105 protein-coding genes and 1 riboswitch (2 of these 106 cut by a window edge) are annotated in these 113,104 nt (G+C 59.5%); of the genes, 36 read left to right on the top strand and 69 right to left on the bottom strand.

The window, feature by feature from the left end; translation table 11 throughout:
• Both PUT78_RS08195 and PUT78_RS08190 read right to left on the bottom strand, forming a co-directional pair.
• Positions 1-110, bottom strand: the 5' portion of a protein-coding gene (locus PUT78_RS08195; RefSeq protein ID WP_274351765.1) for a carbohydrate ABC transporter permease. The gene continues 754 nt to the left of window position 1, outside the view; the window shows 110 of its 864 coding nt (coding positions 1-110); it begins with the start codon at positions 108-110; the stop codon falls past the left edge of the window.
• 125 nt (positions 111-235) lie between these two features.
• Entirely contained in the window at positions 236-1,537 is a 1,302-nt protein-coding gene (locus PUT78_RS08190) for an extracellular solute-binding protein (protein ID WP_274351764.1), read from the bottom strand.
• A 151-nt stretch (positions 1,538-1,688) separates the two neighbouring features.
• Here PUT78_RS08190 and PUT78_RS08185 point away from each other — a divergent pair, with 151 nt between their 5' ends.
• The gene (locus PUT78_RS08185; RefSeq protein WP_274351763.1) at positions 1,689-2,585 is read left to right on the top strand and encodes an AraC family transcriptional regulator; all 897 of its coding nucleotides are present in this window, start codon (positions 1,689-1,691) and stop codon (positions 2,583-2,585) included.
• A 57-nt stretch (positions 2,586-2,642) separates the two neighbouring features.
• Here the strand turns inward: PUT78_RS08185 and PUT78_RS08180 are convergent, their stop codons facing one another.
• The 11 genes from PUT78_RS08180 to PUT78_RS08130 all read right to left on the bottom strand — a co-directional run bounded on the left by PUT78_RS08180 (position 2,643) and on the right by PUT78_RS08130 (position 15,368).
• Complete coding sequence (locus PUT78_RS08180) at positions 2,643-5,972, bottom strand: autotransporter domain-containing protein (protein ID WP_274351762.1); 3,330 nt, start codon at positions 5,970-5,972, stop codon at positions 2,643-2,645.
• 158 nt (positions 5,973-6,130) lie between these two features.
• On the bottom strand, positions 6,131-7,090 hold the full coding sequence (locus PUT78_RS08175) for a helix-turn-helix transcriptional regulator (protein WP_274351761.1): 960 nt from the start codon (positions 7,088-7,090) through the stop codon (positions 6,131-6,133).
• Positions 7,091-7,153: 63 nt separating this feature from the next.
• Entirely contained in the window at positions 7,154-7,780 is a 627-nt protein-coding gene (locus tag PUT78_RS08170; RefSeq protein WP_274351760.1) for a hypothetical protein, read from the bottom strand.
• Positions 7,781-8,049: 269 nt separating this feature from the next.
• Positions 8,050-9,858 carry a phosphomethylpyrimidine synthase ThiC gene (gene thiC, locus PUT78_RS08165; RefSeq protein ID WP_274351759.1) on the bottom strand — a complete coding sequence of 603 codons (1,809 nt, stop codon included), beginning with the start codon at positions 9,856-9,858 and terminating at the stop codon, positions 8,050-8,052.
• Between the two features lie 86 nt (positions 9,859-9,944).
• A riboswitch (TPP riboswitch) is annotated at positions 9,945-10,064 on the bottom strand.
• Between the two features lie 153 nt (positions 10,065-10,217).
• The gene (locus PUT78_RS08160) at positions 10,218-10,652 is read right to left on the bottom strand and encodes an SRPBCC family protein (protein WP_274351758.1); all 435 of its coding nucleotides are present in this window, start codon (positions 10,650-10,652) and stop codon (positions 10,218-10,220) included.
• Positions 10,653-10,661: 9 nt separating this feature from the next.
• On the bottom strand, positions 10,662-10,988 hold the full coding sequence (locus PUT78_RS08155) for an ArsR/SmtB family transcription factor (RefSeq protein WP_274351757.1): 327 nt from the start codon (positions 10,986-10,988) through the stop codon (positions 10,662-10,664).
• A 154-nt stretch (positions 10,989-11,142) separates the two neighbouring features.
• Entirely contained in the window at positions 11,143-11,682 is a 540-nt protein-coding gene (locus PUT78_RS08150; protein ID WP_274351756.1) for an SEL1-like repeat protein, read from the bottom strand.
• 12 nt (positions 11,683-11,694) lie between these two features.
• The gene (locus tag PUT78_RS08145; RefSeq protein WP_274351755.1) at positions 11,695-12,492 is read right to left on the bottom strand and encodes an ABC transporter permease; all 798 of its coding nucleotides are present in this window, start codon (positions 12,490-12,492) and stop codon (positions 11,695-11,697) included.
• Positions 12,489-13,211 carry an ABC transporter ATP-binding protein gene (locus PUT78_RS08140; RefSeq protein ID WP_274351754.1) on the bottom strand — a complete coding sequence of 241 codons (723 nt, stop codon included), beginning with the start codon at positions 13,209-13,211 and terminating at the stop codon, positions 12,489-12,491. Before PUT78_RS08140 ends, PUT78_RS08145 begins: the two co-directional genes overlap by 4 nt.
• A complete protein-coding gene (locus tag PUT78_RS08135; protein WP_274351753.1) occupies positions 13,211-14,185 on the bottom strand; it encodes a PQQ-dependent catabolism-associated beta-propeller protein in 975 nt (324 codons plus the stop codon). Before PUT78_RS08135 ends, PUT78_RS08140 begins: the two co-directional genes overlap by 1 nt.
• 13 nt (positions 14,186-14,198) lie before the next feature.
• Positions 14,199-15,368, bottom strand: a complete 1,170-nt coding sequence (locus PUT78_RS08130; protein ID WP_274351752.1) for an ABC transporter substrate-binding protein — start codon at positions 15,366-15,368, stop codon at positions 14,199-14,201.
• Between the two features lie 147 nt (positions 15,369-15,515).
• Here PUT78_RS08130 and PUT78_RS08125 point away from each other — a divergent pair, with 147 nt between their 5' ends.
• The 3 genes from PUT78_RS08125 (at position 15,516) to PUT78_RS08115 (ending at position 17,665) form a co-directional block, all read left to right on the top strand.
• The gene (locus PUT78_RS08125) at positions 15,516-15,944 is read left to right on the top strand and encodes a cupredoxin domain-containing protein (RefSeq protein ID WP_274351751.1); all 429 of its coding nucleotides are present in this window, start codon (positions 15,516-15,518) and stop codon (positions 15,942-15,944) included.
• 78 nt (positions 15,945-16,022) lie between these two features.
• On the top strand, positions 16,023-16,733 hold the full coding sequence (gene pedF / locus PUT78_RS08120) for a cytochrome c-550 PedF (protein WP_274351750.1): 711 nt from the start codon (positions 16,023-16,025) through the stop codon (positions 16,731-16,733).
• A 23-nt stretch (positions 16,734-16,756) separates the two neighbouring features.
• On the top strand, positions 16,757-17,665 hold the full coding sequence (locus PUT78_RS08115) for a transporter substrate-binding domain-containing protein (protein WP_274351749.1): 909 nt from the start codon (positions 16,757-16,759) through the stop codon (positions 17,663-17,665).
• A gap of 13 nt (positions 17,666-17,678) precedes the next feature.
• Here the strand turns inward: PUT78_RS08115 and PUT78_RS08110 are convergent, their stop codons facing one another.
• From PUT78_RS08110 to PUT78_RS08100, 3 genes are read right to left on the bottom strand one after another with little or no spacing between them, the layout of a single operon-like run.
• The gene (locus PUT78_RS08110) at positions 17,679-18,263 is read right to left on the bottom strand and encodes an ABC transporter ATP-binding protein (protein WP_274351748.1); all 585 of its coding nucleotides are present in this window, start codon (positions 18,261-18,263) and stop codon (positions 17,679-17,681) included.
• Positions 18,260-19,021, bottom strand: a complete 762-nt coding sequence (locus PUT78_RS08105; protein ID WP_274351799.1) for an ABC transporter permease — start codon at positions 19,019-19,021, stop codon at positions 18,260-18,262. The genes PUT78_RS08110 and PUT78_RS08105 overlap by 4 nt, the downstream gene beginning before the upstream one ends.
• 53 nt (positions 19,022-19,074) lie before the next feature.
• Positions 19,075-20,046, bottom strand: a complete 972-nt coding sequence (locus PUT78_RS08100) for an ABC transporter substrate-binding protein (protein ID WP_274351747.1) — start codon at positions 20,044-20,046, stop codon at positions 19,075-19,077.
• A gap of 215 nt (positions 20,047-20,261) precedes the next feature.
• On the opposite strand from PUT78_RS08100, the gene PUT78_RS08095 reads away from it, so the two are divergent.
• On the top strand, positions 20,262-22,007 hold the full coding sequence (locus PUT78_RS08095) for a PQQ-dependent methanol/ethanol family dehydrogenase (RefSeq protein ID WP_274351746.1): 1,746 nt from the start codon (positions 20,262-20,264) through the stop codon (positions 22,005-22,007).
• A 203-nt stretch (positions 22,008-22,210) separates the two neighbouring features.
• Here PUT78_RS08095 and PUT78_RS08090 read toward each other — a convergent pair whose 3' ends face one another.
• The 7 genes from PUT78_RS08090 to PUT78_RS08060 all read right to left on the bottom strand — a co-directional run bounded on the left by PUT78_RS08090 (position 22,211) and on the right by PUT78_RS08060 (position 30,511).
• Positions 22,211-23,416 (bottom strand): MFS transporter, encoded by a 1,206-nt coding sequence (locus PUT78_RS08090; RefSeq protein ID WP_274351745.1) that lies wholly within the window; start codon positions 23,414-23,416, stop codon positions 22,211-22,213.
• Between the two features lie 451 nt (positions 23,417-23,867).
• A complete protein-coding gene (locus tag PUT78_RS08085) occupies positions 23,868-24,857 on the bottom strand; it encodes an ABC transporter substrate-binding protein (RefSeq protein ID WP_274351744.1) in 990 nt (329 codons plus the stop codon).
• A 46-nt stretch (positions 24,858-24,903) separates the two neighbouring features.
• The gene (locus PUT78_RS08080; protein WP_420793479.1) at positions 24,904-25,746 is read right to left on the bottom strand and encodes an ABC transporter permease; all 843 of its coding nucleotides are present in this window, start codon (positions 25,744-25,746) and stop codon (positions 24,904-24,906) included.
• A 251-nt stretch (positions 25,747-25,997) separates the two neighbouring features.
• The gene (locus PUT78_RS08075) at positions 25,998-26,894 is read right to left on the bottom strand and encodes an ABC transporter permease (protein WP_274351743.1); all 897 of its coding nucleotides are present in this window, start codon (positions 26,892-26,894) and stop codon (positions 25,998-26,000) included.
• 83 nt (positions 26,895-26,977) lie between these two features.
• Positions 26,978-27,769: an ABC transporter ATP-binding protein gene (locus tag PUT78_RS08070; protein WP_274351742.1), complete on the bottom strand. Its 792-nt coding sequence runs from the start codon at positions 27,767-27,769 to the stop codon at positions 26,978-26,980.
• On the bottom strand, positions 27,769-29,220 hold the full coding sequence (gene hydA, locus PUT78_RS08065; RefSeq protein WP_274351741.1) for a dihydropyrimidinase: 1,452 nt from the start codon (positions 29,218-29,220) through the stop codon (positions 27,769-27,771). Before hydA ends, PUT78_RS08070 begins: the two co-directional genes overlap by 1 nt.
• A 40-nt stretch (positions 29,221-29,260) precedes the next feature.
• Positions 29,261-30,511 (bottom strand): Zn-dependent hydrolase, encoded by a 1,251-nt coding sequence (locus PUT78_RS08060; protein WP_274351740.1) that lies wholly within the window; start codon positions 30,509-30,511, stop codon positions 29,261-29,263.
• A gap of 158 nt (positions 30,512-30,669) precedes the next feature.
• On the opposite strand from PUT78_RS08060, the gene PUT78_RS08055 reads away from it, so the two are divergent.
• A complete protein-coding gene (locus tag PUT78_RS08055; protein ID WP_274351739.1) occupies positions 30,670-31,320 on the top strand; it encodes a TetR family transcriptional regulator C-terminal domain-containing protein in 651 nt (216 codons plus the stop codon).
• On the opposite strand, the gene preA is transcribed toward PUT78_RS08055, so the two are convergent.
• From preA to PUT78_RS08025, 6 genes are all read right to left on the bottom strand, one after another.
• Positions 31,321-32,622 (bottom strand): NAD-dependent dihydropyrimidine dehydrogenase subunit PreA, encoded by a 1,302-nt coding sequence (preA, locus tag PUT78_RS08050; protein ID WP_274351738.1) that lies wholly within the window; start codon positions 32,620-32,622, stop codon positions 31,321-31,323.
• A gap of 25 nt (positions 32,623-32,647) precedes the next feature.
• A complete protein-coding gene (locus PUT78_RS08045) occupies positions 32,648-33,991 on the bottom strand; it encodes an NAD(P)-dependent oxidoreductase (RefSeq protein ID WP_274351737.1) in 1,344 nt (447 codons plus the stop codon).
• A 267-nt stretch (positions 33,992-34,258) separates the two neighbouring features.
• Complete coding sequence (gene uxuA / locus PUT78_RS08040) at positions 34,259-35,449, bottom strand: mannonate dehydratase (RefSeq protein WP_274351736.1); 1,191 nt, start codon at positions 35,447-35,449, stop codon at positions 34,259-34,261.
• Between the two features lie 28 nt (positions 35,450-35,477).
• Positions 35,478-36,221, bottom strand: coding sequence for an FCD domain-containing protein (locus PUT78_RS08035; protein ID WP_274351735.1), 744 nt, complete (start codon positions 36,219-36,221; stop codon positions 35,478-35,480).
• Positions 36,221-38,011 (bottom strand): glycoside hydrolase family 2 protein, encoded by a 1,791-nt coding sequence (locus PUT78_RS08030; RefSeq protein ID WP_274351734.1) that lies wholly within the window; start codon positions 38,009-38,011, stop codon positions 36,221-36,223. The genes PUT78_RS08035 and PUT78_RS08030 overlap by 1 nt, the downstream gene beginning before the upstream one ends.
• A gap of 34 nt (positions 38,012-38,045) precedes the next feature.
• Positions 38,046-39,029 carry a TRAP transporter substrate-binding protein gene (locus PUT78_RS08025; RefSeq protein WP_274351733.1) on the bottom strand — a complete coding sequence of 328 codons (984 nt, stop codon included), beginning with the start codon at positions 39,027-39,029 and terminating at the stop codon, positions 38,046-38,048.
• Positions 39,030-39,258: 229 nt separating this feature from the next.
• On the opposite strand from PUT78_RS08025, the gene PUT78_RS08020 reads away from it, so the two are divergent.
• The 3 genes from PUT78_RS08020 to PUT78_RS08010 are packed head-to-tail and all read left to right on the top strand — an operon-like array spanning position 39,259 to position 43,438.
• On the top strand, positions 39,259-39,771 hold the full coding sequence (locus PUT78_RS08020) for a TRAP transporter small permease (protein ID WP_274351732.1): 513 nt from the start codon (positions 39,259-39,261) through the stop codon (positions 39,769-39,771).
• Entirely contained in the window at positions 39,768-41,066 is a 1,299-nt protein-coding gene (locus PUT78_RS08015) for a TRAP transporter large permease (protein WP_274351731.1), read from the top strand. Before PUT78_RS08020 ends, PUT78_RS08015 begins: the two co-directional genes overlap by 4 nt.
• Before the next feature lie 2 nt (positions 41,067-41,068).
• Positions 41,069-43,438, top strand: coding sequence for a glycoside hydrolase family 31 protein (locus tag PUT78_RS08010; protein ID WP_274351730.1), 2,370 nt, complete (start codon positions 41,069-41,071; stop codon positions 43,436-43,438).
• Positions 43,439-43,588: 150 nt separating this feature from the next.
• On the opposite strand, the gene PUT78_RS08005 is transcribed toward PUT78_RS08010, so the two are convergent.
• From PUT78_RS08005 to PUT78_RS07990, 4 genes are read right to left on the bottom strand one after another with little or no spacing between them, the layout of a single operon-like run.
• Positions 43,589-44,425, bottom strand: coding sequence for a PPC domain-containing DNA-binding protein (locus PUT78_RS08005; RefSeq protein WP_274351729.1), 837 nt, complete (start codon positions 44,423-44,425; stop codon positions 43,589-43,591).
• The gene (locus tag PUT78_RS08000; protein WP_274351728.1) at positions 44,422-46,026 is read right to left on the bottom strand and encodes an acyl-CoA synthetase; all 1,605 of its coding nucleotides are present in this window, start codon (positions 46,024-46,026) and stop codon (positions 44,422-44,424) included. Before PUT78_RS08000 ends, PUT78_RS08005 begins: the two co-directional genes overlap by 4 nt.
• The gene (locus tag PUT78_RS07995) at positions 46,023-47,192 is read right to left on the bottom strand and encodes an acetyl-CoA acetyltransferase (protein ID WP_274351727.1); all 1,170 of its coding nucleotides are present in this window, start codon (positions 47,190-47,192) and stop codon (positions 46,023-46,025) included. The genes PUT78_RS08000 and PUT78_RS07995 overlap by 4 nt, the downstream gene beginning before the upstream one ends.
• Positions 47,193-47,210: 18 nt before the next feature.
• Positions 47,211-48,002 carry an IclR family transcriptional regulator gene (locus PUT78_RS07990; RefSeq protein ID WP_274351726.1) on the bottom strand — a complete coding sequence of 264 codons (792 nt, stop codon included), beginning with the start codon at positions 48,000-48,002 and terminating at the stop codon, positions 47,211-47,213.
• Between the two features lie 203 nt (positions 48,003-48,205).
• Between PUT78_RS07990 and PUT78_RS07985 the strand changes: the two genes are divergently transcribed.
• From PUT78_RS07985 to PUT78_RS07970, 4 genes are all read left to right on the top strand, one after another.
• Entirely contained in the window at positions 48,206-49,210 is a 1,005-nt protein-coding gene (locus tag PUT78_RS07985) for a DctP family TRAP transporter solute-binding subunit (RefSeq protein ID WP_274351725.1), read from the top strand.
• Between the two features lie 65 nt (positions 49,211-49,275).
• Entirely contained in the window at positions 49,276-49,764 is a 489-nt protein-coding gene (locus PUT78_RS07980) for a TRAP transporter small permease (protein ID WP_274351724.1), read from the top strand.
• On the top strand, positions 49,757-51,091 hold the full coding sequence (locus tag PUT78_RS07975; protein WP_274351723.1) for a TRAP transporter large permease: 1,335 nt from the start codon (positions 49,757-49,759) through the stop codon (positions 51,089-51,091). Before PUT78_RS07980 ends, PUT78_RS07975 begins: the two co-directional genes overlap by 8 nt.
• A gap of 28 nt (positions 51,092-51,119) precedes the next feature.
• Positions 51,120-51,887, top strand: a complete 768-nt coding sequence (locus PUT78_RS07970; protein WP_274351722.1) for an SDR family NAD(P)-dependent oxidoreductase — start codon at positions 51,120-51,122, stop codon at positions 51,885-51,887.
• Between the two features lie 48 nt (positions 51,888-51,935).
• Here PUT78_RS07970 and PUT78_RS07965 read toward each other — a convergent pair whose 3' ends face one another.
• Genes PUT78_RS07965 through PUT78_RS07955 form a run of 3 tightly spaced genes read right to left on the bottom strand, consistent with a single transcriptional unit; the run spans position 51,936 to position 54,784 of the window.
• A complete protein-coding gene (locus PUT78_RS07965) occupies positions 51,936-52,613 on the bottom strand; it encodes an SDR family NAD(P)-dependent oxidoreductase (protein ID WP_274351721.1) in 678 nt (225 codons plus the stop codon).
• Complete coding sequence (gene pdxA, locus PUT78_RS07960; protein ID WP_274351720.1) at positions 52,610-53,611, bottom strand: 4-hydroxythreonine-4-phosphate dehydrogenase PdxA; 1,002 nt, start codon at positions 53,609-53,611, stop codon at positions 52,610-52,612. Before pdxA ends, PUT78_RS07965 begins: the two co-directional genes overlap by 4 nt.
• 54 nt (positions 53,612-53,665) lie before the next feature.
• Positions 53,666-54,784: an iron-containing alcohol dehydrogenase gene (locus tag PUT78_RS07955; RefSeq protein WP_274351719.1), complete on the bottom strand. Its 1,119-nt coding sequence runs from the start codon at positions 54,782-54,784 to the stop codon at positions 53,666-53,668.
• A gap of 351 nt (positions 54,785-55,135) precedes the next feature.
• Between PUT78_RS07955 and PUT78_RS07950 the strand changes: the two genes are divergently transcribed.
• From PUT78_RS07950 to PUT78_RS07935, 4 genes are all read left to right on the top strand, one after another.
• Positions 55,136-56,137, top strand: coding sequence for a TAXI family TRAP transporter solute-binding subunit (locus PUT78_RS07950; RefSeq protein ID WP_274351718.1), 1,002 nt, complete (start codon positions 55,136-55,138; stop codon positions 56,135-56,137).
• A gap of 90 nt (positions 56,138-56,227) precedes the next feature.
• Positions 56,228-58,120, top strand: a complete 1,893-nt coding sequence (locus tag PUT78_RS07945; protein WP_274351717.1) for a TRAP transporter permease — start codon at positions 56,228-56,230, stop codon at positions 58,118-58,120.
• Between the two features lie 23 nt (positions 58,121-58,143).
• Positions 58,144-59,262, top strand: coding sequence for a sialidase family protein (locus PUT78_RS07940; RefSeq protein ID WP_274351716.1), 1,119 nt, complete (start codon positions 58,144-58,146; stop codon positions 59,260-59,262).
• 128 nt (positions 59,263-59,390) lie between these two features.
• A complete protein-coding gene (locus PUT78_RS07935; RefSeq protein ID WP_274351715.1) occupies positions 59,391-60,110 on the top strand; it encodes a FadR/GntR family transcriptional regulator in 720 nt (239 codons plus the stop codon).
• Positions 60,111-60,119: 9 nt separating this feature from the next.
• Here the strand turns inward: PUT78_RS07935 and PUT78_RS07930 are convergent, their stop codons facing one another.
• On the bottom strand, positions 60,120-61,013 hold the full coding sequence (locus PUT78_RS07930; RefSeq protein WP_274351714.1) for a DMT family transporter: 894 nt from the start codon (positions 61,011-61,013) through the stop codon (positions 60,120-60,122).
• A 485-nt stretch (positions 61,014-61,498) separates the two neighbouring features.
• Here PUT78_RS07930 and PUT78_RS07925 point away from each other — a divergent pair, with 485 nt between their 5' ends.
• Both PUT78_RS07925 and PUT78_RS07920 read left to right on the top strand, forming a co-directional pair.
• A complete protein-coding gene (locus PUT78_RS07925; protein WP_274351713.1) occupies positions 61,499-62,860 on the top strand; it encodes an ISNCY family transposase in 1,362 nt (453 codons plus the stop codon).
• 212 nt (positions 62,861-63,072) lie between these two features.
• A complete protein-coding gene (locus PUT78_RS07920) occupies positions 63,073-64,698 on the top strand; it encodes an acyl-CoA dehydrogenase family protein (RefSeq protein ID WP_274351712.1) in 1,626 nt (541 codons plus the stop codon).
• Between the two features lie 98 nt (positions 64,699-64,796).
• Here PUT78_RS07920 and PUT78_RS07915 read toward each other — a convergent pair whose 3' ends face one another.
• The 4 genes from PUT78_RS07915 to PUT78_RS07900 are packed head-to-tail and all read right to left on the bottom strand — an operon-like array spanning position 64,797 to position 69,361.
• On the bottom strand, positions 64,797-65,129 hold the full coding sequence (locus tag PUT78_RS07915) for an AtuA-related protein (RefSeq protein WP_274351711.1): 333 nt from the start codon (positions 65,127-65,129) through the stop codon (positions 64,797-64,799).
• Position 65,130: 1 nt separating this feature from the next.
• The gene (locus tag PUT78_RS07910) at positions 65,131-66,471 is read right to left on the bottom strand and encodes an acyclic terpene utilization AtuA family protein (RefSeq protein WP_274351710.1); all 1,341 of its coding nucleotides are present in this window, start codon (positions 66,469-66,471) and stop codon (positions 65,131-65,133) included.
• A gap of 4 nt (positions 66,472-66,475) precedes the next feature.
• Positions 66,476-68,353, bottom strand: coding sequence for a TRAP transporter permease (locus PUT78_RS07905; RefSeq protein ID WP_274351709.1), 1,878 nt, complete (start codon positions 68,351-68,353; stop codon positions 66,476-66,478).
• Positions 68,354-68,389: 36 nt separating this feature from the next.
• Positions 68,390-69,361, bottom strand: coding sequence for a TAXI family TRAP transporter solute-binding subunit (locus PUT78_RS07900; protein WP_274351708.1), 972 nt, complete (start codon positions 69,359-69,361; stop codon positions 68,390-68,392).
• Between the two features lie 232 nt (positions 69,362-69,593).
• Here PUT78_RS07900 and PUT78_RS07895 point away from each other — a divergent pair, with 232 nt between their 5' ends.
• From PUT78_RS07895 to PUT78_RS07885, 3 genes are all read left to right on the top strand, one after another.
• Positions 69,594-70,529 carry a LysR family transcriptional regulator gene (locus PUT78_RS07895; protein ID WP_274351707.1) on the top strand — a complete coding sequence of 312 codons (936 nt, stop codon included), beginning with the start codon at positions 69,594-69,596 and terminating at the stop codon, positions 70,527-70,529.
• Between the two features lie 205 nt (positions 70,530-70,734).
• Positions 70,735-71,625: an NAD-dependent epimerase/dehydratase family protein gene (locus tag PUT78_RS07890; RefSeq protein ID WP_274351706.1), complete on the top strand. Its 891-nt coding sequence runs from the start codon at positions 70,735-70,737 to the stop codon at positions 71,623-71,625.
• Between the two features lie 264 nt (positions 71,626-71,889).
• A complete protein-coding gene (locus PUT78_RS07885) occupies positions 71,890-72,453 on the top strand; it encodes a PRC-barrel domain-containing protein (protein ID WP_274351705.1) in 564 nt (187 codons plus the stop codon).
• Positions 72,454-72,566: 113 nt separating this feature from the next.
• Here the strand turns inward: PUT78_RS07885 and ggt are convergent, their stop codons facing one another.
• The 10 genes from ggt to PUT78_RS07835 all read right to left on the bottom strand — a co-directional run bounded on the left by ggt (position 72,567) and on the right by PUT78_RS07835 (position 82,501).
• Entirely contained in the window at positions 72,567-74,357 is a 1,791-nt protein-coding gene (gene ggt, locus PUT78_RS07880) for a gamma-glutamyltransferase (protein WP_274351704.1), read from the bottom strand.
• Between the two features lie 388 nt (positions 74,358-74,745).
• Positions 74,746-75,636: an isocitrate lyase/PEP mutase family protein gene (locus PUT78_RS07875; RefSeq protein ID WP_274351703.1), complete on the bottom strand. Its 891-nt coding sequence runs from the start codon at positions 75,634-75,636 to the stop codon at positions 74,746-74,748.
• Positions 75,633-76,334, bottom strand: coding sequence for a GntR family transcriptional regulator (locus tag PUT78_RS07870; RefSeq protein WP_274351702.1), 702 nt, complete (start codon positions 76,332-76,334; stop codon positions 75,633-75,635). Before PUT78_RS07870 ends, PUT78_RS07875 begins: the two co-directional genes overlap by 4 nt.
• Positions 76,331-77,830: a tripartite tricarboxylate transporter permease gene (locus PUT78_RS07865; protein ID WP_274351701.1), complete on the bottom strand. Its 1,500-nt coding sequence runs from the start codon at positions 77,828-77,830 to the stop codon at positions 76,331-76,333. Before PUT78_RS07865 ends, PUT78_RS07870 begins: the two co-directional genes overlap by 4 nt.
• Positions 77,830-78,294: a tripartite tricarboxylate transporter TctB family protein gene (locus PUT78_RS07860; protein ID WP_274351700.1), complete on the bottom strand. Its 465-nt coding sequence runs from the start codon at positions 78,292-78,294 to the stop codon at positions 77,830-77,832. Before PUT78_RS07860 ends, PUT78_RS07865 begins: the two co-directional genes overlap by 1 nt.
• Before the next feature lie 84 nt (positions 78,295-78,378).
• Positions 78,379-79,359, bottom strand: a complete 981-nt coding sequence (locus tag PUT78_RS07855; RefSeq protein WP_274351699.1) for a Bug family tripartite tricarboxylate transporter substrate binding protein — start codon at positions 79,357-79,359, stop codon at positions 78,379-78,381.
• 69 nt (positions 79,360-79,428) lie between these two features.
• Entirely contained in the window at positions 79,429-80,838 is a 1,410-nt protein-coding gene (locus PUT78_RS07850; RefSeq protein ID WP_274351698.1) for an FAD-binding oxidoreductase, read from the bottom strand.
• Between the two features lie 88 nt (positions 80,839-80,926).
• The gene (locus tag PUT78_RS07845; protein WP_274351697.1) at positions 80,927-81,442 is read right to left on the bottom strand and encodes a helix-turn-helix transcriptional regulator; all 516 of its coding nucleotides are present in this window, start codon (positions 81,440-81,442) and stop codon (positions 80,927-80,929) included.
• Between the two features lie 66 nt (positions 81,443-81,508).
• Positions 81,509-82,036, bottom strand: coding sequence for a hypothetical protein (locus PUT78_RS07840; protein ID WP_274351696.1), 528 nt, complete (start codon positions 82,034-82,036; stop codon positions 81,509-81,511).
• Positions 82,037-82,327: 291 nt separating this feature from the next.
• Entirely contained in the window at positions 82,328-82,501 is a 174-nt protein-coding gene (locus tag PUT78_RS07835; protein WP_274351695.1) for a hypothetical protein, read from the bottom strand.
• A gap of 11 nt (positions 82,502-82,512) precedes the next feature.
• Between PUT78_RS07835 and ehuR the strand changes: the two genes are divergently transcribed.
• The 5 genes from ehuR to PUT78_RS07810 all read left to right on the top strand — a co-directional run bounded on the left by ehuR (position 82,513) and on the right by PUT78_RS07810 (position 87,705).
• The gene (gene ehuR / locus PUT78_RS07830; protein WP_274351694.1) at positions 82,513-83,907 is read left to right on the top strand and encodes a MocR-like ectoine utilization transcription factor EhuR; all 1,395 of its coding nucleotides are present in this window, start codon (positions 82,513-82,515) and stop codon (positions 83,905-83,907) included.
• 268 nt (positions 83,908-84,175) lie between these two features.
• A complete protein-coding gene (locus tag PUT78_RS07825; protein ID WP_420793477.1) occupies positions 84,176-85,186 on the top strand; it encodes a TRAP transporter substrate-binding protein in 1,011 nt (336 codons plus the stop codon).
• A gap of 166 nt (positions 85,187-85,352) precedes the next feature.
• Entirely contained in the window at positions 85,353-85,958 is a 606-nt protein-coding gene (locus tag PUT78_RS07820; RefSeq protein WP_274351796.1) for a TRAP transporter small permease, read from the top strand.
• A 13-nt stretch (positions 85,959-85,971) separates the two neighbouring features.
• Positions 85,972-87,255: a TRAP transporter large permease gene (locus tag PUT78_RS07815; RefSeq protein ID WP_274351693.1), complete on the top strand. Its 1,284-nt coding sequence runs from the start codon at positions 85,972-85,974 to the stop codon at positions 87,253-87,255.
• Between the two features lie 12 nt (positions 87,256-87,267).
• Positions 87,268-87,705 carry a universal stress protein gene (locus PUT78_RS07810; RefSeq protein ID WP_274351692.1) on the top strand — a complete coding sequence of 146 codons (438 nt, stop codon included), beginning with the start codon at positions 87,268-87,270 and terminating at the stop codon, positions 87,703-87,705.
• A gap of 146 nt (positions 87,706-87,851) precedes the next feature.
• Here PUT78_RS07810 and PUT78_RS07805 read toward each other — a convergent pair whose 3' ends face one another.
• The gene (locus tag PUT78_RS07805; RefSeq protein ID WP_274351691.1) at positions 87,852-88,739 is read right to left on the bottom strand and encodes a LysR family transcriptional regulator; all 888 of its coding nucleotides are present in this window, start codon (positions 88,737-88,739) and stop codon (positions 87,852-87,854) included.
• Positions 88,740-88,835: 96 nt separating this feature from the next.
• On the opposite strand from PUT78_RS07805, the gene PUT78_RS07800 reads away from it, so the two are divergent.
• Positions 88,836-89,378, top strand: a complete 543-nt coding sequence (locus tag PUT78_RS07800) for an SRPBCC domain-containing protein (protein ID WP_274351690.1) — start codon at positions 88,836-88,838, stop codon at positions 89,376-89,378.
• 82 nt (positions 89,379-89,460) lie between these two features.
• Here PUT78_RS07800 and PUT78_RS07795 read toward each other — a convergent pair whose 3' ends face one another.
• Positions 89,461-90,105, bottom strand: a complete 645-nt coding sequence (locus PUT78_RS07795) for a TetR/AcrR family transcriptional regulator (protein WP_274351689.1) — start codon at positions 90,103-90,105, stop codon at positions 89,461-89,463.
• Between the two features lie 103 nt (positions 90,106-90,208).
• On the opposite strand from PUT78_RS07795, the gene PUT78_RS07790 reads away from it, so the two are divergent.
• Entirely contained in the window at positions 90,209-90,742 is a 534-nt protein-coding gene (locus PUT78_RS07790; protein WP_274351688.1) for a GFA family protein, read from the top strand.
• Positions 90,732-91,031, top strand: a complete 300-nt coding sequence (locus tag PUT78_RS07785) for a DUF6958 family protein (protein ID WP_274351687.1) — start codon at positions 90,732-90,734, stop codon at positions 91,029-91,031. The genes PUT78_RS07790 and PUT78_RS07785 overlap by 11 nt, the downstream gene beginning before the upstream one ends.
• 60 nt (positions 91,032-91,091) lie before the next feature.
• Here the strand turns inward: PUT78_RS07785 and PUT78_RS07780 are convergent, their stop codons facing one another.
• The 3 genes from PUT78_RS07780 to PUT78_RS07770 are packed head-to-tail and all read right to left on the bottom strand — an operon-like array spanning position 91,092 to position 93,363.
• Entirely contained in the window at positions 91,092-91,700 is a 609-nt protein-coding gene (locus tag PUT78_RS07780; protein ID WP_274351686.1) for a 2-dehydro-3-deoxy-6-phosphogalactonate aldolase, read from the bottom strand.
• On the bottom strand, positions 91,688-92,599 hold the full coding sequence (locus PUT78_RS07775) for a 2-dehydro-3-deoxygalactonokinase (RefSeq protein ID WP_274351685.1): 912 nt from the start codon (positions 92,597-92,599) through the stop codon (positions 91,688-91,690). The genes PUT78_RS07780 and PUT78_RS07775 overlap by 13 nt, the downstream gene beginning before the upstream one ends.
• Positions 92,596-93,363 carry an SDR family NAD(P)-dependent oxidoreductase gene (locus PUT78_RS07770; protein WP_274351684.1) on the bottom strand — a complete coding sequence of 256 codons (768 nt, stop codon included), beginning with the start codon at positions 93,361-93,363 and terminating at the stop codon, positions 92,596-92,598. The genes PUT78_RS07775 and PUT78_RS07770 overlap by 4 nt, the downstream gene beginning before the upstream one ends.
• Before the next feature lie 448 nt (positions 93,364-93,811).
• Between PUT78_RS07770 and kdgD the strand changes: the two genes are divergently transcribed.
• A complete protein-coding gene (gene kdgD, locus PUT78_RS07765; RefSeq protein ID WP_274351683.1) occupies positions 93,812-94,714 on the top strand; it encodes a 5-dehydro-4-deoxyglucarate dehydratase in 903 nt (300 codons plus the stop codon).
• Positions 94,715-94,803: 89 nt separating this feature from the next.
• Here the strand turns inward: kdgD and PUT78_RS07760 are convergent, their stop codons facing one another.
• Together PUT78_RS07760 and PUT78_RS07755 are read right to left on the bottom strand one after the other, a co-directional pair.
• On the bottom strand, positions 94,804-95,121 hold the full coding sequence (locus PUT78_RS07760; protein ID WP_274351682.1) for a cupin domain-containing protein: 318 nt from the start codon (positions 95,119-95,121) through the stop codon (positions 94,804-94,806).
• Positions 95,122-95,174: 53 nt separating this feature from the next.
• Positions 95,175-95,906 carry a FadR/GntR family transcriptional regulator gene (locus PUT78_RS07755; protein ID WP_274351681.1) on the bottom strand — a complete coding sequence of 244 codons (732 nt, stop codon included), beginning with the start codon at positions 95,904-95,906 and terminating at the stop codon, positions 95,175-95,177.
• 224 nt (positions 95,907-96,130) lie between these two features.
• Here PUT78_RS07755 and PUT78_RS07750 point away from each other — a divergent pair, with 224 nt between their 5' ends.
• Genes PUT78_RS07750 through PUT78_RS07735 form a run of 4 tightly spaced genes read left to right on the top strand, consistent with a single transcriptional unit; the run spans position 96,131 to position 99,641 of the window.
• Positions 96,131-97,153, top strand: a complete 1,023-nt coding sequence (locus tag PUT78_RS07750; protein WP_274351680.1) for an ABC transporter permease — start codon at positions 96,131-96,133, stop codon at positions 97,151-97,153.
• Between the two features lie 59 nt (positions 97,154-97,212).
• Positions 97,213-98,052 (top strand): ABC transporter permease, encoded by an 840-nt coding sequence (locus PUT78_RS07745; RefSeq protein ID WP_420793478.1) that lies wholly within the window; start codon positions 97,213-97,215, stop codon positions 98,050-98,052.
• A gap of 3 nt (positions 98,053-98,055) precedes the next feature.
• Positions 98,056-98,898, top strand: a complete 843-nt coding sequence (locus PUT78_RS07740) for an ABC transporter ATP-binding protein (RefSeq protein ID WP_274351679.1) — start codon at positions 98,056-98,058, stop codon at positions 98,896-98,898.
• Positions 98,895-99,641 (top strand): ABC transporter ATP-binding protein, encoded by a 747-nt coding sequence (locus tag PUT78_RS07735; RefSeq protein ID WP_274351678.1) that lies wholly within the window; start codon positions 98,895-98,897, stop codon positions 99,639-99,641. The genes PUT78_RS07740 and PUT78_RS07735 overlap by 4 nt, the downstream gene beginning before the upstream one ends.
• 155 nt (positions 99,642-99,796) lie before the next feature.
• On the opposite strand, the gene PUT78_RS07730 is transcribed toward PUT78_RS07735, so the two are convergent.
• Positions 99,797-101,386 carry an ABC transporter substrate-binding protein gene (locus PUT78_RS07730; RefSeq protein WP_274351677.1) on the bottom strand — a complete coding sequence of 530 codons (1,590 nt, stop codon included), beginning with the start codon at positions 101,384-101,386 and terminating at the stop codon, positions 99,797-99,799.
• 35 nt (positions 101,387-101,421) lie between these two features.
• Complete coding sequence (locus PUT78_RS07725; RefSeq protein ID WP_274351676.1) at positions 101,422-102,570, bottom strand: mandelate racemase family protein; 1,149 nt, start codon at positions 102,568-102,570, stop codon at positions 101,422-101,424.
• A 162-nt stretch (positions 102,571-102,732) separates the two neighbouring features.
• On the opposite strand from PUT78_RS07725, the gene PUT78_RS07720 reads away from it, so the two are divergent.
• Positions 102,733-103,452: a FadR/GntR family transcriptional regulator gene (locus tag PUT78_RS07720; RefSeq protein ID WP_274351675.1), complete on the top strand. Its 720-nt coding sequence runs from the start codon at positions 102,733-102,735 to the stop codon at positions 103,450-103,452.
• Positions 103,453-103,512: 60 nt separating this feature from the next.
• Here the strand turns inward: PUT78_RS07720 and PUT78_RS07715 are convergent, their stop codons facing one another.
• From PUT78_RS07715 to PUT78_RS07675, 9 genes are all read right to left on the bottom strand, one after another.
• Complete coding sequence (locus tag PUT78_RS07715) at positions 103,513-104,442, bottom strand: FAD:protein FMN transferase (RefSeq protein WP_274351674.1); 930 nt, start codon at positions 104,440-104,442, stop codon at positions 103,513-103,515.
• Positions 104,412-106,532: a 4Fe-4S binding protein gene (locus tag PUT78_RS07710; RefSeq protein ID WP_274351673.1), complete on the bottom strand. Its 2,121-nt coding sequence runs from the start codon at positions 106,530-106,532 to the stop codon at positions 104,412-104,414. Before PUT78_RS07710 ends, PUT78_RS07715 begins: the two co-directional genes overlap by 31 nt.
• Before the next feature lie 172 nt (positions 106,533-106,704).
• Entirely contained in the window at positions 106,705-107,544 is an 840-nt protein-coding gene (cysW, locus tag PUT78_RS07705; RefSeq protein WP_274351672.1) for a sulfate ABC transporter permease subunit CysW, read from the bottom strand.
• Positions 107,541-108,395 carry a sulfate ABC transporter permease subunit CysT gene (cysT, locus tag PUT78_RS07700; protein WP_274351671.1) on the bottom strand — a complete coding sequence of 285 codons (855 nt, stop codon included), beginning with the start codon at positions 108,393-108,395 and terminating at the stop codon, positions 107,541-107,543. The genes cysW and cysT overlap by 4 nt, the downstream gene beginning before the upstream one ends.
• Before the next feature lie 4 nt (positions 108,396-108,399).
• Positions 108,400-109,398, bottom strand: coding sequence for a sulfate ABC transporter substrate-binding protein (locus PUT78_RS07695; protein WP_274351670.1), 999 nt, complete (start codon positions 109,396-109,398; stop codon positions 108,400-108,402).
• The gene (locus tag PUT78_RS07690; protein WP_274351669.1) at positions 109,395-110,504 is read right to left on the bottom strand and encodes a sulfate/molybdate ABC transporter ATP-binding protein; all 1,110 of its coding nucleotides are present in this window, start codon (positions 110,502-110,504) and stop codon (positions 109,395-109,397) included. Before PUT78_RS07690 ends, PUT78_RS07695 begins: the two co-directional genes overlap by 4 nt.
• Positions 110,505-110,761: 257 nt before the next feature.
• Positions 110,762-111,463, bottom strand: a complete 702-nt coding sequence (locus PUT78_RS07685) for an RES family NAD+ phosphorylase (protein ID WP_274351668.1) — start codon at positions 111,461-111,463, stop codon at positions 110,762-110,764.
• The gene (locus tag PUT78_RS07680) at positions 111,460-111,849 is read right to left on the bottom strand and encodes an MbcA/ParS/Xre antitoxin family protein (RefSeq protein WP_274351667.1); all 390 of its coding nucleotides are present in this window, start codon (positions 111,847-111,849) and stop codon (positions 111,460-111,462) included. Before PUT78_RS07680 ends, PUT78_RS07685 begins: the two co-directional genes overlap by 4 nt.
• 75 nt (positions 111,850-111,924) lie before the next feature.
• Positions 111,925-113,104: the 3' portion of a LysR family transcriptional regulator gene (locus tag PUT78_RS07675; RefSeq protein ID WP_274351666.1), read on the bottom strand. It continues 26 nt past the right edge of the window; the window shows 1,180 of its 1,206 coding nt (coding positions 27-1,206); its start codon lies off the right edge, out of view; it ends in the stop codon at positions 111,925-111,927.

Here is a 113,104-nt window from a genome sequence, read left to right as displayed (position 1 = left end):
TTCCTGAACGACAGATTGATTGCATACCCCAGCGGAACAAATGCCAGGATCATCAGGATCAGGATTGTCGGAACAAGAAAAACATATGGCAGCGATTTCTGACGAAACATCGCAAGGCTCCTGACTGGAAGCGGCGCAAACCTGTGGCGGTGATTGACGTGGGGGCGCAAGGGCATCAAAGGTATGGTGCCGCCGGTGTCTGGCGGCACCACCCCCTGATTTGCAAAAATGACGCTTAGTCTGAAAGATTTGCTGCAAATGCTTCCAGTTCCGCCAGCGCGGCGGGAATGTCGTCACGCGTGCCGGTAATCAGCTCCTCCAGGATAATGCCCCAGTGGTTGCCCAGTTCCGGCCAGTTTGCATGTTGCCAGAAATTTACCTGCGTCACTTCTGCGGTTTCGGTCAGCGCGGCAGGCAGCCCCTCGCCAAATGTTTCCGCAAAAAGATCACTTGCAAAAATACTCTGGCGGTTCAGTTCACCGGCCTGGCCGATTTCAAGGCGCCGAAGCTCCTGTTCCCGCGACGTGGCCCATGCAATCCACAGACCTGCGCAGTCTCTCTCGGCGTCACTTTGGTTGGCGCGTTCCCCGATGGCGAAGCCATGCGCAAAACCGCCCCCTGTCAATGGCGCGGGCGGCTTGGCAAAACCCACCCGGTCCGCAACCTGGCTTTGCGTGCTGTCCAGTGTGATTCCGGCCAACGGGGCTGATTCAATGATCAGCGCAATCTGCCCCGCCCTGAAGGCACCGGTCGACTCATCCCAACTGCCGGTGCGCGTGCCCGGCGCGGAATATTCGAACAGGTCCAGATAGGTCTTTGTGGCCTGCACCCCCGCGTCGGAATTCATCGCGGGTTCGCCATCCACGAACCATTCGCCGCCCATTCCCTTGAAATAGGGCATCCAGCGCCAGACATTGGCGCCCGACCCACGCTGACCACGCAACCCGATCCCGTAAATGCCATTTGCGGGGTCATGCAATGCGGCGACCACCTCAAACAGTTCATCCAGTGTTTCCGGCGGTTCCAGCCCCGCAGCTTCCATCAGATCTGTGCGATAGACCAGCAGATCGCCACCGCCCATGATAGGCGCGAACCAGACTGTATCGTCATAGGTCGCTGTCGCAACGCGGCCCGGGTCAAAATCATCAAAATCATACTCGGCAGGATAATGCGGCATCAGCGGAACAATCCAGTTTGACGATGCGAATTGTGCAAGATTGGCCTCGTCAACATAGTATATGTTATACCGCCCGATCAGAGATGCATCTGCCTGACTTCTGACGCGCCGGTCCCCTTCATTCATATAGTCAATTTGGAATAATGCGCCCGAAAGCTCCTCGAATTCGGCGGCATATTCTTCCAGTAGTGTCAGGCCATCGCGCGGTTGCGCCAAAATACGGACAGGGCTGGTACAGACCGGTCCGTCTTGCGCCAGTGCGCTGCCCGGTGCCAGCATCAGACCTGTTGCGCCGACCATGCTGGTAGCGATGGCCACGCTGGAAACACTTCCCGCCAACCTATTGATAATATTATTCATCAGCTCCTCCCACAAAGCCAGACTACGCGATACCCTCGCGTCGGATAGTGAAAAGATGCTAGTAAACGGCTGCTTCTTCGAGTAGCCAGTATCTTGCCAGGATTCTATACTTTCTTGCGCCATCGCGTGAGGAGTGACAGGGGGCAGAAGGATGAAGCAAGACCAACATATTTGGGCCGGAAGTGCGACTTTTGAACATATCGAGATGCCGGAAAACCAGTGCTTCCTGTGGCGCAAGGACAACTATCCATGGGCGCGTAATGTCTGGAACTTCCATCCGGAATTCGAATTACATCTGATCCGGAAATCATCCGGGTTGTGTTATATTGGCGATCATATCGGCCAGTTTGATCCCGGCCAGTTAACCCTTGTCGGCAGCGGGTTGCCACATGACTGGATTACCCTGCCTTCAGATGGCAAGCATATCCCGGAACGCGATATCGTTGTTCAGTTCAATCCTGAAACCTTCGCCGGACCATCGCAATTCCTGATCGAACTGGAAGAACTGGATCTCTTGTTTGACAAGGCACAGTTCGGGCTGGAATTCAGCCCCGGCGCGGCCAAAGATGCCAGCGAGATTCTGGAAGGGATGGGCAACCTTTCGGGACTGGATCAGTTGGTTGCCCTGCTTTCCGTGTTTTCGATCCTCATCAAGGATACATCTGCAAAAACACTGGCCACATCACACTATCTTACCGATTTCCGGCCGGGCAGTTCGCTGGAACTGAAGCGGCTGGAAACTGCGTTGAACTACTTGCGGCAGAATTTTTTGCAGGACATAAAGCTTTCGGACGCCGCCGATGCGGTTGGCATGTCGGAAAGCGCCTTTTCGCGGTTTTTCAAGGCGCAGACCGGAAACACCTTCACCCAGCATATTTCCTCGCTCCGGCTCTGGATGGCCAAGCGCCTGCTGAAGGAAACGGACCACCCCATCACGGAAATCTGTTTCGAAGCCGGGTTCAGCAATATTTCAAACTTCAACCGGATCTTCCTGAAAACCACCGGATTGCGCCCCTCTGACTACAGAAAGACCGCGCGCAGGTTCTGACGCGACCATAGGCATGCGATGCTGCCAAACCCCTTTCCCGGCGGGGGCAGACCGGGGTCAGAAGCGCATCGACAGGTCCGCCCTGAAGCCATGATCGCGGGTCCCGCCTGCGATCCGGCCATGATAGGAAAAGCCGAAAGTGGCGTTGCGGCCCAGGTTAACGTCGACGCCTGCTTCAACAATGCCACTGTTGCGCGCAATCGGAACCCCGGCAATGGAGAAGGCGTTTCCACCCGCAAGCGCGTGGGTGCCAAGCGGTGTTATGTCGCCAAAAGCATGTTGCCAGCCGATCATGCCGCGCAGGGTCGCGCTGCGGTTGCCGAACCCGACATTATGCTCACCGCGCACGCCCAATGTGGTAAAGGTGACGCCGGTCCCGCCACCGGCCCCGGACAAGGCCGCTGCGCCACCCTGTTCGGCAAAGCCCTTCGTTCTAAGATGCACATGCGCAAGGTTGGCGAAAGGCTCCAGCCAGGTGTCGGTGCCAATGTCGATTCCATAGCCCAGTTCTCCAAATCCCTGAACCATGCGCGCACTGTAGCTGGCGGAAAGACGATCAGCGAAACCGGTAAAGGCAACGGCGCGATCAAACTCCAGATTATGCCAAGTATAGGCAACACCCGCACGGAACGCGAGATTGCCCCATTCGGTGCCACCATATACGCCAAGGTGGTAATTGCTGCTGGTTCCCGACGATACCCGGTCGCGTATCTCGAATTTTGATCGACTGTAACCGCCCAGGATACCAACACGCCAGTCACCGACAGGAATATCCGCGCCGATCAGTACCCCGCCCGTGGACCGGGTCAGACGCGCGGCATTGCCCTCACTGCTGATCGACCCGCGCGCGCCAAAGCCATGGCCCCAGAATACCGCGCGCCCGTGACCGTGTGCGGCAAGTCCCGGGGTATTGCCCGTCCCATAGGCCAGACCGGGCGCACGGGACGCGCCCACCGTTGCGAAAGCCCCGCGAAGACGGTCATTGGCAGCGTAGCGGATGAAGCGGCTGTCCCCGATCAGCGCCGATTTCGCCGATACATGGATTTCGCCTGAACCCGCATCGAAAGCCGCGCGCGCTTCATCGGCATCGCCAAGTGCGGCAACAGCGTTGAACATTGCGCCCGAACCGACTGACTGAATCCCGCTTGCGGCCGCGCTTTGATTGCGTGTCAGGGCAACATCGGCGAAATCAACCGTTTGGGACAGCATCAGATAGATATTGTTGGCATCATCGGACAACAGCGGCGTGATGAAAAGGGAATCGGCCGCGAAAATGGCTTCGTCGAAACCGGCACCTGCAATACCACCATCGGCGGTAATGATCGTGTATGGCGTTTCCAGTATGAAATCGGGATAGGGCAGCACCAGGACTGTCCCGCCATCAGGTGTGGCTGTGCCGGTAGCGTGAATGAGATCGCTGTCGCCTGCCGCATTCACCTCCACCTCATAGACCGTGCCGGGGCCGAAGGTGATGTCGCCCGCGATGTTCAGGGTGCCGATCGAATTGCCCGGCGCGACGGTGCCGCCGGCGATGAAAGTGTTGCCGATCAGGTTGCCACTACCGCCCAGCAGGCCCCCCGCATTGACCATGATGTCATTAACCCCCGCGTCCAGCAGGCCATTGACGATAACTGTGCCGGATGATCCGGCCCCCGCTGCGACCGTGACATCGCCGGGCAGAAAGATGCCGTTTATCAGCATGCCGCCCTCATCAATGATCAATGTGCCGTGCCCCGATCCTCCGACAGCGAAATCGCCGTTATTCTCCCAGCGGCTGCCATCCCCCAGGGCGACAACTCCTTCACCCCCAGTGGCAGCACCGATGACTACCCCGGTCGAATTTGCATTTGCCCCCGCACCAAGGGTGACTGAACCAAATCCTGAATGGCCGATTTCAATGTCCGTTGCATCCAGAACTCCGTTTCCGACAAGTACATGGCCCTCGCCGCCAACTTCCTCTCCAAGATAAAAATTCGCGTGTCCGGCAGACCCTGTTACGACCCCGCCGTTCTGGATGTTCAATATGCCTGTTCCCTCAAACCCAAGGGTGACGCCCCCATCCGCGAACCATCTGGATGCAGCGCCATCGACCGTCATGATACCCAGACCACCGGCGAATTCGCCCAGGAATGTTTCGCCTGCGGTAACCAAAGCGCCACCGTCACCAATCATGATGTCGCCTTGGCCCAGTTGGCCAATATAGGATGTTCCCGAAGCAATCATTGCTGAACCCGCGTCACGGATCGCCACGATGCCCAGACCATCCCCTGCAAGGCCAAGGACAGTGGTATCGCTGGTGCGGACGACGCCACCTTCGGTAACACTCAGATTTCCGATCCCCTCAAGTCCAATGATGAAATCACCACCAACATTCATTTGTCCGCCATCAAAGAAAGAGGCGGCCCCCACGCTGCCTGCCTGCCAGCCGAGCGCAGCGCCCAGTCCCGCGGCATTCACCTCGCCACCCGGACCTACCGTCAGACTACCGGTTCCCCCGTGGGAACCGACAAGAAGCGTCGCTGTGGTATTTAAGGAAGTGCCACCGGACACAGTTGCGCTGCCGCTGCTGCCTTCGCCCCCGCCGATAATCATCGCATGCGCGCTTACTGTGCTTGCACCAGATGCGGAAATGTCGCCGGAGCCGCCATTCAGGCCGATGATCAAGGTATCGGACACCTGCAATTCGGCATCGCCAAGGCTTATACTGCCCGAGCCTGTCGCCCCGATACCCACATGCACCGAACCCGAAGCCAGTACTTCGGCGTCATTCAGAACGGTCAGTTGGCCAGTACCAAGATTGCCGACAGTCAACTGTGCTGATGGACTGGTCAGCAGCAATTGCGCGCCTGCGCCCGCCACAAAAACCTGGCCTGTGCCGTTTGCCCCGCCGATTATACCACTGCCGCCAATGGCGCCCGCAGCGCTTGTCACTACACCGCCACCAGTGATGGATGCTTCGCCCGTGCCTTCGCTGCCAACAAACAGGACCCCGTCGATATCCCATTCTCCGGCGATGGTGGCCGTGCCGACCGCACCGGACAACTGGCCTATATGGGCGCTGGCACCAAGGGTTTGCAGCGCACCACCCGCTTCGATCAACAGGCCGCCACCGCCTGTACTGCCTATGGCAATTGCACCGCTTTGTGCGCCGGGAACGGCAATGACCGGTGCTTGCGGTGGTGGAATATTGATAGCGACCGTATCACCAGCGCCCGGCACGGCGCTGCCGCCCCAGTTGCCGGGATCGAACCAGTCATTGTTCACGGTGCCTTCCCATTCGACCTGCGCCCGCACCGGTTGCGCGGCAAGGGCGGTGGTGACCAGTAGCGTGCAGGCAAGTCCGAAAGACCCGCTTTTTCCGGAAAGGGCAGATGAAATCATCGTCATGCGGGCCATCCTTCAAACGTAAAACCGCAGCGCACCTATCCGATTCAACGCGATGGAAATCGTGCAACCACTCGTTGTACGTTCAGATAGCATTCAAAGGGTCGCCCGGCTTGGGGAGAGAGGACGGGGAATAAGACACGGTATCCCAGCGGTCGGGACTACCGGTCCCTACCTGCCGCCGTTGCCCGCACATCAGAAGGTGTTGCCCCGAAGCGCCGCCGGAAGACCTGATTGAACCATGACAGGTCACCAAAGCCCACCTCGAAGGCGATGGCGCTGATCGTCAGGTGCGAAAAACGCGGATCGGACAGAAGGCGCTTCGCCCGCTCAAGGCGGGCATTGCGGACAAAATCCGAGAAGCTTGTCCGCGCGCCATAAAACAGCGCGCGCAGGTAGCGCGGGGATATTCCGTGGCGCAGGGCCAGCCAATCGAGCGACAGGGAAGGGTTGCTGAGATTGGCCTCTATATCGATGGTTATTGCTTGCAATCGCGCGGCGCGGACACCCTTGTCTTTGGCATGTCTTGCGGCGTCGCGTGTGGCCCCCAACGCCAGCGCGGCCAGATCATGCAGATGGGTCGCCACGATGCGTCCCGCGTTCAACGGAAGCGCGTCAGCTTCATCCATGATCGCAGACGCATAACGTGCCAACAGGCGAAGTTCAGGGGAAGGTGCCAGTTTTGCAATTTGCCCCAAATGCCTGTCAGCAAGGCGCGGCGCAAGAACCGCACGGGGGATGGCAATACTCAGCCCCTGAGCGCCCATATCATAGATGGATTGTCCGGTGCATTCATTGGGCGCCAGATACGCCTCGCCTGCGGTCAGACACATCACGTCGGAATCTGTCTTGCTGGTAATGGAACGTCCATTGGTCAGTATCTGTACAATCAGGTCGTCATTTCCGTCCGCCACGTTATGGGATGCGCGCCGCGCGATGCAGGCTGACGTATCGATGCGCGCAATGGCCAGACCGGGCAGCACGCGCACAGACAAATCAGAGAAGAATGTGCCGCCAACCGGTTCCAACTCAATCTGCGCAAGTTGCCGATAGACATCGCGCGTCGCATCAATGGATTCTGCATGAGGCAGGTTTCCAGAAGAAAACTCAAACCATTCCATCACGCGCCCTTTCGTTTGTCACGCAAGCGATGCGCTGACAACCGCGTCGGGCAGACAGGAGCCTCACTCCCCCGATCCGTCACTGGTCAGCGTAAGGGAATTGAGGATCCGGCTGTAGTCCTCCAGATTGTGCGCGTAAATTTCCGTGGCGTCCGGGCCGGATGGTGTCAGCAAAGATATGACGTAATGCGTATTGTCCGGCAACCGGCTGAAGAACAGAACATGTATTTCCTGCGGCAACTGCGTGCCCTGAATCACAGCGGCAAGTCCGACAGCACTGCCGCTTGAAAAGCCTTCGTCATGGCGGTCGTGAACTGGTACATCCTCGCGCAGCCACAGGCGGTCGGTAACTTCAAATCCGATGTCGCGCCAGATCAGGCTTTCGAAGGCAATCACACGCTCGCGGGCTTCGTCGGCGGACATGCCCGGCCCGGTTTGAACAGACAGGATGCGGATAATGCCAACAAGGTGTTCGTCGTCATCAGTGCGCATCATCTGGCACCCGGACATCTGTTCAGGCAGACCCGAGATCTGAGCGTTCAGCCACGGTGCAGGCGGTGACACAGCAAGCCCAGATACTGCGCATCCGGGTGTCGATATGTCGGACAGGTCCATCTCATCCGCGGCTGTCGCAAACGCCATCGGCAAGATCATCCCGATGTTGCGCACCATCCTTCCAAACTGCCGCATATGCCCGCCCCCATTTCAGCCGCCAACGTCTTATCATACCAATTTGACCGCCATCAGGCTAAGGGAAAAAGGTAGGGTTCTGGGACATAGCAAAGAACAGGGAGCAGGTTTATGCGCGGCGCACGCGCATGACGGGCGTGCCAGACAGTTGCCCGAAGTCACGACGCAAAGCTGTGGGCACTTACTGTTGTGGCAAGAAATGCTGCCACAGCAATATGTGCCCACTGATCACCCCGACCGGCGCGACGCAAAACCGGCCGCGTTGCGCATCACACCTTGTCCTTCACGGGCATGTAAAGATCGCCCCCATCCCGGTAGCGTTCCGCCATTTCCACCAGTCCGGCTTCGGCACGGGCCGCGTCGCGGATGTCATGGCTGATCTTCATGGAGCAGAATTTCGGCCCGCACATCGAGCAGAAATGCGCAACCTTGTGGGCTTCCTTGGGAAGGGTCTGATCATGAAAAGACCTGGCCGTGTCCGGGTCAAGCGACAGGTTGAACTGATCCTCCCACCGGAATTCGAAACGGGCGCGTGACAGCGCGTCATCGCGGATTTTTGCCGCAGGGTGGCCTTTTGCCAGATCGGCGGCATGGGCCGCGATCTTATAGGTGATCACGCCGGTTTTCACGTCGTCGCGGTCGGGCAGGCCCAGATGTTCCTTGGGCGTGACGTAGCACAGCATCGCTGTGCCGAACCACCCGATCATTGCCGCGCCGATACCGCTGGTAATGTGGTCGTAACCCGGTGCAATGTCGGTGGTCAGCGGCCCAAGCGTGTAGAATGGCGCCTCACCGCAGACCGCCAGTTGCTTGTCCATGTTTTCTTTGATCTTGTGCATCGGCACATGGCCGGGGCCTTCGATCATGACCTGACAATCATGCGCCCATGCAATCCGGGTCAGTTCCCCCAGGGTTTCCAGTTCTGCGAACTGCGCTGCATCATTTGCGTCTGCAATCGAGCCGGGCCGCAACCCGTCACCCAGGCTGAAGGTTACGTCATAGGCGCGCGCGATTTCGCAGATTTCTGCGAAATGCTCATAAAGGAAACTTTCACGGTGGTGGTGCAGGCACCATTTGGCCATGATAGACCCGCCCCGGCTGACAATACCGGTCACACGGTCCACTGTCAGCGGGATATGCCGCAGCCGCACGCCTGCATGAATGGTGAAATAATCCACGCCTTGTTCCGCCTGCTCTATCAGCGTGTCCCGGAAGATTTCCCATGTCAGGTCTTCGGCAACACCGCCCACCTTTTCCAGCGCCTGATAGATCGGCACAGTGCCGATAGGCACGGGCGCGTTGCGGATGATCCATTCGCGGATGTTGTGGATGTTGCGTCCCGTGGACAGATCCATGACAGTATCCGCGCCCCAACGGATCGCCCAGACCATTTTTTCCACTTCTTCCGCCATCGAGGATGTGACCGCAGAATTGCCGATATTTGCATTGATCTTGACCAGAAAGTTCCGGCCAATGGCCATTGGTTCCAGTTCCGGGTGGTTGATATTTGCGGGGATGACCGCGCGCCCGCGCGCCACTTCGTTGCGCACGAATTCCGGGGTCACGAAATCAGGTATTGCCGCGCCAAAACTTTCACCGTCACGCATCAGTTTCTCCCGGATCACTTTCCTGCCCAGGTTTTCGCGGATCGCCACGAACTCCATCTCGGGTGTGATGATACCTGCGCGCGCATATGCGATCTGGCTGACCGATTTGCCGGTCTTTGCCCGGATCGGACGATGCCTTGCAGGAAATTCCGGCGTCAGCCTGTCCTGCGATACGAAACCATTATCGGCCGGCACCACAGGGCGGGGCGCATAATCCTCTGTATCACCGCGCACTGACAGCCAGTTTGCGCGCAAACGGGGCAAGCCGCGTTCGATGGCGATTGCGGCATTTTCATCCGTGTAGGGACCGGAACAATCATAAACCGTTACCGGCGGCGCATCTGCACTTGGGTGCAGCGCAATCTCGCGCATCGGCACACGCAGATCGGGATAGAGCGCGCCGGATTGGAACACTTTACGCGAAGCGGGCAACGGCCCGGTGGTTACTTTGGGGGTGGGAAGGTCGGTCATGTCAGGCTCCTTGCCTTGCGAGCATTGGAGACCCAGCATGCTGGAAGGGGGAATGAATGCGCCAACGGACAAGCCAGTATCCGGCTGTCAGAGCATCCGCACCGTCCCTACGCCAGTATGAACTGGATCAGGTTCATAGGGTCTCTGCGCTGCCTTGCGGCCCAGCAGTATCTCAGCTCCTTGACGGAACCCCCCTGGTGGAAATGCCATTGTGTGGGCAAGTATTGTTAATGTCAATGCAGCGTCAGGACGGGACGATCAGGCGGAAGGTAACGCAATATTTGTCAGACCGGGAACCGGTTTGCGCGTCCCCCACATGCGAAAATCACGGATCGCGGCTTTGCATAGCCTGTAGTGCCTTACCGGCCTGCTGGCTGTGGGTGTTTCCCAAGGTCGGCCAGCAAGGTGGGAAGTTTCTTGCGGACAAGGGATTTCCAGCCACTGCCAAGAACAAGGCGTGGCATGATGGCCGAAAGCCCTTTGAAGCCGGAATGCGTAAGGCGCAGGCGTGTCGCGTGGCCCGCATCTTCCAGTTCAAAGCTCACTATGGTGTCGATACCGCCGCCCTCCCATGTCAGCACCAGCCGCGCTGGCGCTTCAAGAACTTTCACAGTGCTCTGTACAATACCGTCAAACCCCGGCGCAGGTTTCGTCCGGAAGGTAAATGAATGCCCCACTTCGGGGCGGAAATCATTCGGCATCAGCCACGCGGCCAACTGGTCTGAATCGGTCAGCGCGTCCCAGACCATGTCACGCGGGAATGGCAGCGTCTGTTCGATGATAATGTCACGCATGAAATCCTCCTAGTTCTTGCGTCTGGCAAGATGCGCATTCAGCGCGTCAAGCTTGTCGGTCCAGAACATCTCATATTTGGCGAGCCAGTCGGCGATGACCTGAAGCTCCGGGGCGTTGACCTGATAGTAGCGGTTTCGGCCCGCCTTGCGCTCAGTGACCAGCCCGGCCTGTTTCAGCACTTGCAGATGCTGCGATACCGCCGGCTGGCTGATCCCCAGCATCTGCGTAAGCGTGCCGACAGAGCATTCCTCCGTCAGCATGGCATCCAGCATCTTGCGACGACCCGGATCGGCGACGGCGCGAAATGGATCCTGAGAGGCGGCGATACGGCCCATAATGTTCCTATCAGCGATTGCTTATATAATATACATATAGGCAATCGCTGATATATAGTCAAGCCTTGAGGTAACCGCCGGTCTGCGCAAGCCATGATGCGCCCGGCATGTGTAATTGTGGTGGCCTATATCAAATTGCAAACGTGCGTTACCGCTATGAGGTGGGCGCGTATTTCCAGGCGTCTGCGTCGGGCGTCACCTCATCCAGATCATACCCGGCGGCCTGCAATCGGCGTGCTATACCCAGACCTTCGGCGGCGGCGCGGTCGACAAGGGCACGCCCGCCTTCCATATCCTGTGTCACACCACGCCCGCGGATCATGTCGATACCGTGATTATAGGTGCCCACCGCGTCACCCAGTTCGCCCGCGCGGCGACTCCATTCCGTGGCGCGGTCTGGGTCTTCGTCGGCGCCAAGCCCGTTGTGGTCAAGCTGGCTCATCCAGTTCATCGCCTGAGTCCAGCCAGCATTCGCGCAGGCTTCAAAAATGATGCGTGCCTGTGCATGGCGGCCTGCCTTGGTGGCCAGATAGCCATTTGCGCAGACCATCATGTCCACATCCCCGCGTTCAGCCCGTTCCACCAGCCGTTCGAGGGTCATTTCCTCTGGATTGGTCGTGCCATATTGCGAGAAATCTTCTTCCCCAGCCATGGCGGGCAGAGCCAGCAGCAGCAAGGGGGCGAGTGCGCGCATGTCGGTTTCTCCTCAGGGGCGGGCTTTGCGGGTCATGATGCCACGCGCGGGGTCAAAGCCCCAAAGCGCCAGCGCAAGAAAGATCGCGAAGGTCAGCGCGACCCAGACCAGTGCGTCCGGGTTCAGCCGGGCATAAAGCGCAAAGCGAATCAGTTCCACCGCATGGCTGAACGGGTTGAACGCGCAGATATCGCGCAACAGACGCGAGGATTCGGCCATGCGCCACAGCGGGTAAAGCGCTGTGGACAGAAAGAACACGGGAAAGATGACGAAGTTCATCACACCTGCGAAATTCTCCAGCTGCCGGATGGTGGAGGCCAGAAACAACCCCACTGCCCCCAGCATCAGCCCCGAGGCCAACAGCGCAGGCAGCACCCAGACATAGCCCATGAGCGGCAGCCTGATACCATAGAGATAGGCAATGCCAAGGAACGCATAGACTTGCAGGATCGACACCAGCACCCCCGCCAGCAGCTTGCAAAAGAGCAACCACCAGCGGGGCAGGGGGGCTGTCAGCAAAAGGCGCATCGACCCCATCTCGCGGTCATAGACAAGGCTCAGCGCTGATTGCATGGCGTTGAACAGCTGGATCATCGCGCACAGGCCCGGCACGATATAAACCTCATAGGTGATATAGGTCTGATAAGGTGGCGTTATCGACAGGCCAAGTGCAGCGCGAAAACCTGCGGCAAAGACGATCAGCCAGACCAGTGGGCGCACAAGGGCGGCCAGAAATCGTTCGCGCTGGGTGACAAAACGCAACGCCTCGCGCAGCAGGATGGCCGAGAGGGCGCGCAGATAGGGGCTCATGCGGCGGTGTCCTCGGTCAGGGCCATGAAATGCGCGGGAAGCCGGTTTTGCGGCGCGATATCTGCGGCGCGGCCATGTTGCAGGATGTGGCCTTTATGCAAGATCAGGACAGTATCATCGGGCGCGACCTCATCGACCAGATGCGTGGCCCATAAGACGGCAATCCCGTCATCGCGCGCCAGGGCGTGCACATGCGCCGTAATCGCGGCGCGCGCGCGCGCGTCCAGCCCCACGGTCGGTTCATCCAGCAACAACAGCCGCGGGCGGTGCATCAGCGCGCGGGCAATTTCCAGTCGCCGCCGGTGCCCGCCATTCAGCGCGCGGGTCTTCTCGCCCGCGCGCTCTGCCATGTCCAGCCGCTCCAGTACTTCTGCCGCCCGCAAGACTGATTCACGCCGCGACAACCCGTGCAGCGCACCAAAATAGGCCAGATTGCGCGCCACGCTCAGGTCCAGATCCAGCGTCATCTGCTGAAACACCACCCCCATGCACGCAAGGGCGGCGCGTGGGGAAGTCTGCAAATCCTGCCCCATCACCGCAATGCGCCCCTGACGGGAAACAAACAGCCGCGTCAGCAGCGCGAACAGCGTCGATTTTCCCGCGCCATTGGGGCCAAGCAGCGCGCAGAATTCGCCCGGCATAACGCTGAAAGAGACGCTTTGAAGCGCCTCTTTCCTGCCGTAGTGAAAGCTTAGTCCGGTGACGTCCAGTGCGTTCATCAGCTGTCCGCAGGCCGGTAGGCAGCCCCCCACGGGAAACGGCCCACCTTGACCGTCTTGACCGGCTCTTGGCGTTCCAGATCAATGATTGTCACATCGCCGGAGACACCGTTGGTTGTAAACAGTTTCGTTTCGTCATCCGACATCGCCATATGCCAGACGCGGCGACCAACCAGATGATATCCCAGTACCTCATAGGTTTCCGCGTCAACCACGGCGATCCGGTTTGCCGGGCCAAGGGCAACATAGACGCGGCTCATATCCTCGGTCAGCTTGAAACCCACAGGTTGCACATCATGTGGATGCACATCCGGGATTTCAAACCGGATTTCAGCAAGCTCCTGATAAGTTTCTGTGTCGAACACATGCAGGCCGCCGCCGATTTCCGCACTGACGAACAAGCGCTTGTCATCGCTGGTGAATTCAGCATGGCGCGGGCGGGAGCCAACCAGCGAGTTCTGAAAAATCTCGAATGTTTCAGTGTCGATCCAATGCGCCATATTGGTGGTTTCAGATGTCGTGATGGCAATGGTGCCAGCGCGGTTGATCGCCTTGCCTTCCGGCTCCACCCCTACAGGGATCTGCGCGACAATCCGGCGGTCCACCACATCCAGAACCGACGTGATGTTGTCATCTTCGTTAGAGATGTAGATATGACGGTTATCCGGGTGCAGTGCGAAGGTTTCGGGGTTCTCGCCAGAGGGCAGGTTGTGCAGGATTTCCCGCGTCGTCACATCGATCACCTGAATGGTGCTGTCATCGGATGCACAAAGATACGCGACCTTGTGATCATGGCTGAACATGATGCCACGCGGGCGGGCACCGACCTTGATCGTATCGACCACTTCCATGCTTGGCACGTCGATGATGCTGATCGTGTTGTCGCGTTCGTTTGAAACCCAGACCTCCTGCGCCAGTGCGGGCATGGCCAGCAGGGCCGTCATGGCGAGGGTGGAAACAGTGCTGCGGATCATTGGAATAGTCCTTTCAGTTAAAGGCGTTGCAGGCCGTTTCGGCGCGGTCGCGCCCCAGCGTGTCAAGTGTGCTGACCTGATGCAGGAAGCCTGGCAAAGGGGGCATGGCGACAAGGGCAGTTCTGGTGGCAACAGGTATCGGTTGGCGCATCTGGCCGTTCCAGTCGCGATAGGTGATGGCCGCACCCTTGAAGGCGGCCAGTTCGAATGCATCACCCAGAATGTAGTCGCGGATTGCGGTCGCATCATTGGTGTTCAGGCGTGTCACCGCCTCGCCTACGGAGCGCACAGCCGCCCATGCGGCATAATCCACAACCCCCATGGGCCGGTCCGCCAGCCGCTTGAAACGCAGTTGCAGTTGCGCCGCGCCATAGGCTTCCACGCGGTCGGACCATGCATCGGGGCGCGCACCGGCAGACCCCGCCACGGGACGCGGCTCCCATGCGTTGAATTCAAGAAAGGGGCCGAAATCGCCCGCTTCATCGGCCACGAGCATCACATGATGGCTGGGAAAATCCTGAGTGAAGACAGGGAATTCCTGCCCGATATTGCGCCGCATGTCCGATGACATGTCCCATTCCCGCTCTGCCCTGATCCGCGCGCCGAATTTGGTGGCGGACTCGCGCAGCGCATCCGCAAATTCCATATCCGCCGGGTGCTGGCCGGTGATCATGACCAGATCGGTCCAGCGTTTCGAAACAAGGAATTGCATCAGCGCATCAGCACGCATGGCGTAGCCGGGCATCGTGTGCAGCATATTTGCGCGGCAGTCACCTTCGCGCAAGGTGTCCGATTCAGCGCTGGCATTGAAGATCAGTGCGCCTGCGGCCTCTGGCAGATCGGCCAGCGCCAGAAGTGCGTCAGCGGGCGCGTTCACGACAACAATCCGGTGCCCGGCCAGCACATCGCGCGCGGCCTCCAGCCAATCATCACCCAAGGGCACGACCATGTCTGTCAGCACGTAGTTATGCCCCATGAACCCGCCGGTTGTGGTATTGTCGGCCAGCCCCAGCGCGGCCCCCATGCGGCCCAGATCATCGGGGATAGGGTCAAGATTGCTCAGCACCGGCGGGCGTGCGATTTCCATTTCCAGATAGGCGATCGGCACATCGATACTGGCCAGTGCCGTACTCGCGGCAAAGTTGGCCACAAGGGCCGGGATGATAGGCAGGGTATGTGTCATATGGCCTCCTCCCAAAGGCTGGATCAACGCTAATCCATGGGATCGGGCACGCGAAGTTGGACTTTGGTTCGATAGACGATGGTCGTATTCGCCAATCCGCACGACCCTGATTACGCTGCTGCGATCATGCATATGGAGGAGACAGACATGAAACGCATCACAACACTGGCCGCCGGAACCTTGCTGGCCCTGAGCGGGGCTGCCCATGCTATTGGGGGCGATCTGGCATCCCTGCCGGTTGAACTGGAAGCGCTGGAAATAGGGCAGGGCGACAATGGCTTCGGCGTCAGCGTCAACGAATACCAGATGCAGACGGGCCAGTCGTATCGTCTGATCGTCAGGGCAGTGGGCTGGCATGAATGCAACTGGGAAGCACCATCCTTTTTCCGAAATACATGGCTGCGCAAGATCGAGGCGGGAAACATGGAAATCAAGGTTGCGCAGCTGAATGAGCTGGAAATGGATGCGGATGGAGAGGTTGAACTGTTCTTTGTTCCGGTCCGTCCGGGAACCTATGACTGGGGCTGCCGTGACCTTGAAGAACGCGGGCTACGTGGGACATTTGTTGTCCAATAGTCGCATAGCCCATGGTCGAATAGCGCGGGCAGGATGGCTTCGCTAGGGTCGCCGCGAAGATACATTCTGGAGGAAACAATGCCCTATCGCCTGCACATCCTGCCCCCGGCTGCCCTGGCACTTGCCCTGTCCACATCGCTGGTGCTGGCCCATGGTGATGTTGCACCGCAGCCTGTGAACACCGAAGGCTTGCCGGAACTGACCGGTGGGTGGGAACTTGAAAACCCGTTCCGCGACCCCGATGGTCAATATTGGGAACGCGCATTACGCATTGGCGACAGCGCCTATAACCAGAACTGCGCACGCTGCCACGGGCTTGAAGTTGTCTCGGGCGGGCTGGCACCCGATCTGCGTTTCCTGATGGCCGAGGAAATGGACGACGAATGGTATATGGAACGGCTGCGTCGCGGCTCCGGTGACCGGATGCCGGGGTTTGAGGAGGTGATGAACCAGCAGGCCATGTGGGCGATCCGCACCTATATCGAAACCCGGCCCGACCCTGATGGCATTGCCGAATTCATGCCCCGCCTGCGCGACATCCGCGACGGGTTGCGCGACAAGCAGGAAGCGATCGCCGCAGGTACCGCCACGGAAGCTGACTTCGCAGATGAAATCGCGGCGCTGCATGTCGAGTTGATGGACATCGCCGTGGCCGTGCCAACCATGTCGGGGGCGCCCAAGGCCGACAGCATTGCCCGGCGCGCTGCGGTAATTCTGGAACGCGGCGGCGAACGGTTCCTGCGTGACGCGGATGAAACCCTGACCATCGGGCTGTCGGTGGCGCGCTGAACCGGAACCATTCGGAGATGTGAATGAGAAGAGGAACCTCCCTGTCGGCACCGGCACTGACACTGGTGCTGATGACTGTCCTGACCCTTGCCGGGTCAGGACTTTTTGCGCGTGAATACCCGTCAGATGACAGCGGCCGCGACCGAGTCGGCATTGACTATGACGCGATCATGGAACGCGGCTATATCGAAATCGGGGTTTATCAGGATTTCGCGCCCTATTCGTGGCGCAACAGGTCGGGACAGCTCGTCGGCGTCGATGTGGATCTGGCGCGGCTGATCGCCGACGGGCTGGGGGTTGAACTGCGTGTGATCGACCTGCCCGCCGACGAAGATGTCGATACCGATCTGCGCAATTATATCTGGCGCGGGCATTACATGGGGCGGCGCGTCGTCAATGTGCTGATGCGCGTGCCCTATAACCGTGAACTGGATTACCGCAACGAACTGGCCGCACTGACCGGGCGCTACGCACAGGAACGCATTGCCATTGGCTATCGCATCTCGGACTATCCTGACGAGCCGCCATGGCCGGGCAGTTTCACGTCGAAAACCGTGGCGGTGGAGAACCACAGCCTGCCTGATTTTTACCTGACGGGGCTACAACAGGGCACACTTATCCCCAACATGACCCGCCGCCGCACATTGACAGAGGCGATAGACCTGCTTCGCGCCGGGGACGTAACCGCTGTTATGGGCATTCGTGCGCAACTGGAACACCACCTGAAGGATGATCCGGAATTTGCCGTGGAAAGCGGGCCATTGCCAGGGCTTGCCATCGGAAGCTGGCCTGTGGGTATCGCCACGGCCTTCTACACCGCGCGGATGCTGAGTTATGAGGTTGATGATATCCTGACCGCAGCGGTTCGCGATGGCCGGGTCGCTGCGATCTATCGCGCCCATGGTCTGAGTTGGGACGAACCCGGACGCTGAAAGGCCGCGTGCTTCACGCCGCGGCTACGGACCCAAGCACCAGCTGCCGGGTGGCAAGCCGGTCCGCTTCGGCCTGCGCATGGGTGACAAACACCGTTGCGGGCCGCTGCTCGGTGATCACGCTTTCGGTCAGTGCCAGCATGTCATCGACCAGCGCCGCATCAAGCGACACGAAAGGTTCATCCAGCAGCAGGATGTCGGGCTTTGCGGCATAGGCCCGCGCCAGGGACAGGCGGCGCTGCTGCCCAAGGGACAACTGCCCTGGATAAAGCGCGCCCTTGCCCGCAAGGCCGACACGCGCCAGCGCAGCTTCCCCTTCGCATGCATCAACCCCGGTCGTCAGCCGCAGATTGTCCAGCGCATTGCGCCAGGGCATCAACGTCGGTTCCTGAAACACCATCGCCAGCCGCCCCGCCCGCCGGATCTGACCGTCAAAGCCCGTATCAAGCCCGGCGACGATGCGCAAAAGTGTGGATTTGCCTACACCGGATGGGCCAAGCACCGCCAGCACCTCGCCATGCGCCACCTGAAAGACCAGATCGCGCAGCACGGGGACCGCGCCGAAGCGTTTCTCGCGGATGGCAACCTGCAGGTTCATGCCCCCCTCCAGTGCCGGGCGCGGGCTTCCAGCGGTTGCAGGATCAGGGCCTCGATCGCCAGCATGACAACAATGAAGCTTAATGCATAGACCATCACCATGGTCACATCGAACATCTGGAAATGCAGGTGTATCTTGAAGCCGACGCCCTGTCCGCGCCCCAGAAACTCTACCACCAGCACGATCTTCCAGATCAGGCTAAGGCCCGAACGCGCCGTTGCGGCCAGATGCGGCGCAAGCTGCGGCAACAGGATGTGGCGCAGGCGGCCCATGCGCGACATGTCGAATACCTGCGCCATATCCGCAAGCTGTCCGTTCAGCGCGCGCGCCCCTTCACGCATCATGGCCGTGACCAGCGGGATCTTGTTTATAGCCACCGCCACAATCGCGGCGGTTTCATTCAACCCGATCCACAGGAAGCACAGAACGATTACCACCAGCGCGGGCAGGTTCAGGAAAAACACCAGCCACGGGTCCAGCCAGCGGTTGAGTTTCGGCAACAGCCCCATCAGCACCCCAAGCACAAGCCCCAGCGACATGGCAGCAACAAAGGCCTGCGCCACGCGCCACAAAGTCGCGCCCAGATGATGCCAGAGAGCGCCTGACACAGCCTCGGCCCCCAGACGCGGCAGCACGGTCCACGGCCCCGGTAGCACCATCGGATCGGCCTTGAGCCATGCCAGCGCCCACCAGAAGACCAGCAGCCCCGAGAGTGACAAACCGCGCACCATCAAGTCCGGCAGCGTGCGCGGTGCCATCGGGGTGCCCCGCCGGGCCACCATGCGGGATTTACCGCTCAGGGCCAGGCGCGTCATGACCCCAGCGGCACGAATACGCCTTCAGGCAGGTCAGTGGCCGTGCCGACCAGTTCTTCGCCGCCAAGTTCCACCATCAGGCGGAACATTGCGCGGGCAGATTCTTCATCGACCGGGCCAGCGACGGGAATGCCTGCGCGCCAACCCGCCACAAGTGTTCCAAATTCGGCATCATCGGCTGCGTTCATCATCGGGCGCAGCCTGTCCCAGTCGGCAGTTGCCCCGCCAAGATGCGTCTTGGCGTCGCGCGATGCCGCGGCAAAGGCCGCGACAAGACCGGGCTGCGCAGATACCAGCGCGGCCTGCACCACATAGCCCAGAAGCGGCATCGCCGGGTCCATTCCCAACGCATCGGCGGCATCGGCCACGGAAATCAGGTGGCGCATGCCCGCGGCTTCCTGCTTGGCCATGAAATGCCAGAAGTTGATCGCGCCGCCCAATTCGCCGGAACGCGCGGTCTGAAAGATCAGCGGCGGTGCGCCATAGACCTGTTCAGTTTCAGCCATCAGGTCGAACCCTTGCTGCGCCGCATAGGCGCGCAGGATGATCCAGCTTTTGTCATTCGGGCCACCGGCGATACCGATCTTTTCACCCGCCAGATCCTGCAATCCCCGGGCGGTACTGTTTTCGGACACCATCACGCCGCCCACGGCACGGCTATAGGGGATGAAGGCGATATCCTGCCCGGCGGCACGCTGCCGCGCAACCCAGATCCAGTCATCAACGATCACATCCACCTCGCCACCCTGAAAGGCGATCTGGCCTGCGGCCTTACCCGCAACATCCTGAATTTCAAGCCTGAATCCATGGGCCTGATCAAAACCATGATGGCGGATAGTGTCCAGTTCCCATGCGACAGTACCCCCGGCCTGGCTTGCGATTGTCAGGACGGGCAGTTCCGCCAGCGCAGGGGTGGCTGCCAGTGTCAGTGCGCAGGCACCGCGTTTCAAGATTGCAAGAATCGTCATGATCTGTCCTCCCGGATTGCTGCGGCCAGACTAGGCGGCGATGTGCGCGCAGCCTATTCGACCAAAGGCCAAGTTCCCGCGATTCCCCCGGGCCAAAAGTCGTAAGACCAATAGCCAATTTCGCGGCCATCACGGTTTCGCAATACTCTCATCCACTTAATCTTGCCGCGCCTTGCCGATGTCCGGCCAAGCCCGGCGCCTTGGGAGGAAGAAGGATGAACAGATTTCTGCTGGCCGTTTGCGCCGGTATCATGGCGGCACCAATGGCAGTGGCACAGGTCACTGATGCCGATCTTGCGCAAGATGACGTGGTCACAACCAGCGTTCTGACCAACGGCATGGGCCGCCACATGCAGCGCTACAGTCCGCTGGACCAGATCAACAGGGACACAGTGCAAAACCTGTTCCCGGCCTGGAGCTTCAGCTTCGGCGGTGAACGCCAGCGCGGGCAGGAAAGTCAGCCGCTGGTCTATGACGGCGTGATGTATGTCACCGGGTCTTACAGCCGCGTGTTTGCCCTGGATGTGAAGACTGGCAGCAAGTTGTGGCAATACGATGCGCGACTGCCCGAAGGCATCCTGCCTTGCTGCGATGTGATCAACCGTGGCGCGGCGATATACGGTGACAATATCTATTTCGGCACGCTGGACGCACGTATCGTGGCGCTGAACCGCCATACCGGCGCAGTTGTCTGGAACAAGCGCATTGCCGATTACCGCGAGGGTTACAGCTACACAGCTGCGCCGCTGATCGTAAACGGGCTGGTGATCACAGGAAATTCGGGCGGTGAATTCGGCATCGTCGGTGCGGTTGAAGCCCGCGATGCGGAAAACGGCGAACTGGTCTGGCGTCGTCCGGTTATCGAAGGGCATATGGGCGAACTGAACGGCGAAGAAAGCACCATGACGGGTGAACTGAACGCGACCTGGCCCGGCGATCTGTGGAAAACGGGGGGCGGGGCACCCTGGCTGGGCGGCACCTATGACGCAGACACCAATACGCTGATCTTCGGCACCGGCAACCCCGCACCGTGGAACAGCCACCTGCGCGAAGGTGACAACCTTTATGCGGCGTCGCGTCTGGGAATTGACCCTGCCACAGGTGAAATCAAGTGGCATTTCCAAACAACCCCATGGGAAGGCTGGGATTTTGACGGCGTGAACGAAGTGATCCCCTTCACCGACGCCGCAGGCAACGGGCGTCTGGCCACGGCAGACCGCAACGGGTTCTTCTATTTGCTGAACCGCGAGGATGGCGCTTTCGTGGATGCGATGCCATTCGTCGAGGAAATCAGTTGGGCCAGCGGCATCGGCGAAGATGGCCGCCCGATCTTCAACCCGGACAACCGCCCGGGAAATCCCGCCGCCTCTGCCGATGGGGACCGTGGTGAAGTGGTTTGGGCAGTGCCCGGATTCCTTGGCGGCAAGAACTGGCAACACATGGCCTATTCAAATCGCACCGGCTATTTCTATGTGCCCGCCAACGAATGGGGTATGGATATCTGGAACGAACCTATCACCTATCGTCAGGGCGCCGCGTATCTGGGCGCGGGCTTCACCATCAAGCCGCTGTTTGAGGATCATATCGGCGCGCTGAAGGCAATTGACCCGAACACGATGGAAATCAAGTTTCAGGTCAATAATGCAGCACCGCTCTGGGGGTCTGCCATGGCGACAGCGGGCGGGCTGGTCTTCTACGGAACACCCGAAGGCTATATCAACGCCATCGACGATGAAACGGGTGAAATTCTGTGGCAATTCCAGACCGGTTCCGGTGTGGTTGGTCAGCCTATAACCTGGGAAGATGAAGATGGTGTGCAATGGCTGTCGGTCGTGTCCGGCTGGGGCGGGGCAGTTCCGCTCTGGGGGGGCGAGGTCGCGCAGCAGGTCGCCTATCTGAATCAGGGTGGATCTGTCGTGACCTTCCGAATCCCGGATGCGCTGCTGGCCTCGGCTGAATGAACCTGCGCGAAAACAAGTGAAACGTGATGAACCCGGCCTTTGTGCCGGGTTCATTCATATACGGCCCCATCCCGTAACGGATGATAAGATATGCCGGAAACGGATATTCCTGCATCCTAGGGTGTCACGCACGGTCCGCAATTGCACCGGGCCATCGGCGGGCCGGTTTCATCAATCCAGCGAGTCCCCCTGACGGGAAATGCTCAGGACAATTCCCGCGTCAGACGGCGATCGATCAGGAAACATGCACCCGCCAGCCCCATGCACCATGCGCCCATCATCAGGCTTTGCGCAGGGAAATTCATGCCCTGATCAATCAGGATACCGGTAATCCCCGGCCCGATGGCGGTTGAAACTACCATGATCGTTGTTGCAAGCGACCGGATCGCCCCCAGATTCCTTGTGCCGTACACCGCAGGCAGCAAAGTCCCCCACAGCGCGCTGGCGATCCCTTGCGTCATGCCGATCAGGCCAAGCGCCACATACCATGCGACAACCTGTTCTGCCGGTCCGATCACGAAAATGCCAAACCCCGTGGGTAACAACAGCACAGGTAGCAAACGCTGCGCCCCGAAACGGTCTGCCGCCCAGCCTGCAACAAGTGCCGCGATCACAGTGGTCGCCGCGAATGCGGAATAGCCCGGTGCCATGGAAACAAGGGACCAGCCTTTGACTTCTGCGATGTGGACCTGATGAAAGAACACCACTGTACCTATGAACCCCGGCGTCAACAGAACCGGCAGCAATGCAGGAAGCAACCAGTGGCGCGCGGCCTCTTGTCTGGTCCATTGCCGCCCGTGAAGGCCAGCAAGCATTGTTCCCTGCCGCTGTCCCCGCGGGGACCGGTCGTTTCGCAGAAGAACCCATAGCAAAGGCGCGATGCCAAGACTGATCAGCAAAGCAACGCCGATCCACGACAACCGCCAGCCAATGGCCCCGATGGCCAGCACTGTTACCAATGGCACCACCACCTCGCCTGCGGAATGGCCCAGATTGGCAATGGACACGGCCTTGCCGCGATTCGCCTCAAACCAGCGCCCCATGGCGGTCATTGCCATATGGCTGAACATACCCTGACCACAGAACCGCAGCAAGAACAGCGCCGCCGCCAGCACCCAGACCGTGTTGGCCAGCGCCATCGCCAGCGCCGCCAGCGCAAAGATCAGTGCGATCACCGGGGCCAGCCGCGACAGCGCAACAGTGTCCGCCAATGACCCGCGCCAGAACATCAGCGCAGCCGCACCAAGGGTGGCCAGAGTATACAGGCTTCCCCAGCTTCCGTCCGTCAGTGCGTGTTCCGCCTTGATCACCCCGGCGAACAACGAGATGAACCATGTCTGCCCGAAGGCTGACACAAAGGTAAGCACGAAACCGGCCGACAGCCAGCGCAGGTTTTGTCTAAGGAACATGGGTCTTCTTCATGGGGTGGACGCTGCAAGTTTCTTGCAGCGCATCTGCTGAAAGCCGCGCCATATCTGACTGGTAGCCGTGGGAATGCCCTATCCATTCCATTTATCCCGCAAGGATGCAATTCAATATTTGCCGAGGGAAGTGGCGCAGTATGGCAGCCTGTGCGCGCAGCGCTGTGTTGCGCGGGATCCGGGTGAAACGGCAGAAAAATTACCCTGCTCCAATGGCGCGGAGCAAAGGCCGCAGGCCGCCGCGCCACCGATGGGCCGTCCCGCGGCCTGCCGGTTTGGCTGGTGTCAATTAAGTCTTGGATGTCAGGCTTGTGGAACCTGCATAAAGCGAACTCCTCCGACGCCGGACCGGCAGACCCTGACCCACCGGTGGCGCGGACATTATGCATGGGCGCATGCGAAACGATGCGCCCATGATATGTTTGCGCAGGCGATGGCGTCAGTTGAACGCCGCGTCCGTGACCGCCGCGGTGGTTGCGCCCACCGGTTCGGATGTGATGACAGGATCTGACCCGCCACCCAGCAGGGTTGCGACGGTGCGGGCGTAATCATCCATGTCCAGCGCGCCGTCAGACCCTTCAATCAGTTTGGCGACTTCGCCCATCATGCGGATCTGGTGTTCCTCGGTCTGCGCGCCGGTGTCATCATATTCCAGCACAATCATCGCAGCTTCTTCGACATTCTCGGCGGCCCATTCCCAGCCACGCATCGAGGCCCGCACGAAACGCGCCATCTTGTCCACGAATTCCGGGTCTTCCAGATTGCTTTCCAGCACATACAGCCCGTCTTCCAGCGTGGCCACACCCTGATCTTCGTATTTGAAGGTCACGAGTTCATCTTCGCCGATACCCGCGTCAATGACCTGCCAGTATTCGTTATAGGTCATGGTGCTGATGCAATCGGCCTGACGTTGCAGCAACGGGTCCACGTTGAAGCCCTGGCGCAGCACTTCGACGCCTTCATCGCCGCCATCGGTTGGAATGCCAAGGGTGCTCATCCAGCTCAGGAACGGGTATTCATTGCCGAAGAACCACACGCCCAATGTACGGCCGGGAAAATCCTCTGGTCCGGTCACGCCGGTTTCAGCCAGACAGGTCAGCATCATGCCGGATGATTTGAAGGGCTGCGCGATATTGACCAGCGGCAGGCCGTTTTCGCGCGCGGCGAGTGCCGCAGGCATCCATTCAACAATGACATCCGCGCCACCGCCCGCAATAACCTGCGGCGGCGCAATATCCGGCCCGCCTGCTCGGATGGTGACATTCAGCCCTTCTTCTTCATAAAAGCCGTTTTCCAGCGCCACATAATAGCCACCGAACTGCGCCTGCGTGACCCATTTCAACTGAAGGGTCACATCATCCAGCGCCCATGCCGCAGGCGCCAGCCCCAGACCAAAGGCCGCGACCGACCCATAGATTGCCTTTTTCATTTTTATCCACCTCCGTGTTGCCTGGCCCTTGGCTGGGGCACAGGGATTAACGCCTGCGTTGTGACGGGTGCCAGAAAGTGACCCCGCGTTCTGCAAGCGCAAGAATACCGTAGAACAGCGACCCCGCGAGGGCTGCTACGGCAATTTCTGCCCAGACCATGTCCAGTTGCAACCGCCCCACCTCGGTCGAGATGCGAAAGCCCATCCCCCGCGTGGGAGAGCCGAAAAATTCAGCAACAATCGCCCCGATCAGCGCGAGGGTTGATGCAATTTTAAGCCCGTTGAAAATGAAAGGCATCGCCGCAGGCAGGCGCAGTTTCAACAGCGCCTGTGCCCAGCTTGCATTATAGGTGCGCATCAGGTCGCGCTGCATGGCATCGGTTGCGGCCAGCCCCTGCACAGTGTTGACCAGCATGGGAAAAAACACCATCGCCACGACCACAGCGGCCTTGGACGGCCAGTCGAACCCAAACCACATGACCATGATCGGGGCGGTGCCGATGATGGGAAGGGCGGCCAGAAAGTTGCCCACAGGCAGCAGACCCCGGCGCAGGAAATCGGACCGGTCCACCAGCAATGCGAAGACCAGCGCCGCCCCCACGCCGATGGCATAGCCCGACAACGCGCCCTTGATGAAGGTCTGCACGAAATCCACCCAAAGCACATCAGTGGAGCGGATCAACCGGTCCCAGATCAGGCTTGGCGCGGGCAGGATCACACGCGGCACGTCCAGTGCGCGCACCACCACTTCCCACAACCACAGAAGCGTGGCCCCGAAGGCAATCGGCGCAAGCAGCGATTGCGCGCGCCCGGCAATACCCGTCAGGCGCGGACTTTCAGCCAACAGCGCCACCAGAAGCCACGCCCCAAGCCACAGGGCCAGTATCATTGCCCAGAACGGTCCCGAGGATGTCGCAAAAGGCAACATGATCCAGGCGGCCGCCCATAGATTGATCATGATAAGACCTATCAAAAGCCAGTCGCGCTGCCGCCCCCGTAGCGCCGGAAAAAACAGGCAAATGGCAAGGACCGCAATCATCGCCGCTAAGGGCAGATCGCCCGTTCCGCCAAACCCGACAGCCGCAAGCAAGGCCAGCACCATGCCCGCCCATTGAACCCCGCCGGTTTGCTGCAACACCTTCATGCGGCCATCCCCATGCGTTTCAGTGTTGCGCGCTGAACCACCCCGATCAGCGCGACCATGCCGGCCGCAAGGATGGCGGCGGCAAAAAGTGCGGACCAGATCTGCACAGTCTGGCCGTAATAGCTGCCCGATAGCAGTCGCGCGCCAAGCCCTGCAACCGCGCCGGTGGGCAGTTCGGCCACAATCGCGCCGACAAGGGCGGCTGCAATCGCAACCTTGAGCGAGGCAAACAGATAAGGCATAGAGGATGGAAGGCGCAGTTTTACAAGCACTTGTGACCCGCTGGCGTAATAGGTTTTCATCAGGTCAAGCTGCATGTGATCAGGGGCGCGCAGCCCCTTGACCATGCCGACAACCACCGGAAAGAACGACAGATAGGTCGAGATGATGGCCTTCGGGATCAGGCCGGTAATACCCACTGCGTTCAGTACCACGATGATCATCGGCGCGATGGCAAGGATGGGAATGGTCTGGCTGGCAATGGCCCAAGGCATGATGCTGGCATCCATCGCGCGGTTATGCACGATGCCAATGGCCAGCGATATGCCCAGCACCGACCCGATGGCAAACCCCAGGAGCGTGGCCGAGAGCGTGACCCAGCCATGATAGATCAGGCTGCGGTTGGACAGGCTGCCAGTGTTCACAATCCCGCGCCGCCCGGTCAGTTCCTCGACCACAGTGGAATTCCAGAGCTCCGTTGTCACCTGATGCGGCGCGGGCAGGCGGGGGCGTTGTTGTGACATGGTATCAGCGACAAGGGTGATGAAGGTAAGTTCCGCCCCCGCGCGGCGTGCCTGATCCTGCGCCCACTGGGCATTCATCGGCACGACGGCGGCATACCAGATCGCAATAAGCAGTGCGGCGACGGAAAGAACAGGGATCAGGTTACGCATGGTCGCCCCTGTTGCAGGGGGCGCTGCCCCCGTCGCGCTGGCGCGCGACTCCCCCGGGATATTTTTGCCAGAATGAAAAGGGTTCAGTCATCCAGATGCCCCGCGCGCAGTCCTTCGCGCACCCGCTGCGCGATTTCAATGAATTCCGGGCTGTCGCGGATATCCAGCGGGCGGATGCGCGGCAGCGGGCTGTCGATAATGTCGGTGATCCGACCGGGGCGGGGGGACATGACGACGATTTTCGTCGACAGATAGACAGCTTCGGGGATGGAATGGGTGACAAAGCCGATGGTTTTTTCAGTGCGCGCCCAAAGTTCAAGAAGCTGTTCATTCAGGCGGTCGCGCACGATTTCGTCCAGCGCGCCGAACGGTTCATCCATCAACAGGATATCGGCGTCAAAGGCCAGCGCGCGCGCGATGGAGGCGCGTTGCTGCATGCCGCCCGACAACTGCCAGGGGAATTTGCGTGCAAAGCCCGAAAGTTCCACCAGTTCCAGCGCCTTTTCGACGCGCGATTGTTGTTCTGTCGAGGAATATCCCATGATTTCAAGGGGTAGTTTGATGTTTCCTGCGATCGTGCGCCAGGGATAAAGCCCTGCGGCCTGAAACACATAGCCATAGGCGCGGGCGCGGCGGGCAGCTTCGGGCGACATGCCGTTCACGGTAATCGTGCCTGATGTCGGCTGTTCAAGATCTGCGATGACGCGCAGGAAGGTTGTCTTGCCGCAGCCCGAGGGGCCGATGAAGCTGACGAATTCGCCCCTGGAGATGTCGAGCGAGACATCTTTGAGGGCGTGGACCGGGCCGTCATTCGTCTGGAATGTCAGGCTGAGGTCGCGTGCGGAAATAACTGGCGCAGTGGATGTGTCTGTCATCACACCCCCGTTGCCGGAATGCCGGACCGCTGCACAGGGCGCGGGGCGGTCAGGTCTTTCCATGCTGACAGGGCCTGATTGACCGGCCCATTGGGGCAGCGCTCAATGAATTGCCCATGCCCTTCCTGCCCGTCAAAGGCACCATCTTTAACCATGACACGCCCGCGCGACAGCACATAGCGCGGCAGGCCAGTGACTTCATGCCCTTCGAACACATTGTAATCGATGGCCGATTGTTGGGTCCGGGCCGTGATGGTTTTAGAGCGTTCCGGATCCCAGACCACCAGATCGGCATCGGCCCCTACAGCCACAGCCCCCTTGCGCGGATACATCCCGAAGATCTTGGCAACATTGGTCGATGTCACGGCGACGAATTCATTCATCGTCAGACGCCCTGTGCGCACGCCATAGGTCCAGAGCATGGGCATACGGTCTTCCAGCCCGCCGGTGCCATTGGGGATTTTGGTGAAATCGCCCACGCCATAGCGTTTCTGATCAGTGCTGAACGCGCAATGGTCGGTTGCCACGACGGACAGGCTGCCGCTGGCCAGACCGTTCCACAGGCTGTCCTGATGCATTTTGTTGCGGAATGGCGGCGACATGACGCGGCGCGCGGCATGGTCCCAATCCGGGTGGAAATACTCGGATTCGTCCAGTGTAAGGTGCTGGATCAGCGGTTCCCCCCAGACGCGCTTGCCGGCCTGACGGGCGCGGCGGATGGCTTCATGCGCTTCCTCGCATGACGTATGCACAACATACAGCGGCACGCCCGCCATGTCGGCAATCATGATGGCGCGGTTCGTGGCTTCGCCCTCTACCTGTGTGGGGCGGGAATAGGCATGCGCTTCGGGGCCGGTATTGCCTTCCGCCAGAAGGCGGGCGGAGAGTTCGGCCACCACATCACCATTCTCGGCATGGACCATGGCAATCGCGCCCAGTTCGCGCAGACGTTTGAAGCTGGAGAACAGCTCGTCATCATTGACCATTAACGCGCCTTTATAGGCCAGAAAATGCTTGAAGCTGATGATGCCGCGCGCGACCACTTCTGGCATTTCATCGAACACCTGTTGCGACCACCAGGTGACCGCCATGTGATAGGAGTAGTCGCAATGCGCGCGGCCGGATTTGTTGTCCCACATCTTCAGCGCGTCCAGAAGCCCCTGACCGGGCGAGGGCAACGCGAAATCGATGATCATGGTGGTCCCGCCACACAGCGCCGCACGGGTGCCGGATTCGAAATCATCGCTGGAATAAGTGCCCATGAAGGGCATTTCCAGATGGGTATGGGGGTCAATGCCGCCGGGCATGACATAGGCGCCGGTGGCGTCAAGTTCCGTGTCGCCGGACAGGTCCGGGCCGATCTCAGTGATCTTGCCACCCTCAATGCGGATATCGGCTTTATAGGTCAGGTCATGGGTGACGATGGTGCCGTTCTTGATGACGGTGGTCATATGATTTCTCCCTGTTTCATCTTCAGGCATGTTGCAGGGATCACCCCACAACCTCCGCGGTTTCCAGAACCGCATGCATCAGCACATTTGCGCCCGCTTCTGCCCATTCGGGAAAAATCTCCTCTGCCTCGTTATGCGACAGGCCATCCACGCAGGGGCACATCACCATGGTGGTGGGGTATAAGCGGTTAATCCAGCAGGCGTCATGCCCTGCACCGGAGATGATGTCCATATGGCTGTAGCCCAGCCGTTCGGCTGCATCGCGCACGCGGCCCACAAGGGTTTCATCAAAGGCGGGCGGATCAAAGAATCCCACCAGTTCAGACGAAAATTTTACCCCGATATCGGCGCAAAGACCCGGCGCGCGGGCGTTGAGTTCCGCGACCATCGCTTCCAGTGTGTCCAGCACATGGCTGCGGAAATCGATGGTGAAAACCACCTTTTCAGGGATGATGTTGCGCGAATTGGGGTAGACATCGATCTGCCCGATGGCGCCCACGGCGTTGGGTTGGTGTTTCAGCGCGATTTCATGGACAAGTTCGGTCACCCGCGCCAGCCCGCGCCCGGCATTGCGGCGCATATACATGGGGGTTGAACCGGTGTGCTGGCCCTTGCCGGTCACGGTGCATTCGATCCAGCGCAGCCCTTGCCCGTGGGTGACCACGCCGACCTGTTTGCCTTCAGCTTCCAGAATTGGCCCCTGTTCGATATGCAGTTCAAAAAAGCTGTGCATCTTGCGCGTGCCCACCGGCTCATCACCTTTCCAACCGATGCGTTCCAACTCATCCCCGAAGCGCTTGCCCTGCGCGTCGGTCCGGGCATAGGCCCAGTCGCGGTCCAGCACACCGGCAAATACGCCAGAGGCCAGCATGGCGGGCGCAAAACGGGTGCCTTCTTCATTGGTCCAGTTGGTCACCACGACGGGGCGGCGGGTTTTGATACCCAGATCGCGCATGGTGCGGATGATTTCCAGCCCTGCTAGCACGCCCAGAACGCCGTCATATTTGCCACCTGTAGGCTGGGTGTCCAGATGACTGCCGACATAAACGGGCAGGGCGTCGGGATCGGTCCCTTCAAACCGCGCGAACATGGTGCCCATGTCATCGACACCCATGGTGCCGCCTGCATCCTGGCACCAGCGCTGGAACAGATGGCGCGCTTCGCCATCTTCATCTGTAACGGTCTGGCGGTTGTTACCCCCGGCGATTCCCGGACCGATCTGCGCCATTTCCATCAGACTGTCCCACAGCCGTTCACCATTGATTTTCATATTTGCGGCTGGTGCGGTCATGTGCGACTCCCTGTTTTCGCGGGCTTTGTGACCGCTTGTTGTGTTTCCTGCAGTTCTGGCTGCAAGCTGCCTGCACCTGTCGCGCGGGGGCGACGCTTGCACATCGGCCAATCGGACGCTATCAAGTTTGACCATCCAGTCAAGAAGCTTGTCCGCCCATGTCCGCGCCCGACCCGATACCCGCTGAAAAATCCGGCAGCGCGAAAACGCCGCCGCGTTCGCGTATTCAGCGGCGCAACAGGCAGATCATTCTGGATGCCGCGCTGGAGGTGTTTTCCACCCATGGGTTCCGAGGCGCGACCCTTGACCAGATCGCCGCACAGGCGGGGCTGTCCAAGCCCAATCTGTTGTATTACTTCGACAGCAAGGATGCCATTCACCGCGAATTGCTGACGCGGCTGCTGGATACATGGCTGGACCCGCTGCGGATGCTGGACGCGGGTGGCACCCCGCAGGCGGAAATCATGGCCTATATGCGCCGCAAACTGCAGATGTCGCGGGATTTTCCGCGCGAAAGCCGCCTGTTTGCCAATGAAATTCTGCAAGGTGCCCCGCGTGTTGAGCAATTCATCCGCAATGATCTGCGTGTCCTTGTCGATGACAAGGCGCGGGTGTTGCGGGCATGGGCGGATGCGGGACGGATTGCGCAGACCGACCCCTACCATCTGATCTTCTCGATCTGGGCGCTGACGCAGCATTACGCTGATTTCGCGGCCCAGATAGGTATGATCCGCGGGGACGGGCATGACCCGCTGGACGGCGCCGAGGCGTTTCTGGAGCATCTTTATACCCGCCTTCTTGCGCCCTGATTATTCGGCGGCTTTTGCCATCGGGTTATTCGGGTGGGTTGTCCAGTTGGCGTAATCGCCCACCTTCTCGCCCGTGCGCGGATCGGTGCTGCCTATGGGCAGTTCTTCCATGGTAATGCAATCAGCAACCGGACAGACATTGATACACAGGTTGCAGGCCACGCATTCATCATCGATCACTTCGAATCTGCGGTCAGCCGACATGGAAATCGCCTGATGCGACGTGTCTTCGCAGGCGGCGAAACAGCGCCCGCAGGATATGCACAGATCCTGATTGATTTTCGCCTTGGTCACATAGTTCAGGTTCAGATATTGCCAGTCGGTCACATTCGGCACTGCGCGTCCCACAAGCTGGTCAACCGATGTGAATCCTTTCTGGTCCATGTAATGCGACAGGCCCGCTGTCAGTTCCCTGACGATCCCGAACCCATAGGTCATGGCGGCCGTGCAGACCTGCACATTGCCCGCGCCAAGGGTCAGGAATTCCGCCGCATCGCGCCAAGTGGTTACACCGCCAATGCCGGAAATGGGCAGGCCGCGCGTTTGTGCATCCCGCGCGATTTCAGCGACCATGTTCAGCGCAATAGGTTTGACCGCTGGCCCGCAATAGCCCCCATGCGCGCCCTTGCCGTCAATCATCGGTTCGGGGCTGAATGTGTCCAGATTGACCGACGTAATGGAATTGATGGTGTTGATCAGCGACACTGCATCCGCCCCGCCGCGCTTCGCGGCCTCTGCCGGCTTGCGGATATCGGCAATATTGGGTGTCAGTTTGACAATGCAGGGCATGCGTGAATGCTGCTTCACCCAGCGGGTGACCATTTCGATATATTCGGGCACCTGGCCCACAGCCGCGCCCATGCCCCGCTCGCTCATGCCATGAGGACAGCCGAAATTCAGTTCCACCCCGTCAGCTTCTGTATCTTCGACATGTTTCAGGATGGCTTTCCACGATTCCTCGTCGCAGGGCACCATCAGCGACACGACAAGCGCGCGGTCCGGCCAGTTGCGTTTCACCTGTTTGATTTCGCGCAGGTTCACGTCAAGCGGGCGGTCGGTGATCAGCTCGATATTGTTCAGCCCCAGAAGCCGGCGGTCCGCGCCCCATATGGCGCCGTAGCGCGGGCCGTTCACGTTGACGACGGGTGGCCCCTCAGAGCCCAGCGTTTTCCACACCACCCCGCCCCAGCCCGCCTTGAAGGCACGCTCGACATTATACGCCTTGTCGGTCGGCGGGGCCGAGGCCAGCCAGTAGGGGTTCGGGGATTTGATGCCGATGAAATTCGTGGTCAGATTTGCCATTGTGCTCACTCCGTAGGATGCGCGTTCACGCACCATTCCCCATCAATGTTGCATGGATGTCTTCTGCGGCGTCGCGTCCTTGTGCCACAGCGGTCACGGTCAGATCCTCGCCGCCGCCGGTACAGTCACCGCCCGCCCATACCCGTGCGAGAGTAGCACGCCCGCTGCCATCAGTGCCGATCTTGCGCTGGTCAATCTCCAGCGCGTCGGGCGTGTTAGCCAATGTCTGCCCGATGGCCTTGAACAGTTGGTCCGCCTTCAGGCGAAATGTCTCGCCAGTCGGTTCCAGCCCGGTTTCCCCGGCATGTGTATAGGCGAATTCCACCTCTCGCAGGGCACCGTTGGCATGGATTGCAATCGGCATGGCGTTGGTGATGATCTTCACGCCTTCATTCGCGGCGTGGTTCAGCTCATAGTCCGATGCGCCCATGGCATCGCGCCCGCGCCGGTACACCATGGTCACATGTTCGGCCCCCAGCAGGCGTGACTGCACGGCGGCATCCACTGCGGTCATACCGCCCCCGATCACCACGACATGCCGCCCTATGGGCAATGTGGACAGATCAGCGGTCTGGCGCAGTTCGGCAATGAAATCGACTGCGTCGCGCGCTGTCGGTATATCCTCGCCTTCCAGACCCAGCGCATTCACACCTGCCAGCCCGATCCCCAGAAACACCGCGTCAAAACTGCCTTGCAGGTCTTGTAAGGTGCCGTCTTCGCCCAGTGTCCAGCCCTGCCGCAGGGTTATCCCGCCGATCTGCATCAGCCAGTCCACTTCGGACTGCGCGAACCCATGCGCCGCCTTATAGGCCGCAATGCCGTATTCGTTCAGCCCGCCCGGTTTTTCGCGCCGGTCAAAGACAGTGACATCATGGCCGTACATCGCCAGTCTGTGTGCGCAGGCCAACCCCGCCGGACCCGCGCCCACCACCGCAACATGTTTGCCGGTAGGGACAGCGCGCGTATACGGGTGCGAATTCCTGGCGATCAGTGTTTCTGTCGCATACCGTTGCAACCGCCCGATTTCGACAGGTTTGCCTTCGGCAGCCTCGCGCACACAAGAGCCTTCGCACAGCGTTTCCGTAGGGCAGACGCGCGCGCACATGCCACCAAGGATATTCTGGTCAAAGATGGTGCGCGCCGCCGCTTCGGGCTGTCCTGCCTGAATCTGGCGAATGAACAGCGGAATATCAATTTCCGTGGGGCAGGCCGTAATGCAGGGCGCATCATGGCAGAAATAACACCTGTCGGCGGCAACCATGGCTTCATGCGCGTCATATGCGGGGTAAAGATCGTCAAAATGGCGCGCGTAATCGTCGGCATGCAGGCGCCCGGCAATGATACCGGGGGTTGTGATGCTTTGTGTCATTGGCTGGCCCCTTATGGCTGGCAGAGTGACTGTCGGATGCCATGACAGGAAAGCACGGGTTTAAAAATTTATCAATTGGTAAAATTTTCGATCTGTGCTGAAATTTTCAGCGCGCGGATCGCCGGACTGCGCAACAAAACATCATCGACGCAATCAAGGCTTGGTATTCCGTCGCCGGGCAGGCGGGATATGCGCACAAATAACTGCCCCCCGGAAGGACAGTGCCTTACGGGGGGCAACCGCAAGCCGGATGCACAAAGCCAGGTGTCAGGTCGTTTTCAGGTGTTTCAGCGCATGCTCTATGCCGCGGATTTCAGCCATCCCGCGCAAACGCCCCACAGCGGAATAACCCGGCCGGTAGGGGCCGCGCAGATCGCTTTGCAAGGCATGGCCATGGTCCGGACGAAAGGGCAGGGGATGCCCGCGCGCGGCCTCGATGCGCAGGATTTCTGCCACCAGCGCGGCCATATTTGCATTGCCGTCCAGATGGGCCGCTTCCTGAAAACTTTCACCCGCAACACCGTCACTTAATGCAGAAACGGGATCGCGTAATGTATTGCGCAGATGCAGGAAATATATCCGCGCGGCATGTTTGCGCAAAATCGCAGGAAGGTCGTTATCCGCCCGGACACCAAGCGAACCTGCGCAAAATGTAAACCCGTTGGCGGGATCAGGATGCATCTGCACGATGGCGTCCAGATCGTCAGCTGTGGACACGACACGCGGCAACCCGAACAGCGCGCGTGGCGGATCGTCGGGATGAATGGCCAGCCGGACCCCGGCAGGGGCCAGTTGTGGGACGACATGTTGCAGGAATTGCCGCAGATTCAGGCGCAACTGTTCGGCGTTAATGTCCCGGTACTGGCCGATCTGGGCGCGGAACCCGTCCAGGGTGTAGCTTTCCTCTGATCCGGGCAAGCCGGCAAGGATTGTATCCGTCAGGCTGGTCCGGGCGTCAGCATCCATCGTGGCGAAGCGGCGTTCGGCTTCGGCATGGGTTTCAGTGTTATAATCCGCGGCTGCCCCGGCCCGTTTCAGAATGAACAAATCAAACAGCGCAAGATCGACGCGGTCAAAGCGCAGGCATTCGGCCCCGTCATCCATGACATGGCGCAGGCGCGTGCGGGTCCAGTCCAGCACCGGCATGAAATTGTAGCAGATTGTCATGATACCGCATTTTGCCAGATTCAGCGCGGATGCAGCCCATATATCGGCCAGTTCCTGCCAGCCGCTGGTACCCAGCTTGATGGCTTCGGGCACCGGGATGCTTTCGACCACCTGCCAGCGCAGACCGGCGGCCGCAATCATGGATTGGCGTTCCCTGATGGCATCAACCGGCCACAGGGCGCCATTGGGTATCTGATGAAGAGCGGTTACAATGCCGGTTGCGCCCGCCTGCCGCACATCGGCAAGCGAAACAGGGTCATCCGGGCCAAACCAGCGCCAAGTATAGTCCATATTCATGTATCCTTTGGGTCAAACCCGGTCAGCGAAACACTTTCGAAACTTCGCGTGAATCGAACAGATAGCCGTCAAAACCGGGGTCTTCGTCATCTGACAGTTCCAGCAATGTCACGCGCACATTTTCCAGATGCTGCCACATGGCACTGCGGGCGGCTTCCGGGTCGCGGCGTTGCAGGGCGGCCAGAATCGCGCTATGATCATCCAGCCAGCGCAATCTGTAATCGGTCACGAATATGCGGTCATGCAGGCGTGCCCACATCCGGCTTGCTTCGCGCTTTTTCCACAGTTCATTGACCGTATCGACCAGCACATTGTTCTGTGTCGCTTCGGCGATAAGGCGGTGAAACAGTTCATCCCCCGAATAATCCTGTGCGCCAGTCGCAATGCTGTTGCGTTCCAGTTCCAGCGCGTCGCGCATGCGTATGATATCGGCCTTTGTCACGGTAGAGGCCGCAAGCCCGGCCACTGCGCTTTCCAGCAACTGGCGGGCCTGAATCAACTCAAACGGGCCGATGTCATTGGCATCGCCCTTCGGGGCGGATGTTTCCATGGCTTTCAGGTAAATTCCGGACCCCTTGCGCACTTCAAGCATTCCTTCGATTTCCATCAACAGAATGGCTTCGCGCGCGGCGGAACGCCCGACCTGAAGGTTTTCGGCAATCTGGCGTTCGGTCAGGATGCGGTCACCGGGCGCATAGCCGCCCTGTTCAATCAGCGCGCGCAACCCTTCGGCCACTTCCTGATAGCGTCTTGTCGCGCGCGCCATCAGATCGTCCCCCTGGCGCGGGCATGATAGAATTCCGCCAGAACCGCGAAGGCAGATTTCTTTGTCTGTTTATCGGCGGCGATCAGGCCCTTCTTGTTGAACCCGTTCTGGAAAATATTCTGGCGGCGTTCGACACGGAAATCATACAGAATCCATGGCGACATGCCCTTGACATAATCAAGGCCCTGCAAAATTTCGATCTGCTGGCGGTACACCTGCGTCATATAGGCTTCGCTGAACAGTCCCGTTTCCGGTGCCCCTTTGCCGATTGCGCCATCCGCCCCTGTTTCCGAGATAAGCACGGGCCGGTCCGGGGCCGAATTGCGACCGATTTCGATCAGGTCTGCGATATTTTCGTCATACCAACCGTAATATTCATTGATACCGATCACGTCCAGATATTCCGCCAGACGGTCCTCTATGCGGTTGCGGGTGTGGTTTATCAGACAGGCCGCGGCAATAAGGCGGGTGTCATCAGCGCGGCGCGCGGCATCGGCCAGCGCGCGCATGAAGGACAGACGCGCATCCGTGTCGGGGTTTTCATTGCCGATGGACCAGATGATGACACTAGCGCGGTTTCTGTCACGCCGGATCAGTTCCAGCAACTGGTTTTCGGCATCAGCATAGGTTGCAGGGTTGTCGAACGCGATGGCCCAGTAGACCGGGATTTCCTGCCACAGTAGAAAACCCATCTCATCCGCCAGTTGCGCGGCGCGTTCGTGGTGGGGGTAATGCGCCAACCGCAGGAAATTGCAGCCCAGTTCCTTCGCGTGCTGAAACCGCGCGCGCAGGTCATCCTCAGTCGTGACCTTGCCCAGGAACAGGTCATCTTCATGCACCGAAATACCACGCAACCAGACGGGTGTGCCGTTCAGCAGAATTTCCGTGCCCTGCCGCGCGATGGTGCGGAACCCGACGCGGTCGGACACGGTATCATCGCCAAAGCGTGCCCGGACATCATAGAGTTTCGGGGTGTCGGGCGACCATAATTCGGGCCGCGCAGGAATGGTTGCGCGTGCGTGGCCGCCAGTGACGGGAATTGTCTGCTCCAGCCCCAGTTCGGGGATCGACAGTTGCACATCGCCGCGTTGTGCTCCGTCAATCGTAAGATCAACCACAATTGAGTCACCGTCACTGCCAAGGCGCAGCCCCATGTCACTGATGAAGGCTGCGGGCAGATCAAAAAGCTGCGTTTCGCGGTAAATACCGCCATAGTTGAACCAGTCAGTGTTGCGCATGGGCACGCGGTCCAATGTCCGGGTGTTGTTGACACACAGCATCAGCCAGTTGCGCCCATCCCGCAGGTCATTGGTCAGTTCCACACAAAACGGGGTGGACCCGCCCAGATGGTTGCCCAGAAACCTGCCATTCAGAAAGACCTTGCAGTCATACTGCGCCGCACCGATGCGCAGAATCTGCCTTCGCCCATCGCGGGGGGTGTGGTCCAGCGGACGGGTATACCAGGCGCTGCCTTCATAGAAATACCATTTCTCTTTCAGCATCTGCCAGTTGGAAGGCACAGGAACCGTTTCGCCCATATAGGGGTCATAGTCCCACGGTTCCGTGCGGGTTTCGGGGGCGGCGGGAAGCATGGAGAACCATTTCTGGCGCAGACCTGTATCCAGCAGGTCCACGCAGAAATTCCATGCGCCATCAAGAGATTGCGCGTCACGTCCGCCTGTGAAAAGAAGCCCCTTATGGGTCAGGTTGCGCGTGTCATAGGGCCGCGCATAATCTTCATCATGCAGGGCTTGAAGCGCGTTCTCTCCGATGGTTGAACGTTCCAGCATGCCGTTAATCCCCCGAATTCCGGTTTTTTCCGCCTTAGTTGGCCAGTGCCTTGATGCTGTCGATCAACTCTGCCAGTGCGGGCGATTGTGCGGCCACTTCTTCGTGCATTGGCAGCACGGCTTCAATGAAGGGGCCTTTTTCTACTGTGTTGATCTCCACACCCATTTCAGCTTGCGCGGTGTCAAGCGATGCTTGCGCAATCGCATCCCAGCTTTCGCGGTGGAAGGCCTGCGATTCCAGTGCCGCAGCACGTAGCGCCTGCTGATGCTCTTCGGACATGGCGTCCCATGCGCAGCTTGAAATTACCACCACCGACGGGATGATCGTGTGCTCGTTCAGTGAAAAGTAATCCACAACTTCACCATGCCGCGCACTGGTCAGGGCCGTGGGGTTGTTTTCTGCCATGTTCACAACGCCCTGTTGCAGCGCGCTGTAAAGCTCGCCCCAGTCGATGGGCGTGGGGTTACCGCCCAGAAGTTCCACCATCCGAATGGCAGACGGGCTGGGTTGCACGCGGATATTCACGCCAGCCAGGTCGGCAGGGCTGTTGACAGGACGATCACCATAGAAGGAGCGCGCCCCTTCGGTCAGGAAGGAAACCCCCAGAAACCCCTTGTCGGCAGAGGCGTTCAGAATGGTCTGGCCCACTTCGCCGTCGATCACGTCGAAGAAGTGATCTTCGCTGGCAAAGATGAAAGGCAGGTTGATGGCGCTGTAAAGCGGTTCAAACGCTTCCAGTTCGGCAGCGTTTGAACGTGCCATTTCCAGCGCGCAGTTCTGCACCAGTTCCATTGATTCGCGCTGCGTGCCAAGCTGGGCATTGGGGAAAACCTGAATGCGATAGGCATTGTCGGTCAGTTCGGCAAAACGCTCGCCCATGAATTCCATGCTGATATGCGTGGGGTGGTCCGCGGGGTTGTTGTGGTTCAGCCGCAGCAGCGTTTGCGCTTGTGCGGCTGCGCCAAGTGCCAGACTTGCCGTCGTGGCAAGCGCAATGGTGCGTGTCAGATGGGCCATGATATATTCCTCCCGATGGGTTGATGTCGTGGTGGTAGACAAGGGCGCGTATCGTCGCATCCGCCTTCCGGTGCCCAAGATGACGACCAAAACCCACATTAGTCAACCCATTTCATAAATTGGTTGACCAATTTGCAGGATCTTGTCACAAGGTCCGGGATCGGTGGTATGGCTGGGCAAGCAGCGCGCATGCCATGTCGCGTAAGTTTCGCCACAGGGAGGGACGGAAATGAAACGCCATATCGACAGATTTCTGGAAATCATCATCGTGGTGATCTTTGCGATTATTGTCGCCAGCATCGTCTGGCAGGTTTTTTCCCGCTATGTATTGCAGGCCCCCAGCACCGTTACGGGTGAATTTGCACGCCTTCTGTTCATGTGGCTTGCGCTGATCGGCGGAGCATATACGTTTGGCCGTGCCAAGCATCTGGCCATCGATATCGTACCCATGCTGTTGCCAAGCCGGGCGCGACAGGTGATGAATGTGGTGATTCTGGCCCTTGTCGCGGGATTTGCAATTCTGGTCATGATCAAAGGCGGCTGGGAACTGACCAGCCGCACACTGAAATCCGGCCAGATTACGCCCACGCTGCGGCTGCCTATGGGCTATGTCTATGGTGCCATTCCGTTTTCCGGGCTGATGATTGTCTATTACTGCTGGCATTTTCTGCTGCGTCTGTGGCGCGATCCTGATGATGTACTGGTCGGCCGGACCGAACCCCAGACCGAGGTGCAGCCATGACAACCGCCATTTTCGTCCTGTTCGGCTCTTTCGGGCTGATGATGCTGATCGGCGTGCCGATTGCCTTTGCCATCGGCATTGCGGCCACGCTGACATTTTTGCTGTTCATGGGTTTCGACCAGTCCATGTTCATCGTCGCGCAGCAAATGGCGTCGGGGCTGGACAGTTTCACGCTGCTGGCAATTCCGATGTTCATTCTTGCTGGCAATATTATGAACCGTGGCGGTATAGCGCGCCGACTGATTGAACTGGCCAAGGTGCTGGGCGGGCGGCTGCCCGGCGCGCTGGTGCATGTGAATATCATTGCAAACATGCTGTTCGGGTCCATTTCCGGTTCGGCAGTGGCATCTGCTGCGGCTGTGGGGGGTGTCATGGCCCCGGTACAAAAGCGCGAAGGGTATGACCCGGCCTTTACCACTGCGGCCAATGTCGCATCCTGCCCCACGGGACTGCTGATTCCGCCCAGCACCACACTGATTGTCTATTCGCTGATTACCGGCGGCACATCGATTGCGGCGCTGTTTCTTGCGGGCTACCTGCCCGGTATTCTGATGGGGCTGTCACTGATGGTGGTTGCCGGCATCATTTCCAAGAAGCGCGGCTATCCGGTGGTGCCGCGCCCCAGCCTGACCGAAGCGCTGGTGGCCGCGCGCGATGCGATTCTGCCGCTGGGGCTGATTGTCATCATCATGGGCGGGATTGTCGGCGGTGTTTTCACCGCGACAGAGGCATCGGCGATTGCCGTGGTCTATGCACTGGTACTGGCGCTGGTGTGGTATCGCGAGATCCGCCTGCGCGATCTGCCACGAATCCTGATCGATTCTGCGGTCACGACGTCAATTGTACTACTGATGATCGGCTGTTCGATTGCCATGTCACGGGTCATGGCCTTTGGTGGCATTCCCGGCGCAATTTCCGGTTTCATGCTGGGGCTGACCGACAATCCATACATGATTCTGCTGGTGGTGGTATTTATCCTGCTGGTGATCGGCACATTCATGGACATGACGCCGGCACTGCTGATTTTCACGCCCATCTTCATGCCGATCATGAATGATCTGGGAATTGATCCGGTGCATTTCGGCATCATCATGACAATCAACCTGTGCGTCGGTATCTGCACACCGCCTGTCGGGTCGGCATTGTTTGTGGGTTGTTCCATCAGCGGTGTGTCAATCGCCAAGGTGCTGCGCCCGATGATGCCCTTCTATGCGGTACTGATCGCGATTGTGCTGCTGGTGACATTCGTGCCGGAAATCAGCCTGTTTCTGCCGCGCCTTCTTCTGGGATACTAAGAATGAAAACACTGGAAAACTGGTGCCTGCTGTCGTGTGACGAATGTTCAGTGACATTGCTGGTCGAAAGCAGGCACACCCTGAGCATTGAGGCGCTGGACAGCGCGCGGTTTCGTGTCCGCCTGCGCAAGGACGGGCAGTGGCGTCTGGGGCGCAGCTGGACCGTTGCCCCCGAAGGACCGCTGCCACGCGAAGGGCGGGCGCGCGATGCGCGCGACGGTTTTACCTGTCCGGCCGCGGACGTAACGCAGGCAGACGACAGGATTACCATTGCCACCGACAGGTTGCGCGCCATCATCCGCACGCCCTTGCAGATCTGCTGGCAAGCCATGATGGACGGGCAATGGCGCGATGTCGCGCAGGACCGCCCGACAGGGGCTTATATGCTGGGGCGGCGCGACCACCGTAACGCGCATTTCCTGAACCGGCACCGCAATGAATGCGTGTTCGGGCTGGGCGAAAAGGCGGGCCTGCTGGAACGCAGCGGACGCCGGTATGAGATGCGCAACCTTGATGCGATGGGGTATGATGCGCAAACGACCGACCCGCTTTACAAACATATCCCCTTCACCCTGACGCGCACGCCGGATGCGGGCAGTTTCAGCCTGTTTTATGACACGCTGGCAGGGTGCTGGTTCGACCTTGGCAATGAACTGGACAATTACCACGCCCCCTATCGCAGTTTCAGGGCAGAAGATGGCGATCTGGACTATTACTTCACCTGGGCGCCCGACATGCTGGCGCTGGTCAAGGCGCAGCAACAGCTGACCGGCGGGATGGCCTTTCCGCCGCGCTGGTCGCTAGGCTATTCGGGGTCTACCATGGCCTATACCGACGCGCCGGATGCGCAGGTGCAGATGCTGGGCTTTCTTGACGCGCTGCACACGCATGACATCCCCTGCGACAGTTTTCACCTGTCATCGGGCTATACCTCGATTGATGGCAAGCGCTATGTGTTCAACTGGAACACGGACAAATTCCCCGACATCGCGGGTTTTACGCGCGCCTATGCCGATGCGGGCATTCATATTATCGCCAATATCAAACCCTGCCTGTTGCAGGACCATCCCCGTTATGACGACGTGGCAGGGCAGGGGCTGTTCATCCGCGACAGCGACACGGGCGCGCCCGAATTGTCAATGTTCTGGGATGCGAAAGGGTCGCATCTGGATTTCACCAACCCTGACACGCTGGACTGGTGGCAGGGCAATGTCACAACTGCGCTGCTGGATCAGGGCCTCGACAGCACATGGAATGACAATAATGAATTCGAGGTCTGGGATCACCACGCGCAATGCCACGGCTTTGGCGAACCAATCGATATGGGGCTGATCCGGCCCTTGCATGCATTGCTGATGAGCCAGGCGTCAGAAACCGCGCAAAAGGCACATGCCCCGGATAAACGCCCCTATCTGATTACGCGGGCGGGTTGCGCGGGGCTGCAACGCCACGCCCAGACATGGACCGGGGACAACCGCACCAGTTGGGACAGCCTGCGCTGGAATATCCGTATGGGGCTGGGAATGGCGCTGTCGGGCATTTCCAATATCGGGCATGATGTGGGCGGCTTTGCCGGCCCGCAGCCTGATGGTGAATTGCTGCTGCGCTGGGTGCAGAACGGCATTTTTCACCCCCGTTTCGTAATCCACAGCTGGAATGATGACGGGTCGGTGACAGAACCATGGACACACCCTGATATGTTGCCGCTGATCCGCGATGCATTTGCGCTGCGCTACAGGTTGCTGCCCTATATGTATACCTGCCTGTGGCAGGCCGTGAGCCGCGGCGAACCAATGCTGCGGCCCACCTTCCTTGACCATGAAGATGACCCCGAATGCCTGGCCGATACAGATGATTTCATGCTGGGGCGCGATCTGCTTGTGGCCAATGTGGTCGAGGCAGGCGTAAAGAACCGGCGGGTCTATCTGCCGCGCAATGCGACCGGCTGGTGGGATTTCCACGCAGGCACATGGCACCCCGGCGGGCAATGGCTGGACCTTGCGGTGACGCTGGACAGTATTCCGTTATTTGTGCGCGCGGGCGCGGTTCTGCCGCTGGCGCGGCACGGTGCGCGGTCTGACGAAGCGGCCAGCGTGGCCGCCGTATTCCCTGCGCGCGATCAGGGCGTGTATGTATCGGAAGGTTATGATGATGGCGGCGACAATGCTGACGCCCTGTCGGGCAATCATTGCGTGACACGGTTTGAGCTGTCATGTGACGGGGCGGAACTGGCCCTTGCCGTGACCCTGTCGGGACAGCGCGCTTTCGCGCCTGAAACGTTGTTGCTAGCCCTGCCGGAAACCGCGCCGTTCCCTGTGCGCATCGGGGGCAAGGCTGTGTCACATGGGCAGTCATTCAGCATTCGCGACTGACCGGAACCAATGGTAGTGTTGCGCACTTTTTGGCCTGAGGCTGGCGTTGGAGAACCGCAAGGTGCGGAATCAAGGCCGCAGGCCGTCCCGCCAATAGCGCGGGCGAAGTCCATGCCCACTGTCCCCTGCCGACAAAACACGGTTCCGGATTCATTCCGCGATCAACAGCACCTCTGCAGTGACACAGATCGCATTTGCGTCAAGGGTCAGCTTGCCCGCATGAACACGCCCGTCAAACCCCACTGACGCCACATCCAGCGCCACATTGCCGGCCTGCACCCTGCCGTCACGGATCAGGATTTCGGTAGCGTAGCTGTCCAGGTTACTGCCGTCCTGAAAACAGGTGCCAACCAGACTGCCGATCCCGTGAATACTGGCATTTTGCATTCCATGGCGCGCTGCAATCCGTCGCAACCCCTGCCCGATATCCTGATTGGGGCGCAGGGTTGCCAACACGGCATTGGCGGCCGTGGCACTGGGTACTGAATGCGGCTGGAACAGGGAAAATTCAGTTTCCGGATCGTATTCAACATACAAACCGGCGCCTTCGATTGCCCAGCCCGTCGCCTGATACTCCGCCGCAAGAATGGACTCGGGACAAAGCGCATGGCCCATGGCAGGGGCGGCCCCGTCCCACAGGCCATGACAATGCAGAAAACGCGCGTCGTCGCGCCAGCCCGCATGCACGCCTGCTTGCAACAGGCGCACTGGCCGCGCGGGGGCATGTGTCCGGCTATACCATGCGGCATGCCCGTCGCCGGGCGCGGGTGCCGGAATGACAAACCGCAGCGGGTCAAGTGTGGCCCCGTCCAGCCGCAGATAGGCGGCGTGAATACCCGCCTGCGCCAGCGCATCAGTAATGGCCTGTGTGACACTTTCACCCGCGCGCAATGTCAGCGTGACAGGGCATGCATGACAGACCAGCGCGCAATCGCGGGCACGCGCGGGCTGGCCCGGATGGTCAATGCGGCGCAGAGCAGGGGTCATGCTGATGGCACGGGCAGTTCCCCGCGGGTTTGCAGTTCTTCATGAATCATCTTTCTGGTGACCTTGCCATAGCCCGATTTCGGCAATGCATCCCAGAACACCATATGGCGCGGCATCTTGTAGCGTGGCAGCTTCGGCCCAAGCCAGTCCAGCACCGATGCCGGTGAAGGCGCAACCCCTTCGCGCGGCACGCAGACTGCCATGCCCACCTCGCCCCAGACAGGGTCCGGCACGCCCAGAACCGCAACTTCCAACAGATCCGGGTGCAGGAGCAGCTTCTCCTCTATCTCGCGCGGGTAAATGTTTGACCCGCCTGAAATATACATGTCAGACGCGCGCCCAGTCAGATAGACAAACCCCTGCGCATCCATATGGCCCAGATCGCCGGTCAGGAACCAGCCATTGCGAAAGCTTTTGGCATTGGCGTCGGGGTTGTTGAAATAGCCCGCAAAGACCGCAGGACCGATCACCGCAATTTCACCGGTCTGCCCGAAGGGCACTTCCGCGCCGACATCATCCTGTATCTGCACCTGCATGCCGGTACGGGCAAAGCCGCAGGTGCCGATACGCATCTTGCCATCATCCAGATGGTGATGGCAGGGCGGCAGCACGGTAATATTTCCTGTCACCTCTCCCAGTCCGAAATACTGCACCAGCACCGGCCCCAGCTTTTGCAACGCGCGCAGCTGATCGGCGCGGTACATCGGCGCGCCTGCGTAAACGACATGGCGCAGGCTGGAATGGTCATGCTGGTCCACCGCGTCATGCTCAACCAGCAGCTTGACGATGGTAGGCACAGTAAACATGTTGCTGACCCGCCATTGCGCGACCAGTTCCCATATCTCGGCCGGGTCAAAGCCTGCGCCCGCGGGCAGGATTGTCCTGACCCCGCGCGCCACCTGCGCAAGCTGATGAATGCCCGCGCCATGCGACAAGGGCGCCACCACAAGCGATGCATCATCGGGGCCAGTATCGGGCATCAGGTCGCACAGGTGGTTCGTGACCACAAAGGCCAGTTGCCCATGCGTCAGCACCGCCGCCTTGGGTTTGCCCGTTGTGCCGGATGTGAAGAAAAACCACGCCGGATCATCGCGGTCCACCGCCACAGCGGTGGGGTTCTGGCCGGAATGACGGGTAACCAGCGCTTCATAATCCTGCGCGAAACCGGCGGTGCCGATGGCAATCGTGAAATCCACCAGATCAGCGCAAGCTGCCGCATGGTCGGGAAACTGCGCGCCGCAAATCAACCCGCGCGCACCTGATGATTGCGCAAGCCCCGCCAGATCATCGGGCGACAGGCGATAATTCGCAGGCACCCAGACCGCGCCGATACGCCAGCAGGCAAACATGGCTTCCAGCATCTGGTTGCAATTGGAGGATTGCACCAGAATGCGGTCGCCCTTGGTCACGCCAAAATCATGGGCCAGCGCATGCGCAAAAGCGCTGGCGCGCAATTCCATTTCAGCCCATGACCAAGTGCGCGCGCCCCAGACAAAGCCCGTTGCGTCACCCAGCTTGCGCGCGCTTTCGGTCAGGAAATGCGACAGGTTCATGACCCGCGTGGAATACGGCGTGATGCCCGCCGAAAGGTCATCCCTCATTTCACGCGCTCCATGATCGACACGTAATTTGCCACCGCCGCACCGCCCATGTTGAACACGCCCGCGAGGTTGGTGTCCTTGATCTGCATCTCGCCGGCATCCCCCATAAGCTGCATTGCAGCCATGACATGCATGGACACGCCGGTTGCGCCGATCGGATGCCCCTTGGATTTCAGCCCACCCGAGGGGTTGACCGGCAAGCGCCCGTCCTTGCGCGTGATCCCGTCGCGGATAACACGGTGGCCCTGTCCCGCTTCGGCCAGTCCCATCGCTTCATATTCCAGCATCTCGGCGACGGTGAAACAATCATGGCTTTCGACAAGATTCAGGTCGTCCAGCGTGATGCCCGCTGCCGCCAGCGCGCGGGCCCATGCCATGCGCGCGCCGCGAAATTCCAGCAAATCGCGGCGTGACAGGGCCATGATGTCATTGGCCTGTTCGCGCGCGCGAAAGCCAATCGCGCGGGGCATGGTGGCGGCGATCTCGGCATCGGCCAGCACCAGCACGGCCGCGCCATCCGATATCAGCGAACAATCCGTGCGGCGCAGGGGACCGACCACAATGGGGTTGCGGTCCGACACAGTATTACAGAAGTCTACGCCGAAATCCTTGCGCATGTGGGCATAGGGGTTGGCCATGCCATTGGTGTGGTTCTTAGCGGCAATCATGGCCAGTTCTTCGGACCGGTCGCCGTAGCGCTGGAAATAGGCATTGGCGATGGTGCCGAACAACCCTGCGAACCCGCCGTCAATATCTGCTTCTTCCGCGCGGTAGCTGGCGCCCAGCAGAATGTCGCCCACTTCGGCGGTGGGGGTGGCGGTCATCTTTTCCGCGCCGACCACCAGCGCAATGCGCCCGCGCCCCGCTTCGATGAAATCCATTGCGCCATACAGTGCTGCCGACCCCGTGGCACAGGCATTTTCAAACCGTGTTGCGGGTGTATGGGCAAAGCGCCCGTCCCCCATGGCCACAAGGGCCGCCTGAAAATCCTGTTTGGCAAAGCCGTTGTTATAGACACCTGCGAAAATGCCATCCACATCGGCAGCATCAATGCCCGCATGTTCCAGCGCCGGGGCAATGGCGGCGGCCATCAGGGTTTCGGTGTCGGGGTGGTCAGATTTGCCAAAAGGGGTATGCCCCCAGCCGATGATCTGTGCGCGTGTCATGTCATGGTGTCCTTGCTGTCATGGCCGTGGGGCGCTGCCCTGCGCCAGCCGGTTTTCGATTTTGCGGGCCTCGGCGCGCAGGGCCCGAATCATGTCGGCGCGGCGTGGTTCGCGCATCCGGCTTTCGATGGCGGCCAGCGACAGCGCGCCGACAAGCCGCCCGTCCGGCCCATGCAGCGCCACTCCCAGACCCCATGAATCCTCAAATATCAGGCCGGGATTGACTGAATACCCATCCGCGCGCGTGCGGTCCACCTGGGCGCGCAACTCATCCGCTTTCAGCCGCGGGTAGTTCTGGTGCAATTCGTCGGCATTTGCCGCGATGATGGTGTCCACCTCCCGGTCGGGCAAGGCGGCCAGCATGGCCAGCGACCCCGCGCCCACCCCCAATGGATGATGCGCGCCGGGCATCAGCGCGTAGGTGCGGATGGGATGCGCGCCATCCTCGCGGTGCAGACAGGCAGAATATGGCCCGCGCCGCACCGACAGGAACGCCGCATCGCCGGTATCGCGTGCAAGGCGTTGCAGACTGTCCATGGCCAGCGACAGCAACCCATGCCGCCCCTGTGCCATCAGCCCGAGAAGATAGGCTTCTTCCCCCAGATGATAGGCGCGCGAACCGGCAGCCTGTTCCACCAGTCCCGCGCGTATCAGCGCCAGCAGCAGGCGACGCACCGTAGCCTTGTTCAGGCCGGACTGTGCGACCAGCACCGACAGGGTTGCCCCATCTGCAGTATGCCGCCCGATCAGACCCAGCAATGACAGCGCACGGTCGACGCTTTGCGCGCCGCCCATTGCGGATTCTGCCATTTCATGTTTCATAATATGAACCCATACTTGCGAATATGTCCGCATCAGATATTCATCTGGTATTGGCATTGTTATTTTTTCTTTTCAAGGTTGCAAGTTTTTCTTGCAATCCGGAAAATGACGGGTCCACTATATGAACGCTACGGAGGGGGCGGTTTGTGCGATGTCATGTGCAGACCGCAGAACACCAAAAGGAGGAGAACATGACATTTGCACGCGTAAGCGGGACAGCACTTGCTGCCGCATTGGCCGGCATGCTTGGCCTTGGGGCGGCGGGGGCGGAAACCCTGCGCCTGTCACATAATACCGGCGACACGACAACCTGGCATCAGGGCGCTGAAAAGTTCGGGGAATTGCTGGCCGAACGCACAGATGGTGCGCTGGATGTGCGGGTTTTCCCCAATGCGCAGCTTTCGGGCGGCGACCAGATGCGGCAGGCGGAAATGGTCGGGCGCGGCGCGCTGGATCTGGTTGTGACCTCTGCCATCAACGTCACGCCGCTGGTGCCGGAAATGGCTGTATTCTCATTGCCTTACCTGTATGCCAACTATGAACAGGTTGATGCCACAACCCAGGGCGCGCCCGGCGAAATGCTGGCCGATATCCTGCTGGACAAGGGCATTGTCGTGCTGGCATGGGGTGAAAACGGCTTCCGTGAAGTGACAAACAATGTCCGCCCCATTCGCAGCCCCGAAGACATGCGCGGGCTGAACATGCGCGTGGCAGGGCCGATGTATATTGACGTCATGAACGCGCTTGGGGCCAACCCACAGCAAATGCAGTGGGGCGAAACCATGTCGGCGCTGCAACAGGGTGTCGTGGATGGTCAGGAAAACCCCATCGGGGCTGTGATCATTCCCCAGCAGGTTTATGAAGTGCAAAAGCACCTGACCGCGTGGCATTATTCCTATGACCCCATTTTCCTTGGCATTTCCAAGGCAAAATGGGACAGCTATGATGCAGACATGCAAGCCATCCTGCGCGAGGCTGCACAGGACGCCATGGCCTATCAGCGCGAAATCACCCGCGAAGGAACGGCGCAAGGCATCGCGTTCCTGCGCGAACAGGGCATGGAAGTCTATGAACCCAGCGCTGACGAACTGGCCGCATTCCGCACTGCAACCCAACCGGCGTTTGACCAATGGGCCGAGCGTGTGGGCCCGGAAATTGTGGGCGCGTTTCAGGACGCGATCTCCGCTGCCAACTAAGGCTTAATTCTGTCCCATGGCCCCCGCTCGGGGCCGTGGGATATTTCTTAGCGGGGCGGCGACAGATGTTACATTTCCTTTTGCGCGACGCCGAGAAGATCATCTGCGCAATTCTGTTTCTGGGCATGACGCTGTTGGGGTTTGCCAATGTCGTGGTGCGCTACGGCACCAACCTGTCCTTTGCCGCAAGCGAGGAATTACTGGTCAACGGGTTTCTGTTGCTGACCATTTTCGGTGCGGCACTGGCGGCGCGGCGGGGCGAGCATCTGGCGGTGACATTGGTGCATGATATGTTGCCGCGCCTGTTGTGGGTGCCGGTATTTTTGCTGTCGGTCCTGTTGTCGGTGGGATTGCTGGCGCTGTCGGCGTGGTTTTCATGGGACGCCATGATGAATATCAAGCGCGTCGGCATGCGGTCCTACGGGCTGGGCATCCCGGCCTGGTACTATCAGGCGGCGCTGCCCTTCGGGTTTGGCCTGATCATCCTGCGCTATTTGCAGCATGCCTGGGATGTGCTTAAAGGAAAAGATGAAGAAAGCATGCCAGATGTTTGAATTCATTGGCATTTCATCAGTTGGCACGCAGATGATCATCATTTTCTTCCTGTTGATGGCGCTGCGCCTGCCAGTGGCTTTTGCGCTGGGGTTATCCGCACTTTACGCCATGTGGAAAATCGGTTTTGGGCTGGAGCTGGCAGGTGACCTGATTGCCACCGGCATTACCAAATTTTCGTTGCTGGCCATTCCGTTCTTCATTCTGGCGGGCACGCTGATGGGCAGTCTTGGCATTGCCGAGCGGATGATCCGGTTTTTCCGTGTTGCTGTGGGTGGCCTGCCCGGCGGGATGGGGGTTGTGGGAACCGTGGTCTGCCTGTTCTGGGGCGCGGTCAGCGGGTCCGGCCCTGCATCGGTTGCGGCAATAGGCCCGATGATCATCAAGGGCATGGAAGAAGACGGCTATGACCGCGCTTTTGCCGCGGGGCTGGTCTGTACGGGCGCTGCGTTTTCCATCGTGATCCCGCCATCCATCGGGCTGGTGATTTACGGGGTCATCGCGGAAACATCCATCTCGCGGTTGTTCATTGCGGCCATCATTCCGGGTGTGTTCATGGCCTTGACCATGGTTGCCGTGCTGCCTTTTGCACGCCGCCGCAATGCCCCGTCCCGCAGCCCCAGCCTGGCAGCGCTGATGCCCGAACCCTATGCGGATGAGGCCCGCGCGCGCAGGCTGTGGCTTAGTTTCCGTGACAGTTTCTGGGGGCTGATGACGCCAGTTGTCATTCTGGGCGGCATATATTCCGGCATCTTCACCCCGACAGAGGCCGCACTTGTGGCCACGGTCTATGCGCTGGCAGTGGGGGCACTGGCCTACCGAACATTAAGCCTGCGTAACCTTTATGATGCACTGGGAACAGCGGCGGCGTCATCGGCGGTTGTCATGCTGATTGTCGCCTATGCCAGCTTGTTTGGTTGGGTGGTCACTGTCGATGATCTGGTGCGCAGCTATTCCGGCGCATTGCTGGGGCTAAGTCAGAATGAATGGGTCATCCTGCTGGTCATCATGGTGATCCTGCTGGTTGCGGGCATGTTCATGGACCCTGTGACGGTGATGTTCATTGCACTGCCTATATTCCTGCCGGTTGCGCGCGAAATGGGCTGGGATCCGGTGTGGTTCGGGGTGTTGGTCATGGTCAATCTGGCGATCGGGCTGATTACGCCGCCTGTCGGCATCAACCTGTATGTGGCAGCCAATGTCACCCGTATGAAGATTGAACACGTCGCGCGCGGGGCACTGCCGTTCCTGCTGGCAAGTCTGGTGGGGATTGCGATTGTCGCGGCAGTGCCGTCGATGTCGCAGATCCTGCTGCACTGGTTGCGCTGAAAACCCCGGAAACAGAAAGGCATTCTGAATGACACTGAAAACAGCAATCGTAACCGGGGCTGCACGCGGCATTGGCCTGGCGACAACGCGCCTGTTTCTGGCGCAGGGCTGGCGTGTGGCGATGATTGACCGCGACACGTCCGCGCTGAAAGATGCCGCAAAGGGCCTTGATGGTGCCCATGCGGTTGCCTGCGATGTGTCCGTTCCTGACCAGGTTGACGCCATGGTTCAGCAGGTGCTGGATCACTTCGGGCGCATGGATGCGCTGGTCAATAACGCCGGCATTGCTGATTTCCGCTCGCTGGCCGACACTGATTTCGCAATCTGGCGTCAGGTGATGGCGGTCAATCTTGACGGGGTTTTCCTGACATCGCAGGCGGTTATCCCGCATCTGAAACAGCGGGGCGGGGCGATTGTGAATATCGCATCCATTTCGGGGCTGCGCGCCAGCACATTGCGGGTGGCCTATGGCACGTCCAAAGCAGCTGTCATCCAGTTGACGGGTCAGCAGGCGGCGGAACTGGGTGAATGGGGCATCCGCGCCAATTGCGTGGCACCGGGACCAGTGGATACGAAACTTGCGCTGGCGGTGCATTCACCGGAAATCCGCGCGGCCTATCATGATGCCATCCCCCTGAACCGCTATGGCACCGAGTTCGAGATTGCAGAGGTGATTACGTTCCTGTGCTCCGACAGGGCCAGCTATGTTACCGGCCAGACCATTGCGGTGGATGGCGGGTTTGATGCGGTTGGCGTGGGCCTGCCTGCACTGCGCGCGCAATCGGGCGGAATGTAACGCGCCAGGCCGCGGGATGCCCCGGTCAGAAGCGGGGGGCGGCAGGGCTTATAGCGATGCGCCCGCGCAGATAACCAGCCTCTGGCCGGTCATGGATGCCGCTGCGGGTGACAGCAGGAACAACACGGTTCCCGACACCTCTGTCGGGTCAATCAGGCGGCCCATCGGGGGCAGGGCAGGGCTGAAGGACGCGCGCGCCGGGTCGGCCAGCATCGGTGTGTCCGTGGCCGCCGGTGCCACGATATTCACCGTCACCCCCTGCGGGGCAAGTTCCGCAGCAACGGATCGCGCCAATCCGTCCAACGCTGCCTTGGACGCTGCATAAAGCGCCTTTTCCTTTGCGCCGGTGGACACGCGACTGCCCAACAACACAACCCGCCCCCCATTTGCCATGCGCGGGCCGAAATGCTGCAAAAGCTGCGCGCTGCAATCTACATGCAAGCGCCACATCCGCGCACCGTCAGCCCTGTCCATATCCGCCAAGGCGCCGACACGCAGCAATCCCGCAGCATGGATCAGTGCATCCGGCACGGGCAGTTCCGCAATCGCGGCTTGCGTGGCATCGGCATTGGCCAGATCAACCGGGACATGACTATAGGCTGCGCTGTCGAAACTCGGCCCGCGGCGGGCAAGCCCGGTCACATGCCAGCCATCCGCCAGCAGGTCGCGGGCAATAGCATGGCCAATGCCGGAACTGGTGCCGGTGACCAGCGCGCGTTTGGTCATTGCGCGCCATCCGCCCGGCGCGGCGCATTGGCCAGCCGCAGCGCGTAATCAATGGCGCAGATCATGTTTGCATGATTGGCCTTGCCGGTTCCGGCAATGTCAAACGCGGTGCCATGATCGACGGAACTGCGGTCGATCGACAGTCCCAGCGAGACATTGACCGCCGTATCAAAGGCAACCAGCTTGATGGGGATATGCCCCTGATCATGATATTGCGCCACAACCAGATCAAACGCCCCGTTATAGGCGCGGTGATAGACGGTATCCGCGGAAATGGGGCCGGTGACGTCAATGCCTTCGGCGCGGGCCGCGGCAACGGCGGGGACAACCTGATCATCATCTTCGCGCCCGAACAGGCCCGCTTCGCCACAATGGGGGTTAATGCCTGCAACCGCAATGCGCGGCCGGTTCAGCCCCATGCGCTGCATATGCGCATGACCTGTGCGGATGGTTTGCAGAATGCGGTCCGGGGTCGCGCGGGTGATCGCATCGCGCAGCGCAACATGTGTTGAGACATGAATGACATTCAGCCGTTCCGATGCCAGTAGCATCCATGCGCCCCGCTGGTCGGTCAGATGCGCCAGCAGGCCGGTATGCCCGTCATGGTGATGACCGGCGGCGTTCAGCGCTTCCTTGTTGATGGGGGCAGTGACCATGCCTGCGGCGTGACCGGACTGCACCATGTCCACAGCAGTCTTGATATAACGATAGGCCGCTTCGCCACAGGCCGGGGACAGTACGCCGAATGTATCCGGCAACCCGTCGCAAGGAACGTGGCGCAGCATAAGCGCGCCATCGGGCTTTTCCGCCGCATCCCAGTTCACCAGCGGCAGGTCAATGTTGCAGGCCGCCTTCGCGCGCTCCAGCACTGCGCGGTCGCCCACCACCACCAGACCGGCGCGGCGTGCGGCAGGCAGTTCAGCGGCGGCGCGCAGGGTCACTTCGGCACCAACGCCGGACGGGTCGCCGATGGTAATGGCGATGGGGGTGGTGTGCATGCGTTTCTCCGTTTCAGGCTGGGCACTGGCCCGTATGGGTGTAAAGGCACTGTATCAATAGGCGGCCTTGTACAGTTCCAGAATGTCACCGGCTGACAGATCGCGCGGGTTGAAATCCAGCAACCGGCGGATTGCATGCGCTTCGGCAGCCATTTCCGGCAGGTCGGTTTCCGGGACATTATGCGCACGCAGGCACATATCCAGCCCCAGCGATTCACACCATGCGATTGCCCCGTCGCGTACCGCCGCCTCATCTGTTGCCGCAAATCCAAGCGCATCACATATCTGCGCGGTCTTTTCAGGGCATTCTGACAAGTTCGCAGCCAATGTATGCGGGAAAATCAACGCATTGGCCAGACCATGCGGCAGGTGATGACGGGTGCCCAACGGATAAGCTACTGCGTGCCCTGCGGTCGTATTCACCGGTCCAAGCCCGACCCCACCATAATAGGATGCCAGCAGCATCGCCGCGCGTGCGCTGCTGTCATTGCCGTTATGCACCGCGTTATGCAGGTTCTGGCCAATCAGCCGGATTCCTTGCAATGCGAATCCGTCGATCATCGGATGGGCGCGGCGGCTGGTAAAGACTTCGACACAATGCGCCAGCGCATCAATACCTGTCGCGGCCGTGATTGCAGGCGGCAGGGACAGGGTAAGTTCGGGGTCAAGAACCACCAGATCCGCCAGCATATGCGGACTTTCCGTGGCGATTTTGCGCATGGTTCCGGGTTCGGTCAGCAGGGCGCGGGTGCCTGCCTCGCTTCCGGTTCCGGCGGTGGTGGGCACTTGAACCAGCATGACACTGCGGGACGGCGCGCGCCCCGGTCCGCTGACGTCGTCAAAGCCAAGGGAGTTGCCGACCATGACAGCAACCAGTTTCGCCATATCCATGGCGCTGCCGCCGCCAAACCCGATAATAACATCCGGTTGTGCCGCGCGGGCGGCCTGCAATGCGCCTGCCAACCCATCAGTGTCAGGCTCCGGTGCAACCGGGTGGCACGGTGTCGCAGGGTCAAGCCCAAGCGCATCCAGCCGCGTCGCATTGAATGCATCCGCAATCACGACAGGGCGGGTGCGCCCCGTGTCTGCCAAAAGCCCGGCCACAAAACCCGCCGCCCCGGTGCCAGTTTGCAGGCGCTGCGGTTGCAAAACCTCGATCACGCGTCTCATCATGTCGATATGCCCCAAAACCATAAATCTTGCCTCTGACGCTAAGTATTATATTACAACTTGTCAACATGCTAATACGGCTATGATTTGTGATTCTTGAGCCTCTCAGAGAGAGATAATAATTTAAGTTACTGTTATTAAATTATTTAATATACGAAGTCACTTTCAGAACATCCCCGTTGCGATCAAATCGCAAGCCAGACGTCCGCACAAAAATTACCTATTGACAAATTTATGAAAAGGAAACAGATTTGGCGCGTTGCTGTTTACCGACAGCGCAAAAGGAGGGGGCATGCGGCCATGGCCAGGTTTTGGCAACGCAACGCCGGACGACAGACCAGAGTGGAGGAAAGAATGCATATAAACGTGAAGCAGATAGCCGCCGCGGCAACATTTGCCGTATTGGCGCAGCCTGTGCTGGCCGAAGATGTCGCGCTTAGTCTGATCAGTCAGGCGCCGGGCAGCAGCTGGTATTCCTACGGATCAACCTTCGGAGAAATCATTTCCGCATCAGACGGGGATTTCAACATTGCGGTTGAAGTTCTGCCGCGTGGGGGTGGCATGACAAACCCGGTCGCAGCCAGTCAGGGCGTGGCCGATCTGGCATTTGCATCCGCGAATGCCGCAGTCTGGGCGCGCGATGGCATTGGCGAGGATTTCGAGGGTCGCAAAAGCGAGGATATCCGCGCAGTCGTCGGCGGCTTGCAGATCGCGCATTCCACAATCGCCGCGCGCAAGGCTTATGTCGAAAGCACCGGAAAAGACACGTTGGAAGCAATGATGGCCGGCCCGGATTATCCGACCATCGTCATGAAACCGCAGGGGTCACAAGTGCCCATCATGGCCGATTACATGTTCGAGGCCATGGGGTCCGGCCTTGAAGACATGCGCGACAAGGGCGCAATCACCCAGATCAGCACGGCACAGATTGCACAGATGCTGCGCGACGGCACAGCAGATGTGTATATCGAAAACTCGCCCGTTGGACAGGCGACCATGACCGAGGTGACACTGACAACCGACATGGTATTCATTCCCTTCCCGCAGGAAGTGCTTGATCATATGACAGCACTTGGCGCACCTGCCGGTCCTATGCCCGCTGGCAGCTATCCGGGGCAGGACGGGGATTACGTGAACCCGACATCGGCCACCATCCTGATTGCAAACAAGGACGTGTCGGCAGATGTCATCTATCAGGTGACCAAAGCGCTGGTCGAGCAACGCGACGCGATTGCAGAAGCCTATCCTGCGCTGGCAGACTGGGATCCGCAAGCAGGGGCGCAGCCTGATCAGGCGGTGATCGAACTGCATGAAGGTGCCGCGCGCTATTACCGCGAACGCGGCTGGATCGAATGATCCGTCAGGCATGACGGGCCGCCGCCGCAGCGATTGCGGCGGCGGCTTGCTACCCGCCCGTGCCGGCACCCATGCAACAGGAGGACGCCAATGACCGCCCGGAATTTCCTGACCTTCGACATGATACTGCGGTTATTTCAGATCGTGCTGTCCTTTGTCTATGTTGGCTTCCTGCTGCGCCAGTTCTGGCAACCGGTCGCCCCGCTGGCGGCCGCATCCTTTCATGTCTACATGGCGGTGGCCTTGGTTTTTGCGTTCAATCCGCTGAACTGGGAAGGCGCTGCAAAGCGGCTGTTGGGCCGCGCGATCGACTTGTCGGCAGTGGTGCTGTCGCTTGCCATTGTCTGGCTTTACATGGGCGAAATCCGTCGCCTTGAGCGCCGGTTTGAAATGATTGATCCGGTCTTTGCACTGGATATTTTCCTGCATGTCACGGGGCTGGTGCTGATATTCGAGGCCGTGCGCAGGTCCGTTGGCTGGTCCTTGCTCAGTGTTGTCCTGATATTTCTGGCCTATGGGTATTTCGGCTATATCTTCCCCGGCTGGATGGCTTTCCCCGGTTTCAGTCTGGCTACGAATGCCGAACTTATAACCATGCAGACCGAAGGCATTTTTGGCATCACAGCCAGTGCCGCCATCAATTTCGTGTTTTTCTTCGTGCTGTTCGGGGCCGTGTTCACCTTCACTGGCGGCGGCGCACTGTTCATCGACCTTGCCATGCGCATGACCGCAAGGCTGAAGGGCGGGGCGGCAAAGATGTCGCTGGTCGGCTCAGCGCTGTTTGGCATGGTGTCAGGCTCGGCCATTGCCAACACGACATCGACCGGTGTTCTGACCATCCCCATCATGACACGTTCGGGCTACACCAAGGATCAGGCCGCCGCGACGGAAGCCATCGCGTCCACCGGCGGGCAATTGATGCCGCCTATCATGGGGGTCGCGGCATTCGTGATGGCAGATATGCTGGGGATACCCTATGCCACCATTGCGGCTGCGGGGCTGATCCCTGCACTGGCATTCTATTTTGCGCTGTTTGTCATCGTGGATCTGCGCGCGCGCAAATACGGCGTGGGAAATGTTGCGCCTGAATTGCTGAATATCCCGCCAGTGCTGCCGCGTGTGCACCTGTTGCTTGCGCCAGTGGTCATGATTGTCACGCTGATTGTCGGATATTCCGCCGCATATGCCGCGCTTGCGGGTACCGCTGCCGCACTGGTCGTGCCAATGCTGCGCAAATCGACCCGCTACAGCCTGCGTGGGTTGTTTGATTGCGTGCTGGACACCGCCAGACAGATGGCGTGGATTTCCGCACCGCTGGCAGCAGTCGGCGTTGTCATGGTGATTGCGACGCAATCGAACCTGGCACTGAAATTCGTGCGGCTGCTGTCCGATATCGGGTCCGGCAATCTGTATCTGTCGCTGGTGCTGGTAATTTTCGGCTGCATCATCATGGGGATGGGGCTGCCCACGGTGGCGGCCTATATCATCGGATCGCTGGTGTTTGTCCCCGCGTTGATGGAACTGGGCATTGACCGGCTGGCGGCCAATCTGTTCGTTCTGTATTACTGCGTGCTGTCGATGGTAACCCCACCTGTGGCGCTGTGTTCCTATGCCGCATCGGCCATTGCCAGGTCAGATGCCAGCAAGACCGGCCTGCTGGCCTTCGGGTATTCGCTGGTCATCTTTCTGGTGCCTTTCGGCTTCATCAACGACCCGCATATATTGTGGCAGGGTACGGCGCTTGAAATCGGTATCGGCGCAGGCGGCATGCTGCTGGCGACATTCGCCTGGGCGGTGTTCCTGATGGGCTGGATGAAGGGCAATCTGGGCTATATCGAACGCGCGCTGTTTCTGACCTGCAGCCTTGCGCTGGTTCTGTTGCCCACATTGTCGCCGGGTTGGGGCCTGTCACTGGCAGGGATCGGGGTACTGTTGTTATGGCGGCTGATCCTGCGTGACCGTCTGGCCCTTGCACGCACCTGAATCATATCTGGCGGAGACCGCACATGACCCAACCTGACACTGCCTTCCCCACAACAGACCTGCCAACAACGCGGGTCCAGAACCATGCATCATTCCTGTGCGAATTACCCGATGGCGGGTTGCTCTGCGCATGGTTCGGGGGCACGATGGAAGGAAAACCCGACATATCCATCTTCATGTCACGGCTTGGCGCTCAGGGGTGGACCCCCGCGCAACAGATGTCGGATGACCCGGACCGGTCAGAACAGAACCCCGTTCTGTTTCTGGACCCTGAAAATCGCCTTTGGCTGATTTATACCGCCCAGCCGGGTGGCCGCCAGAATGACGCGCAGGTGCGCTATCGCCTGTCGCTGGATATGGGTGAAAGCTGGTCACCGCCCAAGCAGCTTTTCCCGGAACTGGGGCGTTTCGTACGCCAGACACCGGTTGTCACTGCAGACGGGCGCTGGCTATTACCGGTGTTTCGTTGCCTGAAACAAGGCGACCTGCCATGGACAGGCGAAGCGGATGACGCCGCAATCATGGTGTCCATGGATCAGGGTGCGACATGGCACGAACATGTTCTGGCGGAGTCCGCAGGTTGCGTGCATATGAATATCGTTCCCTTGGACGGGCCGCATATGGTGGCGTTTTTCCGCAGCCGTTGGGCCGAACATGTCTATCGCTGCACATCCGATGATGCGGGCCGGTCATGGAGCATGCCGGAACCTGCGGGCCTGCCAAACAACAATTCATCGGTTCAGGCAACACGGCTTGCAGGCGGGCGCGTGGCGCTGGTCTATAATCATGCCAGCCGCGCCGATGCGCAGGGGCGGCGCGTTTCCCTTTATGATGAGATAGAGGATGACAGCAGCGCCGATCAGCCACAGGCCCCGGCTGGCCGTGCCTTCTGGGGGGCGCCGCGCGCACCCTTGTCACTGGCGCTGTCATCCGATGGCGGTCAGACATGGGACAAGCGCATCGATCTGGCTTTCAGCGACGGGTATTGCCTGTCGAACAATTCCGAGGAGCAGATCAACCGCGAATTGTCCTATCCCGCCATCTTGCAGACAAGCGATGGCCAGCTTCATGTCACCTACACCCATTTTCGCCAGACCATCCGCCATATGGTTGTTCCTGAAACCGCGCTGCGTGACGGGTAGGGGGCTTATGAAGGGAGCGAGTGAAAATTTCACAAGCATATCATGCTGGTGCCGCCTGCCGGAATGCTTGATAAGGCTATGGAGTAAAGCGTAATATAGCACGCCTGCATATAACCCAAGGTCCGGAAATGTCCCAACAAAAGCCACGCACAAATCTGGCTGAACGCGTTTATCATACGATTTACAGCCGGATTGCGAACGGGGATTACCTGCCGGACCAGAAACTACCGCCGGAAACTGCGCTGTCCGAAGAACTGGGCATTTCCCGCCCTGTGCTGCGTGATGCGCTGGAACGACTGCGCGAAGAAGGGCTTGTCAGTTCCCGTCAGGGCGCAGGCAGCTTTGTGACCACGCGAATGCAAAGGCCTTTGGGATATGGCAAGGTTGAAACCATTTCCGATATCCAGCGCTGCTATGAATTCCGCCTGACAATTGAACCGCAGGCGGCCGCATTGGCCGCAGAACGGCGCGACCCGGTCGCACTGGCGGAATTGTCGCGCGCGCTGGACCTGATGCGCGCGGCGACAGGGTCAATGACCCACCGCGAAGATGCGGATTTCGCCTTTCATCTTGCCGTTGCCCGGGCGGCGAACAACTTTTTCTTTGAAGCGACGTTGCGCGCCTTGCACGAAAACATCGCGGTCGGAATGAAAATGCATGGCCAGTCATTGCTGCGTGACGGGCAGCAAAGCCTGCAACAGGTGCTGGACGAACATGGCCGCATTCATGATGCGATAGAAGCCGGAAATGCGCGCGTGGCACAGCAGGAAATGTTCAGCCATATCGAACATTCCCGCAGCAGGTTGTTCGGCGGTGTTCTGGTTGACCTGCGTAAAAGCCCGACCTGAGCGGACACGCTATTTCCTGCGCCTGTTGCCGCTTGCCGCGACCGCAGCACCTGTCATCAGCAAGGGTACCGACAGAAAAAATGCAGGCCCTATGGGGGTGCCGAATAACAGCAGATCCGTCATCACAGCCCAGATCAGCGTCAGGTATTCAAACGGCGCGATGGCGGAAGCTTCTGCCAGTTTCAGCGACAGGGTTGTTGCGATATGCGCAAGCCCGCCAAACAGCCCCGCCGCAATCAACAGAACCAACGCCAGCCCCTGCGGCATGACCCATCCCAGCGGCAGGGTCGCCAGACCGCCAATGGCCGCGATCAGCGCAAAGTAAAACGCAATCGCACCGGGATGTTCTGTCCGCGTCAGGTGACGCACCTGCAACATGGCCAGCGCCGTCAGAATGCCCGCCGAAAGCCCCAGCGCAATGCCTGTCAAGCGTTCTGCATTCCAGTCTCCCACAATTTCCGGCAAGGTCAGCACCAGCACCGCAGATAGCCCCAGAACCAGCCCCGCCAGGCGCGCGGGCGTCAGCCGTTCGCCCATCAGCAGAACCGCCAGCAACGCCATGAACAGGGGTGACATGTAACTTAGCAACGTGGCCTCTGCCACGGTCAGGCGGGCCACGGCAGCAAATGACGCAAACATGGATATGCCCCCCAGCACTGACCGCAGAATATGACCCGCTGGCTTGCGGGTGCGCAATCCCGACGGAAAATCCCGCAACAATGCCAGATATATAACCAACGGCACCATACCAAAGAAGGACCGGAAAAACACGATCTGCCCCAGCGGAATGCTGTCGGACAGCACCTTGACACAGGCCATCATGGCCGCAAGCAGCACCCCTGCCAGAATACGCAAGGCAATTCCCTGTCCTGTCGGCCCTGTGCGGTTCCAGATTGCGCGCATGTCAGCATCCGTTGGTGGAAAGGCAGACTGAACACCTCTCATGTCAGGCGTGGATTGCGCGATGCAGCAGGCAGAACCGGCAAGCAGATGGCGCAGTGCCTTTTGGCAGGGGACGACCCCATGAATGATATCCATTCATCGCGCGCATGAACACATTTGTAAACTTGAAAATGCAACAATGTGTGTGAGGCCGGATTATTCCTGTATTTTCATATGATATTTTGCATGAATATTGGAATTATCTTATAGAATTAATACCTAACGGGCAAAGCAAATCATGCTATGCGCGGCAAGAGATCACGCCATAGCGGATTACAAATTTATTCATTTCAGGTTTTCGGATGGTTTGCTTGTAACGATTTGTCGTGATATTTGTTAACATAATACTGATTATGGGGTAATTGCATGTAGCCGCAAAGCTAAAATGTCACCCATGAGCAATTCAGGAATGTCACTCTCCCTTCCGAGACTGAGGGAGATTGGGCATGGGATGGGTGGTTATGAGCGAGCGCGAGTTGAACCGCGTGGAGGTTTTGGCGCAGGTCGATGATGGACGGCTGAGCGTCGACAATGCTGCGAACATGCTGGCACTGACGCGTCGGCAGATTTTCCGGCTGTTGAAGCTTTATCGTCAGGATGGCGCGTCGGCGATTCGGCACAAGGCGCGCGGCAAGCCCCCGAACAATCGCATCCACAAAGCCAAACAGGATTACGCGCTGTCGCTGATCAAAGACAACTATCCCGACTTTGGGCCGACCCTGGCGGCGGAGATGCTGGCCGAGCATCATGGGTTTAAAGTCTCGCGCGAGACGCTGCGCAAGTGGATGCAGGATGCCGGGATCTGGTTGTCGCGCAGACAACGCAGGACATTCCATCAGCCACGATTACGCCGGGAATGCTATGGCGAATTGATCCAGATCGACGGATCGGATCATCACTGGTTTGAAGATCGCGGCCCTCCCTGCACGTTGCTTGTCTTCATCGACGATGCGACCAGCACGTTGATGCATCTGGAGTTCGTGCCGTCTGAGAGCACATTCAGCTACTTCGGCGCGCTGGAAGCTTATCTGCATGCGCATGGACGCCCGGTGGCGTTCTACAGCGACAAGCACACAGTGTTCCGCGTAGCAAACCAAGGCGCGAAGTCAGGCCATGGCATGACCCAGTTCGGCCGGGTTTTGAACGAGTTCAACATCGAGATCTTGTGCGCGAACAGCTCGCAGGCCAAGGGTCGTGTTGAACGCGCGAACCGGACGCTTCAGGATCGGCTGGTGAAAGAGTTACGCCTGGCGGGCATCTCGGACATGGAAGCCGCAAATGCTTTCCTTCCGGATTTTATTGACCGCTACAACGCCAAGTTCGCCAAGGCCCCGCGCCGCCCGAACGATCTGCATCGCGCGCTGAATGTGGCGCCGGATCGGCTGGCGGATATTCTGTGCTTGCGCGATGAACGCTATGTCGGCCAGCAACTGGCCTTTTCCTACCAGCGGCTGCGGATCATCTTGCAAGAGAATGAAATCACGCGCGGCCTGCCCGGTAAATATGTCGACAGCTACGAGTTTCCGGACGGCCGTCTGGAATTCCGCTGGAAGGGTGTCTCGCTCCCCTACTCCGTCTTCGACAAGGATCAGCGCGTTACCCATGCGGCAATCACTGAGAACAAGCACTTGAGCGCAGTGTTGGAGCACATCAAAGCGGAACAGGACAAGACACCGCCAAAGAAACGCCGGGCGGGAAAGCAGCGTTCTCGCTATGAGCCAACTGGTCGCCGAAATGATGGTTGGAACACACTAGCCGACCGCAAACGCATCGCCGACCGCAAAGCCAGCCAGGGCTGCGATAACTGAGGTCGCCGCCCTGTCAGGCTTTGCTCCCCTCAGCGCTTTTGGTGACACTTCTGCTTTGCAGATCGAGTGACATTTCTACTTGGTTGCAACATTCCGTGTGCCGGGATGGGTTCACAGACGAAGTGCGAATTCTTTATCAAAATGGATGATCATATTCCAGCCTTGATGCATGATGCACTGGTGGCATAGATTCTGTCAGAGGGGATATTGCCATGCCTGCCAAGCCGCATACCAGCTTTGCCACCCATGATGTTACAAATCAGCCCGGCTTGCGCACAGATCGCGATCTCTGGGCTGATGATCCTGCCCTCCGGCAGGCCGCCCGGTTGGCCGACGCCGACAAGCAGGCATTGGCCAAGGCAGGCGCCTGCCTTGGCAGCGCCGAAATGTGGGAACATGCGGAAGACGCGCGGCGCGATGCCCCGCGACTCCGGGTATTTGACCGCGCGGGCCGCCGCTGTGACGAAGTCGCGTTTCACCCCGGTTATCATGCGCTGCTGCGCGCGGGCATGGAACTGGGATATGTCGCTCATGCCTGGAAAGGGCAACCGGGCGGGCATGCCACCCATGCCGCAATGGTCTATTTCATGGCGCAGGTTGAGCCGGGCGTGTGCTGTCCGCTGACCATGACCTATGCCGCAGTGGCAGCGTTGCGGGGCAGCAAATTGGCTGAATCATGGGTTCCACGGCTGACCGCCCTTGCCTATGACCCCGCTATCGAACCCATCGGGCGAAAACACGCAGCGACGATGGGAATGGCGATGACCGAGAAACAGGGCGGGTCTGATGTCCGCACCAATACGACCACCGCCACGCCGCAGGGCGACCACTATATTCTGCGTGGGCATAAATGGTTCTGTTCCGCCCCCATGTCAGACGGGTTTCTGACGCTCGCGCAGGCACCCGGTGGGCTGACATGTTTCCTTGTGCCACGATGGCTGGACGATGGCCGCAACACAATTCACCTGATGCGACTCAAGGATAAACTGGGGAACAGGGCGAATGCCTCTGCCGAGATCGAATATCACGATGCGACAGCCTTCCGGCTGGGAGAGGAAGGGCAAGGTATCAAGACAATTATTGAAATGGTTCATCACACACGGCTGGATACGGCCATGGCGCCCGCAGGGTTGATGCGCGCCGCCCTCGCAGAAGCGTATTGGTGGGTCGCGCACCGTGCAGCTTTTCAGCATCGCCTGATTGACCAACCGCTGATGCGCGCCGTTATGGCAGACCTGACGCTTGAAACCGATGCCGCGCTGGCGCTTGGCATGGGTGCGGCCCGCGCCTTTGACGGGACATCACAGGCTGATCGCGCCTTTGCGCGGATCAGCGTGGCACTGGCGAAATTCATTTCAAACAAGCGCGCTCCAGTCATGATAGTGGAGGCAATGGAATGCCTTGGCGGAATGGGATATGTCGAGGAAACACCGATGCCCATGCTGTACCGCGAAGCCCCGCTCAACGGAATTTGGGAAGGGTCGGGAAATATCATCTGTCTGGATATATTGCGCACCCTTGCGCGTGACCCGCTGGCCGCCGAAACCTTGTCCGCGCGGTTGAACGCCAGCACAGGGCTTGACCGGCGTTTCGATGCGACGCTCAGGGCACATCAGGATCGCTGGCCCGCCCTGCCCGCCGAAGCGGAAGCGCGTTGGTTTGCGGAAAGTGCGGCAAACCTGCTGGCCGCCGCCTACCTGCTCGAACTTGGCAACGGCGCAGTGGCGGAAGGATTCATCGCCACACGGCTTCACGGCAATCGCGGCCATGTGTTGGGTTCGGTTTCAGGAATAGACATCGACGCGATTTGCGAAAGGCTTGGCATGGTTGATGGATAGGTGGTTTTCATATACGCGCCTGCGCTGCTCTGTGACTGGTTCACGCCGGATTTGAGCAACCCTTTCGGGTCTGGCGTATGTGAAACTACCCTATGGATTCATTTCATGCACTCATATCCAGCCGCTGCATCCTCAATCTCAAGGTCAAGAATGGCCGAGCCAAGGCACTTGCCATGCGCATCGAGGGCAAGCGACCGGGTGACGCCACCGCGCAGGGCGCCGCGCATCACGAAATTCAGGGCACCCAGTTGCGGCAATTCATAACGTAACACATCGCCGGTCACGAAGCCCCGGAAATGCTCGCTTACGCGCGCGGCGGTAACCTCTCGGGCGATAAGAGCAAAATCCGCCAGGTCGAACGCGATGACCGAGATATTCGATGTATCGCCCTTGTCCCCGGTGCGGGAATGGGCAAGTTCGCGCAAGCGCATTTCAGGCCTCCTTGATGTGGATTGACGGTCTGACCTGCGTTTCGGGTACCAGTGTCGAAACGATGCCAACGATTTCCCGTGTCGATTTCGCCGCCCCGCCACCACCGGCAGGACCATTCAGATACAGCGATTCAACTTCGTTTCCGATCCGCTCCGCTTCTGCAAGACTATCGGTGCGACCGACGAAGCGCACGCGAACCTCTCGTGGGGTGGAACTGCTTGCAGACAGACGTGCGCCCAGAATGGAATCGACGCCGATAAGCTCGCCGCGCGTCTCATGACAGGCAACGCCCATGATCTTCAGACGCTCCGCCACGATTTCGACAGCCAGCCGACCCCGTTCCATTGCGCCGGGACCAGCATAGGATATCTGACCCTCGCCCACATAGGAGTCGATATAGCCGACCGACACCTTCAGAAACCCTGTGCGCGCGGCCCCGCCGCCACCGGTAACACGGACCGAATCCGGGCCGGTTTCCGCGATCTGCACGCCGGAAAAATCAGCAATGACATCAGGCTGAAGGTAGCGGGCCGGGTCGTGGATTTCATAGAGAAGCTGTTCCTTGACCGTTGCCGGGGTTACGGCCCCGCCCGTGTCGCTGACCTTGGTCACAGTGACATTGCCATCTTCGTCAACTTCCCCGATGGGAAATCCAAGACGCGCCAGATCCGGCACATCCTTGTATCCGGGGTCGGCGAAGTAGCCGCCGGTGATCTGGCCAGCGCATTCCAGCAGGTGGCCGACAATCGTGCCGCGACCAAGGCGGGTCCAGTCCGTCATCGACCAGCCAAACGCATGAACAAGCGGCCCAAGAAAAAGCGCGGGATCGGCGGCGCGGCCGGTAATAACAATTTCTGCCCCATGGGACAGGGCCTCGGCAATCGGAGCAGCGCCCAGATAGGCATTTGCTGAAATCAGCCTGCTGCCAAGCCCGGAAACCGGCTGGTCCGTCTCATCAAGCCGGTAATCACCTGCCTGCACTTCACGCAGGATATCATCGCCGCTTATGGCCGCGACGCGCAAACCCTGAAGGCCAAGTTCGCGGGCCACCGAACGCACCGCGTCAGCCGCAGCAATGGGATTGGCCGCGCCCATATTGGTGACGATACGTACCCCGCGCGCACGACATGCTGGCAGAACCGCACGCATCCGCGCAACAAGCAGGGGGTCGAAACCGGCAGCGGGATCGCGCAACCGGGCCTGCTGCGCAAGAGCAATCGTGCGTTCTGCAAGGCATTCAAAAACGAGAAAATCGAGATCGCCCTTTTCTGCCAGTTCAATGGCAGGCTCAATACGATCCCCGGAAAAACCGGCACCAGCGCCAATGCGGACAGTCCTCATGGGGTCACCCTTCCTGCGGTGCGGTTGCACGATGTTGTCTGACGGTCATGCGGCGCCGCCAGAAACCACACGCAAGCAACGCAAGCGCAAGGGGCGGGCCGCCCCAGTGGGGCGTGATTGCAAGGGCGACCGCTGCAAGATACAGCGCTGCATCAAACGCCCTGTGGCCCAAAAGGGGCTGGCCACTTAGCAAGCCCGGAACCGCAATCACCAGAACCAGCCCCGATATCGCGGCTTCCGCAATCGCAAGGCCCCCGCCCTGCCCGACCATTCCGGGATAGAGCAGCAGCATGAAGGGGACTATATAAACCACCGCAGCCAGGCGAACGGCCTCCACTGCCGCTGGTAACCAGTTGGTACCGGCGATGCCTGCGCCCACGAACACCGCCACACAGACCGGCGGGGTGATGACCGAAAGCGTCGCAAAATAGAACACGAACATATGCGCCGCGAGTGGTTCGACACCAACCGCCGTCATCGCGGGGGCCAGTACCGCAGCGACCAGAACATAGGCCGCCGTCGTCGGCAGACCCATACCCATGATCAGACAGACGCCCGCAACGATCAGCGCCACAAAGAAGGTTCGGTCACCCGCCAGCTGGACTATCATCGAACTGAGCGTGACGCCGATGCCGGTCAGGTTGATCATGGAAACAAGGATCTGCGCACCGGCAAGCAACACGCCGATGATGACAAGCCCGCGCCCCGCATCCCCGAAGCCATCCAGCACGCGCCCGGCCATGTCACGCAGGGGCATGCGACCGGCACGGGTAATGGCAAAGGCCACCAGCAAGCCCATGATGCCCCAGAACGCTGCAGTCGCGATGGAACGCCCCAGGAAAATACCCGTGAACAGAAGGCCGAGTGCGGCGACAATCGGCAACATACGCCGGGGTGCCACGATATCGCGCCATGCCGGAAGTTCATCCTCCGGCACGATCTTCAGACCGCGACGGACCGCCGTAATGTGGACAGTGACGAAAACAGAAACGTAGAAAAGCATGGCTGGCAGGATAGCTGCAACCATGACGGTCAGATAGCTGACGCCAAGGATTTCAGCCATCACGAAGGCGGCAGCACCCATGATCGGCGGTGCGATCTGACCGCCGGTTGATGCGACGGCCTCCACTGCGGCGGCGAAGGGGCGTGGATAGCCAAGGCGCTTCATCATCGGGATGGTGAAATTTCCGGTGGTCGCGACATTGGCGACTGCGCTGCCGCTGACCATGCCGAATAAGCCAGAGGAAATAGTGGCAATCTTGGCCGCGCCGCCCGGACTTCTGCCGCCAAGGCGCATGGCAAGGTCCATGAATGCCTGACCACCCCCGGTATGCAGCAACAGCGCGCCGAACAGAACGAAAGCAGCAATGACCGTGGATGCAATACCGACCAGCATGCCCCAGACGCCAAGGTCACTCAGGAAAATCGTCTCTGTCACGAAATCCGCGTCAAAACCGCGATGCCCCAGCGCGCCGGGCAGTTGATGGCCAAGCAGGGCATAGGCCAGACCGGCAATCACCAGTACAGGAAAGATCAGACCAACCGCGCGCCTGCCGGTTTCAAGCAGCGCCACGACCAGCCCGGCAGTAAGCATCTTGTCGGTCATCGTCGCCCAAGGCAGGGACGTCATGATCGCATCATAATTCATGACGATGTAGCCGCAGGCCGCAAGCGTCACCGCCGCAAGCGCCAGATCGACCGCAAGCCCGACCGGGCGCCAGCGGGTGCCGGCGCCCAACGGGTAAATTGTCAACCCGAGGCTTACAACCAGCGCAAGAAAGAGCGCGCGCTGGATCAGGCTTTCGAACGGGCCGGTGGCGGCCGTGTAGAAGACGAACAATCCGATCGTCAGGGCAAGTCCCCTGGAAAGGGTTTCACGCATGTCTGTCCCCGCAATGGCCGCTTGCCAGTCGTTACCTTAATTCGCCGATACCGGCATCAGGTGTGCAGGCACGTCGATGCCCTGTTCACGGAACCAACGATACGCGCCGGGATGCAACGGTATCGTGCCATAGGTCACAGTAAGATCAGCGAGATCGGCGCCGCGCAGTTCAGCCATAGCATTCGCTTGCGCGTTTTCATCTTCCATGATCGTCCTGACGATCTGATAGGCGGTTTCCTCGCTTAGATCCGGGCTTGCTGCGACACCAACACCGAAACTCCAGGTCGTATAGGCTGGCATGTCATCGTCGGGACTTGCCGGAATCCCGACGATAGAAATGTCGGGCATCTCGGCGCGCAGGCGTTGCTGCTGATCTTCGGTCAGGCTCAGTACAGTGATTGGTGTGAATGTCGCGATATCAAGGGTGGACGCATCAAGCCGCATCCCCGCGCCGGATTTCACATAGCCGATCACGCGGTTGTCCTTGATCATATCGACGACATCGGTGGTGGACCCGCGCACATGGGCAGGTTCGATCCCAAGCGCTGCGAAAACTGCTTCTGATGTCTGTTCAGTGGCCGAACCGCGTATGCCCGGATTAAGGCGCTTACCCGCAAGTTCGTCCATGCCGGTAATTCCGGCGTCGCGGCGCACAACTACGTTCTGCGGGGCCGCCGTATAGACCCACAATAGCTGCGTTTCGACAGGCTGCCCCGCGAATTCGTTCGTACCGGCTAGGGCGTGATGGGCGACATTTGTGGTGACAAGACCAAGGTCAACCTGACGACGCTGAATGCGCCGCAGGTTGTCAAGCGTTGCGCCGGTCTCGACCACCGAAGCCTCCACTTCGGCGATGCGTTCGTTCACAAGCTGGGCGACAGCCACGAAGTAGCCGTAATGACTGGACGACGCCGATGTAGAACCAATCAGCAGCCGTTCAGTGGCATTTGCGGGCAGCACGAACGCGAAAGCAGCGACACTGCCAAGGATAATTTTGCGAAGGGGCATGAAGCACTCCTGTTTTGCAGTCAGACATATCTGGTCGGGCTGCGCGATTGCGCCGCGCCGTGCGAAATTCGGCGTCAGGAGTTCAGCGCCCATAGCTGAGCGGGTTCAGGGAATGATGCGATCCCGGGGCCTCCTTCCCCGACTGATCGTCTGCCTCCTCCCAAAGGCCGTAATACTGACCATGCCGAATTTGGACTGGTACTGGAAGTGAATGTATTTCATTATTCGATGCATGAGACGCATCAATCTTGATCTGTTCGAGTTGCAGGCATTTGTCCGGCTCGCCGAGCATGGAAGTTTCCGCGCTGCCGCGGAAAATGTGGGTCTGTCCGGTTCCGCACTCAGTCGCCTGATTGCAAGGATCGAGGAAAAGCTTGATGCCCGGCTTTTCGACAGGGATACGCGCAATGTCGAACTGACGCCACAGGGGCACCGGTTACTTGAATTAAGCGGCCGCATCCTGGCAGAGACCGAGGCCGCGCTGGATGAGTTTGACGTCTTTCTGGCGGCGCGACGCGGGCAATTGACGCTTGCAGGGCTTCCGTCAGTGACCGCAGGCCTGCTGCCGCCGATCATCGCGCGCTTCGCGGCCGACCGACCGGATGTCGATGTCCGGATTTTCGATGCCCTTTCTGATGGTGTTGTCGCGGCGCTGCTCGACCGGCGCGCCGATCTTGGTTTCACGGCTGGTGCAGTGACCGCGTCCGAGCGGCTGGCGTTCCGGCCACTCTTCGACGAGCCGTTCATGGCCGTGGCCTGGCCCGGCGGCCCACTTGATGAACCAAGGACATACACCTGGGCTGAACTGGTCGGCATGCCATTCATCGCCATGTCGCCCGGTACGAGCGTGCGTGCGCTGATCGAATCCGCCGTCGCCCAGCAAGGCTTGAGTCTGCGTCCAAGATTTGAGGTGTCACATCTGGCCACCGCCGGGGCACTTGTCGCCGAAGCGCTTGGCGTTACAGCACTTCCATCGCTGACACTGCCGGTTCTTGGGGGTAGCCAACTGGTCGTGCGCCCGCTGGAAAAACCGATCATGGTGCGCCGCATCGGACTTGTCTATCTTGCGGGACGAACGCCGTCCCCTTCCGCAAGTGCGTTTCGCGACTTGTTGCTAAGCACCGATTTTCGTCGATTGATATCGACGGTGAAGACAAAGCAGTCTTGACATATGCACCGTTAGTTTAAGCATATGCTGTTCCAACGGTTGCAATTCGGGGGAACAGCGGATGTATCATCCGGATTTTCTCCGGTTGTGCGGGAGGTTTCCTTGCCGGTGTTTCCCGCCCACTGCCACGGACCAGAATTGACGGGACCAAGGCATTTGAATCGTGCATAAAGACGCAATATTTCCAAACGCAGGATGAACAGAAATGCGGATTTTCTTCACGGGCGGCGCGGGCAAAGCGGGCAAACATGCCGTTTCATGGTTGCTTGACCGCGGCCACAGAGTCCTTAATGCCGATCTTGTCCCGTTGGATGACCCGCGCGTCGATAATCTTCGGGTGGACCTGACCGATTGCGGGCAGGTCTATTCGGCGATGGCCGGAATGGCGGGGCTGGATGATCTGGACCACCCCACCGGGGTGCCACGCTTTGACGCCGTGGTGCATTTTGCAGCCATTCCGCGTATTCTGATTGCCCCGGATTCAGAAGTGTTCCGTGTGAACACTATCACAACCTATAATGTCATCGAGGCTGCGGTAAAACTGGGAATCCCCAAGGTGATCTTCGCCTCTTCGGAAACGACATATGGAATCTGCTTTGCGCAGGGGGAAATGTTGCCCGAGTATTTACCGGTGGACGAAGACCATCCGACTGTGCCGCATGACAGCTACGCCATGTCGAAAGTCGCGAATGAGGTAACTGCGCGATCATTTCAGGCGCGCAGCGGAATCGACATCTATGGTCTGCGGATCAACAATGTGATCGAACCGCATGAATATGCCGATATGTTTCCAGCCTTTGTGCAGGATCCGTCGCTGCGTCGACGCAACATTTTTGCCTATATCGATGCGCGCGATCTGGGGCATATGGTCGAATGTTGCCTGCGCAACGACGGACTTGGGTATCAGGTGTTCAATGTCGCCAATGCCGATACATCAGTCAGTGCGGACGCAGAGGAGATTGTGCAACGCTTTTATCCCGGGGTGCCCAAACGCCGGGAAATCAGCGGACATGAAACTTTCTATGCCATCGACAAGGCCCGGAAGCTTGTCGGTTTCGACCCGCAGCACGGTTGGCGGAAAAATGTGCGTGGCTGACATTTCTACCAGTCCACAGCCCGGAAATACGCCTGTCGCGCTTCGGTTCCTGATGTAAGTTGCGACTTCGGTGACGCTTGAATCATTCCGTTCGCGGGCGTGCCAGTCATACCGCCCGCACAAAAGGTTCCGGCGGATGTAGGCAGATTTTTGCCGAACCCTCCCGTTGCACGGAAACCCAACTGCCCGCGCTGGCGTTTTGTCAGCAGGGCGGAAAACCTCTCCATATGGGAGTGAGTATGCCGCCATATTCTGGAGGTTATCATGAAACGACTACTTTTGACTTCAACACTCATCCTTCCCTTCCTGACCGCGTCTGTGTTGGCGCAAGAAGCGCCCACACCTGAGCAGACAGATCCGCCGGTTGGCGAGCAGACCGAAACCATGCCTGCGGATACCATGGATATGGATCCGCCAGCGGATGACGCGGGTGACATGGACGCAGAAGCGGATGCAGAACCGGCTGGCGAAACAATTGTTCAGCAGCAGGCCGCGAATGAATTGCGGGTGGACTGGATTACCGGCACAACGGTTTATTCGCGTCAGGACGAAAATATCGGCCGCATTGACGATCTGATCATCGATCAGGATTCGCACGCGATCACAGCGGCGATTCTGTCTGTCGGTGGCTTCCTTGGCATGGGCGCAAAGCAGATTGCTGTCCGCTTTGATGAACTGGAAATCGACTTTGATGCACGCGAGATTTACCTGAATCTGACGCGCGATCAGGCCGATGCGGCGCCGGAATATGTATTCCGTGAAAGGACCGACGCACCAGCTCCGGTCGTTACGAACGGTGCGGATGCGCCGCTTCCGCCGCTGGACTGATTGTCCCCACGGGCTGACACGCAACTAAAGGGCGCCCGGTCCTGTCGGGCGCCCTTGAACGATATTTCAACATATGACTGCGGGGCGGAAACGGGTCCTGCCCCGCTGCAGCTTCACTCGCCCAAGGCGATACCTTCGCGACGCGGGTCGGCGCCACCCAGCAGCTGGTCGCCCAGCGAAATTGCATGCAGCCCTGATGTCAGCGCGGTCACATTCGTCTGGAACCCCAGATCAGACAGCGGCGCGACCAGTTCTTCGGCCCAGGTGCCTGCCTCAATCTGATAGGTCCCGAAGCTGTTGACAAGATGTGGCATCATCGCGGCCTGCTGCACATCCATGCCCCAGTCCAGATGCGCGATGATCGCCTGCGCGGTGTAGCCGATAATCGTGGCACCACCGGGGCTGCCGATGGCAAGCACAGGTTCCCCGTCGCGCAGCACGATGGTGGGCGACATTGACGAGCGTGGCCGCTTACCCGGTTCTACCCGGTTAGCGATGGGCCAGCCATCAGCATGGGTCCGGAAGGAAAAATCGGTCAGTTCATTGTTCAGCAGCAGGCCGCGCACGAATATCCGGGCGCCGAAACCGCTTTCGATCGTTGTGGTCATCGACAGCACATTGCCATCCCTGTCAACAATAGAGATATGCGACGTGGCCGGGCGTTCTTCGCGCAGATCATCCCCCCACAGAAGGGCATGATCCCAGGCTGGCTCCCCCGCGGACACTTCCGGCAAGGCGTCATCGCCGCGCAGCAATTCGGCGCGGGCCGCCAGATAGTCGCGGTCAATCAACCCTTCCAGCGGCACAGGCACGAAGTCGCTGTCAGCCAGATAGCGGCCCCGGTCGGCAAAAGCCAGCCGCGTTGCATCACCCATCAGCCGCCGCGCTTCCGGATCCTGCGGATCCATCGCGCCAAGGTCAAAATTCTCCAGCATTCCAAGGATCTGTGCAATAGCCACCGCGCCCGATGATGGCGGACCCATTCCGCATACATCATTGCCACGATATTCATAGCATACAGCAGGCCGTTCAATTACCGTATAGCGCGCAAGGTCGGTCATCGACAGCAGCCCGGGATGGTCGGCCGTGCGGGTTGCGACCACGATGTCGGCTGCTATTTCGCCCGTATAGAAAGCGTTTGCCCCCTGCCCCGCGATCTGGCGCAGGGTATCGGCGTAGTCAGGGTTGACCAGCGTGTTGCCCGCCGCGACGGGCGCACCGTCCGGCAAGAAGTAATCCGCGGTCGCGGGGAACATCGCCAGGCTTTCAGCCGCTGCGGCAACCGATTCCGCCATGCGCGTAGACACCGTGAAGCCCGTTTCGGCATGGTCTATGGCATCGTCAAACAGGCCGCGCCAGTTCGCCCGGCCCCAGCGGCGATGCGCTTCTTCCATCAGCCGTGGTGTGCCCGGCGTGCCAACCGAACGGCCGCTGACAACAGCGGTCATGAAATTCAGCGGTTCACCATCCGCGTCCAGAAAATAGCGCGGATCAGCGGCAAGTGGCGCTGTTTCCCGCGCATCAAGGGTTGTGATCTCGCCCGTCTGCGCGTCATACCACACAAGGAACGCCCCGCCGCCAAGCCCGGAAGATTGCGGCTCCACCAGTCCCAGTACGGCCTGCACCGCGACCATGGCATCTGCGGCGCTGCCGCCATCGCGCAGTACCCGCGCGCCTGCTTCGACTGCCAGCGGATGCGCGGCGCTGACCATCCAGTCATCAGCCGCGACCGGGCGGCCATCGCGTTTTGCCGCAAGCGCCTGATTGGCCGCATCGGAAAGCCCCGGAAAGTCCTGCGTGACCTGCGTTTCGGGTTCAGGCACGATGATGTCAGAAGCCTGCTGCGCCGTTGCAGGCAGGGCCGTGGCAAGGGCCAGAATGGCCGTGGAAGCGAAACGAAACATGTAAATCCTCTCTTCATTGCAGTGTGGGCCGTAACTGGCAGATGTTCTGCGCATCTGTTGGGCAACCCGTCATTCAAGCTTAAGGGCTAGTCGCCTACTAGATACTAAACCACAGGTAGAATTCATAACACCATTCCGATGGCCAGTCATCGCCCATATGTCGCTTCGAGTCGGGCCTAGCGCATCCATGCCGAGCAGGCAGCCCCTGCATGTGTGAAAGCACAACTATGGTTCAGAAATAAAGTCAGGCCGCAGGACGGCCAGTTCTATGACCCATACCAGCTTCGGCCTTTGGGACTCTCTTGGTCCGCTTCAGGCCAGAATGGTCCACATGCTGCGCGTTCAATATTCAGCGACGCGCAGACGGCAAAGAACCGCTTTCAATCGGTCAGGAATGATCTTCATGATCATGCGAAAACTGCTGATAACCCTGCAGGTCAACGATCCCGGCATATTCGGCATACGTGGCAGGCGGCGGATTGGCCGGTCGCTGGTCCTGGCCCAATCCCGACAGCGCCATCCGCATTCCGGCAATCGCACCGAACAACGCGGTCACAGCATACAGCGCGACCGAAAAGCCCATCTCTTGCAGATCCGTGAAACGAAGTGTTGCTGCATCCGTGCCGTCAACCAGACTGATGACCTTCGGCCCGTCAATGCCGCGCGCGATGGCATCAACTTCGGCGCGCGTCTTTACCCCATCGACAAAAACAAGGTCTACGCCCGTGTCGCGATAGGCCTTCGCACGCTCCAGCGCGGCAGAAAGCCCCTCTGGTTGCAGCGCATCGGTGCGCCCGATCAACACGGTCTTTACCTGCATTTCGCTGCGCGCGGCGACCGCGGCACGTAGCCGGTCAACGGCTTGTGCGGGGCTGATCAGCCGCACACCGGCAAGCTGGCCGCAGCGTTTCGGGCTTTCCTGATCTTCAATATGCAGCGCCGCCACGCCCGCCATGGCGTAGTCCTGTATCATGCGCCGGACATTCAGTGGCCCGCCATAGCCGGTATCCGCATCCGCGATGACAGGAAGATCGCAGGCCCGCACCATGGCCCGCGCCTGATCGGCCATTTCCGACTGGGTCATCAGACCAAGATCCGGCGTGCCAAGACGTGATGCCGTGGCCCCCAGCCCGGTCATGTAAACGGCGGCGAAACCTGCGTCGGACACCAGTCGCGCGGTCAGGGCGTCGGCGGCACCGGGACAGGTCAGCAGGCCGCCTTCTGCCAGTCTTTCACGCAGTCTTTCTGCCCCGTCCAGAAGCCCGGTCTGTCGCATCATTTTCCCCCATCAAAGATCGGTGTTCCGCCCAAGTGACCTTCTGCCAGCGCCCGGCTATAGACGGTTTCGGTCCGGCTGATATGCGCTTTCAGCAATGCGCTGAATTCGTCAATGGCCCCATCGGACAGCAGGGTGGTCATCGTCCGGTGTTCATGAAAGGATTCCGCGCGTCGTTCTGCATAAGGCGCCGTGATATTGGCACGCAGCGCGGCAATCCGCCCTGCTACCAGTGAATTGGCGTCCCGCAGATAGGAATTTCCGCAATGAACAAAGGCTGCGTTGTGGAATCGTGTGTCAAGCCGACCATAGCCAGCCGTGTCCTGACGTTCCAGGGCGGCTTGCATATCGTCGACGATGCTGATCAGTTCCGACAGGAACCTGTCACGCGCGCAGGCAAGCGCCACGCGCACGGTCTGGTTTTCAAGGATTTCACGGTAGACGCAGATCGCCTTGATATCATCGGGAGAGGTTTCGAAAACGAAAGTCCCGCGTTTGGGACGGACAATCACCAACCCTTCATGGGCAAGCAGCGCCATTGCGTCACGAATCGGGGTACGCGACACGCCCAGCAGGTCGACAACGCGGTCTTCCGAGATTTTCTCACCAAGGCGAAAACTGCCCGACAGGATTGCATCACGGATCTGCTCGGCGGCAATTTCTGCCAGTGATCTGGCGGGGATGATACGGGTCAGACTCATGCCGACACCCGCGCGCGACGCCTGTTCCACCACAGGACAACCGGCGTGATCCAGACCACCAGCACCAGACAGGCCAGCCCCACAGCGATGGGCCGATCAAAGAAGCCAAGGATGCTGCCATCGGCTTTTATAAGCGAGGTGACGAAGTTCCGTTCCACAAGCAACCCCATGACGATTCCCAGGATGGCGGGCGCAACCGGAAACCCGTTTTCTTCCATCAGATAAGCAAAAACACCAAGAACCAGCATGATGACAATACCACTGGCCGAGGAATCAATCGAATAAGACCCGGCAATACAAAAACCCAGGATCAGCGGCGCGAGCGTCAGTTTGGACACGCGCAACACCTGAGAGGACAAGGCGATGGCCAGCAGCCCCAGTGGCACGATAAGCAGGTTGGCGATCAGAAACACCAGGAAAATGGCCATGATCATGTCACCGGATGTCAGAAATACCATTGGTCCGGGATTCAGCCCCTTTACGTAAAGCACACCGATCACGATTGCCGTGATGCTGTCACCGGGAATGCCAAATACCATCGCGGGGACATAGGCCCCTGACAATGCTGAATTATTGGCTGCGCAAGCCTCCACCAGACCGGTCTGACTGCCCTTTCCGTATTCCTCCGGCGTTTTGGAGAAGCGCTTGGAAACGGCATAGGATATCCATGACCCGATATCAGACCCGGCACCCGGCAGAATGCCAATAATGGTACCGATACCTGACCCGCGCAGCAGGTTTACCTTGGACCGCCAAAGCAACCGGCCCACACCCGTGAACATCCGCAACGGATTGCCGACGGGGGCGACAGGTGCAACCACGTCCCGGTTAACGAATGTCCGGATCAGTTCGGGAATGGCGAACATGCCGATCAGTGCGGGCACAAAGGCAACCCCGTCCAGAAGCGACGTCATGCCGAATGTATAGCGCGGATACCCCGATGTCGTGTCCATGCCGATACTGGCAATCATCAGCCCAAAGGCCAGCGACATCAGCGATTTCAGGATGGACCCGGTGCCAAGCATGACCGCGGCCGACAGGCCCAGAAGGGCAAGAAAAAAGTATTCATCCGATGTGAAATTCAACGATATGATTGCAAGTTGCGGGGCCGCCACCATCAGCACAAGCGACCCGAAAATTCCGCCGATTGCAGATGCCGTGACCGAAATGCCCAATGCGCGCGTAACCTGCCCCTTGCGCATCAGGGCGTTCAGATCCCCGATATAGGCAGCAGAGGCGGCTGTGCCGGGAATCCGGACAAGCGCCGCCGGAATGTCGGACGCGAAAATCGCCATGGCCGCCGTTGTCACGATAGCGGCGATGGCTGGCACCGGGTCCATGAAAAACGTGATCGGCACCAGCATGGCGGTCGCCATTGTCGCGGACAGGCCCGGCACCGCACCCACAAACAGCCCAAAGGCAGAACTGGCAAGAATGACCGCGGCCATGTGCCATGTCAGAACCAGAGGAAGCGCGTCGGCAATATGGGTCAGCATCAGATCAGTCCTTTCAGCGGGCCTGCGGGAAGCGGCACCTGAAGGACACCGGACAGCAGAATATGCAGCATGAAAATGAACCCGACTGCCAGCCCGATCCAGACCGGGTGTCGTTTGCCAGATGTCGCGAACAAGGCGATCAGCAAAATGCTTCCCCCTATCGGGAACCCGATCGTTTCAAAGTTCATGGCCAGCAATGCAGTTCCAATGATCAATACCATTGCACTTGCGATCCGTTCAGCACTGCGCCAGCCAGAAGCCAGCTGCATCAGCGGTCCGCCATTGCGCAGCCCCTGAACGCCAATACCGATCCCCCCCAGAACAGTTGCCACCCCAAGGATCACGGGAAATGTCCCCGGCCCGATGGGTTGCCCGGTCAGTTTAGGGAAGCTGCTGGACGTCCAGACGACCCAAAGGCCGAAGCATATCAGCAGCCCGCCGATGACACTGTCATGAAGCTTCATGCCCCCTCCCCCCTCTGGTGTGGACCATATTCATCTTTCCGGCACCGCCTGTCTGCGGTGCCGGAAGTTTGTATATTGCCGGTTTTACTGTGCTGCCAGCCCTACGGCCCGCAGGGTATCACCCAGTGCTGCATCTGATGTCATCATGAAGGATTCGAAATCTGCACCGGTGGTCCATTGCATTGCATAACCGCGTTCGGTCATGAAACTCACATATTGCGGGTCCTGAAGCACCTCGCCCAGCACTTCTGTCATCTGTGCCGCAATTTCCGGCGCAACACCTGCAGGCGCAACCAGACCGCGCCAGGACCCAAGGGCAAAGTCATGACCTGTCGCTTCGTTGAATGTCGGAACATCGGGGGCGATGTCCAGACGCTCGGATGCAAAAACCGCCAATGGCCGGATCAGGCCAGCGCCCATCAGCGCGGCGGCTTCGGGCAGCGATGCGGTTGCCACCTCGACCCCGCCTGCGGCCAGATCCTGCAGCCCCGGCGCGGCCCCTTCGGACGGCACCCAGGCCACACGTTCAGCGGGCATTCCGGCGGCCATCAGCATACCGGCAAGCGCCAGATGATTGACGCCACCTTGCGCAGACCCTGACCCCTTGAACTGACGGTCCGGCGCGTCTTCCAATGCGGCAAGCAGCCCGCCGATATCGGCGAAGTCACTTCTGGCATTCACGAAAATTGCTGCCGGGTCAGAGTTGTAAAGGCCAAGCGGCGTGTAGGCGGTATAATCAAGTTCCGTCAGGCCAAGATTGTGCATCGTACCGATTTCGAGTGTCGCAACACCAATTGTCTGCCCGTCCGGCGTGGCATCGGCAATGGCCGCATGGCCGATAACCCCTGACCCACCGGTACGGTTTTCAACCGCAACCGGCACACCGACCCGTTCCTGCAGCAGGGTGCCGATTATGCGCGCCGTTGCATCGGTGCCACCACCCGCGCCCCAAGGCACGATCAGCGTGATGCGGCCATCAGGCCAGTCCTGCGCCGTAGCGGGCAGTGCAAGACTGCTTGCCAGCAAAGCCAGCCCGCCCATGATCTGACGTTTTGTAAGTTTCACGATCGTCTCCTCCTCGGTTTGAAATGCCTGGGCTGGTCCTCCCAAGGTCCAGGCAGGTGATCACGATGATCAGTCGAAAATCTTGGTGGGGTTCAGAACCCCGTTGGGGTCCAGCGCGGCCTTTAGCCTGCGCATCAGATCAATTTCCGCAGCACCCCGGCTGAGCGGCAGATACGGCTTTTTCAGTGACCCGATGCCATGTTCGGCAGAGACCGTCCCTTCCACGTCGCTGACGATGCCATAAACGATCCTGCTTGCGTCTGCCAAAGGCTGCGGGCTCGCACCGGGACACCATGCCACCACATGCAGGTTTCCGTCGCCCACATGCCCGTAATAGACCGACTGACAGCCAGCTTCCGCCAGCAGCGCGGCTTTTGCGCGGTGCGCAAATTCATCCATCCGGCTGACGGGCAGGCCGACATCAAAGCTGATATGCGGGCCGATCACTGCGGGGTTGGCGAATTCCGCGGCGGCGTCGCGCGTGGCCCAGAAATCGGCGGTGTCGGCAAGGCTTTGCGCCACCGCACCGTCCTGAACCAGCCCCTCTTCCATCAGGAATTCCAGAAAGGATTCGAATCGCGCGCCGTCAATCGATTCATCAAGCCCTTGCATTTCGATCAGGATGGCATGACTGCCATCGCCCATCGTCACCGGCGCACGCATACCCGGCACACAAGTCGTTGCCTGATACCAGTAATCGGCCCACATTACCTCAAACGCCGAGAGTAACGGTCCCAGTCGGCGGCGCGCTGTTGCCAGAACCGCCAGAACCGCGTCATAGTCGCGGACGATGCACAGCGCGGCATTGGTGCAACCCGGCTGGGGGCTTAAGCGCAAGACAGCACGGGTGATCACACCCAGCGTTCCCTCTGACCCAAGAAACAACTGCTTTAGATCGTATCCCGCGTTGTTCTTGATCATCTTGTTCAGCATCGGCAAAACGGTGCCATCTGGCAGCACAACTTCGACGCCAAGCACCAGATCACGCGTCATGCCATAGCGGATAACCCGGTTGCCACCCGCATTTGTCGACATGTTCCCGCCGATGGTGCATGACCCGCGCGCACCAAGATCAAGCGGGAAAAACAGCCCTTCTGCGGCGGCGGCTTTCTGAATCACCTCCAGCGGGGTTCCTGCAAGAACGGTCATGGTCATGCCGTCGCGGTCCAGCGCCTCGATTCCCGACATGCGTTCCAGCGACAGCGCAACCCCGCCATCAAGGGGTCTGGCACCGCCACACAGACCGGTCAGCCCCCCTTGTGGCGTGACGGGCACCCGATGGGCATGGCAGTGCCGCATGATCGCCGAAACCTCTGCGGTTGACGCGGGACGCAAGGCCGCAATGGGTTTTGCGGGGGGAAGAAAACTCCAGTCTGTCCGAAAACGTTCCGGAATGTCATCGCCACGAAAACACCCTGCAGGCCCCAGCGAATTTTGCAACGCTGCCAGAATATCGATGGTCGCCCCCTGATCTGTCATTCCCGCCCCTCTGCTCTTATGTGTTACATATAACAAAAATTCACACAGAGCAAGCAGGGTTAAAAAACCCGCGATCCGAGATGCAGAATCAGGGCTGTGGTGCCTGAGCTGCAAGTATGTCGATGAAATGACTGACCAGCGCCGGACGACCCGCCACATTGGCTTTGCGGAACACGGCATTCAGTTGCGTCTTGATTGTCGCCTCGCTCTTGCCACGGGCGCGGGCGATTTCCTGATTCGAATATCCCCTGATTGCAAACAGCGCCACATCCTTTTCCGCAGGGCTGAGTCCCCAGAGGCAGAACTGATCCTCCATAACTTCCAGAAATAGACCCGATGCAGTACGCAACTGCTGCTCTACCTTGTGAACGCGGTGCAGGGTACTGCGTAACAGCATGATGGATGCCAGCGCGCCAAGCAAGAGGCTAAGGCTGGCACCGATCTGAAGTGCCTCCCGCACTTCCCAGGCGACAGCCCAGTGCCGTAATCCCAGCACATCAGTCGCCAGCTCTAGAATGAAGAATGCCGCACACATCACCTGAACGAAAACAAGTGCTGATAATCCGATAACCGTTGACCGTTTAAACACGGGCTTATTATTCATTTCAGAGGTTTTCCATACTGCTTGGGCCTGCCCGGACCATATCGCCCGCGCAGGCCAATGGTTGGTTTACCGGATGCCGACGCCGACACTGCCGCCTGCGTTGCCGCTGGCGTTCCCACCGCCAACGCCGCCGCTGGCCTCTGTGCCGATGCTGACCGACGCGCCGCCTGCATCAACCCCACCGGAGATTCCGCCACTGGCTGTCGCGCCGGTTTCAGCGGAACCGGTCGCATTTCCACCCGCAACCCCATGGCTGGCAGCCGTGCCGGTTGCCGAAGGACCGGTCGATGCATCGCCTTCTGATTCAGCGCGGGCGCGAACAAGGTCCGAAAGAATTTCGCCGGTGGAACGGCTGACGACGATTTCACGTGTCGTGGTTTCGTTGCTGGCCTTGATGCGCACCCGGCCAAGGAATGTCCGTGTCACAGCGTGAATGGTGAATCCGGCTTCCTGCAGATGCACAATCACATCATCAGCCGAACGCGCCTGAGCCAACTCAAAGCCAAGCTGCGCCTGCGCATTCGTGGTCTGGGCCTGTGCAGGGGCCATCAACACGGTCGCGGTGGCAAGAACAACGCCAAATGTTCTGATCATCTTTTGCACTCCTTCTGTTTGAACCAGACAATCGCGTCCGGGGATGGGGAAGGCATGATGGAAAAATGCCGGGTCATCTATCGACCCCGTGAACCAAACTGACCCTTTCAAACCCTGGGTTGATGTTAAGAAAGACTAGCGCATTCCTGTTTCAGATGGAATCGCAAGACCGGGCGCATCCGGCGCACCGCGGATGGTGACGGCATTAATATAGCCGCGGCATCGGTGGACCGGGGTCGACCGGTCCCGCGTTGCATCGGCTCACCTGATGCTTGCGGCATCACTCCGCCATCAAAGGACGGAACTGAGGCCAACGAAATAGGCAAGCCGCGGGACGGCCAGACCGATGGCGCGGCGGGCTGCGCCCTTGTCCCGCGCTTTGAGGAACTTCACCGCGCCGCTGACCCTCATCAGTATGACAACGCACGTCATGATTTGGCTTGCCAAATTGTCCTGATTGCCCATGATCTCAAACCATGACAACCTGGCCACCAGATCCCGCAAAACTCATGCGTCCGGTGTACCGGTCCCTTGCCAGCAGCATTGCAGGCGCGATTGATTCGGGTAAGTTGCAACCCGGCGAACGCCTGCCCACGCATCGTGAACTGGCCTATCAGCTGGGCATTTCCGTCCAGACGGTCAGCCGCGCATATGAAGAACTGATCCGCACTGATCTGGTGGTCGGAGAAGTCGGGCGCGGCACGTATGTCAAGGACCCCGCCAGCGACCATCGCGCCCCGCCGTTTCAACGCATCGACGGCAGCGAAAGGGTGATCGACTGCTCCATGCTGACGCCGGTACGCGGTGCACTGCATGACACCGCGCTGACAAGTGCCTTGCGGGAAATGTCGCGTGAAACCCCGCCGGCGGATTGGTTCAGCTTCCGACCCCGCCACGCCTATCAGTCGCATATGCAACCTGCGCTGCGCTGGCTGAAACTATGCGGTCTTGCGCCACATCCCGAACAGGTGCTGCCAGTAAACGGGGCCACTGTGGCGATGAATGTCGCCGTCATGACCGCCGCGACATCAGGTGATCTGGTGGTGACCGAAGATATGGGGCATCACACGCTCAAGACCTTGGCGCGCATATACGGGCTGCGCCTGACGGGGCTGGCCTGCGATGAACAGGGCATTCTGCCCGATGCACTTGACCACGCGGCGCGCCATCACGGGGCGCGTGTGCTGTATGTCATGCCTTCGGGCAACAGCCCCCGCACGCTGAGTATGGGGGCAAAACGGCGCACGGATATTGTCGCACTGGCCCGAAAATATGATCTGCAGATCATCGAGAATGATGCATGGGGACCACTGGAACCGGACCGCCCCCCACCACTGGCGGCATTGGCGCCAGAACGGGTATTCCATGTCAGCGGTGTGTCCAAATGCCTGATGCCGGCATTGCGTTTTGGCTGGCTTGTCGTGCCCCAACCCCATGTCACGGCCGCATTCAGCCAGCATATGGTCACTGACTGGATGGCGAACCCGCTAAGCGCGGATATTGTTTCGCGCTGGATTGCGGATGGCACCGCGCTGAAGCTTCTGAACTGGCAGCGTGACATGCTGGCACGCCGCAACGCCCTTGTACGCCGGCATCTGGGCGGGCTGGGCGTGTGGTCAAATCCGCATGGAATGCATGTGTGGCTGCCCTTGCCCGGCCATTGGGACGAAACGTCATTCGTCAGCAGCGCCCGGCAGCATGGCGTCGCGGTTGCACCAGGTCATGCGTTTGAAACCGGTGTCACCCGTAGCCCGCACCGGGGGGTGCGCATCTGTCTGGGTGGGCCAAATGACGCTGAACTGGCCGAGGCGCTGCGCCTTGTAGCATGGCTGGCGCAGAATCGCCCCGGACCCGAATTCCTGACATTCTGAGCCTGCTTCCGGGCGGCGTGGCAGTGCCGTTGCTAAATTGTCATGATCCAATGTTTGCATTGACATGAAACATGTTCCTGTCGTTGTCTTGCGGTAATCCGCAGGAAGGGTGATGCCACCGCCTACGCGCTGGTATGTCCCCGGGGCACCCTTGCATTCGCGGACCGGCACGGGTCGTGGGGCTTGCATTTTCCGCAGTCACCCGCACACCCCGGGATCGCAATCATTCAACGCGTCCATGCTGGCGCATCAAACCAGGGAGCAAGACATGCGTTTGAAGACGTTGCTTATCGGCGCTGGAACCGCCGCAATCATGGTGGCAACCAGCGCCACCGCGCAGCAAACCTGGCGCTATGCCTTTGAGGAAGCCATCGACGAGGTACAGGGCGTCTTTGCCCAGCAATTCCAAGACTATATCGAGGCAAATTCGGACTATTCCGTGCAATTGTTCCCGTTCGGGACATTGGGTGAATCCGATGATATCATGGAACAGACGCAGGCGGGCATTCTGCAATTCGTCAACCAGTCGCCGGGTTTCACCGGGGCGCTGATCCCGGAAGCCCAGGTGTTCTTTGTCCCCTATCTGCTCCCGCAGGAAGGTGAGGCTCTGAACGAGTTCTTCCGCAACTCCGTCGCCATCAACGAAATGTTCCCCGAACTTTACGCGCAGCACGGGCTGGAATTGCTGACCATGTACCCGGAAGGTGAGGTGGTGATGACCACCAAGCAACCGGTGCGCAGCCCCGCAGACCTGAATGAACAGAACATCCGGGTCATGACCAACCCGCTGCTGGTGGAAAGCTACCGCGCCTTCGGGGCTGTGCCCACGCCGCTGCCATGGGGCGAGGTTTACGGCGGGCTGCAGACGAACATGATCCAAGGGCAGGAAAACCCCATGTTCTTCGTGGAATCCACCCGCATGTACGAGGTGACGGACTACATCACCTTCACCGGCCACAATAATTTCACAACCGCCTTCATGGCCAACAAGGATTTCTTCGACGGTCTGTCAGAGGATGATCAGCAACTTATCCGCGATGCGGTCGAGGTCGCTTTCGACCACATTCTTGAATATCAGGATGGTCTGACCGAAAGCGCGCTGGAAACGATTCTTGAATCTAAACCAGAAATGGAAGTCGTGATCCTGTCAGAGGAAGAGCGTCAGCCCTTCATGGACGCGGCGGAATCGGTCGAAGCCGAATTCATCCGCATGACCGGCGACAGCGGACAGGCCATTCTGGACCAGATGAAGGCCGATCGTGACGCGGTTACCGACTGATAGCGTATGCGCCGGGGGCGAAACGCGCGCCCCCGGCATTTAGGTCTTCCTTTTCCAGTCAGATCGGATTGCAACCGTGAGCGAACACAGGGACGACAAGACCCCCCCCGAAACGCCGGATGCCGTGGGCAGCCCTCCGCGCGGCGAAAACGCCGAGGACCGGGCCATGGAGGCAGTGAATGTCCCCGTGCCAGAGCATGACGACAGCCCCACTGCGTACAGATCAGATCTGCCCGGCCCACTGGGCTGGATAGACAACGGCATCGCCCGCGCCGAAGCCTTTCTGCTGGCAGCCGGGGTGCTGCTGATGGCTGCGAATACAGTCGCTAATGTCGTCGGGCGCTTCGGCTTTGGCAGCTCGATCCAGGCCACCGAAGAGGTGAACCGCATTCTGATCATCCTGATCACCTTTGCCGGGATCAGCTATGCCGCGCGCCATGGCCGCCATATACGCATGACGGCATTTTTCGACATGATGCCGGTGAAGCTGCGCAAACTGCTGATGATCCTGATCGCGTTGGTGACTGCGGGCTTCATGTTTGCACTGACATGGTATTCTTGGGGCTATCTGCAGACGACACTGGGGCGTGGCAGATTGCTGCCCTCGTTGCAGATACCGGTCTGGTGGACATTGGTCTGGGTGCCCGTGGGGTTCTTCATGACCGGGCTGCAATATCTGCTGACCGCGATCAAGAACATGCTGGAAAAGGACATCTACCTGTCCACCAATGTCCTCGAAGGCTACGCGGACGAAAGCGAACAGGAAATCTGAAGGGGCGCGCGCCATGGCTTTGACGATCTTTTCGGTAATGGTTGTGCTGCTGTTGCTGGGCTTTCCCATGATGATTCCGCTGATGGCTGCGGCGGGGCTGGGTTTTTACATGATGTTCGGCGATTTCGGGCAACTGGAAACCATGGTGTCGCAAATGCTGGCCGGTATCCGGCCCGCGTCATTGATTGCGGTGCCAATGTTCATCTTTGCTGCGGACATCATGACCCGCGGCCATTCGGCGGGGCGGCTGATCGATCTGGTGATGGCCTTCGTGCGGCACCGCAAGGGCGGGCTGGCCATTTCCACCGCCGCCGCCTGCACCATGTTCGGCGCGGTTTCGGGGTCCACACAGGCGACAGTGGTTGCCATCGGCTCTCCGTTACGGCCGCGCATGCTCAAGGCCGGCTACAAGGACAGTTTCACGCTGGCGCTGATCGTCAATGCGTCGGACATCGCCTTTCTGATTCCGCCTTCCATCGGCATGATCATTTATGGCGTGATATCGAACACTTCTATCGCGGAATTGTTCATCGCGGGTATCGGGCCGGGCTTGCTGATCCTGTTCCTGTTTTCGATCTATTGCTGGATCTACGCGGTGCGCAACAACGTGCCTACTGAAACACCCCTGCCCATGGGCGAACGCTTGGTGGCCGTGCAAAAGGCACTATGGCCGCTTGGTTTTCCGGTGATCATCATTGGTGGTATCTATGGCGGCATCTTCTCCCCGACGGAAGCGGCTGCGGCCTGCGTGCTTTATGCGCTGATTCTGGAAATGATTGTATTCCGCACAATGGATTTGAAGGGTCTGGTGGCCACAGCACGATCGACGGGGTTAATTACGGCCGTAGTCTTTATTCTGGTGGGTGCGGGGGCTGCATTTTCCTGGATTATCTCTTTCGCGCAGGTGCCGCAGGCAGTGCTGGGGGCCATCGGGATTGACCAGATGGGGCAGATCGGCGTGCTTGTCGTTATCTCCATTGCGTTCTTTGTAGGCTGCATGTTCGTGGACCCGATTGTCGTGATTCTGGTCCTGGTGCCGATCTTTGCACCAGTGGTGAATGCCGTGGGTCTGGACCCGGTGCATGTGGGTGCGATCATTGTGCTGCAGGTGGCAATCGGGTCTGCCACACCACCATTCGGCTGCGACATCTTCACCGCCATAGCCGTGTTCAAGCGGCCCTATTATGAAGTGATACGCGGCACCCCACCCTTTATCTTCATCCTGCTTCTGGTGTCGGTGCTGATGATTTTCTTCCCGCAGATCGCCCTGTTCCTGCGCGATCTGGCCTTCAGGTAACAGGAGGAAGCGATGTTTCAGAAAATCCTTGTGCCGTTTGATGGGTCATCCAATGCGGAAGCCGCCCTGAAAAAGGCTGTGGAGTTGGCGGACCTGACAGGGGGCGAAGTGCTGATCCTGACGGTTTACAGGCACCATTCCATGCTGGAGGCATCATTTTCAATGGTACGCCCCAGCGATCCGGGAAATATGGATGACATCATGCGCACCCATGCAAGAGAGGTCGCTGACCACGGCAAGAAGGTGGCGCAAGACCTGGGCGCGGGCAAAGTGCGCGCCTTCGTCAAGGCCGGGCAACCTGCGCGCACCATCGTTGCATGGGCAGCGGAGAAGGACGTTGATCTGATTGTGCTGTCCTCGCGCGGGATGGGTTCGATCGAGGGGTATCTGCTTGGCTCGGTCTCGCATAAGGTTACAGCACTGGCCAAATGCCCGGTGATGGTGTTCTGATACCAGGGCAATGCAGCTTCGTTTTCAGAAACAACAACAGGCTGCAGCATTCCGGTTTTCCGGGACCGGCACCGTTGACAAGCTGGCAGTTCAGCAGATCAGCAGATCAGCCAACCGCTACGGCAGTTTGACCTGATCTGACAACATCACGCCGCCAGCGCCCGTGGCAGATGTTCCGCCAGATGATCGGCGACCAGTTGCACACGCGCGGTGCTGTGCAGATCCCGATGCAGGGCCAGCCAGCATTCAAGGCCGAAGGAAAGCCTGTCGGCCAGGACCGGGCGCAGCTCTGGCATGACACGCGCGATTCCGGCCTGCAGCACGCCAATTCCCATGCCCGCCCGGATGGCATTGATCTGTGCACTTTCGCGGTCGCAACGAAAGCGCAGCATCCGGCGTGTTATCCCCGTATCGGCGAGCCCAGCCAGTGCCATGCTGTCCCGGTCAGGGCCGATCATCACATGACCAGCCAGTTCCGCCACGCTCCGGGGTGTTCCGCGCGCCGCAAGATAGCGCGCATGCGCAAACAGCCCAAGGCGCACATCGGCAATCTTGCGTGCGACCAGCCCGGTCTGGGCAGGGCGCACCATCCGCACCGCCAGGTCGGCTTCGCGGCGCAGCAGATCTTCATTGCGGTTGGACAGCACCAGTTCCACCTCCAGCCCCGGATGGGCGGCCAGAAGCGGGGCCAGCACAGCGGGCAGAATTTCCGCACCCACCACATGGCTTGCGCTTAACCGTACAATTCCCCGCGTCAGGGCAATCGGGGCCGAAGCGCTGCGTTCCAATGCAGCGGCCGATGCGGCCATCGCCCGCGCTTCGGGCAACATTTGTCGCCCGATATCACTTAACACCAGACCTTGCTGCGAACGCAGAAACAGTGTGGTGCCTGTAGCCTGTTCCAGCAGGTCAATATGCCGACTGACTGTCGGCTGAGTAAGGCCAAGCATGCGCGCGGCACCCGACAGGCTGCCCTGTTCAGCGACGGCAATGAAGCTGCGCCAATGATCCCATTGAATCGGTATGTTGTTCATCTGTTTATCTATAACGAATATATGTATTTCGGCAATTCCTCTATATGCGCGATGGCACTAGATTTCGCATTGTAAATCAGTGCAGGGGGCCACGTGATGACAATGCTATTTGTAGCTGTTGTAGCTGTTCTGATTGGGTTTTGTGCCGCCTTGGCCTTTGCCCCGCGCGACGGGTTTGAAACCGGGGTCACCATCAACGCCCCGCCGGACCTGGTGTGGGCGCTGCTGACTGATCCGGTTGCACATGTCGCGTGGAACCCGATTATGCATGCGGTTGCGGGACAGTTTGTGCAGGGTGCGCGTCTCAGGCTGACAATGCGCACCCCGTCGGGCGGAAAGATGACCTTTCGCCCACATGTACTGGTTGCCGATCCGGGACGCGAATTACGCTGGCTTGGCCGTCTGGCATTTCCACGCCTGTTTGACGGCCAGCACTATTTCCGGCTGATCGCAGAGGATGGCGGCACAAGGCTGATCCATGGCGAGTGTTTTCGCGGCGTGCTGCTATGGGTCATGGATGTACAGCAGTTCCGACCGGCATTCGACGCAGTGAATGCAGGGCTGAAAGCCCATGCCGAACTGGCGCATTCGGAAGAACGCGCATTGCCGGACAGCGACCGCGTGACCAACACACCATGAGTTTACGCCACCCCATTCACCTGCGGGAAGCGCCGCGTGTTCCCCGGCGCGGAAGGAACCGGGCGGCATTGGCACCCCCTTGTCAGCGCTGTTCCTGCGCCGTCGCCCCATATGCGCAAAGGAAAATTCGCACGCTTTCAATCGCGTGCCGTTGGCGCGCTTGGTGATCCGGCAGGCCCGCGTCACCAAGCAGCATTGCCGCGCTGGTTGGCGCGCCCATCACGATCCAGTTGAAGAAACTTGCCGCTTCGGCAGGGTCGGGTGTCTGTAGTTGCCCCAACGCAGTGTAATGCGCGCAGGCGCGCGCCAGCCGGGTGATCGCACGCTGCGGACCATTTTCGAACAGGGCTTTGCCAAGTTCGGGAAACCGCTCCACTTCGCCAATCACCATTCGGCGTAATTGCATCAGGCGGGGTGTCAGCACCACATTCATCTGTTCAGTTGCCGCGTCAAGAAGGAACTCGCGCACTGGCCGGTCGTCCAGCGGAGCACCAGAAGACACCTGAAGTTCCTGTGCTGCCCCGCCGGACATCGACACCACAACATCAATGAACAGCGCCTGCTTGGATTTGAAATGTGCATAGACGGTCTGCTTCGAAACGCCCGCTTGTTCCGCCACCTGATCCATGCTCGCCCCCAGAAATCCGGCTGACAGAAAAACATCCTCGGCAGCGGTCAGGATTTTCTGACGCGTGCGGCGCATGCGGGTTTCGGCACCGTTGGACATGATGTGACGCCTCTTTTCTGTGGTGGTCGTAGTCTAGCACCCCTTCTTGACAATTGGAACTGGACCGTCCAGTCTAATCAATGAACAAGACAGGACAAGCACGATGACAGAAGTAACATGCGCCTGCGGGCAGGTAGCCCTGCACCTTTCCGGCACGCATATCCTGAGCACTGAGTGCCTGTGTTCGGACTGCCAGCAGGCGGCGGCGGAATTTCAGGATTTACCGACAGCGCACCCGCTGACCGATGACAAGGGCGCCACGCGGTTCATACTTTACCGAAAGGATCGCGTGCGCTGCGCGCGCGGGCAGGAATTACTGTCAGAGCATCGGCTGACGGATGGCAGCAAAACGCGGCGGGTAATCGCCACATGCTGCAATACGCCCATGTTTCTGGAGTTCACGCAAGGTCATTGGTTAAGCGTCTATGGCGCACTTTGGCCAGAGGACACCCTTCCGAAGCTGGAACTGCGGACAATGACAAGGGATGCCCCGGCAGGCGTGGTATTGCCCGATGACGTGCCAAACCCCAGAACCCATAATTTTCGTTTCTTCGCCGTATTGCTTACTGCCTGGGCCGCGATGGGGTTCCGGGCACCGAAGCTTGACTATGTGAAAGGAAAACTGGATGCCCGCTGACAGTGATAAGATCGAGGTTGAGAATATCATGTCCCCCGGCAGAGTTTATCGGGTGAACCGCGCCAAATATGAAGCCATGCGCGCGGCCTTGCTGTCCGTCCTGCCCAAAGCAGCGCCCGGTCTGACCGTGGCAGAAGCCAAGATGGCGTTGTTGCCACTATTGCCGGAGGCATTGTTTCCGGGCGGCGACAAGGCAGGGTGGTGGCTGAAGGCCGCGCAGCTTGACCTTGAAGCCAAAGGCATCATTGCCAGAGAAAACACAAAACCCCTGCGGTTGCACCTGTGCTGACAGGCGGCGCACTCATCGCATAATACCCGCACCCGCCCGCCAGCAGCAGTATGCGCCGTTTTATAGCAGTTCCTGCGCCTTGTCCCAGCTTGCCACTATTTCCTGTGCGCGTCTTCCGACCTGCTCTGGCGACATACCGGGCGCGTAAAGTGCTGTTCCCAGACCGAAACCTGTGGCCCCCGCCTTCAGCCATGTGCCGAAATCAGCGGCCCCTACCCCGCCCACAGCGTAGATTGCGCATTCCGGTGGCAGCACTGCCCGCATTGCTGCCAGTCCGCCGGTGCCGATCGCTGCTGCGGGAAACAACTTTAGCGCCGTAGCCCCAGCCCGCAATGCGGCGAAAGCTTCGGTCGGGGTGAACACACCGGGATATGACAGCATCCCGGCCGCTGTGGTCGCAGCAATCACGGCAGGATTGCAATCGGGGGACACCACAAGCCTTGCGCCGGTCGCGGCCACCTGCGCCACCTGTTCCACGCTCAGCACTGTTCCCGCGCCGATCTGCGCCTGCGCACCGAAAGCGGCGACCATTGCGGCAATGCTGTTCAGCGGGTCGGGCGAATTCAGCGGCACTTCGATCCGGTCAATCCCCGCATCGATCAGCACACGTGTCACAGGCACAGCTTCCGGTGGCGTGATCCCACGCAGAATAGCAATCAGTTCACGCATGAAGGGTTCCCTTCCGGTAAATGGCCCCGCGCCAGCGACAGGCCCGCAAGCGTCATTGCGGTTGCATCATGGGTGGTGACCGGCACAGACAGCCGTTCAAGCGCCTCCTGATAACTCTGCGCAAGTTCATCAGCGCCAATCACGGCCACTGGCTGGCCCAGCCAATAGGGTTTGGCAGCGGCAAGTTCCGCGCCGATCAGCAGCCCTGACAGCCGCGCGCGCGCCATCGCGGGATCTGATCCTTGCAGCAACCCTTCGGCGCGGATTGAAAACAGCCGCGACATCAGCCATTCGGGGCGTTCCATGCCCTGATCCAGCCCCTGAATGAACCCTGCCTGTTCCCAACCGCTGACCGAATGGCGCAGGACTGAATGTCTGGACAGAAGCGCGAACATCTCTCCGGTCATGAAAGTCTGGAAACTGACCACTTCACCCGCGCTGACATGCACCCATTTGCTATGCGTGCCCGGCAGGCAGATCACCCCGTCCCAGCCGGGATTGCGTGCCATGAAACCCGCAACCTGTGTTTCCTCGCCGCGCATCACATCGGCAGGTCGCGCCTGTTTCAGTCCCGGCACCACAGCGACCTGCAGGCGCAGATCGCGCGCGGGCGCAATGACCAGTCCCCCGCCAGCGGGCGGACAGGGCACTGCGCGATAAGGTGCCTCAACCCAGCCCTGAAGACTGCCAACCATGCCACAGGCCACGACGGGGGTAATGCGCCCTTCGGGCAACCAGTCTTCGGTCAGGGTCAGCAGGGCATCCTCAAACTGGCCGCGCGACAGCACGCCCATACCCTGTTCTGATTGCGCGGCGTGAACCACCGTTTCATCCGCAAACCCCCAGACCCGTAAATGCGAGGTGCCCCAATCGGCAGCGATCCAGTCAACCACACTCATCCTGTGACCACCACACCGCCATCGATGACCAAAGCCTGCCCGGTCATGGCGCGGCTGACATCTGATGCCAAAAACAACACGCCCCCGGCAATGTCTTCGGCGGCAAGCGTATCGGGCAGGCATTGGCGCTTCAGGTGGTCTGCCAGCGCGTCAGGCGTGACCCAGCATTCCAGCTGTTTTGGCGTCATCACCCAGCCGGGCGCCAGCGCGTTCACCCGGATGCGGTCCCCCCCGAATTCCCGCGCAAGACTGCGCGTCAGCCCGTTCAACGCGGAATTTGCTGCAGTATAGACCGGAAAACCGGAACTCCCCATCATGTAGCTGATCGAAGTGATGTTGATGATCGCCCCCCCGCCCATGGTCTGCATCGCAGGAATCACCGCCTGACAGGCATAGACGTAGGATTTGAAATTAACCGCCAGCGCCCAGTCCAGAAATTCCTCTGTCACCTCTGCCAGGGAGTGGCGCTGATCATTGGCGGCATTGTTCACCAGAACCCGGACAGGGCCATGCGCAGCGGCAGCCTGCGCGATGGCATCGACCAGCGCCACGCGGTCCGTGATATCGCAGGCAATGAAAAGGGGCCGGTTACCTGTCGCCTGCTCCATGTCATCGCAGAAACCCGTGGCATCCGAACGCTGCACGAAAGCGACGCGCGCGCCCTGCCGTAGAAAAGCTTCGGTCAGGGCCGCGCCGATACCGGACCCGCCCCCGGTGACAAAGACCGACGCATTCCGCAGGTCGGGATAGGTTGGAAGGGTCATCTGTTGCCTGTGCCTTTCTGCGTAGGATCAGACCAAAGCATAAATACGCTCTGGGTGATTTGCCATAGATGTCTATCACATCCCGCACCCGCGGGACGAGCGGATATCTTCCGCCCCCTTCGTCCCCGGCGGGCCAAAACAGCGATCCAAGGCAGAATTTGCACGGAAACTGGTTGACAGCACGCTTGATAATTTATCATATAACTTAGAACATCAGTATGATGAAATACGTTTTCACGTCTGATACAGACCGCATGAGGGAACAGTAAATGACAAATGACCATACCGGGTGTCCGTGCGGTCACCATCTGATCGCCACGCCATGGCGCTCCCTTAGCGCGCATTTTTCCGCAAACCCGGTCAGACCGGACCGGTGGTTCGCGTGCCGACCAACCATCCGGGCAGTGCCGCACCGCAACCCCTAACCCCAATTGTCAGGAACACTAAAATGGATCCATCAACCATAAAGCACGCGCTTGGCGCCGGGCTTCTATCCTTTCCGGTCACACCGTTCGACAGTGAAAACCGCTTTGCATCAGATGCTTACCAGAAGCATGTTGCATGGCTTTCTGGCTTCGATGCGCCGGTTCTATTTGCCGCAGGCGGGACAGGAGAGTTCTTCTCGCTGACCCCGGACGAGATTCCGGCCATCATCCGCGCGGCCAAAGAAGCGGCGGGCAAAACTGCCATTGTCTCTGGCTGCGGCTATGGTACGGAAATGGCGAAATCCATTGCACGCAGCGCAGAACAGGCGGGCGCAGATGGCATACTGCTGCTGCCGCATTACCTGATCGATGCACCGCAGGAAGGCCTGTTCGAACATATCAGACAGATTTGCGATTCGATCGGCATTGGTGTCATGGTCTATAATCGGGACAACGCTGTACTACAGGCTGACACGCTGGCACGGCTTTGCGATACCTGCCCCAATCTGGTGGGCTTCAAGGATGGTACAGGCGATATTGGTCTGGTGCGGCAGATCACAGCGAAGATGGGCGATCGGCTGACATATCTGGGCGGCATGCCCACAGCAGAACTGTTCGCCGAAGCCTATCTGGGCGCTGGCTTTACCACCTATTCCTCTGCGGTGTTCAATTTCGTTCCGGCACTGGCCAACCGGTTTTATACTGCGCTGCGGGCCGAGGATCGCGCCACATGTGAATCGATCCTCAACAGCTTTTTCTATCCGTTCATGGAACTGCGCTCGCGCCGCAAGGGCTATGCTGTGGCGGCGGTCAAGGCCGGTGTGCGGCTGGTCGGGTTTGACGCCGGGCCTGTGCGCGCGCCCCTGTCGGACCTGACATCGGAAGAAACCGCCGCGCTGCAGGCATTGATCGATCAGCACAGCTGACGGCAAGGGCCTCTTGCGTTCATCTTGATCACGCGCGGGATGCCCCGAATGCAAATCCCGGCCTGCAAAATGTGCAGGCCGGGGAGTCCTTACAGAAAATCATCGCGGCGCGGCGCGAAGCTATCAAGCAGCCGCCCTGCCTCCAGGCATTCACAACCGTGTATCACCCCGGACGGAATCACGAAACTGTCGCCGGGACCAATGTCGAATTCCGCCCCATCCAGATGAAACCTGAAACGCCCGCTGGCCACATGCGTTGACTGAACATGCGGATGGCTGTGCAGCGCGCCCTTCGCACCCACGTCGAAGCGGAACGAAACCAGCATCAATTCTGGCGAATCCGCCAGCACCTGCCGCGTGACGCCCGGACCCGGCGAAATGGCAGGAAAGCTTTTCAGAATGGTCATCTTTGTCACCTGTTTTATCATATCTATTATAAATACATATGATATGTTTCAGGTCAAGACAAGGGCATACCCTTGCGCGCCGCGTCACGCAAAAGGCTGCGATAACGTTTCTGGCTGCCTTTCAGATGCGTGCGCATTGCTTCGCGCGCCGCATCCTCATCACGGTCCAGAATGGCGGAAACAATGGCTTCGTGTTCAGCCTGAATACCCAGGATGTAATCCTGCGACACCGATTCCGCGCTGCTGTCGGCAAGCGCGCGGCGGGGAATTACGTTCGGGCCGATCATGGTCAGAAATTCAGCAAAACGCGGATTGTTGGTCGCATTTGCAATCGCAAGATGCAGTGCAAAATCTGCTTCCATGGTGGGGGCACCGGACTCGGCTGCTTGTTGCACAGCACCAAGCGCGGCGATCAACACTTCCTCCTGGGCCGGCGAACGGCGTTGCGCGGCAAGTGCTGCGGCTTCGGTCTCCACCGCAGTGCGCAATTCCAGAAGCTCTACCATCGAAGAAATTAACTGAAAATCCAGGTTCTGGAACGGCAGGCCCGTCGTTTCTGCCGGCACCTGCACGAACACCCCGGCGCCCTGCCGCGCTTCGACCAGACCATCCGCGCGCAGGGCTGCGATGGCTTCGCGAATAACAGTGCGGCTGACATCGAAATCCTGCGTCAGCTGGGCTTCGCTTGGCAGGCGGGCGCCGGGTTCATACTGACCATCCTGAATCTGGCGTCGCAGCGCCTCCTGCACTGTCTGGACCATGGTTTGCCCTGCGATTTTCTGCATCAGAACCTGTACCTTCTCACGTATGTGACCTGTCTGTGCTATCATAGGACAGGTATGCGCTGATATGCGACCGGTTTTTTCTGGTTTTGCGGCATTCTGCGCATGGTTTTCTGATGATTTTACCCGAATCCGGTTGACATTGTTAAATCTGTCATACAGGTTGATATATATGTATGACTGAACAGCCCGACATCCTGCCATACAGGACCAACGGAGGAGCATTGATGACCCGAAACCGCCGCTTCATGCACGTTCTGGGGCGCCAGAGCCTGTCGATCCTTGTCACCCTTTTCGGGCTTTTGGTGCTGACCTTCGTGATTGGCCGCGTCATGCCAGCCGATCCGGTGCGCGCGATCGTGGGCGAAGATGCCACCCGCGAAGTCTATGAACATGTTTTCCGACAGCTTGGTCTGGATCGGCCCATGTGGCAGCAGTTCGTGTTCTATATGCGCGATGTCGTCACCTTTGATTTCGGCAATGCTGTCCGCACGGGCCAACCGATCACCAGTGATCTGGCGCGTGTACTGCCCGCCACTTTCGAACTGGCGACCTTTGCCATTCTTATCGGCGCCGGTCTGGGTGCACCTTTGGGAGTAATCGCTGCGGTCAACAAAGACCGATGGATAGACCATCTGGTGCGGGTGTTAAGCCTGCTGGGCCATTCGATGCCGATTTTCTGGACAGGCATGATTGCGCTTCTGATCTTCTATGCAGGGCTTGGATGGGTCGGCGGGTCTGGCCGGATGAGTCAGTTTTACATCGGCATGGTGCCGGAACGCACGCATTTCCTGCTGATCGACAGCGCGCTGGCCGGGCAATGGGACGTGTTCCGTTCGGCGCTGAACCATATCATCCTGCCTGCCGCACTTCTGGGCTATTCCTCAGCGGCCTATATCACACGGATGACACGCAGTTTCATGCTGGATCAACTTAATCAGGAATATATCACCACCGCGCGCGTCAAGGGACTGTCCCGCCGCCAAACCAACTGGCGCCATGCGTTTGGCAATATCCGCGTGCAATTGGTGACCATCATCGCGCTTGCCTATGGTTCACTGCTGGAAGGCGCAGTGCTGATTGAAACCGTGTTCGCATGGCCGGGCTTCGGACAATACCTGACATCCAACCTGCTGATCGGTGACATGAACGCGGTCATGACCTGTGTCCTGGTTGTCGGCGTGATCTTCATCGCGCTAAACCTTATGTCCGACATCCTGTATCGCGTATTCGACCCGAGGACCAAATGAGCATGACCCCGCCGCTGACCATCCCCGACAAAAGCCGCAAAATGCCGCAAGGCATATACATGCTGGGAAATATCCTGCGTTTTCTGGCGCGCACGCCCACATCCCTTTTCGGTATTGTCGTGCTGGTTCTATTGTTGCTGATGGCGACTTTCGCGCCGCTACTGGCCACGCATGACCCCTATGTGCAAAATCTGAACAATGTCCTTCAGCCCCCGTCCATGGCACATTTCTTCGGCACGGATGAATTGGGCCGCGATATCTATTCACGGCTGGTGCATGGATCGCGTATCACGCTGACGATCATCACGCTGGTGACGCTGGTAGTGGGGCCAATCGGCTTGTTGTTTGGCACTGTTGCGGGATATTTTGGCGGCAAGATCGATATGGTTCTGATGCGGATTACCGATATCTTCCTGTCTTTCCCGTCCCTTATCCTGTCGCTGGCCTTTGTTGCGGCACTTGGCCCAAGCCTGAACAATGCGATCATCGCCATTGCACTGACGGCCTGGCCGCCGATCGCGCGTCTGGCCCGGGCGGAAACGCTGACCTTCCGCAACGCTGACTATATTTCTGCGGCCCGGCTTCAGGGGGCGTCATCTGCGCGGATTATCTGGCATTCAATCGTGCCGATGTGTCTGCCTTCGGTCATCATCCGGCTGACACTGAACATGGCAACGGTCATCCTGACTGCTGCGGGTCTGGGTTTCCTTGGACTTGGCGCGCAGCCGCCACTGCCCGAATGGGGCGCGATGATTGCCACGGGGCGGCGCTACATGATCGATCACTGGTGGCTGGTCACCTTTCCCGGCATTGCAATTCTTGCGGTCAGTCTGGCCTTCAACCTGCTGGGCGACGGGCTGCGCGATGCGCTGGACCCCAAACAGATGAACCGGAGGTAAACCATGCCCCCCATTCTTGATGTGCAGAACATGTCAATCCATTATCGCGGTGCCCCTGCCCCTGCAGTGCGCAATGTCAGCTTTCAGCTGGGGCGCGAACGTCTGGGCATTGTCGGCGAAAGCGGGTCCGGCAAATCGACCGTAGGGCGGGGCCTGCTGAAATTGCTGGACACAGCCGATATCACCGCCGACCGGATGCAGTTCGAGGAACTGGACCTCCTGAACGCCAGTGAACGGCAGATGTTGCAGGTACGCGGGCGGCGCATTTCGATGATCCTGCAAGACCCGAAGTTTTCGCTTAATCCGACGCAGCGTTGTGGCGACCAGATTGCAGAAGCTTACCGCACCCATTTCCGCGCGACCGGTCCCGAAGCCCGCGCCCGCACGATCGAGATGTTGGAACAGGTACATATCCGCGATCCCGAGCGCGTCTGTAACCTTTATCCGCATGAGGTTTCGGGCGGCATGGGGCAGCGCATCATGATCGCAATGATGTTGCTGACCAACCCTGATCTGGTCATAGCGGATGAACCGACTTCGGCACTGGATGTGACAGTACGGCTACAGGTGCTGCGCATTCTGGACGGGCTGGTGCGCGACAAGGGTATCGGGCTGATCATGATCTCTCATGACCTGAATCTGGTGCGCAATTTCTGCGACCGGGTGCTGATCATGTATGCCGGGCGCGTGGTCGAAACGCTGGCCGCCGCCGATCTGGACAATGCCCAGCACCCATATACACGCGGGCTTCTGGCCGCACAGCCCCGCATTGGCGGGACACGTGCGCCGCTTTCCGTACTGGACAGACAGGACAGCTGGCTGAACCCGCAGGAGGAACGCGCATGAAATCCATCTCCATTCATGCCATGTCGGTCAGTTTCGGCGCCGTTCAGGTGTTGCATGATGTCGATCTGGACATCGCACCGGGCGAGTGTTTCGGGCTTGTCGGCGAAAGCGGGTCGGGCAAATCCACTGTCCTGCGCTGCGCGTCATTGCTGAACGAAAACTGGACGGGAGAGGCCATGATCGACGGGCGCAATGTCCGCGACATGGATGTGCGCGAGCGTGCCCGCACGCTGCAAATGGTGTTCCAGGATCCATATGGTTCGCTGCATCCGCGCCATTCCATCCGCTCGGCGTTGGCGGAAGGGCTGCGGGTGAATGGCATCACCGACCGCGAACCACGCATCGCGCAGGCCATGCAGGATGTGGGTCTGCCGGTTGAATTTCTGGACCGTTACCCGCATCAGCTTTCGGGCGGGCAGCGCCAGCGTGTGGCTATTGCGCGCGCGCTGGTGCTGGAACCGGACATCCTGTTTCTGGACGAACCCACCTCTGCGCTGGATGTCTCTGTTCAGGCGGAGGTACTGAACCTGCTGGTCCGGCTGCGAGAGGAGAAGGGCTTCACCTATGTCATGGTCAGTCATGATCTGGCGGTCGTCGATCATATGTGCGACCGGTTTGCCATCATGCAGCATGGTCGCATTGTAGAGGTGCTGCCGCGTTCGGCGATCCCGGGAAATGAGGCCACCCAACGCTATGCACGCGAATTGATCGCTGCCAGTCTGGAATATGAGCGCGCCATGTAAGTCATGCAGGTGCCCTGCCCCAAACACCATAAAGCCCGGCCATTTACGGCCGGGCTTTTCCATATGCGTCGTGATAAGATATTCTGGCCGCAGCCCAGAAACAAAAAACGCGGCAGGTTTCCCTGCCACGCTGTTTTCTGCACCAAGAATGGCGTTCAGTTGCCCTTGGTCACATATTCAAACCGCGATACCCAGGGATCGATGATGATACCTTCGATCCCGACCTGATAGGCGGCCGTCACCACACGTTCAGAGAAGGGCAGGATCGGGATAACCTTGTCCTGTGTCATCTGCTGAATCTCCTCATACATCCGGAACTGCGTGTCTTCGTCCCGCTCGATCAGGGCCGCTTCGATCATAGCGTTCAGTTCTTCGTCGAAGAACGAAGTCCGCCAGCCCTGATAATTGTCCAGCTGGGCTTCCTGGCTGTTATCGGGGTTATAGACCAGCGCGCGCAAGTTGCTGTCAGGGTGCGGCTGCTGGCCGCCACCGCCGCGGCCAACCAGCAACTCGAACCGGCGGTCGCGCATCGCACCATAGATCTGTCCGCCATCGCCGGTAATGATTTCGGCCCGGATGCCGGCCTGCGCCAGCGTACCCTGAATGGCGGTTGCACTGTCCAGAAATTCCTGTGTGGAAATCACACGCAGGGTGGTGCTGAACCCGTCAGGATACCCAGCTTCGGCCAGCAACTCACGCGCGCGTTCAACATCAAGCGTATAACCCGGATCAGGCAGCGCCGCGAAGGCCGTGGAATTGACGGGTATCTGCCGTTTTACACCGAAATAGGGCATGATTGCCGCATTGATCCCGTCATAATCGATCAGGTAGCGCAGCGCCTCGCGCACCTTGGGATTTGCAAAACGCTCATCCTCCATTGACGCGGCGAGATAGTAGAAATTCGACGATGGTTCGGTCGTGACAGTCACGCCATCGACCGCCGCAAGCGCGCGCAAATCGGTTGCCGCCAGCGAGAACCCCACATCAATATCGCCGCGTTCCAGACCAAGCCGTTGTGATTGCGATTCCGGCAGATGGCGCATTAGCACCCGCGCCATTTCCGGTGCGTCCGCCCAATAATTCGGATTGCGGTTCAGGATGACAAATTCATTCGCGCGCCATTGCGTAAGCGTGAAGGCACTGGAACCCGCTGAATTGTTTGTCAGCCAGGATTGCCCGTAATCCGCGCCCAGATTTTCCTGCACCAGCTGGCTGTCAAGAATCGACCCCACACCGGCCTGTGTCAGATACATCAGGATCAGGCGCGGATCGTCATCCTGTGGCAGGTTCAGCACAAAGGTATGCGTGTCTTCTGCCACGAACAGATTTTCTGCTTCCTCGGCGGTGAACCCCCGGCTGCGCAGGCCCGAAGATTGCGCCTGATTCATTTCCAGAACGCGCGTCAGACTGAAACGCACATCTTCTGCTGTCACAGGGTTACCAGAGGCAAAGACAGCATCGGGATTCAAGTGAAAGGTGACACTGCGATTGTCCTCTGCAACCTCCCAGCGTTCTGCCAGACGCGGGATAACTACGCGCGTTTCCGGGTCGAGCGACACCAGACTGTCATAGATGTTGTTCAGGATCTGCACCGCATCACCACCAGTGATTGCGGCTGGGTCCATCGTCAGAACGTTGTTCATGTTGAACGCAACGATTAGCTGGTCTGCCGGGGTCTGAGCGGTGACAGGATTTGCCCCCGCCATCAGAACTGCGACAGAAACGCTTGCCAATAGGTGTTTCATGACTCCTCCCTTGGATTTGAAACAGAACGTGGCATTCAGGCCACGCGGTTATTTTCGATATGATCGAAATTGATATCCTCACCCAGACCGGGGCGGTCGGGGACATGGACAAAGCCATCCTGATCCATCGGGTCAGACAGGCTGTTGAGGTAGTCGAACCCGTCATCATATTCCAGAAACGGGTGCAGTAGTCCGCGTTCATACCAGCGGCAATTGCGCGATGCCGCGACAACATGCAGGTTCATGGCTGTGTTGCCATGCACTTCGCATTGCATCCCGAACGCATCAGCCAGGTGCATTGTTTTCAATGCAGGTGTGATTCCGCCAACGTCATTCACGCCCGTGCGCAGGATATCACACGCCCCGGCATGTACCCATTCGGCGCGATGCCAATGCTTGCCCGCCGCACTTTCAGGTCCGATCACCGGAATATCCAGATTATCGGCCAGCCACTTATATGATGACATGGATTGCTCATCCATAGGCTCTTCAATCCAGTCGAAGCCCAGCTTTTCCAGCCCGCGACCCAGTTCCAGCGCCTGCACGCGCGAATACCAGTGAAACGCATCTATCATCAACGAGATATCCGGCCCCACCGCTTCGCGCACTGCAGCGCAGGCTTTCAGGTCCATCCGCACATCCGGCGCCCAACTGACCGGCGGCATCCATGTGTGCAGCTTGATCCCCTTATAGCCACGCTTGACCAGTGTTTCGGCGAAACGCCCGTAATCTTCGGGCGTGGCAAGTCCGCCTTCAATTTCATCGCCGCACATGATCGAGCCATAGGCCAGAACCTTGTCACGATAGCCCCCGATCAGCTTGTAAACCGGCTGATTCAGGGTTCTCCCGGCCAGATCCCACAATGCGCAATCCACAACGGCCAATGTACGGTCCGTCAGTTGCGCCGCAGAACCGCGTTGCCAATGCGCCAGATCATGCCACAGGCGTTCGCGATCGCGATGGTCCTGCCCGATCAGAACTTTCTTGACGAATTTTTCGATCACATGCGGGCGCACAATTTCTGGCGCTGTAAAGCTGTGACCTTCGTTCCCGTCTTCGGTGCGGATCGTCAGAATTGCCTGCTGTACATCATGCGCCGGGCCGGGATGGGCATGGCCTGCGCTGTCGGAATGGCGTTGTGTCTTGTGGTTAAATACCCGCACGGTAACATCTGTGATGATCACGCCTGACTTCCTCCGTATTCCTGTCGGCTTGCCGACTCTGTATAACAACTTGTATGACATATATGACATAATCTATCAACAGATCTTTTGCACAGTTCAAATTTGTCCGATATACTGCAACACGCGTGCCGTTCGGCAGCGAATTCAGGAAGGATCAGTCTGATGACCCCACCAGAGATGCTTGCCCCGAACCGGACCCGCGCAGCGCGGATTGCAAATGATCTGCGACTCTCAATCCTGAATGGCACCTTCAAACCCGGCGCACGGTTGCCCAGCGAATCAGCGTTGACGCAGCAATATTCCGTCAGCCGGACAGTGGTCCGGGAAGCTTTTGCCGAATTGCGCAGCGAAGCATTGGTTGAAACCCGCAAAGGCGCGGGCGCTTTCGCCTGCGACCCGGCCCAAAGCACGCAGCGCCCCTTCTCCGATCTGGATGTTGCGCGCCTGTCGTCGGTGATTGAATTGTTCGAGTTGCGCGCGGCTTTTGAAATCCGGGCGGCAGCGCTGGCCGCACAGCGCCGCTCCGGTACTGAGATCGATGCAATGATGCGCCACAATGACCAGCTCGCAACGGCGCTGGCACAGGGCCAATCGACACGCGAAGCGGATTTTTCCTTCCATCTTGCGATTGCCACGGCCTCGCAGAACCGGCGCTTCCCGGAATTTCTGATTCTGATCCGCCCCGGCCTGACCCCACGCGCCGAACTTGTTACAGGCACAGGGCCGCATCGGCCCTACCGGCCAAACCCCAATATCGTGAGCGAACATGCGTTGATTTTGGATGCCATCATCGCAAATGACCCCGACGCGGCCGAAGTCGCAATGAAGGCGCATCTTGATGGTAGTCTTGATCGGTACAGGGCGATCATGCGCGCCTTGTGACAATTGCGCAGGCATTGCCAACGACTGCGCACACGAACGCGCAGCAAAGCAAGGGTGCCTTCAGACCTGTACCAGTATTGTCTCGCAGGCCCCATGACGATCCAGAAGAAGAACCCGGTCTATCCCGCCCAGACGCATCGCGCAGGACCGCAACGCGGCCTTATCCATGAAACATGCGGCAGTGGACAACCCGTCCGCAATGGCCGCGCTGCGCGCGATGACGGCAACACTGGACCATCGGGGGTGCGCAGGCCCATGCGGGTGCAGAATATGATGTGCTGTGTTGTCCAGCCGCAAGGCCGCCGGGCTGGAAACAGCCATTGCCATATCGTCCAGTTGAACAGTGGAAAAATGCCCCTGATCGGGGTCCGACGCGCCCAGATGCCACGGCCCGCCAAGCGTCGCCACCTCGCCAATATCAACCATCACGCGCGTCATTCCGGCGGCTTGCAGAACCTTCCTGACGGCATCTGTGGCCGCGCCCTGCGCAATTCCGTTAAAACTAAGCGCCTGCCCCGCACCAAGACGTACCCCGCGCCGGGCCGCATCTGGCAGCGTGACGCGGTCCCAACCTACCGATGCGCGCGCCTCATCCGGGACGCCGCCAGCCGCATAGGCAAGCCATAGCGGCTGGATGGTAGGGTCAAACAATCCATTGGTTTCGCGATGCAAGCGGTCGCACAGTGCCAGCATGTCATGCCAGCGCGCATCCAGATCGGGCAGATGCCCGTGCGCATTCAGTCTGACAAGTTCCGAGTTGGCGCGAAACAAACTGAAGCGCGCCTCATATGCATCAATTTCCAACCGCGCGCGGGCAAGGGCCGGGCGCGTCAGGTCTTCGGGTCCATCCAGTGTGATGCTGACATCGGCCCCAAGTGCCGTGCCACGCCATGTCACCCGCGCGGCGGTTGCTGGCTCGTGGCGACCAGAGCCAGCAACCGCCACGCATGCGGCAATACTCAGGAAACGGCGGCGGGTGAAGCTGCGCATACCGGGGCCTCTTGCGGCTGTGATGCAGATGTGGGCGCTGCCCGCCCGGCCTTGCGCGCGGCCAAAACCAAAGGCACGCAGCGCTTTTCGTTGTCATGGATGGCAACACAGTCCAGGCATTGGAAACATTCGGAATAATCTATCCTGCCATTCTTAGCGATCGCACCATAGTTGCATTTGATGCGACACAACTGACAGGGACTGCCACATTCGGGCCGACGCGCGATCCAGTCGCGCCCGCGCAGCAACCCGCCAATCGCCATGACCGCGCCAAGCGGACACAGATAGCGGCAAAAGCCCTTGAACAGTACCATGCCAAGCACCAGCCAGAAGGCGGCATAGGCAACAAAATACCATTCACGCATGAAGAAAACTGTAATCGCTGTCTTGAATGGCTCCACCTCGGCGGCGCTGTCAATCTGTTCCGGTGCAAAACCCACCAGCCCGACAAGCCCCGCCAGTGCGATGTATTTCAGCTTTTTCAGGCGCCGGTCCCAACTGCCATTCGGTTCGATCCGGGGCAGGCGTAGGGCGCGGCCCAGATGATGGGCAAATTCCTGAAGCGCACCGAACGGGCAGAGCCAGCCGCAGAAAAGCCCCCTGCCCCAAAGCACGAAGCCAAGGATCGCCGCCACCCAGACCATAAGCGAGAAAGGATCATATATCAGAAACATGTATGATCCGCCTTCAAGCGCGGTACGCAGCGCGCCAAGAGGCGTGACAATAGACAATTGCCCCTGCCCCCAGAAGCCGACAAATCCGATCATCACGGCCAGTATCAGCAAGCGCGCCGGGGTAAAATGCCGCCAGCCCGCAAAGTGGTTCATCCGCGCGCCCAATGCCCAGATCAGCGCCCCCAGCCCAAGGGCCAGCACAATCAGGTCAGGCTGACGACTATACAGCGTTTCTGCCCAGGGCGGCAGCGGTGTGATGATTTTTTCGTGCAGGAAGAAGCGTTCATCGGTCTGATGCGCCAGTTCCAGTTCCACACGACCGATTTCGGGGGTGATAAAGCCATGTTCGCGCACAGAGTCTACGATCAGGGTAAAAGGTTCGGCGGGGTTGAACCCAAGCCTGCGATCCGTGCGCAGGATCATGGCGGTACCATCCGGGACACCGGGCGCCAGATCGACCAGAAAATCCGCGTCGCGCAGCGCTACCGGCAGCCCGCCCTGTTCGGCCCTGATCTGGTCGGGCGCGGTGTTGCGCACGAAAGACTCGCTGACCAGACCATGGCGGCCTGCATCAATCAGCAGCAGAAATTCATCCGTTGGCGCGACACCGCGAAAGCGCGTCATCTGTTCAATCGTGCCCTGATCCAGCGCCGCGCGTGCCAGTGCCGGTGGCGTCACATCAAGCAGCCACAGGTCCAGATACAGCCCTTCGGGATCAGCCTGTGCAGCAGGGTCGGAATAGGCCCAACGCGTGCCGCTGAAGGCTGCGTCAATTTCGGCATTGGTCACGCGCAAATGGCTGGCCAGCCCCTGCGCGACCAGATCATTCCAGTTCAGGGCCTCTTCATGATCGAAATCGGGCCGGGCCGCCGGGGCGGTGACGCGCCCCTGCATATGTTCACGCGCGACCGCATGCGCGGCGGCCATGATCGATTCATGCGCAATCCGCACAGAAGCCGTGGCCTTGGTGATCCCGTCCAGATGCACCAGCGACGATCCCTGATCCGCGCCGCCATAGGGTGTGCCGATACTCATGGGTGCCCAGATCGATTTGCCTGCATATTGTTCAAAAAATGCCCGGAACGGCCCCTCGCCCATGCCTGATATGAAGATCGGTTCATTGTGATGCAGCACGCGCACGGTGACAAAAGTGCCGGCCCCGTCCAGCACGACCAGCGCATTGACGGGCGCACCCGCAAAACCCGGCAATGCGGCGTAGGGTTGCGTGGTGAAAGCATATCCTGCGGGCGTACCGCCGGAATTGACGACACGGTATAGCCCCTTGTCATTCAGCGCCTCGCCCAGCCCGAAGGGCGGGGGGACATAGGCCAGCATTTCCTCAGGCGTCAGAATTTGCGCGCGCGCAGGCAGGGCCAACAGGAATGACAGGACAAACAGGCGGAGGAGCGTGAGCATATGCGGAAGGATAAGCAAGTGGCCGCCCGCCGCATATGCGACTTTCGACTATGGGTCCGGATGCGTCTGGATCGACTCCCATAGCTGATTGAAACTGGCGCGCAGCAATCGCGGGCGCAGGCACAAAGCCGCGCCTTCGGTGGGCCGGGTCTCCGTCTGGTCTGATCCGCCTCTAAGCGCCCGAACCGTCAGTGCGGTATTCAAGCAATGCCTTTATCAGCAGGGCAATCACGGCAATCACGGTCAGGGTCGATGCAGCAGCAAATGCACCCACCGCATTCAGGTCATTGAACAACAATTCCACATGCAGCGGCAGGGTATTTGTCTGGCCACGGATATTACCCGACACGACGGACACACCGCCAAATTCGCCAACTGCACGCGCCGTGCATAGAACCGCACCATAGAGAAGCGCCCATTTGATATTGGGCAAGGTGACGCGGGTGAATATCTGCCAGCCCGATGCCCCCAGCGTAACAGCGGCTTCTTCCTGCGCGCTGCCCTGTGCCTGCATAAGCGGCAGGACTTCACGCGCGACAAAGGGGGCGGTTACAAACATGGTGACCAGCACAATGCCGGGCAGTGCGAACATCACCTGCAGGTCATTGGCCTGCAACCACGGTCCCAGAATCCCCTGTCGCCCGTAAAGCAGCAGATAGCAGATACCCGCGATAATCGGCGAAATGGAAAACGGAATCTCGATGATGGTCACCAGCAACCCGCGCCCCGGGAAGCGGTGCTTGGCCACAGCCCAGGCAGCGGCAATGCCGAATGCCACATTCAGCGGCACAACAATTAGGGCGGTCACTGTGCTAAGCCAGATGGCATGCAGCGTCATCGGGTGCAGGATATTGGCGGCATAGACCTGCCACCCCCCTGCGAAAGCCCGCACGAAGATAAAGACCAGCGGCGCCGCGATGAACACCAGCGTCAGCCCTACGGCAAGCGCAATCAGCACTTGCGGGCCGCGGCGGCTTTGTCCGGGCAGATAGGTCAGGGCGGCACCACTCATTTCTGGCCCTCGCGGTAGCGTGCTGCCCAGAATTGCAACAGGTTTGACGCCAGCAGCAGAACCAGCGCAAAGCCCAGCAGCACCAGCGCAATGGCCGCAGCGCCGTTATAGTCGTATTCTTCTAGGCGGATATAGGCCAGCAGCGCCGCGATTTCCGTGCGGAAGGGCAGGTTTCCGGCGATGAAGACGATCGCACCGAATTCCCCTAGCGAACGTGCGAATGCGGTGGTGCATCCCGCCATCCATGCAGGCAGGATGGCGGGCAACACGACCCGGCGGAAAATGGCGAAGGGGCCCGCGCCCAGTGTCACCGCCGCCTGTTCCAGTGCCGGGTCCAGATCTTCCAGCACAGGCTGCACTGTGCGTACCACAAACGGGACCGAGGTGAAGGCCATCGCCAACACAATACCCCAGATCGTATAAACCACCTGAATTCCCGCCGCTTCCAGCACCTGTCCGAACCAGCCATTGGCGGAAAAAAGCGCTGTCAGTGACAAGCCCGCCACCGCCGTCGGCAGCGCAAAGGGCACATCCATCATGGCATCCAGCAACCGCTTGCCGGGGAATTCGTAGCGCACCAGAACCCAGGCCATCAGCAGACCATAGACAGCATTGATGACGGTGGCGATGGCGGCAGCCGTAAGTGTAATCTGAAATGCCGCCACTGCCCGCGGGCTGGAGATGATCTGCCAGAACCGCGCCGGTCCCATCTCGGCGCCCTTCAGGATCAGGGCCAGAACCGGGATCAGCACGATCAGCGTCAGATACAGCAATGTCGTGCCAAGGCTTAGGGTAAAGCCCGGCAAAACACGCTTGGCGCGGATCGGTGGTGCAATGGCGGCGGTGGTCATGGCGTCACTGGTTCACAAACACATTGTCCAGCCGCGCACCTTCGGCGAAGTGGTTTTCCTGAATGGCATCCCAGCCGCCGAACACCTCATCCACAGTGACCAGACGCAGATCGGGCAGCTGGTCGGCAAATTCTGCCGCCACATCTTCATCGACGACGCGGTAATAATGCTGCGCGACGATGCGCTGCGCGTCGGGCGTATACAGCCATTCCAGATATGCATTGGCCAGTTCAGTATTGCCATTGCGTTCAGCAACTTCCGCCACGACGGCGACAGGAAATGCCGCAAACAGGCTGACCGAAGGGGTCACACGTTCCAGCCCGGCATCGGCATAGGCTTCTGCGATCCCGCCGGTTTCGGCCTCGAACGTCACCAGAACATCGCCAATATTACGTTCCGCAAAGGTCTGGGTCGCCCCGCGCCCGCCAGTGTCAAACACAGGCACATTGTCAAAAATGGCCTTCACAAAAGCTTCGGCGGCGTCTTCGTCCCCGTCATTCTGTTCCAGCCCATAGGCGAAAGCGGCCAGATAGGTGTAGCGCGCGTTGCCACTGGTGCGCGGGTTTGGGAAAATGACCTGCACATCGTCGCGGGCCAGATCATCCCAGTCATGGATGTCCTTGGGGTTGCCATCGCGCACCAGAAACGCGGGCAGCGAATACCAGGGAGAGGCACCATTGGGCAGGGCATCGCGCCAATCCTCTGGCAGCAGACCACCTTCGGCCAGCACTTCGATATCGGTTTCCTGATTGAAGGTCACGACATCCGCGGGCAGCCCTTCAAGGATGGCGCGGGCCTGCCGCGAGGTGCCGCCATGGCTTTGGTCAATCGTGACTGTGCGCCCTGTGGTTTCCTGCCAATGTTCGGCAAAAACAGGGTTCAGCGCCTCGAACAGTTCGCGGGCAATGTCGTAGCTGGTGTTCAGCAGACTGTCCTGTGCAGCAGCGGGGGACGCCGCGATGCCCAGGGCAATGGCTGCGGCACGGAACGGGAATACAGTCATCGTGACTTCTCCTTGACAGGTTCAAAACCGGGGGATCGTACCGAGGTGGTGGCAATGCCACGCTCGGCGGGAAAGATGGTGCCTGCTTCGATCCGCAGGCGGACAGCGGCATCTGGGGTCAGCGCATCGGCATTGGCCGTGCGCCGGGGTACATCAGCTTCAGCTTCACCCAGGGCGGGGTGGGACAGAACAAACCGCAGATGTGCGCCGTTGCTGATACGCGACGCAATGCGCCACGGCGCACCGGCATCCGGGATGAGCGTTATATCTTCGGGGCGTGCAAACAGCCGGGCGGGGCCATCCGGTAGCGCGCGCCGCGGCAGCGCGGAAATGTCCAGCCCGGACGCTTCTGCGCGCCCGGAATTCAGCGTGACCGGAAATTCCACCGTCGCACCCATGAAACGCGCAACAAAGGGCGTAGCTGGGTGGTCATGAATGGCATCGGCATGACCAATCTGTTCAATCCGCCCTTCACCCATCACCACCACACGGTCGGCCAGTTCAAAGGCTTCTTCCTGATCATGGGTGACAAAGATTGTGGTTGACCCCGTTGCATCATGCACGCCGCGCAGCCAGCGCCGCAGATCGCGCCGGATGGCCGCGTCCAGCGCACCGAAGGGTTCATCCAGCAACAAGACCGCCGGTTCAATCGCCAAGGCCCGCCCCAACGCCACACGCTGGCGCTGCCCGCCCGATAACTGACCGGGGAAGCGATCGGCCAGATGGGTGATCTGCAGGAAATGCAGCATCTCATCCACTTTGGCGGCGATCACGGCTTTGCCCGGGCGTTCCGAGCGCGGGCGCACACTCAGCCCGAAGGCGATATTGTCGCGCACGCGCATATGCGGGAACAGCGCATAATGCTGGAACACAAACCCGATGCGCCGGTCCTGCGCTGCCAATTGCAGCCAGTTCTGGTCATTGACAGCAAGCCGCCCTGCATCGGGCCATTCCAACCCGGCAATGATTTTCAGCAGCGTTGTCTTGCCAGACCCGCTTGGTCCCAGAAGGGCGACCAACTCGCCCTTGCTGACCTCAAGATCAACCCCGCACAGGACATCTGTCTGCCCGAACCGCTTTGTCAGCCCGGAAATGGCAATAGACATTTGGCGCAATCCCTTTGTTTCACGTTGTCACCTAGATACGGCGCACAGACAGGGCAATAGGCCCGCATGACCTGCATGATCAAAGCGCGCGGCGGAATTTCCGCTGCGTTCCTTTGCGCAGAAACACCAGCGCAACGGCCCAATGCAGTGCATGAATTTTTTCCGAATATGGGATAAATTTGTGGGGATTGTTCTTATTTTCCGGTCAGCATGCCGCATGTGAAAACACATGTTCCACCCTGCCCCACACGACAGGTTCAGCCAAGCGCCTTGACGGTATATTCAGGCGTTCCGTTCCAGACCATTTCCCAAGATGCGCCGGGCCGGACATTCTGGATGGCATTTGGTTCAAAGCAAACCAGACATCTGCCCCCAGCAACAGGGGTTCTGACCGAAGGATAGATCAGCCCACGCGACCCGTTGCGCCGCAATTCACCCGCCAACATCTGCCCTGCGGGGTAACCGATCGCAGGATCAGGGTGAAGGGCGGCGTGGTCCGGTTCATCTGTCAAATCATCGAAAACGCCTATAAAATCGGCCAGCAATTCCACATAGCGGGCCTGATCATGGAATGACGCTGTGAAACGCAACTCTCTGGTCCGGTGCCAGGCGACTTCCGCAACACACACCATGACATTCCATGCGCAATACCATGCACCCCGCGTCTGGGCGTTGAACCTGTTGCCGCCCGCGCGCGTATAGGTGAAGGCGGCGTTGACATGGGTTTCGCCATAGATGCGCAAATCCTGCGCGCGCCGCCGCCAGGCCAGTTCGCGCGGGTCAATATCGGGGTTGCGGCCACGTTCTGCCTGCAAGCGCGCGCTGGTCATGCCTTCAATCCCGGCAAGTATTTCAAGCTCATCATCGGAATCCACCAGGCCGCGCAGGGCGGGTGGTTTGTGATAGGTGGCGGGCAGCAGCCGGACCAGAGCACGATCCGACAATTCGGTGCGCTTCATGCGCCACCCCGCAGCGCATCAAGATAGGTGCGGATCGCCAGAATCTGCGGCAATCCACCATCAATCGCGGTGTCAATGGGACGTGCTCCACTGAAAAGCGGGCCAGTATTGGGGCGGGTGAACCATGTCCTTGCCAGCGGTTCGGAAAAATACAGCTCCAGCGATTTGAAAATACCGATCACGGCGCTTAACCGCAAAAGCTGGTCCTTGGTCAGATCGCCCGCAAATCCCGGCTTTCGCGCGCGTTTCCATGTGCTTTCGGACATATCGGCCAGCGCTGCGGCGTCCTTTTGCGTTAATGACCAGATATCAACAATCCGCGCATAGGCTTTCAGCGCTATTGCGGTAATTTCGGCTGGTTCGCGGGTTTGGGCGGTGATCTGCATATCTGGCCTCCTAGCATCATAAATAGATCATATGAACCAGATGTAAAGATCATATGAACATTTTTATCGTGCTTGTCAGGACAAACTGCCGCTGTGCACTGTCGGCGCGATGCCCTGCGCCACGCTGCGGACCAGATCAAGGAAAAGCGCCTGCGCGGCCGTCGGCACCCAATCCACCCGGCAGGTCAAGCCAATATCGCGACCGGCCCAGTCTATGCCCGTCCGGACCCGCGTCAACAGCCCCCGCGCGATTTCAGCTTCGGCCTGCTGCGCGGATATGCAGCCAAGCAAATCGCTACGGTTCAGCAGTTCACGCATCAGCAATATGGACCCGCATTCCACAATACTGTCGGGCAAAGGTAGTCCCCGGTCCAGAAACAGCGCGTCAAATTGCGCGCGCGCGGGCACCCCTTCGCGCGGAACAACCCACCCATGGCGCGCCAGTTCATCAAGCGCAATATCCTGCCTGCCCGCCAGCGGGTGCTGCGGCCCGGCAAGAATGGTCAGACGGTCGGAAAACAGTTTTTCCTGCACAACATCTTCAATCGGCAGGGGATCGCGCAGGGCACCGATGATCAGATCGATATCACCCCGCCGCAACCCCGCAAGCATCTCGTCATAGGGGCCATCGAATATCCTGACGCGGTGCCTGGGGCGCAGGGCACGGAACCGCGCAAGGGCTTCGGGCAATATGACGGTCCGCGACAATGGCAGCGCCCCCACCACGATATGCCCGGCATCGCGGCCATCGAATTCGGCCAGATCGCCCTCTGCCTGCTCGAATTCAGCAAAGGCCAGACGCGCGGCCTGCGCCAGACGGCGGCATGGGCGGGTTGCCACCATCCCGAAGGATGTGCGTTCAAACAGCACCCGCGCCGAGGCTTCTTCGATCTGGGTGACCGCCCGGTGAACCGTTGGTTGCGCAAGGCCCAGATGATGCGCCGCAAGGGTGAAATTCTGCGCCTCTGTCATGGCGATCAGGGCCTGAAGCTGCGAAAGGGTTGCGGTTACCGTCAGCCGTGGGGCGACGTCATGCAGCGCACTATCCAGCCGGTCCATGGCGCGGCGGATGCGCGCTTCGAATATCCGCCCGCGATCTGTCAGAAAGAACCCTTGGCGTGTGCGCTGGAACAGCCCGCCCCCCATGGTGCGTTCCAGCTTGTTCAGCGATTGGGTGACGGCAGGCTGCGACACCCGGCACCGCCGGGCGGCGGCGGACGGAGACCGCAATTCAGCGACTGCCAGAAAAACCCTG

It is taken from the genome of Roseinatronobacter alkalisoli (genome assembly GCF_028745735.1).
GTDB classification, from domain to species: Bacteria; Pseudomonadota; Alphaproteobacteria; order Rhodobacterales; family Rhodobacteraceae; genus Roseinatronobacter; species Roseinatronobacter alkalisoli.
Note: the sequence above shows the minus strand (reverse complement) of the source record. Positions and strands in the feature narration are given on the sequence as shown.

What these genes read in the sequence shown, in the direction of transcription:
- PUT78_RS08190 (WP_274351764.1), bottom strand. Translation starts at nt 1,537, where the DNA reads ATGAATAATATTATCAATAGGTTGGCGGGAAGTGTTTCCAGCGTGGCC.
- PUT78_RS08185 (WP_274351763.1), top strand. Translation starts at nt 1,689, where the DNA reads ATGAAGCAAGACCAACATATTTGGGCCGGAAGTGCGACTTTTGAACAT.
- PUT78_RS08180 (WP_274351762.1), bottom strand. Translation starts at nt 5,972, where the DNA reads ATGACGATGATTTCATCTGCCCTTTCCGGAAAAAGCGGGTCTTTCGGA.
- PUT78_RS08175 (WP_274351761.1), bottom strand. Translation starts at nt 7,090, where the DNA reads ATGGAATGGTTTGAGTTTTCTTCTGGAAACCTGCCTCATGCAGAATCC.
- PUT78_RS08170 (WP_274351760.1), bottom strand. Translation starts at nt 7,780, where the DNA reads ATGCGGCAGTTTGGAAGGATGGTGCGCAACATCGGGATGATCTTGCCG.
- thiC (WP_274351759.1), bottom strand. Translation starts at nt 9,858, where the DNA reads ATGACCGACCTTCCCACCCCCAAAGTAACCACCGGGCCGTTGCCCGCT.
- PUT78_RS08160 (WP_274351758.1), bottom strand. Translation starts at nt 10,652, where the DNA reads ATGCGTGACATTATCATCGAACAGACGCTGCCATTCCCGCGTGACATG.
- PUT78_RS08155 (WP_274351757.1), bottom strand. Translation starts at nt 10,988, where the DNA reads ATGGGCCGTATCGCCGCCTCTCAGGATCCATTTCGCGCCGTCGCCGAT.
- PUT78_RS08150 (WP_274351756.1), bottom strand. Translation starts at nt 11,682, where the DNA reads ATGCGCGCACTCGCCCCCTTGCTGCTGCTGGCTCTGCCCGCCATGGCT.
- PUT78_RS08145 (WP_274351755.1), bottom strand. Translation starts at nt 12,492, where the DNA reads ATGAGCCCCTATCTGCGCGCCCTCTCGGCCATCCTGCTGCGCGAGGCG.
- PUT78_RS08140 (WP_274351754.1), bottom strand. Translation starts at nt 13,211, where the DNA reads ATGAACGCACTGGACGTCACCGGACTAAGCTTTCACTACGGCAGGAAA.
- PUT78_RS08135 (WP_274351753.1), bottom strand. Translation starts at nt 14,185, where the DNA reads ATGATCCGCAGCACTGTTTCCACCCTCGCCATGACGGCCCTGCTGGCC.
- PUT78_RS08130 (WP_274351752.1), bottom strand. Translation starts at nt 15,368, where the DNA reads ATGACACATACCCTGCCTATCATCCCGGCCCTTGTGGCCAACTTTGCC.
- PUT78_RS08125 (WP_274351751.1), top strand. Translation starts at nt 15,516, where the DNA reads ATGAAACGCATCACAACACTGGCCGCCGGAACCTTGCTGGCCCTGAGC.
- pedF (WP_274351750.1), top strand. Translation starts at nt 16,023, where the DNA reads ATGCCCTATCGCCTGCACATCCTGCCCCCGGCTGCCCTGGCACTTGCC.
- PUT78_RS08115 (WP_274351749.1), top strand. Translation starts at nt 16,757, where the DNA reads ATGAGAAGAGGAACCTCCCTGTCGGCACCGGCACTGACACTGGTGCTG.
- PUT78_RS08110 (WP_274351748.1), bottom strand. Translation starts at nt 18,263, where the DNA reads ATGAACCTGCAGGTTGCCATCCGCGAGAAACGCTTCGGCGCGGTCCCC.
- PUT78_RS08105 (WP_274351799.1), bottom strand. Translation starts at nt 19,021, where the DNA reads ATGGCACCGCGCACGCTGCCGGACTTGATGGTGCGCGGTTTGTCACTC.
- PUT78_RS08100 (WP_274351747.1), bottom strand. Translation starts at nt 20,046, where the DNA reads ATGACGATTCTTGCAATCTTGAAACGCGGTGCCTGCGCACTGACACTG.
- PUT78_RS08095 (WP_274351746.1), top strand. Translation starts at nt 20,262, where the DNA reads ATGAACAGATTTCTGCTGGCCGTTTGCGCCGGTATCATGGCGGCACCA.
- PUT78_RS08090 (WP_274351745.1), bottom strand. Translation starts at nt 23,416, where the DNA reads ATGTTCCTTAGACAAAACCTGCGCTGGCTGTCGGCCGGTTTCGTGCTT.
- PUT78_RS08085 (WP_274351744.1), bottom strand. Translation starts at nt 24,857, where the DNA reads ATGAAAAAGGCAATCTATGGGTCGGTCGCGGCCTTTGGTCTGGGGCTG.
- PUT78_RS08080 (WP_420793479.1), bottom strand. Translation starts at nt 25,746, where the DNA reads ATGATACTGGCCCTGTGGCTTGGGGCGTGGCTTCTGGTGGCGCTGTTG.
- PUT78_RS08075 (WP_274351743.1), bottom strand. Translation starts at nt 26,894, where the DNA reads ATGCGTAACCTGATCCCTGTTCTTTCCGTCGCCGCACTGCTTATTGCG.
- PUT78_RS08070 (WP_274351742.1), bottom strand. Translation starts at nt 27,769, where the DNA reads ATGACAGACACATCCACTGCGCCAGTTATTTCCGCACGCGACCTCAGC.
- hydA (WP_274351741.1), bottom strand. Translation starts at nt 29,220, where the DNA reads ATGACCACCGTCATCAAGAACGGCACCATCGTCACCCATGACCTGACC.
- PUT78_RS08060 (WP_274351740.1), bottom strand. Translation starts at nt 30,511, where the DNA reads ATGACCGCACCAGCCGCAAATATGAAAATCAATGGTGAACGGCTGTGG.
- PUT78_RS08055 (WP_274351739.1), top strand. Translation starts at nt 30,670, where the DNA reads ATGTCCGCGCCCGACCCGATACCCGCTGAAAAATCCGGCAGCGCGAAA.
- preA (WP_274351738.1), bottom strand. Translation starts at nt 32,622, where the DNA reads ATGGCAAATCTGACCACGAATTTCATCGGCATCAAATCCCCGAACCCC.
- PUT78_RS08045 (WP_274351737.1), bottom strand. Translation starts at nt 33,991, where the DNA reads ATGACACAAAGCATCACAACCCCCGGTATCATTGCCGGGCGCCTGCAT.
- uxuA (WP_274351736.1), bottom strand. Translation starts at nt 35,449, where the DNA reads ATGGACTATACTTGGCGCTGGTTTGGCCCGGATGACCCTGTTTCGCTT.
- PUT78_RS08035 (WP_274351735.1), bottom strand. Translation starts at nt 36,221, where the DNA reads ATGGCGCGCGCGACAAGACGCTATCAGGAAGTGGCCGAAGGGTTGCGC.
- PUT78_RS08030 (WP_274351734.1), bottom strand. Translation starts at nt 38,011, where the DNA reads ATGCTGGAACGTTCAACCATCGGAGAGAACGCGCTTCAAGCCCTGCAT.
- PUT78_RS08025 (WP_274351733.1), bottom strand. Translation starts at nt 39,029, where the DNA reads ATGGCCCATCTGACACGCACCATTGCGCTTGCCACGACGGCAAGTCTG.
- PUT78_RS08020 (WP_274351732.1), top strand. Translation starts at nt 39,259, where the DNA reads ATGAAACGCCATATCGACAGATTTCTGGAAATCATCATCGTGGTGATC.
- PUT78_RS08015 (WP_274351731.1), top strand. Translation starts at nt 39,768, where the DNA reads ATGACAACCGCCATTTTCGTCCTGTTCGGCTCTTTCGGGCTGATGATG.
- PUT78_RS08010 (WP_274351730.1), top strand. Translation starts at nt 41,069, where the DNA reads ATGAAAACACTGGAAAACTGGTGCCTGCTGTCGTGTGACGAATGTTCA.
- PUT78_RS08005 (WP_274351729.1), bottom strand. Translation starts at nt 44,425, where the DNA reads ATGACCCCTGCTCTGCGCCGCATTGACCATCCGGGCCAGCCCGCGCGT.
- PUT78_RS08000 (WP_274351728.1), bottom strand. Translation starts at nt 46,026, where the DNA reads ATGAGGGATGACCTTTCGGCGGGCATCACGCCGTATTCCACGCGGGTC.
- PUT78_RS07995 (WP_274351727.1), bottom strand. Translation starts at nt 47,192, where the DNA reads ATGACACGCGCACAGATCATCGGCTGGGGGCATACCCCTTTTGGCAAA.
- PUT78_RS07990 (WP_274351726.1), bottom strand. Translation starts at nt 48,002, where the DNA reads ATGGCAGAATCCGCAATGGGCGGCGCGCAAAGCGTCGACCGTGCGCTG.
- PUT78_RS07985 (WP_274351725.1), top strand. Translation starts at nt 48,206, where the DNA reads ATGACATTTGCACGCGTAAGCGGGACAGCACTTGCTGCCGCATTGGCC.
- PUT78_RS07980 (WP_274351724.1), top strand. Translation starts at nt 49,276, where the DNA reads ATGTTACATTTCCTTTTGCGCGACGCCGAGAAGATCATCTGCGCAATT.
- PUT78_RS07975 (WP_274351723.1), top strand. Translation starts at nt 49,757, where the DNA reads ATGTTTGAATTCATTGGCATTTCATCAGTTGGCACGCAGATGATCATC.
- PUT78_RS07970 (WP_274351722.1), top strand. Translation starts at nt 51,120, where the DNA reads ATGACACTGAAAACAGCAATCGTAACCGGGGCTGCACGCGGCATTGGC.
- PUT78_RS07965 (WP_274351721.1), bottom strand. Translation starts at nt 52,613, where the DNA reads ATGACCAAACGCGCGCTGGTCACCGGCACCAGTTCCGGCATTGGCCAT.
- pdxA (WP_274351720.1), bottom strand. Translation starts at nt 53,611, where the DNA reads ATGCACACCACCCCCATCGCCATTACCATCGGCGACCCGTCCGGCGTT.
- PUT78_RS07955 (WP_274351719.1), bottom strand. Translation starts at nt 54,784, where the DNA reads ATGATGAGACGCGTGATCGAGGTTTTGCAACCGCAGCGCCTGCAAACT.
- PUT78_RS07950 (WP_274351718.1), top strand. Translation starts at nt 55,136, where the DNA reads ATGCATATAAACGTGAAGCAGATAGCCGCCGCGGCAACATTTGCCGTA.
- PUT78_RS07945 (WP_274351717.1), top strand. Translation starts at nt 56,228, where the DNA reads ATGACCGCCCGGAATTTCCTGACCTTCGACATGATACTGCGGTTATTT.
- PUT78_RS07940 (WP_274351716.1), top strand. Translation starts at nt 58,144, where the DNA reads ATGACCCAACCTGACACTGCCTTCCCCACAACAGACCTGCCAACAACG.
- PUT78_RS07935 (WP_274351715.1), top strand. Translation starts at nt 59,391, where the DNA reads ATGTCCCAACAAAAGCCACGCACAAATCTGGCTGAACGCGTTTATCAT.
- PUT78_RS07930 (WP_274351714.1), bottom strand. Translation starts at nt 61,013, where the DNA reads ATGCGCGCAATCTGGAACCGCACAGGGCCGACAGGACAGGGAATTGCC.
- PUT78_RS07925 (WP_274351713.1), top strand. Translation starts at nt 61,499, where the DNA reads ATGGGATGGGTGGTTATGAGCGAGCGCGAGTTGAACCGCGTGGAGGTT.
- PUT78_RS07920 (WP_274351712.1), top strand. Translation starts at nt 63,073, where the DNA reads ATGCCTGCCAAGCCGCATACCAGCTTTGCCACCCATGATGTTACAAAT.
- PUT78_RS07915 (WP_274351711.1), bottom strand. Translation starts at nt 65,129, where the DNA reads ATGCGCTTGCGCGAACTTGCCCATTCCCGCACCGGGGACAAGGGCGAT.
- PUT78_RS07910 (WP_274351710.1), bottom strand. Translation starts at nt 66,471, where the DNA reads ATGAGGACTGTCCGCATTGGCGCTGGTGCCGGTTTTTCCGGGGATCGT.
- PUT78_RS07905 (WP_274351709.1), bottom strand. Translation starts at nt 68,353, where the DNA reads ATGCGTGAAACCCTTTCCAGGGGACTTGCCCTGACGATCGGATTGTTC.
- PUT78_RS07900 (WP_274351708.1), bottom strand. Translation starts at nt 69,361, where the DNA reads ATGCCCCTTCGCAAAATTATCCTTGGCAGTGTCGCTGCTTTCGCGTTC.
- PUT78_RS07895 (WP_274351707.1), top strand. Translation starts at nt 69,594, where the DNA reads ATGAGACGCATCAATCTTGATCTGTTCGAGTTGCAGGCATTTGTCCGG.
- PUT78_RS07890 (WP_274351706.1), top strand. Translation starts at nt 70,735, where the DNA reads ATGCGGATTTTCTTCACGGGCGGCGCGGGCAAAGCGGGCAAACATGCC.
- PUT78_RS07885 (WP_274351705.1), top strand. Translation starts at nt 71,890, where the DNA reads ATGAAACGACTACTTTTGACTTCAACACTCATCCTTCCCTTCCTGACC.
- ggt (WP_274351704.1), bottom strand. Translation starts at nt 74,357, where the DNA reads ATGTTTCGTTTCGCTTCCACGGCCATTCTGGCCCTTGCCACGGCCCTG.
- PUT78_RS07875 (WP_274351703.1), bottom strand. Translation starts at nt 75,636, where the DNA reads ATGATGCGACAGACCGGGCTTCTGGACGGGGCAGAAAGACTGCGTGAA.
- PUT78_RS07870 (WP_274351702.1), bottom strand. Translation starts at nt 76,334, where the DNA reads ATGAGTCTGACCCGTATCATCCCCGCCAGATCACTGGCAGAAATTGCC.
- PUT78_RS07865 (WP_274351701.1), bottom strand. Translation starts at nt 77,830, where the DNA reads ATGCTGACCCATATTGCCGACGCGCTTCCTCTGGTTCTGACATGGCAC.
- PUT78_RS07860 (WP_274351700.1), bottom strand. Translation starts at nt 78,294, where the DNA reads ATGAAGCTTCATGACAGTGTCATCGGCGGGCTGCTGATATGCTTCGGC.
- PUT78_RS07850 (WP_274351698.1), bottom strand. Translation starts at nt 80,838, where the DNA reads ATGACAGATCAGGGGGCGACCATCGATATTCTGGCAGCGTTGCAAAAT.
- PUT78_RS07845 (WP_274351697.1), bottom strand. Translation starts at nt 81,442, where the DNA reads ATGAATAATAAGCCCGTGTTTAAACGGTCAACGGTTATCGGATTATCA.
- PUT78_RS07840 (WP_274351696.1), bottom strand. Translation starts at nt 82,036, where the DNA reads ATGATCAGAACATTTGGCGTTGTTCTTGCCACCGCGACCGTGTTGATG.
- PUT78_RS07835 (WP_274351695.1), bottom strand. Translation starts at nt 82,501, where the DNA reads ATGGGCAATCAGGACAATTTGGCAAGCCAAATCATGACGTGCGTTGTC.
- ehuR (WP_274351694.1), top strand. Translation starts at nt 82,513, where the DNA reads ATGACAACCTGGCCACCAGATCCCGCAAAACTCATGCGTCCGGTGTAC.
- PUT78_RS07825 (WP_420793477.1), top strand. Translation starts at nt 84,176, where the DNA reads ATGCGTTTGAAGACGTTGCTTATCGGCGCTGGAACCGCCGCAATCATG.
- PUT78_RS07820 (WP_274351796.1), top strand. Translation starts at nt 85,353, where the DNA reads ATGGAGGCAGTGAATGTCCCCGTGCCAGAGCATGACGACAGCCCCACT.
- PUT78_RS07815 (WP_274351693.1), top strand. Translation starts at nt 85,972, where the DNA reads ATGGCTTTGACGATCTTTTCGGTAATGGTTGTGCTGCTGTTGCTGGGC.
- PUT78_RS07810 (WP_274351692.1), top strand. Translation starts at nt 87,268, where the DNA reads ATGTTTCAGAAAATCCTTGTGCCGTTTGATGGGTCATCCAATGCGGAA.
- PUT78_RS07805 (WP_274351691.1), bottom strand. Translation starts at nt 88,739, where the DNA reads ATGAACAACATACCGATTCAATGGGATCATTGGCGCAGCTTCATTGCC.
- PUT78_RS07800 (WP_274351690.1), top strand. Translation starts at nt 88,836, where the DNA reads ATGACAATGCTATTTGTAGCTGTTGTAGCTGTTCTGATTGGGTTTTGT.
- PUT78_RS07795 (WP_274351689.1), bottom strand. Translation starts at nt 90,105, where the DNA reads ATGTCCAACGGTGCCGAAACCCGCATGCGCCGCACGCGTCAGAAAATC.
- PUT78_RS07790 (WP_274351688.1), top strand. Translation starts at nt 90,209, where the DNA reads ATGACAGAAGTAACATGCGCCTGCGGGCAGGTAGCCCTGCACCTTTCC.
- PUT78_RS07785 (WP_274351687.1), top strand. Translation starts at nt 90,732, where the DNA reads ATGCCCGCTGACAGTGATAAGATCGAGGTTGAGAATATCATGTCCCCC.
- PUT78_RS07780 (WP_274351686.1), bottom strand. Translation starts at nt 91,700, where the DNA reads ATGCGTGAACTGATTGCTATTCTGCGTGGGATCACGCCACCGGAAGCT.
- PUT78_RS07775 (WP_274351685.1), bottom strand. Translation starts at nt 92,599, where the DNA reads ATGAGTGTGGTTGACTGGATCGCTGCCGATTGGGGCACCTCGCATTTA.
- PUT78_RS07770 (WP_274351684.1), bottom strand. Translation starts at nt 93,363, where the DNA reads ATGACCCTTCCAACCTATCCCGACCTGCGGAATGCGTCGGTCTTTGTC.
- kdgD (WP_274351683.1), top strand. Translation starts at nt 93,812, where the DNA reads ATGGATCCATCAACCATAAAGCACGCGCTTGGCGCCGGGCTTCTATCC.
- PUT78_RS07760 (WP_274351682.1), bottom strand. Translation starts at nt 95,121, where the DNA reads ATGACCATTCTGAAAAGCTTTCCTGCCATTTCGCCGGGTCCGGGCGTC.
- PUT78_RS07755 (WP_274351681.1), bottom strand. Translation starts at nt 95,906, where the DNA reads ATGCAGAAAATCGCAGGGCAAACCATGGTCCAGACAGTGCAGGAGGCG.
- PUT78_RS07750 (WP_274351680.1), top strand. Translation starts at nt 96,131, where the DNA reads ATGACCCGAAACCGCCGCTTCATGCACGTTCTGGGGCGCCAGAGCCTG.
- PUT78_RS07745 (WP_420793478.1), top strand. Translation starts at nt 97,213, where the DNA reads ATGCTGGGAAATATCCTGCGTTTTCTGGCGCGCACGCCCACATCCCTT.
- PUT78_RS07740 (WP_274351679.1), top strand. Translation starts at nt 98,056, where the DNA reads ATGCCCCCCATTCTTGATGTGCAGAACATGTCAATCCATTATCGCGGT.
- PUT78_RS07735 (WP_274351678.1), top strand. Translation starts at nt 98,895, where the DNA reads ATGAAATCCATCTCCATTCATGCCATGTCGGTCAGTTTCGGCGCCGTT.
- PUT78_RS07730 (WP_274351677.1), bottom strand. Translation starts at nt 101,386, where the DNA reads ATGAAACACCTATTGGCAAGCGTTTCTGTCGCAGTTCTGATGGCGGGG.
- PUT78_RS07720 (WP_274351675.1), top strand. Translation starts at nt 102,733, where the DNA reads ATGACCCCACCAGAGATGCTTGCCCCGAACCGGACCCGCGCAGCGCGG.
- PUT78_RS07715 (WP_274351674.1), bottom strand. Translation starts at nt 104,442, where the DNA reads ATGCGCAGCTTCACCCGCCGCCGTTTCCTGAGTATTGCCGCATGCGTG.
- PUT78_RS07710 (WP_274351673.1), bottom strand. Translation starts at nt 106,532, where the DNA reads ATGCTCACGCTCCTCCGCCTGTTTGTCCTGTCATTCCTGTTGGCCCTG.
- cysW (WP_274351672.1), bottom strand. Translation starts at nt 107,544, where the DNA reads ATGAGTGGTGCCGCCCTGACCTATCTGCCCGGACAAAGCCGCCGCGGC.
- cysT (WP_274351671.1), bottom strand. Translation starts at nt 108,395, where the DNA reads ATGACCACCGCCGCCATTGCACCACCGATCCGCGCCAAGCGTGTTTTG.
- PUT78_RS07695 (WP_274351670.1), bottom strand. Translation starts at nt 109,398, where the DNA reads ATGACTGTATTCCCGTTCCGTGCCGCAGCCATTGCCCTGGGCATCGCG.
- PUT78_RS07690 (WP_274351669.1), bottom strand. Translation starts at nt 110,504, where the DNA reads ATGTCTATTGCCATTTCCGGGCTGACAAAGCGGTTCGGGCAGACAGAT.
- PUT78_RS07685 (WP_274351668.1), bottom strand. Translation starts at nt 111,463, where the DNA reads ATGAAGCGCACCGAATTGTCGGATCGTGCTCTGGTCCGGCTGCTGCCC.
- PUT78_RS07680 (WP_274351667.1), bottom strand. Translation starts at nt 111,849, where the DNA reads ATGCAGATCACCGCCCAAACCCGCGAACCAGCCGAAATTACCGCAATA.